106 protein-coding genes (2 of these 106 cut by a window edge) are annotated in these 115,343 nt (G+C 39.9%); 42 read left to right on the top strand and 64 right to left on the bottom strand.

The window, feature by feature from the left end; translation table 11 throughout:
- Nucleotides 1-1,090: the 5' portion of a chromosomal replication initiator protein DnaA gene (gene dnaA / locus BUA96_RS09015; RefSeq protein ID WP_072982400.1), read on the bottom strand. 341 nt of this gene lie to the left of the window's left edge; only the first 1,090 of its 1,431 coding nucleotides appear in the window; the start codon lies at nucleotides 1,088-1,090; its stop codon lies off the left edge, out of view.
- 200 nt (nucleotides 1,091-1,290) lie between these two features.
- On the opposite strand from dnaA, the gene BUA96_RS09010 reads away from it, so the two are divergent.
- Nucleotides 1,291-1,704, top strand: coding sequence for an acyl-CoA thioesterase (locus BUA96_RS09010; RefSeq protein ID WP_072982398.1), 414 nt, complete (start codon nucleotides 1,291-1,293; stop codon nucleotides 1,702-1,704).
- On the opposite strand, the gene BUA96_RS09005 is transcribed toward BUA96_RS09010, so the two are convergent.
- From BUA96_RS09005 to ribD, 4 genes are read right to left on the bottom strand one after another with little or no spacing between them, the layout of a single operon-like run.
- Entirely contained in the window at nucleotides 1,694-2,311 is a 618-nt protein-coding gene (locus BUA96_RS09005; protein WP_072982397.1) for an IMPACT family protein, read from the bottom strand. The genes BUA96_RS09010 and BUA96_RS09005 overlap by 11 nt on opposite strands.
- A gap of 2 nt (nucleotides 2,312-2,313) precedes the next feature.
- The gene (locus tag BUA96_RS09000; protein WP_072982395.1) at nucleotides 2,314-3,189 is read right to left on the bottom strand and encodes an EamA family transporter; all 876 of its coding nucleotides are present in this window, start codon (nucleotides 3,187-3,189) and stop codon (nucleotides 2,314-2,316) included.
- Nucleotides 3,186-3,800, bottom strand: coding sequence for an HAD family hydrolase (locus tag BUA96_RS08995; RefSeq protein WP_072982393.1), 615 nt, complete (start codon nucleotides 3,798-3,800; stop codon nucleotides 3,186-3,188). Before BUA96_RS08995 ends, BUA96_RS09000 begins: the two co-directional genes overlap by 4 nt.
- The gene (ribD, locus tag BUA96_RS08990; RefSeq protein WP_233430628.1) at nucleotides 3,793-4,845 is read right to left on the bottom strand and encodes a bifunctional diaminohydroxyphosphoribosylaminopyrimidine deaminase/5-amino-6-(5-phosphoribosylamino)uracil reductase RibD; all 1,053 of its coding nucleotides are present in this window, start codon (nucleotides 4,843-4,845) and stop codon (nucleotides 3,793-3,795) included. The genes BUA96_RS08995 and ribD overlap by 8 nt, the downstream gene beginning before the upstream one ends.
- Before the next feature lie 35 nt (nucleotides 4,846-4,880).
- Here ribD and BUA96_RS08985 point away from each other — a divergent pair, with 35 nt between their 5' ends.
- From BUA96_RS08985 to BUA96_RS08955, 7 genes are all read left to right on the top strand, one after another.
- The gene (locus BUA96_RS08985; RefSeq protein WP_072982389.1) at nucleotides 4,881-5,360 is read left to right on the top strand and encodes a GNAT family N-acetyltransferase; all 480 of its coding nucleotides are present in this window, start codon (nucleotides 4,881-4,883) and stop codon (nucleotides 5,358-5,360) included.
- Nucleotides 5,361-6,203 (top strand): peptide chain release factor N(5)-glutamine methyltransferase, encoded by an 843-nt coding sequence (prmC, locus tag BUA96_RS08980; protein WP_072982387.1) that lies wholly within the window; start codon nucleotides 5,361-5,363, stop codon nucleotides 6,201-6,203.
- Entirely contained in the window at nucleotides 6,203-6,793 is a 591-nt protein-coding gene (locus tag BUA96_RS08975) for an LOG family protein (protein ID WP_072982386.1), read from the top strand. The genes prmC and BUA96_RS08975 overlap by 1 nt, the downstream gene beginning before the upstream one ends.
- A gap of 3 nt (nucleotides 6,794-6,796) precedes the next feature.
- Entirely contained in the window at nucleotides 6,797-7,321 is a 525-nt protein-coding gene (locus tag BUA96_RS08970) for a hypothetical protein (RefSeq protein WP_072982384.1), read from the top strand.
- 61 nt (nucleotides 7,322-7,382) lie between these two features.
- Entirely contained in the window at nucleotides 7,383-9,380 is a 1,998-nt protein-coding gene (gene ligA, locus BUA96_RS08965) for an NAD-dependent DNA ligase LigA (RefSeq protein WP_072982383.1), read from the top strand.
- Between the two features lie 423 nt (nucleotides 9,381-9,803).
- Complete coding sequence (locus tag BUA96_RS17195) at nucleotides 9,804-10,259, top strand: hypothetical protein (RefSeq protein WP_175546497.1); 456 nt, start codon at nucleotides 9,804-9,806, stop codon at nucleotides 10,257-10,259.
- 23 nt (nucleotides 10,260-10,282) lie between these two features.
- Nucleotides 10,283-10,990 carry a hypothetical protein gene (locus tag BUA96_RS08955; protein ID WP_072982379.1) on the top strand — a complete coding sequence of 236 codons (708 nt, stop codon included), beginning with the start codon at nucleotides 10,283-10,285 and terminating at the stop codon, nucleotides 10,988-10,990.
- Here BUA96_RS08955 and BUA96_RS08950 read toward each other — a convergent pair.
- Both BUA96_RS08950 and BUA96_RS08945 read right to left on the bottom strand, forming a co-directional pair.
- Complete coding sequence (locus BUA96_RS08950) at nucleotides 10,987-11,895, bottom strand: bifunctional metallophosphatase/5'-nucleotidase (RefSeq protein WP_072982377.1); 909 nt, start codon at nucleotides 11,893-11,895, stop codon at nucleotides 10,987-10,989. The genes BUA96_RS08955 and BUA96_RS08950 overlap by 4 nt on opposite strands.
- A 2-nt stretch (nucleotides 11,896-11,897) precedes the next feature.
- Nucleotides 11,898-12,647: a 5'-nucleotidase C-terminal domain-containing protein gene (locus BUA96_RS08945; RefSeq protein ID WP_072982375.1), complete on the bottom strand. Its 750-nt coding sequence runs from the start codon at nucleotides 12,645-12,647 to the stop codon at nucleotides 11,898-11,900.
- Nucleotides 12,648-12,713: 66 nt separating this feature from the next.
- On the opposite strand from BUA96_RS08945, the gene BUA96_RS08940 reads away from it, so the two are divergent.
- From BUA96_RS08940 to BUA96_RS08880, 13 genes are all read left to right on the top strand, one after another.
- Nucleotides 12,714-13,232 carry a DUF6913 domain-containing protein gene (locus BUA96_RS08940; RefSeq protein ID WP_072982373.1) on the top strand — a complete coding sequence of 173 codons (519 nt, stop codon included), beginning with the start codon at nucleotides 12,714-12,716 and terminating at the stop codon, nucleotides 13,230-13,232.
- Nucleotide 13,233: 1 nt separating this feature from the next.
- Complete coding sequence (dapA, locus tag BUA96_RS08935) at nucleotides 13,234-14,115, top strand: 4-hydroxy-tetrahydrodipicolinate synthase (RefSeq protein ID WP_072982372.1); 882 nt, start codon at nucleotides 13,234-13,236, stop codon at nucleotides 14,113-14,115.
- Nucleotides 14,116-14,166: 51 nt separating this feature from the next.
- A complete protein-coding gene (locus BUA96_RS08930) occupies nucleotides 14,167-14,958 on the top strand; it encodes an outer membrane protein assembly factor BamD (RefSeq protein ID WP_072982867.1) in 792 nt (263 codons plus the stop codon).
- Nucleotides 14,959-14,976: 18 nt separating this feature from the next.
- The gene (locus BUA96_RS08925; RefSeq protein ID WP_072982370.1) at nucleotides 14,977-15,300 is read left to right on the top strand and encodes a DNA-directed RNA polymerase subunit omega; all 324 of its coding nucleotides are present in this window, start codon (nucleotides 14,977-14,979) and stop codon (nucleotides 15,298-15,300) included.
- Nucleotides 15,301-15,303: 3 nt separating this feature from the next.
- Nucleotides 15,304-16,515 (top strand): bifunctional phosphopantothenoylcysteine decarboxylase/phosphopantothenate--cysteine ligase CoaBC, encoded by a 1,212-nt coding sequence (gene coaBC / locus BUA96_RS08920; protein ID WP_072982369.1) that lies wholly within the window; start codon nucleotides 15,304-15,306, stop codon nucleotides 16,513-16,515.
- Nucleotides 16,508-17,398 (top strand): type IX secretion system protein PorD, encoded by an 891-nt coding sequence (gene porD, locus BUA96_RS08915; RefSeq protein ID WP_072982368.1) that lies wholly within the window; start codon nucleotides 16,508-16,510, stop codon nucleotides 17,396-17,398. The genes coaBC and porD overlap by 8 nt, the downstream gene beginning before the upstream one ends.
- 184 nt (nucleotides 17,399-17,582) lie before the next feature.
- Complete coding sequence (recN, locus tag BUA96_RS08910) at nucleotides 17,583-19,238, top strand: DNA repair protein RecN (protein WP_072982367.1); 1,656 nt, start codon at nucleotides 17,583-17,585, stop codon at nucleotides 19,236-19,238.
- A gap of 36 nt (nucleotides 19,239-19,274) precedes the next feature.
- Nucleotides 19,275-20,099 (top strand): enoyl-ACP reductase FabI, encoded by an 825-nt coding sequence (locus BUA96_RS08905; protein WP_072982366.1) that lies wholly within the window; start codon nucleotides 19,275-19,277, stop codon nucleotides 20,097-20,099.
- 97 nt (nucleotides 20,100-20,196) lie between these two features.
- Nucleotides 20,197-21,195: a glycosyltransferase family 2 protein gene (locus tag BUA96_RS08900; RefSeq protein WP_072982365.1), complete on the top strand. Its 999-nt coding sequence runs from the start codon at nucleotides 20,197-20,199 to the stop codon at nucleotides 21,193-21,195.
- Between the two features lie 21 nt (nucleotides 21,196-21,216).
- Nucleotides 21,217-22,161, top strand: coding sequence for a CdaR family protein (locus BUA96_RS08895; RefSeq protein WP_072982364.1), 945 nt, complete (start codon nucleotides 21,217-21,219; stop codon nucleotides 22,159-22,161).
- A gap of 1 nt (nucleotide 22,162) precedes the next feature.
- Nucleotides 22,163-22,756 (top strand): dephospho-CoA kinase, encoded by a 594-nt coding sequence (coaE, locus tag BUA96_RS08890; protein ID WP_072982363.1) that lies wholly within the window; start codon nucleotides 22,163-22,165, stop codon nucleotides 22,754-22,756.
- 65 nt (nucleotides 22,757-22,821) lie between these two features.
- The gene (locus BUA96_RS08885; RefSeq protein ID WP_072982362.1) at nucleotides 22,822-24,393 is read left to right on the top strand and encodes a sensor histidine kinase; all 1,572 of its coding nucleotides are present in this window, start codon (nucleotides 22,822-22,824) and stop codon (nucleotides 24,391-24,393) included.
- A 4-nt stretch (nucleotides 24,394-24,397) separates the two neighbouring features.
- Entirely contained in the window at nucleotides 24,398-25,114 is a 717-nt protein-coding gene (locus tag BUA96_RS08880) for a response regulator transcription factor (RefSeq protein WP_009780011.1), read from the top strand.
- A 27-nt stretch (nucleotides 25,115-25,141) separates the two neighbouring features.
- Here the strand turns inward: BUA96_RS08880 and miaA are convergent, their stop codons facing one another.
- The 9 genes from miaA to BUA96_RS08835 form a co-directional block, all read right to left on the bottom strand.
- Entirely contained in the window at nucleotides 25,142-26,050 is a 909-nt protein-coding gene (gene miaA, locus BUA96_RS08875; protein ID WP_072982361.1) for a tRNA (adenosine(37)-N6)-dimethylallyltransferase MiaA, read from the bottom strand.
- The gene (locus tag BUA96_RS08870) at nucleotides 26,043-26,888 is read right to left on the bottom strand and encodes an ion transporter (protein WP_072982360.1); all 846 of its coding nucleotides are present in this window, start codon (nucleotides 26,886-26,888) and stop codon (nucleotides 26,043-26,045) included. The genes miaA and BUA96_RS08870 overlap by 8 nt, the downstream gene beginning before the upstream one ends.
- Nucleotides 26,885-27,250 carry a hypothetical protein gene (locus BUA96_RS08865; protein ID WP_072982359.1) on the bottom strand — a complete coding sequence of 122 codons (366 nt, stop codon included), beginning with the start codon at nucleotides 27,248-27,250 and terminating at the stop codon, nucleotides 26,885-26,887. Before BUA96_RS08865 ends, BUA96_RS08870 begins: the two co-directional genes overlap by 4 nt.
- Before the next feature lie 3 nt (nucleotides 27,251-27,253).
- Nucleotides 27,254-28,630 (bottom strand): exonuclease domain-containing protein, encoded by a 1,377-nt coding sequence (locus BUA96_RS08860; protein WP_072982358.1) that lies wholly within the window; start codon nucleotides 28,628-28,630, stop codon nucleotides 27,254-27,256.
- Between the two features lie 32 nt (nucleotides 28,631-28,662).
- Complete coding sequence (locus tag BUA96_RS08855; RefSeq protein WP_072982356.1) at nucleotides 28,663-29,322, bottom strand: YggS family pyridoxal phosphate-dependent enzyme; 660 nt, start codon at nucleotides 29,320-29,322, stop codon at nucleotides 28,663-28,665.
- 57 nt (nucleotides 29,323-29,379) lie between these two features.
- Entirely contained in the window at nucleotides 29,380-30,612 is a 1,233-nt protein-coding gene (locus BUA96_RS08850) for a DUF1015 domain-containing protein (protein ID WP_072982354.1), read from the bottom strand.
- A gap of 39 nt (nucleotides 30,613-30,651) precedes the next feature.
- Entirely contained in the window at nucleotides 30,652-31,062 is a 411-nt protein-coding gene (locus BUA96_RS08845; RefSeq protein WP_128755671.1) for a hypothetical protein, read from the bottom strand.
- A gap of 63 nt (nucleotides 31,063-31,125) precedes the next feature.
- Nucleotides 31,126-32,013 carry a 3-hydroxyacyl-CoA dehydrogenase family protein gene (locus BUA96_RS08840; RefSeq protein WP_072982351.1) on the bottom strand — a complete coding sequence of 296 codons (888 nt, stop codon included), beginning with the start codon at nucleotides 32,011-32,013 and terminating at the stop codon, nucleotides 31,126-31,128.
- A gap of 138 nt (nucleotides 32,014-32,151) precedes the next feature.
- Nucleotides 32,152-32,982, bottom strand: a complete 831-nt coding sequence (locus tag BUA96_RS08835; RefSeq protein ID WP_072982349.1) for an SAM hydrolase/SAM-dependent halogenase family protein — start codon at nucleotides 32,980-32,982, stop codon at nucleotides 32,152-32,154.
- A 110-nt stretch (nucleotides 32,983-33,092) separates the two neighbouring features.
- Between BUA96_RS08835 and BUA96_RS08830 the strand changes: the two genes are divergently transcribed.
- The 3 genes from BUA96_RS08830 (at nucleotide 33,093) to BUA96_RS08820 (ending at nucleotide 36,621) form a co-directional block, all read left to right on the top strand.
- The gene (locus tag BUA96_RS08830; RefSeq protein ID WP_072982347.1) at nucleotides 33,093-34,046 is read left to right on the top strand and encodes a PhoH family protein; all 954 of its coding nucleotides are present in this window, start codon (nucleotides 33,093-33,095) and stop codon (nucleotides 34,044-34,046) included.
- A 16-nt stretch (nucleotides 34,047-34,062) separates the two neighbouring features.
- On the top strand, nucleotides 34,063-35,016 hold the full coding sequence (locus tag BUA96_RS08825) for a phosphoribosylaminoimidazolesuccinocarboxamide synthase (protein ID WP_072982345.1): 954 nt from the start codon (nucleotides 34,063-34,065) through the stop codon (nucleotides 35,014-35,016).
- 231 nt (nucleotides 35,017-35,247) lie between these two features.
- Nucleotides 35,248-36,621, top strand: coding sequence for an alanine/glycine:cation symporter family protein (locus BUA96_RS08820; RefSeq protein ID WP_072982343.1), 1,374 nt, complete (start codon nucleotides 35,248-35,250; stop codon nucleotides 36,619-36,621).
- Between the two features lie 100 nt (nucleotides 36,622-36,721).
- On the opposite strand, the gene BUA96_RS08815 is transcribed toward BUA96_RS08820, so the two are convergent.
- The 7 genes from BUA96_RS08815 to BUA96_RS08790 all read right to left on the bottom strand — a co-directional run bounded on the left by BUA96_RS08815 (nucleotide 36,722) and on the right by BUA96_RS08790 (nucleotide 46,182).
- Nucleotides 36,722-37,705, bottom strand: coding sequence for an alpha/beta hydrolase (locus tag BUA96_RS08815; protein WP_072982341.1), 984 nt, complete (start codon nucleotides 37,703-37,705; stop codon nucleotides 36,722-36,724).
- 302 nt (nucleotides 37,706-38,007) lie between these two features.
- Complete coding sequence (locus tag BUA96_RS08810) at nucleotides 38,008-38,466, bottom strand: RDD family protein (RefSeq protein WP_072982339.1); 459 nt, start codon at nucleotides 38,464-38,466, stop codon at nucleotides 38,008-38,010.
- Between the two features lie 38 nt (nucleotides 38,467-38,504).
- Entirely contained in the window at nucleotides 38,505-38,843 is a 339-nt protein-coding gene (locus BUA96_RS08805; protein ID WP_072982337.1) for a hypothetical protein, read from the bottom strand.
- Nucleotides 38,844-38,915: 72 nt separating this feature from the next.
- Nucleotides 38,916-40,016, bottom strand: a complete 1,101-nt coding sequence (locus tag BUA96_RS08800; protein WP_072982336.1) for a toxin-antitoxin system YwqK family antitoxin — start codon at nucleotides 40,014-40,016, stop codon at nucleotides 38,916-38,918.
- Nucleotides 40,013-40,135 carry a hypothetical protein gene (locus BUA96_RS17435; RefSeq protein ID WP_262490503.1) on the bottom strand — a complete coding sequence of 41 codons (123 nt, stop codon included), beginning with the start codon at nucleotides 40,133-40,135 and terminating at the stop codon, nucleotides 40,013-40,015. Before BUA96_RS17435 ends, BUA96_RS08800 begins: the two co-directional genes overlap by 4 nt.
- A gap of 83 nt (nucleotides 40,136-40,218) precedes the next feature.
- Complete coding sequence (locus BUA96_RS08795) at nucleotides 40,219-42,363, bottom strand: KAP family P-loop NTPase fold protein (protein ID WP_072982334.1); 2,145 nt, start codon at nucleotides 42,361-42,363, stop codon at nucleotides 40,219-40,221.
- Between the two features lie 1,680 nt (nucleotides 42,364-44,043).
- Nucleotides 44,044-46,182, bottom strand: coding sequence for a thioredoxin domain-containing protein (locus BUA96_RS08790; RefSeq protein ID WP_084673107.1), 2,139 nt, complete (start codon nucleotides 46,180-46,182; stop codon nucleotides 44,044-44,046).
- 200 nt (nucleotides 46,183-46,382) lie between these two features.
- Between BUA96_RS08790 and BUA96_RS08785 the strand changes: the two genes are divergently transcribed.
- From BUA96_RS08785 to BUA96_RS08775, 3 genes are all read left to right on the top strand, one after another.
- Complete coding sequence (locus tag BUA96_RS08785) at nucleotides 46,383-47,183, top strand: 2Fe-2S iron-sulfur cluster-binding protein (protein ID WP_072982333.1); 801 nt, start codon at nucleotides 46,383-46,385, stop codon at nucleotides 47,181-47,183.
- Nucleotides 47,184-47,280: 97 nt separating this feature from the next.
- Entirely contained in the window at nucleotides 47,281-48,273 is a 993-nt protein-coding gene (locus tag BUA96_RS08780) for an FAD binding domain-containing protein (protein WP_072982331.1), read from the top strand.
- A 15-nt stretch (nucleotides 48,274-48,288) separates the two neighbouring features.
- Nucleotides 48,289-50,448, top strand: coding sequence for a xanthine dehydrogenase family protein molybdopterin-binding subunit (locus BUA96_RS08775; RefSeq protein ID WP_072982329.1), 2,160 nt, complete (start codon nucleotides 48,289-48,291; stop codon nucleotides 50,446-50,448).
- Between the two features lie 208 nt (nucleotides 50,449-50,656).
- On the opposite strand, the gene BUA96_RS08770 is transcribed toward BUA96_RS08775, so the two are convergent.
- Nucleotides 50,657-51,685: an XdhC family protein gene (locus BUA96_RS08770; protein ID WP_072982328.1), complete on the bottom strand. Its 1,029-nt coding sequence runs from the start codon at nucleotides 51,683-51,685 to the stop codon at nucleotides 50,657-50,659.
- Nucleotides 51,686-51,900: 215 nt separating this feature from the next.
- On the opposite strand from BUA96_RS08770, the gene BUA96_RS08765 reads away from it, so the two are divergent.
- From BUA96_RS08765 to BUA96_RS08750, 4 genes are all read left to right on the top strand, one after another.
- The gene (locus BUA96_RS08765; RefSeq protein ID WP_072982326.1) at nucleotides 51,901-53,742 is read left to right on the top strand and encodes a glycoside hydrolase family 15 protein; all 1,842 of its coding nucleotides are present in this window, start codon (nucleotides 51,901-51,903) and stop codon (nucleotides 53,740-53,742) included.
- A 64-nt stretch (nucleotides 53,743-53,806) separates the two neighbouring features.
- Nucleotides 53,807-54,928 carry a formylglycine-generating enzyme family protein gene (locus tag BUA96_RS08760; protein WP_072982324.1) on the top strand — a complete coding sequence of 374 codons (1,122 nt, stop codon included), beginning with the start codon at nucleotides 53,807-53,809 and terminating at the stop codon, nucleotides 54,926-54,928.
- Between the two features lie 92 nt (nucleotides 54,929-55,020).
- Entirely contained in the window at nucleotides 55,021-56,070 is a 1,050-nt protein-coding gene (locus BUA96_RS08755; protein ID WP_072982323.1) for a glycoside hydrolase family 43 protein, read from the top strand.
- A gap of 93 nt (nucleotides 56,071-56,163) precedes the next feature.
- A complete protein-coding gene (locus BUA96_RS08750) occupies nucleotides 56,164-57,381 on the top strand; it encodes a multidrug effflux MFS transporter (RefSeq protein ID WP_072982321.1) in 1,218 nt (405 codons plus the stop codon).
- Between the two features lie 49 nt (nucleotides 57,382-57,430).
- Here BUA96_RS08750 and BUA96_RS08745 read toward each other — a convergent pair whose 3' ends face one another.
- The 3 genes from BUA96_RS08745 to BUA96_RS08735 all read right to left on the bottom strand — a co-directional run bounded on the left by BUA96_RS08745 (nucleotide 57,431) and on the right by BUA96_RS08735 (nucleotide 62,348).
- Nucleotides 57,431-59,953: a M14 family zinc carboxypeptidase gene (locus BUA96_RS08745; RefSeq protein WP_072982864.1), complete on the bottom strand. Its 2,523-nt coding sequence runs from the start codon at nucleotides 59,951-59,953 to the stop codon at nucleotides 57,431-57,433.
- 195 nt (nucleotides 59,954-60,148) lie between these two features.
- Nucleotides 60,149-60,523 (bottom strand): PUR family DNA/RNA-binding protein, encoded by a 375-nt coding sequence (locus tag BUA96_RS08740; RefSeq protein ID WP_072982319.1) that lies wholly within the window; start codon nucleotides 60,521-60,523, stop codon nucleotides 60,149-60,151.
- 67 nt (nucleotides 60,524-60,590) lie between these two features.
- Nucleotides 60,591-62,348: an ABC transporter ATP-binding protein gene (locus BUA96_RS08735; RefSeq protein WP_072982317.1), complete on the bottom strand. Its 1,758-nt coding sequence runs from the start codon at nucleotides 62,346-62,348 to the stop codon at nucleotides 60,591-60,593.
- Between the two features lie 235 nt (nucleotides 62,349-62,583).
- Between BUA96_RS08735 and nusB the strand changes: the two genes are divergently transcribed.
- The 3 genes from nusB to yajC all read left to right on the top strand — a co-directional run bounded on the left by nusB (nucleotide 62,584) and on the right by yajC (nucleotide 64,438).
- Nucleotides 62,584-63,531, top strand: coding sequence for a transcription antitermination factor NusB (gene nusB, locus BUA96_RS08730; RefSeq protein ID WP_072982315.1), 948 nt, complete (start codon nucleotides 62,584-62,586; stop codon nucleotides 63,529-63,531).
- 138 nt (nucleotides 63,532-63,669) lie between these two features.
- Nucleotides 63,670-64,134, top strand: coding sequence for a DUF1573 domain-containing protein (locus BUA96_RS08725; protein ID WP_072982313.1), 465 nt, complete (start codon nucleotides 63,670-63,672; stop codon nucleotides 64,132-64,134).
- A gap of 10 nt (nucleotides 64,135-64,144) precedes the next feature.
- Entirely contained in the window at nucleotides 64,145-64,438 is a 294-nt protein-coding gene (yajC, locus tag BUA96_RS08720) for a preprotein translocase subunit YajC (protein WP_009780051.1), read from the top strand.
- A gap of 126 nt (nucleotides 64,439-64,564) precedes the next feature.
- Here the strand turns inward: yajC and BUA96_RS08715 are convergent, their stop codons facing one another.
- The 5 genes from BUA96_RS08715 to BUA96_RS08695 all read right to left on the bottom strand — a co-directional run bounded on the left by BUA96_RS08715 (nucleotide 64,565) and on the right by BUA96_RS08695 (nucleotide 68,135).
- The gene (locus BUA96_RS08715) at nucleotides 64,565-65,395 is read right to left on the bottom strand and encodes a ferritin-like domain-containing protein (RefSeq protein WP_072982311.1); all 831 of its coding nucleotides are present in this window, start codon (nucleotides 65,393-65,395) and stop codon (nucleotides 64,565-64,567) included.
- A 25-nt stretch (nucleotides 65,396-65,420) separates the two neighbouring features.
- On the bottom strand, nucleotides 65,421-66,149 hold the full coding sequence (locus tag BUA96_RS08710; protein ID WP_072982309.1) for a ferritin-like domain-containing protein: 729 nt from the start codon (nucleotides 66,147-66,149) through the stop codon (nucleotides 65,421-65,423).
- Nucleotides 66,150-66,468: 319 nt separating this feature from the next.
- On the bottom strand, nucleotides 66,469-67,083 hold the full coding sequence (locus tag BUA96_RS08705) for a M15 family metallopeptidase (RefSeq protein WP_072982307.1): 615 nt from the start codon (nucleotides 67,081-67,083) through the stop codon (nucleotides 66,469-66,471).
- A gap of 14 nt (nucleotides 67,084-67,097) precedes the next feature.
- A complete protein-coding gene (locus BUA96_RS08700; protein ID WP_072982305.1) occupies nucleotides 67,098-67,379 on the bottom strand; it encodes a DUF3817 domain-containing protein in 282 nt (93 codons plus the stop codon).
- On the bottom strand, nucleotides 67,380-68,135 hold the full coding sequence (locus tag BUA96_RS08695; RefSeq protein WP_394365241.1) for a YqaA family protein: 756 nt from the start codon (nucleotides 68,133-68,135) through the stop codon (nucleotides 67,380-67,382).
- Between BUA96_RS08695 and BUA96_RS08690 the strand changes: the two genes are divergently transcribed.
- Nucleotides 68,136-68,855: an SDR family oxidoreductase gene (locus BUA96_RS08690; protein WP_072982303.1), complete on the top strand. Its 720-nt coding sequence runs from the start codon at nucleotides 68,136-68,138 to the stop codon at nucleotides 68,853-68,855.
- A gap of 157 nt (nucleotides 68,856-69,012) precedes the next feature.
- Here the strand turns inward: BUA96_RS08690 and BUA96_RS08685 are convergent, their stop codons facing one another.
- The gene (locus tag BUA96_RS08685) at nucleotides 69,013-69,393 is read right to left on the bottom strand and encodes a hypothetical protein (RefSeq protein WP_072982302.1); all 381 of its coding nucleotides are present in this window, start codon (nucleotides 69,391-69,393) and stop codon (nucleotides 69,013-69,015) included.
- Nucleotides 69,394-69,646: 253 nt separating this feature from the next.
- On the opposite strand from BUA96_RS08685, the gene BUA96_RS08680 reads away from it, so the two are divergent.
- From BUA96_RS08680 to BUA96_RS08660, 5 genes are all read left to right on the top strand, one after another.
- Nucleotides 69,647-71,176, top strand: coding sequence for a DEAD/DEAH box helicase (locus BUA96_RS08680; RefSeq protein WP_072982860.1), 1,530 nt, complete (start codon nucleotides 69,647-69,649; stop codon nucleotides 71,174-71,176).
- 124 nt (nucleotides 71,177-71,300) lie between these two features.
- Nucleotides 71,301-72,017, top strand: a complete 717-nt coding sequence (locus tag BUA96_RS08675) for a DUF2490 domain-containing protein (RefSeq protein WP_072982300.1) — start codon at nucleotides 71,301-71,303, stop codon at nucleotides 72,015-72,017.
- Between the two features lie 24 nt (nucleotides 72,018-72,041).
- On the top strand, nucleotides 72,042-72,362 hold the full coding sequence (locus tag BUA96_RS08670) for a hypothetical protein (protein ID WP_072982298.1): 321 nt from the start codon (nucleotides 72,042-72,044) through the stop codon (nucleotides 72,360-72,362).
- 179 nt (nucleotides 72,363-72,541) lie between these two features.
- Nucleotides 72,542-74,950 carry a TonB-dependent receptor gene (locus BUA96_RS08665; protein ID WP_072982296.1) on the top strand — a complete coding sequence of 803 codons (2,409 nt, stop codon included), beginning with the start codon at nucleotides 72,542-72,544 and terminating at the stop codon, nucleotides 74,948-74,950.
- A gap of 18 nt (nucleotides 74,951-74,968) precedes the next feature.
- Complete coding sequence (locus BUA96_RS08660) at nucleotides 74,969-75,556, top strand: type 1 periplasmic binding fold superfamily protein (RefSeq protein WP_072982294.1); 588 nt, start codon at nucleotides 74,969-74,971, stop codon at nucleotides 75,554-75,556.
- Between the two features lie 121 nt (nucleotides 75,557-75,677).
- Here BUA96_RS08660 and BUA96_RS08655 read toward each other — a convergent pair whose 3' ends face one another.
- The 3 genes from BUA96_RS08655 to BUA96_RS08645 form a co-directional block, all read right to left on the bottom strand.
- Nucleotides 75,678-76,544 carry a sigma-70 family RNA polymerase sigma factor gene (locus BUA96_RS08655; protein ID WP_009780064.1) on the bottom strand — a complete coding sequence of 289 codons (867 nt, stop codon included), beginning with the start codon at nucleotides 76,542-76,544 and terminating at the stop codon, nucleotides 75,678-75,680.
- Between the two features lie 137 nt (nucleotides 76,545-76,681).
- A complete protein-coding gene (locus tag BUA96_RS08650) occupies nucleotides 76,682-79,201 on the bottom strand; it encodes a transglycosylase domain-containing protein (protein ID WP_072982293.1) in 2,520 nt (839 codons plus the stop codon).
- A 386-nt stretch (nucleotides 79,202-79,587) separates the two neighbouring features.
- Nucleotides 79,588-81,423: an SLC13 family permease gene (locus tag BUA96_RS08645; RefSeq protein WP_072982291.1), complete on the bottom strand. Its 1,836-nt coding sequence runs from the start codon at nucleotides 81,421-81,423 to the stop codon at nucleotides 79,588-79,590.
- Nucleotides 81,424-81,564: 141 nt separating this feature from the next.
- On the opposite strand from BUA96_RS08645, the gene BUA96_RS08640 reads away from it, so the two are divergent.
- Nucleotides 81,565-82,164, top strand: coding sequence for a Crp/Fnr family transcriptional regulator (locus tag BUA96_RS08640; RefSeq protein ID WP_072982290.1), 600 nt, complete (start codon nucleotides 81,565-81,567; stop codon nucleotides 82,162-82,164).
- 91 nt (nucleotides 82,165-82,255) lie between these two features.
- Nucleotides 82,256-82,999 carry an SDR family oxidoreductase gene (locus BUA96_RS08635; protein WP_072982288.1) on the top strand — a complete coding sequence of 248 codons (744 nt, stop codon included), beginning with the start codon at nucleotides 82,256-82,258 and terminating at the stop codon, nucleotides 82,997-82,999.
- 142 nt (nucleotides 83,000-83,141) lie between these two features.
- Here BUA96_RS08635 and BUA96_RS08630 read toward each other — a convergent pair whose 3' ends face one another.
- The 28 genes from BUA96_RS08630 to BUA96_RS08495 form a co-directional block, all read right to left on the bottom strand.
- Entirely contained in the window at nucleotides 83,142-83,516 is a 375-nt protein-coding gene (locus BUA96_RS08630) for a hypothetical protein (RefSeq protein ID WP_072982286.1), read from the bottom strand.
- Complete coding sequence (locus BUA96_RS08625) at nucleotides 83,500-83,961, bottom strand: hypothetical protein (RefSeq protein ID WP_072982284.1); 462 nt, start codon at nucleotides 83,959-83,961, stop codon at nucleotides 83,500-83,502. The genes BUA96_RS08630 and BUA96_RS08625 overlap by 17 nt, the downstream gene beginning before the upstream one ends.
- Before the next feature lie 128 nt (nucleotides 83,962-84,089).
- Nucleotides 84,090-84,929, bottom strand: a complete 840-nt coding sequence (locus BUA96_RS08620; protein ID WP_072982283.1) for an OmpA/MotB family protein — start codon at nucleotides 84,927-84,929, stop codon at nucleotides 84,090-84,092.
- Nucleotides 84,930-85,181: 252 nt separating this feature from the next.
- Nucleotides 85,182-85,634: an FKBP-type peptidyl-prolyl cis-trans isomerase gene (locus BUA96_RS08615; RefSeq protein ID WP_072982281.1), complete on the bottom strand. Its 453-nt coding sequence runs from the start codon at nucleotides 85,632-85,634 to the stop codon at nucleotides 85,182-85,184.
- Nucleotides 85,635-85,764: 130 nt separating this feature from the next.
- Nucleotides 85,765-87,336, bottom strand: coding sequence for a signal peptidase I (gene lepB, locus BUA96_RS08610; RefSeq protein ID WP_072982279.1), 1,572 nt, complete (start codon nucleotides 87,334-87,336; stop codon nucleotides 85,765-85,767).
- A gap of 51 nt (nucleotides 87,337-87,387) precedes the next feature.
- On the bottom strand, nucleotides 87,388-88,086 hold the full coding sequence (dapB, locus tag BUA96_RS08605; RefSeq protein WP_072982277.1) for a 4-hydroxy-tetrahydrodipicolinate reductase: 699 nt from the start codon (nucleotides 88,084-88,086) through the stop codon (nucleotides 87,388-87,390).
- 3 nt (nucleotides 88,087-88,089) lie between these two features.
- Complete coding sequence (locus BUA96_RS08600; protein WP_072982275.1) at nucleotides 88,090-88,680, bottom strand: DUF5683 domain-containing protein; 591 nt, start codon at nucleotides 88,678-88,680, stop codon at nucleotides 88,090-88,092.
- Nucleotides 88,670-89,575 carry a ParB/RepB/Spo0J family partition protein gene (locus BUA96_RS08595; RefSeq protein WP_072982273.1) on the bottom strand — a complete coding sequence of 302 codons (906 nt, stop codon included), beginning with the start codon at nucleotides 89,573-89,575 and terminating at the stop codon, nucleotides 88,670-88,672. Before BUA96_RS08595 ends, BUA96_RS08600 begins: the two co-directional genes overlap by 11 nt.
- A gap of 2 nt (nucleotides 89,576-89,577) precedes the next feature.
- Nucleotides 89,578-90,345 (bottom strand): ParA family protein, encoded by a 768-nt coding sequence (locus BUA96_RS08590; protein ID WP_072982271.1) that lies wholly within the window; start codon nucleotides 90,343-90,345, stop codon nucleotides 89,578-89,580.
- A gap of 272 nt (nucleotides 90,346-90,617) precedes the next feature.
- Complete coding sequence (locus BUA96_RS08585) at nucleotides 90,618-91,502, bottom strand: SDR family oxidoreductase (RefSeq protein WP_072982269.1); 885 nt, start codon at nucleotides 91,500-91,502, stop codon at nucleotides 90,618-90,620.
- Between the two features lie 21 nt (nucleotides 91,503-91,523).
- Complete coding sequence (gene scpA / locus BUA96_RS08580; protein WP_072982267.1) at nucleotides 91,524-93,611, bottom strand: methylmalonyl-CoA mutase; 2,088 nt, start codon at nucleotides 93,609-93,611, stop codon at nucleotides 91,524-91,526.
- Nucleotides 93,604-94,965, bottom strand: a complete 1,362-nt coding sequence (locus BUA96_RS08575) for a methylmalonyl-CoA mutase subunit beta (protein ID WP_072982265.1) — start codon at nucleotides 94,963-94,965, stop codon at nucleotides 93,604-93,606. The genes scpA and BUA96_RS08575 overlap by 8 nt, the downstream gene beginning before the upstream one ends.
- Complete coding sequence (locus tag BUA96_RS08570) at nucleotides 94,958-95,248, bottom strand: FtsB family cell division protein (protein WP_072982858.1); 291 nt, start codon at nucleotides 95,246-95,248, stop codon at nucleotides 94,958-94,960. Before BUA96_RS08570 ends, BUA96_RS08575 begins: the two co-directional genes overlap by 8 nt.
- 61 nt (nucleotides 95,249-95,309) lie before the next feature.
- Entirely contained in the window at nucleotides 95,310-95,918 is a 609-nt protein-coding gene (gene udk / locus BUA96_RS08565; protein ID WP_072982263.1) for a uridine kinase, read from the bottom strand.
- A 217-nt stretch (nucleotides 95,919-96,135) separates the two neighbouring features.
- Nucleotides 96,136-96,549 (bottom strand): DUF6691 family protein, encoded by a 414-nt coding sequence (locus BUA96_RS08560; RefSeq protein WP_072982261.1) that lies wholly within the window; start codon nucleotides 96,547-96,549, stop codon nucleotides 96,136-96,138.
- Nucleotides 96,549-97,106, bottom strand: a complete 558-nt coding sequence (locus tag BUA96_RS08555) for a YeeE/YedE family protein (protein WP_072982259.1) — start codon at nucleotides 97,104-97,106, stop codon at nucleotides 96,549-96,551. Before BUA96_RS08555 ends, BUA96_RS08560 begins: the two co-directional genes overlap by 1 nt.
- 154 nt (nucleotides 97,107-97,260) lie before the next feature.
- Nucleotides 97,261-99,399 carry a glycoside hydrolase family 97 protein gene (locus BUA96_RS08550; protein ID WP_072982257.1) on the bottom strand — a complete coding sequence of 713 codons (2,139 nt, stop codon included), beginning with the start codon at nucleotides 99,397-99,399 and terminating at the stop codon, nucleotides 97,261-97,263.
- A 168-nt stretch (nucleotides 99,400-99,567) separates the two neighbouring features.
- A complete protein-coding gene (locus tag BUA96_RS08545; RefSeq protein ID WP_084673105.1) occupies nucleotides 99,568-100,992 on the bottom strand; it encodes a DUF1593 domain-containing protein in 1,425 nt (474 codons plus the stop codon).
- A gap of 66 nt (nucleotides 100,993-101,058) precedes the next feature.
- Nucleotides 101,059-101,424: a nuclear transport factor 2 family protein gene (locus BUA96_RS08540; protein ID WP_072982255.1), complete on the bottom strand. Its 366-nt coding sequence runs from the start codon at nucleotides 101,422-101,424 to the stop codon at nucleotides 101,059-101,061.
- A 7-nt stretch (nucleotides 101,425-101,431) separates the two neighbouring features.
- Complete coding sequence (locus BUA96_RS08535) at nucleotides 101,432-101,782, bottom strand: DUF2200 domain-containing protein (RefSeq protein ID WP_072982254.1); 351 nt, start codon at nucleotides 101,780-101,782, stop codon at nucleotides 101,432-101,434.
- Nucleotides 101,783-101,811: 29 nt separating this feature from the next.
- A complete protein-coding gene (locus BUA96_RS08530) occupies nucleotides 101,812-103,137 on the bottom strand; it encodes an ATP-binding protein (RefSeq protein WP_072982252.1) in 1,326 nt (441 codons plus the stop codon).
- Nucleotides 103,138-103,142: 5 nt separating this feature from the next.
- Nucleotides 103,143-103,964 carry an N-acetylmuramidase domain-containing protein gene (locus tag BUA96_RS08525; RefSeq protein WP_072982250.1) on the bottom strand — a complete coding sequence of 274 codons (822 nt, stop codon included), beginning with the start codon at nucleotides 103,962-103,964 and terminating at the stop codon, nucleotides 103,143-103,145.
- A 28-nt stretch (nucleotides 103,965-103,992) separates the two neighbouring features.
- A complete protein-coding gene (locus BUA96_RS08520) occupies nucleotides 103,993-108,297 on the bottom strand; it encodes an eCIS core domain-containing protein (RefSeq protein ID WP_072982248.1) in 4,305 nt (1,434 codons plus the stop codon).
- A 12-nt stretch (nucleotides 108,298-108,309) separates the two neighbouring features.
- Nucleotides 108,310-108,633: a hypothetical protein gene (locus BUA96_RS08515; RefSeq protein ID WP_072982246.1), complete on the bottom strand. Its 324-nt coding sequence runs from the start codon at nucleotides 108,631-108,633 to the stop codon at nucleotides 108,310-108,312.
- Nucleotides 108,634-108,695: 62 nt separating this feature from the next.
- On the bottom strand, nucleotides 108,696-109,094 hold the full coding sequence (locus BUA96_RS08510; protein WP_072982244.1) for a hypothetical protein: 399 nt from the start codon (nucleotides 109,092-109,094) through the stop codon (nucleotides 108,696-108,698).
- A 10-nt stretch (nucleotides 109,095-109,104) separates the two neighbouring features.
- Complete coding sequence (locus BUA96_RS08505; RefSeq protein WP_128755670.1) at nucleotides 109,105-110,631, bottom strand: contractile injection system tape measure protein; 1,527 nt, start codon at nucleotides 110,629-110,631, stop codon at nucleotides 109,105-109,107.
- A 3-nt stretch (nucleotides 110,632-110,634) separates the two neighbouring features.
- Nucleotides 110,635-115,305, bottom strand: a complete 4,671-nt coding sequence (locus tag BUA96_RS08500; RefSeq protein ID WP_072982240.1) for a hypothetical protein — start codon at nucleotides 115,303-115,305, stop codon at nucleotides 110,635-110,637.
- An 11-nt stretch (nucleotides 115,306-115,316) separates the two neighbouring features.
- Nucleotides 115,317-115,343, bottom strand: the 3' end of a protein-coding gene (locus tag BUA96_RS08495; protein ID WP_072982238.1) for a hypothetical protein. It continues 2,676 nt past the right edge of the window; only the last 27 of its 2,703 coding nucleotides appear in the window; the start codon falls outside the window, past its right edge — the gene reads right to left on this strand; its stop codon occupies nucleotides 115,317-115,319.

The following is a 115,343-nucleotide window of genomic DNA, read 5'->3' as shown; positions in this document are numbered from 1 at the left end:
TGATCTCTTTTCGGTTGAACGAAGAGTGGGCGATAAGTGAAATAATAGCACCTTCTAGTTCGCGAATGTTTGTCTTGATATTATTAGCCAAAAACTCAACAATATCTTCGGGCATTTCTACACCGTCTTGGTACAGTTTGTTTCTGATGATAGAAACGCGCGTTTCAAAACCTGGCGATTGCAATTCTGCTGAAAGTCCCCACTTAAAGCGAGACAATAAACGCTGCTCAATGTCTTGCATATCAACAGGAGCTTTATCACTGGTCAAAACAACTTGTTTTCCGTTTTGATGCAGGTGGTTGAAGATGTGAAAAAACACATCTTGTGTACCAGCTTTTCCTGAAAGTAACTGAATGTCGTCTACAATTAAAACATCAATCACTTGATAGAAATGTATAAAGTCATTTCTGTTATTCTTTTTAACCGACTCTATATATTGCTGCGTAAATTTTTCTGCGGAAATATAAAGTACTGTTTTGTCTGGATAACGGTCTTTGATCTGAACACCAATAGCGTGAGCCAAATGGGTTTTACCTAATCCAACACCACCAAAAATCAATAAAGGATTAAAGGATGTTCCTCCGGGTTTGTTGGCAACTGCCATCCCTGCCGAACGAGCAAGACGGTTAGAATCTCCTTCTAAAAAGTTGTCAAAATTGTAATTAGGATTGAGCTGCGACTCGATTTCCAGATTGCGAATCCCGGGAATCACAAACGGATTTTTAAGCTCGGGATTCTTATTTTTTAAAGGAGCATCAACTTCCTGCGATTTCATCGTATTGGGACGGTTGGTACTCGGTATTTTTTCGGTAAATGGTTGTTTGTTTCCGTAGGTGTTTTCCATACGGATCACGTAGACCAATTTTGCTTGTTCACCAAGCTCTTTTGTAAGAGAAACTTTAAGCAGTTTTACATAGTGTTCCTCGAGCCATTCATAGAAGAATTTACTGGGTACCTGTATGCTTAATGCGTTATCTGTAAGTTTAACCGCTCGTATAGGTTCAAACCAGGTTTTGTAGGCCTGCGGGGTTATATTGTCCTGAATAAATGAGAGACAATTATCCCATACTGTTTGCGCAGTCATACTCATTCTTGTGGTGAAGTTTTTAGTTATTTTTGGTTTAGGACGACCGAAAAGTGAGAAAATAAAGAGATCTTCGTTTCATTCAGTGCGGGGCAAATATGTGAACAAAAATTGTAATAAAAAAAGAAAATTAGATTGCTTTTTTAGAATTTTTTCCGCATAATCTTTTCCTTCTTGAAAGTATAAATTTATTTGTTAATAACTGTATGAAAACGCATAATAGTTCTGTTAAAGTTAGGTATGGAGAAACCGATCAAATGGGAGTGGTTTACCATGGTAATTACGCTCAATATCTGGAAGTTGCACGTATAGAATGGTTGTCTGATCTAGGGGTTTCTTATAAAAAAATGGAAGAAAATGGCGTGATGCTTCCTGTTTATGATATGCGATATTCTTTTTTAAAGCCTGCTTTTTTTGATGATCTTCTAACGGTTAAAACAACGTTGCGAAAAATACCCCGAGCGAGTATAGTTTTTGACTATGAAATTTATAACCAAAATCAAGAATTATTAACCAGAGCAGAAACAACTTTAGTCTTTGTTGATATGAAAACCAACAGGCCCACGCGTTGTCCACAATATATATTAGATCTACTTTTAGATCAAGATGCTAAAGAATAATTGTTTCGATTCCGAAGACGGCATCAAAACGTTCTTGAATCCGTTCTAAATCATTTTTTCGAACCGAAACAGTTACTGAACAGCTCAGTTCCATTTCTTGATTAGCAATAGTTAGTTGCTCTTCTTTTATGATGCGCATCACGGTATGTAGCAACGCATATTCAAATTTTAACTGAAGTTCTTCAGTAATGGTTTTGACTACAATCTTCGCGGTCTCTAAAGCGAGTTGTGCTGCAGTTTTATACGCTTGAATCAAGCCGCCAACGCCTAGATTGGTTCCACCGTAATAGCGAATCACGGTTACCAGCGTGTTGGTTACTTCAAAAGATTGTAATTGCCCGTAAATGGGCGGTCCGGCAGAATTCCCCGGTTCGCCATCATCATTAGCTCTGTAATGTTCATAATTTTTGCCCAATTGCCAGGCGTAACAAATATGTGATGCTTTGTTGTGTTGTTGATGCAAAGAAGTCAGGATTTCTTCTATTTCTTCCTCAGTGCGTACGGGATGCGCTTGACCTATAAATTTGCTTCCACGGTCTTTAAACAAGGATTCTGCACTTGTTTTGGTGATGGTTTTATAGGTGTCTCTGTGTGATTCTTCCTGCATAGTTATGATTTTACTACGGCTATAAGTATAATACTTACAACAGCGATTGCAATCCCGATCCAGTTTTTTGTTGAAAGTTTTTCCTTAAAAAATAAAATGCCAATCAAGGTCGCGACCATAACAATGCCCACATTGTTTAGCGTGAAAACCGTACTGCTTTCTAAGGTAGGATGGCGCAACGCCTGAACCAAAAAGTAGATAGAATAGTAATTGGGAATTCCTAAAGCAATGCCTCCAATTATATTTTTAAAGGCTAGATGTTGTTTTTTTTGGATAATCTGGTAAAATAATACGGCAATTCCTAATACAAACGCGGTAAGAAAAATCATTGCAGAAAATAAGGGTACGTCCTGTTCTGCCACAAAGCTGTCTTCGAGAAATTTTATGCTGGTATCAATGATTCCGCTGCCTAGAAATACCAAAATAGGTAAGAGCAGACCATTATTTTTCACTTTTGAAATTTCGCTTGAATTTTTCAACGAAACCAAATACACCGCAATCAAAGCCAGCACGATTCCCAGAATTTTTAACGCGCCCGAACTTTCTTTATAATAAATCAATCCAAAAAGTATAGGGAGAACGACACTCATTTTGGTCGCGACAGAAACCACAGATAGACCATTGCGTTGCGTGGTGATCGCCATAAGATTAAAGATCACTATAAAAAGCACTCCAAGAAAAAGCGTTCCCGGAAACCAATCATACGATGGAATTATTGTTAAGTTCACCGACTTACCATACGCCATAAAACCACAAGTGGTTGCGATCAAATAGTTGACCACAATGGCTTGAAAAGTGTTGACTTTAAATGTATCATACAATTTAAAGACTAAAAAGATGATACTTGAAGATGCTATGCTGAGCAGAAGGTAGATCAAAACAGCTGCTTCTTAATTTTAAAAAGCTGGGTGATATCTTCTTTACCGGGTTCCAAGTGCCAAGTGTGAATTCCCATTGAGGATGCTGCAGCCGTATTTAAGATGGTGTCGTCTATAAAAAGTGTTTCTTGAGCAATCAATTGATCTTGTTGTAAAACAAAATCATAGATCTCGAGATCAGGTTTGCGCATATGTATTTGCTGCGAAAGATAAAAGCGCTCAAAACAGTTTTGAAATTGAGAATACCGCATCGCATCCATGTTTTTGATTACCTGCTCGATGTGCATATCATTAGTATTGCTTAATAGAAAAAGCCTATACTTTTTAGATTTAGCCAGCTGGATGATCCAGTCTAAGCGGTGTTGCGGAAAATCTAAAATGATGCTATTCCAAGCCTGTTTAAAAGAAAGCGCAGTAAGTGCAGGAAATTTTTTCAGATACTGTTCAGTAAGCGCTTCACTACTCATAAGCCCTTTCTCATAAGTGTTATGCCAATTTACCATTTCATCATCAATTTGGCGAATTCCCATTTTAGCGAGGGCTTGTTCAGGGGCTTTTTTGTCTAGGTTGATAAAGACATCTCCAAAATCAAAGACAAGGTTCTTAATCATTTGCGTGGGTATAATGGACCAGTAGGTCTCCGGTTAGTTTTTCGGTTTTTAGGGTCTTAGCTCTTTTAAGTTTCGGAGCGTGTATTCCACTAGTAAAACTTGTAGTTCCTTTAAACACGCGGGCTTCGTCCCAAGCTTCAGCATCAATAAACTGTTGTAAGGTAGCGCTTCCTCCTTCAATAATTACAGATTGTAAACCTTCTTTATAAAGAGAATCTAATATCTGCTGGATCGTATTTTTTGTAAAATCGATCGTTATGTATTTGAGATTATCGCTGTTAGACTGCTCCTTTTCAGTAAAAACAAGTGTCGGCACAGTGTGGTCAAAAATAGTGCTTTCGAGATCAATTTTGAGTTCGCGATCTAATACAATTCGTGTTGGAGAAGCACCACTCCAATCTCTGGTCGTAAGCGAAGGGTTGTCTGCTTCTACAGTTCTTCGGCCTACAAGAATGCTTTGTTCTTCTGCACGCCATTTGTGCACGAGTTGCTTGCTGTATTTATTAGTGATCCAAACCGGCGCTTGCGTAGAGCGGCTTTCGGCATCGGGAGCGATAAATCCGTCAAGGCTTTCGGCCCATTTAAGAATTATATATGGGCGTTTTTGTTGATGAAAGATAAAAAAGCGTTTGTTCAAATCTATACATTCCTGCTCCAGAACACCTACCAAAACTTCGCAGCCAGCGTCCATTAATTTTTTAATTCCGCGACCGGCAACTTCAATAAATGGGTCAACCGTGCCGATCACTACCTTTTTAATACCTTTTGCAATGATCATATCACTACACGGCGGCGTTTTCCCAAAATGACTACAAGGTTCGAGGCTTACATAAATGGTTGCTTTTTCAAGAAGAGAGGTGTCCTTCACGCTATTTACAGCGTTGACTTCGGCGTGGGGTTGTCCTGCTTGATGATGCCAGCCTTCACCAATTATTCGGTCATTATAAACGATCACACTCCCCACCATTGGATTTGGGTAGGTGTTCCCAAGGCCGTTTTTGGCCAGTTGCAGGCAGCGCGCCATGTATTTTTCATGTATCTTCACAGCCTCAAAAATACCATTTAAAAGTAAGAATATCTATGTTGCAAATTAGGGCAGTTGAAGCCGCTGATAATAAAGAGTTGGCGAGCCTTTTAAGATCAATTTTGATCGAAATGGGCGTGCCAAAAGTAGGTACCGCTTATGCAGATACCACTTTAGATTGTATGTACGAGACTTATGATGTAGATCAAGCGGAATATTTTGTTATTGAAGAGGATGGAACACTTTTAGGAGGTGCCGGTATTGCGCCTTTAGCCAATTATGAGGGACCGGTTTGCGAACTTCAAAAAATGTATATTTCTGCTTCGCTACGCGGAAAAGGAGTAGGGCAGCGCCTCATGAACACCTGTCTTGAATTTGCTAAAAACCAGGGCTTTGAGCAGGTTTATATTGAGACGATCCCATATATGGAAGCGGCACAAAAACTCTATAAGAAATCAGGTTTTGAGTATATTGATGGGCCGATGGGCTGCACCGGTCATAGTGCGTGTCCCGTGCATATGCTAAAGACGTTTTAAATGGTTTTAAAGGAGTATCGCCAAAAGTTTTACAACGCCTTAGATGTGCTTTACCCGCAAGAAGAGTCTGAGACTTTTTTTAAAATTCTCTCTCAAGAATATCTCAAGTTGGCAGCATTTGAAATTCCTTTGAATTTTCAATTGGAGCTTACTGAAGCGCAGCAAATTCGTTTTGATCAGGCTTTAAACAGACTTAAAAAGTTTGAGCCGCTGCAATATATTGTAGGTACTACAGAATTCTACGGATTCCCATTTGTACTTTCTCCTGATGTGCTCATCCCCAGACCGGAAACTGAAGAACTTGTCGAGTGGATTTATACAGACTTTAAAGATAAAGAATGTAGGGTCTTAGATATTGGCACGGGGAGCGGCGCTATTGCGGTAAGCTTAGCTAGAATACTGCCTAAAGCTTCGATTACTGCGCTGGATGTTTCGGCAAAAGCTTTAAAGATTGCGGCTGAAAATGCCACGGCCAATGCTGTGAAAGTTCGGTTTATTGAACAAGATATTTTGGCTTGTGAGACGTTAGAGGAATCGTATGATGTGATCGTTTCTAATCCGCCTTATGTGCGTGATTTAGAAAAAGCAGAGATCAAGCCCAATGTAATAAATTATGAACCGCATTTGGCTTTATTCGTACCTGATGACAACGCTTTACTTTTTTATCGAAAAATTGCAGAATTAGCACTGAAAGCACTTCAGCCTAATGGAATTTTGTATTTTGAGATCAATCAATATTTAGGTGAGCAAACGGTATCACTTTTAAAAAACATAGGATTTTCAAAAGTAGAATTGCGCAGCGATTTTGCCGGAAATCCCAGAATGATAAAAGCACAACGCTAATGAATACTTTAAAATCAATTTGTGTTTTCTGCGGAAGCAGTGAAGGAAATGATCCTGCAATTCTAGAACAAGCTAAAGTTTTAGGAACCCAACTTGCAGCAAATAACATCACGCTTGTTTACGGTGGTTCTCAATTAGGAATTATGGGGGCTGTTGCCAAAGCTAGTCTGACTCAAGGAGGTAAGGGGATTGGGATTATTCCTGAATTTCTTAAGACAAAAGAAATTGTCTACACAGAGCTTGACGAAGTGATCACCACGCAAAATATGCACGAGCGCAAATTAAAAATGCAAGAAGTAAGCGATGGTTTTATAACGCTTCCGGGAGGTTTCGGTACGTTTGAAGAACTTTTTGAGATCATCACCTGGAGTCAATTGGGTTTGCATCATAAACCCATTGGTTTGCTGAATATCAATGGTTTTTATGACCACTTGATCGCGATGCTCGATGAGATGGTCAACCGGGGTTTTCTAAGTGCAAAGAATAGGCAGTTGCTCATCGTGGATGATGAGGTAGACGGACTTCTTGATAAAATGAAGCATTTTATACCAGACTTCACTTCAAAATTTCTTAAACCCGAAAACACATAGATTTTGATTCGGGTTTTTGGGATGGTTTTGTTATTAATGCTCACTTCGTGTCTTACGCGCGATGAGCGCATTAGCGAATTTCAGGAGAAATTGGGTTTAGAAAAGGCTCAGGTTTTGAATGACATGGTAGACCATTTTGAAAACCGTTTGCAAGTTTTATATCCGAAGCTCGAATTGAAGGATGCGTATCTTCAGTTGTTGGAGGATTTAGAACATCAAGCTTTGGATAATACCGAAATGCAATTTCAATGGCCCGAAGCACTTCTTTTGAAAGATATAAATTCAGGCTTGCAAGATGATTTTTATATGCAGAAGTTCAATTCGAAAACTTTAAACCAGGAAGGTGTATTTTTTAAAGCAATGCGTTCTCAAAGCTATTATGACGAACTCATCGCTGAATATTTTTGGGTTTTAGAACAAACGGGGAGAATAACTCCGTCGCAGTTTGCTTCCGGAATGCTTCGGTTTGATTTTGATCCCAATAATTTTTTTCACAAACGCATACTTGTTTTTCAGTTTTCGCCTTAATAAGCCTTTTAATCTTAAGCGCTAAAACCCGAACTTTACCAACTTTGACAAACTATTAGCTATGACCACTCAAGATAAAATTGAAGCTTTACGCGCAGAACTGCGACAGCATAATTATAATTATTACGTGCTAGATCAGCCGCAAATTGATGATTATACTTTTGATCAAAAATTAAAAGAGCTGCAAGAATTAGAGTCAAAGCATCCTGAGTATCACGATCCAAACTCTCCAACCTTGAGAGTAGGTGGGCAAGTGACTAAAAACTTTGCTACGGTCAAGCATCAATATAGAATGTATTCGCTAGACAATAGCTATTCTCAGGAAGATCTTGAAGATTGGGAGCAACGCATTAAAAAGTTGGTTGACGGAAAGGTAGAATACGTGTGCGAACTTAAATACGACGGTGCTTCTATAAGTTTAACTTATGAAAACGGAGCTCTTGTACGAGCGGTTACGCGAGGAGACGGTACCCAGGGAGACGATGTCACCAATAACGTAAAAACCATACGCAGTGTTCCATTAAAACTGAAAGGAGATTACCCTGATAAATTTGATATTCGTGGGGAGATCGTGTTGCCGTTGGCCGGTTTTGCTGCAATGAACGCAGAACGGGTAGAAGCCGGTGATGAGCCGTATAGCAATCCAAGAAATACAGCTTCGGGGAGTTTAAAACTTCAGGATAGTGCTGAGGTGGCTAAGCGTCCGCTAGAATGTTTGTTGTATAGTATCGTAGGTGAAAATCTCAATTTTGACTCACAGTTTGAAAGTCTTGAAAAGGCTCGAAGCTGGGGATTTAAAGTGCCTGATGTTGCTAAAAAAACCGCATCAACCTCAGAAACTTTTGAATTCTTAAATTATTGGGATGAGCATCGTCATGATTTGCCTTATGAGACTGACGGTGTGGTGATCAAAGTAAACAGTTTTAGACAACAGGAAGAATTAGGTTTTACTGCAAAAGCGCCGAGATGGGCGATGGCCTATAAATTTAAAACGGAACAAGCAGAAACCGTTCTTGAGAAAATAACTTATCAAGTGGGGCGTACGGGAGCAATTACTCCGGTAGCGAATTTAGTTCCGGTGCAATTGGCGGGGACTATCGTAAAACGTGCCTCGCTGCACAATGCAGATCAGATTGAAAAATTAGACGTGCGTGAGGGAGATAGTGTTTATGTTGAAAAAGGCGGAGAGATCATTCCTAAAATTGTTGGGGTTGATTTTGAAAAACGTGATCCTGATTCTGCACCCACAACCTATATTGATACCTGCCCTGAATGTGAAACGCCGCTAGTGCGTCAAGAAGGGGAAGCGCAGCACTATTGCCCGAATGATATGGGATGTCCACCGCAAATCATAGGTAGAATTCAGCATTTTATCTCGCGTAAAGCAATGGATATAGAAGGGCTTGGCGGGGAAACGGTTGCTTTGTTGGTAAATGAAGGTTTGATTAAAAATTATGCTGATTTATATACTTTAAAAAAAGAGCAAATCCTGCCTCTAGAGCGAATGGCTGAAAAATCTGCTGATAATCTGATTAAAGGTATCGAAGCTTCAAAACAAGTGCCTTTTGAGCGTGTGCTTTTTGGATTGGGAATACGCTATGTGGGAGAAACCGTTGCGCGAAAACTGGCAAAACAATTTAAAAACATAGATGCCCTTGCGGCTGCTACTGAAGAAACTTTAATCGCGGTTGATGAAATTGGCAATCGCATTGCGCAAAGTGTTGTCGCATTCTTTTCAGATGCGTATGCGCAGGAGTTAATTGGCAGATTAAAAGCGTATGGTTTGCAGTTGGAGCTTGATGCTGCGGTGTTAGAAAATCAAACGGAAAAGCTTAAAGGTCAAACTTTTGTGATCTCAGGTGTTTTTTCAAAAGTGTCGCGTACAGAACTAAAAAAAATGATTGAAGATAATGGAGGCAAGGCTTCAGGTAGTATTTCTTCAAAAACAAACTATTTAGTTGCCGGTGAAAATATGGGTCCTAGTAAATTGCAAAAAGCCGAGTCTTTAAATGTGCCTATTATCTCAGAGGATGACTTTTTAGAAATGTTAGAACAATAAATTAGGTGTGAATTTAAACTTTTTCGAGAGCGCAATTAAGCTAGCCTTGTACTTGTACTTTTATTTTAAAACTGTTTGAATTTTCAATTTTGTCGGTCATATTGAAACAAATACTTTGTGAGTAAGACAGATTCCTTAATTTTTAAATTAAAAAGCGATTGAATCCTAATCGGCTTCTAAATATTGTAAATGAAATACAAATACCTTCTGCTTGCATATCTCTTACTGGGGTTTTTAGAAGTTTTTTTACCTGATCACTTTTTCAATCTTGCGGTGTCTTTGCGACCGATTAATGTAGCTATAATCTACTGTTTTTATGTTGGCAATACGAAACAGCATAATTATTTGTTGCTTTTTTATTTAGTATGTGAACTGTTAAATGAAATTTTCTTCTTAATTGATTTTACAAAGTATTTTACGCTTGTGCTTAGTTGTTACAGTATCGCGACTTTTACGATGATCTATCATTTATGGCCGGTTTTAAAAAGTGCAGCAAATAAAGCTGATGCTGTAGATTGGTTGCGCCCCAGTTTAGGTTTGCTGGCTATATTTTATATGTTCTGGAAGTTGAGTCTGATGGTGTTTGATGAATTGCCCAATAATTCTATATTTTTTGTCGGGGTACTAGCTTTGGTCTGCTGGTCTGTCTTTTGTTTTCTGGTTCCGGTTAAAAACAAGCATCCAGACAATTTTGCTCTGTATTTTATGGGTGGAGCTATGGCAGTAATGGCGCCTTCAATGTTTATCTATGAATTTATCTGGACTTTTGAAGTGATTTTGTATTTCTCCTTGCTGTCTATGTTGCTTTTTAAAATTTTCTTAGTTTGGTATCTAATTCATTTTAAATATATTCTGCGTTCTCAAGAAGAGTATTTTTAGTGATAACACGCATTTAAAGTAGTATGGAATTACAACCTCTAAAATCGAATACTGTTCTTGTGAGTAGCGGTTTGGCTTGCGTGTTATTTATTCTGTTATCCAGCGTTACCTCAAAAGTTGGGTATTATATTCAGCCCTTATTTTATATAGGATTTTATCTGTATTATTTTTTGTCGTTACGACGTCATAATTACGTTTTTGCGATTTTTTTAATTAGCGCGTATATCGGGGAAGCTTTTTTGATCACAGATGTTCATCGCTATTTTATTGAGATTGTGAGCATGTTTATTATCGCTGCCGCAGCTTTGCTTTATACCTTTTGGCCCATTCTTAAATTAAAGCCTAGAAAAATTACTAAAGCCATGCTTGTAGAGCCGGGCATAGGAACCCTATTTTGTATTTACACTATCATTTATCTAATGACGATGTATTACGATTTGATACCGAATAAATTTCTATTCGTATCTGGTACAATTTTACTTTTGGTATTTACGATTGTATGTTTTTTAATTCCCTTGCGCAATAGACATCCCAGTAATATGTATTTGTATTTAATAGGAGGAGGCTTGTTAATCGAAGCGATTTTGGCTTTTGTTTTTACCTACAGTATTTCTATTCCCATAATAGCTATTGGAGCCAAAATAGCAATTTGTGTGCATAAGGCTTGTGTGACCTTATACTGCGTTAGTATAGATCACGTACGAACTGATATGAGCTACGACGAATATTAGACCGTGATCGTCTTTGAAGTTGTTTTTACGGTTCCTGAGGTGTCAAATTCAAAATCTATTCGACCTAGATTAATTCCAGCCCAACCCACTTGATTTACCAAAACATCTTCATCCTTAGCATTAGAAACAACCACTGGTTTGTCTAAAAAGGTATGAGTGTGTCCGCCAATAATCAAGTCGATCCCACTAGTTTTTTCAGCAAGTTTCAAGTCCGAAATTTTATCATAACGATATTCGTAGCCCAAATGTGAAAGGCAGATTACCAAATCACAAGCTTCTTCTTCTCTTAAAATTCGGCTCATATCCTGCGCAGCTTCAACCGGATCTAAATATTGGGTTTCTTTACTTAATGCTTTAGTGACTAAACCTTCAAGCTGAATACCAACTCCAAAAACACCTATTCTAATTCCGTCTTTAATAAAAACCTCATAAGGCTTGGTAAGCCCTTCCATCGCTGTATTGGTGAAATCATAATTGGCGCTAAGCATTTTAAAAGTTGCATTAGGCATTTGTGCTGCTAAGCCGCCAACGCCATTGTCAAAATCGTGATTACCTATCGTTGCCGCGTCATATTTTAAAAGGCTCATAAGTTTAAATTCTAACTCGCCACCATAAAAGTTGAAATACGGCGTACCTTGAAAAATGTCCCCGGCATCCAGAAGTAACGTATTCGGATTTTCTTTACGAATAGCTTCAATAAGAGTCAATCGTCGGGCTACTCCGCCTTGATTAGGAAAGGAAGCATCCTCGGGAGAAAAAGGGTCTATATGACTGTGCACATCGTTCGTGTGCAAAATGGTGATCTTTTTTGATTTTGCCGAAGCACCAAACAAGTCTAAACTTGGCATACCAGCAACTGCTGCGGTTGCAATCCCGGTTTGTTTTATAAATTTTCTTCTCTCCATAATTATTCCTTTGTAAATCTGTTGTCTCTAACCGGTGCGATAGTATCCTGAGTTTTAAAATAGTCTACTAAAATGCTGCGTATTTTATAATCCAGAACCTCCATACTCACAGGATCGCTGAAAAAAGTCATACCATCACCACCTTGTTGTAGATAATCATTGGTGGCTATAAAATAGGTCTGACCGTCTTTTACAGGTTCACCATTAATAGTTGCCTTGACTAAATTATTATCATCGTCAATACTGATTTGCATTCCGGCAATAGGATGCGCTTTACCAGATTTAAGGTACTCAAACATTTCGTTTACTTTATCGCTTGTAAGTTCTACGACCACAACGCTGTTTTCAAATGGCATCAAGTCAAAAGCGGTGCGCATCGTCACATCACCTGCATTCAGTGTAGAGCGAATTCCCCCGTGATTAAGCAAAACCGCATCGATGGTGTTGCCCGTACGTTTTTCAAAAACAGGATTGCTCAATTCTAAAACGGCATCAGCCATCATATTCCCCAGAGCGGTATTAAACGGTCCGTCGTTTTTAGATAAGCTTTGAGGCGCGTACGCTAGCACCGCACTCATTTCTGCATCAATGCGCGCTTTAAAAGGAGCGACATATTCTACAATAGCCGGATCACTTTTAATACTATCTGTTATAGGGATTTGCTTTCCGTCTATATGGGTTAAAGTCGCTTGAGAATCTTTGCAGCTAAACACGTGTAGCGCAAGGAAGAGGAGAATAAAATTTCTAAGCATTGAGGAATGAAATAAAAGATTTGCTTTGCGCTTTAATTAATTACATTTGCGCCAAAACAAATTTAGATGTTTTTAGACGGATTGAAGCACAATTTGGTTAAAACTAAGGTTAACAATTGGCTTGCTCAACCCACGACACATAAGGAAGTGGGGCATATAACTAATGTGGTGATTTTGGTTGAAGCGCGTTTTGTAAATGAAGGAAAAAACCTTCTGAAGCGCCTGGATAAGTTGACTCAATCTTCTGAAAATAAACTTGTTGTTTTTGCTGAAAAGCGTGCAGATCAGAGTGCTGAAGATTTACTCTATTTGAGTAAAAAGGACTTTAGTCTCTTTGGAAATTTAAAAAATGAAGCGGTAAAAAACTTAATCGAGCAACCTTTTGGTTTACTTATAAGTTATTACACTTCAGAAAATGTATTTTTGAATTTCGTTGCAACGCAATCAAAAGCAGCTTTTAAAGTAGGCATTGATCACAAAAACACAGCGATTAATGCGCTTACAATTCAAGTAGAACCTACTGATGTGGCTGCGTTTGAAACCGAATTAGTAAAGTATTTAAAATTATTAAAACGCATAGAATAGCATGCAGGAATTGAAAGGTACCGGTGTAGCACTAGCCACTCCATTTAAAAGTGATCTAAGTGTGGACTTTGACGGTCTGGCAAAACTGGTAGAATATAATATAAACGGAGGTATAGATTATCTTGTGGTTATGGGGACTACTGCTGAGAACGCAACCTTAACCGCAGAAGAGAAAGATGCAGTGATCGCAAAGGTTATTGAGGTGAATGCAGGGCGTCTTCCGTTAGTGCTTGGAGTAGGAGGGAACAATACTTCGGCCATCGTAGCAGAATTAAAGGCGAGAGACTTATCTGCTTTTAAAGCTATTCTTTCGGTTTCACCGTATTATAATAAACCTACTCAAGCCGGGATCTATGCGCATTATGAAGCCGTTGCCGCTGCTAGTGAAGTTCCTGTAATTCTTTATAATGTTCCGGGAAGAACAGGAAGCAATATGTTACCAGAAACCGTATTGAAACTTGCAAACCAAGTAGAGAACATCATAGGGATCAAAGAGGCTGCCGGTGATATGGCGCAAATGATGCGTATTATAAAAGATCGTCCTGAAGGATTCTTAGTGATTTCAGGCGATGATTTATTGGCGTTACCTACGGTGACAGCTGGTGGTGATGGCGTGATCTCCGTTTTAGCTCAAGGTATTCCTAATCTTTTTTCACTTATGATTAAAGAAGGCTTGCACGACAATTATACCGAAGCGTATAAAAAGCATTACACACTTATGCCTGCCACAGATTTAATATTTGCCGAAGGCAATCCTGCAGGAATTAAGGCGTTATTGGCTTTAAAAGGCATTTGTTCACCAGAGGTAAGACTGCCTTTAATGCAGGCCACCGAAACTTTACAGCAAAATATTGCAACATACTTGAGCGAGACTGGTCTTTAAGTTTTGTAATCCCTAGAAAAACCTTATTTTTGCCCGATGTTTTTAAGCTTAATGAAGAAAACAATTTTAGTCGTATTAGCAGTAATCACACTTGCATCTTGCAGTGAATATCAAGAAGCCCTGAAATCTGAGGATATGGGGCTTAAATATGCATTTGCAGATTCACTTTATGATGTAGGTAAATACCGTAAATCATTAAAACTGTGGGAGCAAATTGTGCCTGCATATCGCGGTAAGCCACAGGCAGAACGTGTGATGTACTTATATGCTGATGCTCATTTTCAAGTAGAAGATTATTATCTGGCCGGTTATCAATTTGACCGTTTTGTTTCGGCGTATCCTGATTCAGATAAGGCTGAAGAAGCGCAGTACAAAGCGGCTGTAAGTTATGCAGAGCTTTCGCCTAATTATCAGCTAGATCAATCTGAAACAGAAAAAGGACTTGACTATTTACAGCAGTTCATCACCGCATATCCAGATTCAGAATATGCTGCTGATGCTAACGAGCGTATCAAAGATTTAAGCGTAAAGCTTCAGAAAAAGTCTTATGAAGTAGCAAAAGGATGGCACAAGATTATGGAGTATCCTGCTGCAATTGCTTCATTTGATGACTTTTTATCAGATTATCCCGGTTCTCCTTTTCGCGAAGCTGCGTTTTTCTATAAATTAGATTCGCAGTATCAGTATGGTTCAAAAAGTATTAATGTACTTGTAAAGCCAAGATTAGAAGAAGCGATTGAAATGTATGAGACCTTAATACGTTATTTTCCTGAAGGAGAATATCGCACTGAGGCAGATGCTATAAAAGCAGATATTGACCAAATTTTAGAAAATTATTCCTAATTAATTAAAGCGAATATTATGGATGTTAAAAATCTAGATGCACCTGTAAATACTATCACTCACAACCGAAGTGAGATCGATGCTCCTACCGGAAACATCTATGAAGCGATTTCTATCATCGCTAAGCGTGCGACTCAGATCAATACAGAGATCAAAAGAGAGCTTTTAGAGAAATTAGACGAGTTTGCTACGTATAGCGACAGTCTAGAGGAGATCTTTGAAAATAAAGAACAAATTGAAGTTTCTAAATTCTATGAGCGTTTACCTAAGCCTCACGCTATGGCCGTTCAAGAATGGTTAGAAGATAAAATTTACTTCCGCGATACGACTACAAAAGAGTAGTTCATGTCAATATTAAGCGGTAAAAAGGTTTTACTTGGAGTAACCGCCGGGATAGCTGCTTATAAAGCGGCTTTTTTGGTTAGGGGCTTTATCAAAGCCGGCGCAGAAGTGCGTGTGGTTATGACGCCTGAGGCTAAGGAGTTTGTTACTCCATTAACCCTTTCTACCCTTTCAAAAAACGAAGTGCTTTCTACATTTACCCAAGAGGAAAATGAGAATGCCGTATGGAATAATCACGTAGAACTCGGCCTTTGGGCCGATTTCTTTGTTATTGCTCCAGCCACAGCAAATACGCTTTCTAAAATGGCTTCGGGTACTTCAGATAATTTATTATTGGCGACTTATCTTTCAGCAAAATGTCCGGTCTATTTTGCGCCGGCGATGGATCTGGATATGTACAAGCATCCCAGTACGCACAACTCCTTTGAGAAGCTGCAATCTTTTGGAAATATAATGATCCCGGCTACAAGCGGGGAGTTGGCAAGTGGTCTTGAAGGTCAAGGCAGAATGGCAGAACCTGAAGATATCGTGGCATTTATAGAGGCCGACATACTTAGCCGCCTTCCGCTAAAAGATAAAAAAGTGTTGATCACAGCCGGCCCCACATATGAGGCTATAGATCCTGTGCGTTTTATAGGGAATCATAGTAGTGGGAAAATGGGGTATGCACTCGCCGAAGCCGCAGCCAATTTGGGTGCTCAGGTTACCTTAATTTCGGGTCCTACGCATTTACAGCTTAAACACAATTTAATCAACCGAATCAACGTTACTTCAGCAGCAGAGATGTTTGAAGAAGTAAAGAAGCACTACAAAACCGTTGATATTGCTATTGCATCTGCTGCGGTTGCCGATTATAGGCCTGCTCTAGTGGCAGACCAAAAAATTAAAAAGAAAGAAGCTGCTTTAAAAATTGATCTGGAGCCTACAGCAGATATTCTCGCGTACATAGGCGCTGAAAAAAAGAAGCAGCTGTTAGTAGGTTTTGCTTTGGAGACGGAAAATGAAGTGGCTAATGCTCAGGGAAAATTGCAGCGTAAAAATCTGGATTTGATCGTGCTGAATTCCTTAAATGATAAAGGCGCAGGTTTTAAAACCGAAACAAATAAAGTAACTTTCATCACAAAGTATGGAGCAGTGCTTCCGCAGGAATTGAAACCTAAAGCAGAGGTCGCTCAAGATGTATTTGAACTCATACAACAATTACTTCATGATTAGATCACTCGTTGTATTTTGCGCTTGCCTTTTAGCTGTTGCCGTGCAAGGGCAGGAGCTTAATTGTTCGGTGGTTATTAATGCAGAACAAACGGGGCAAAGCAACCGTCAGGTTTTTAGAACATTAAAAACGGAGTTGACGGAGTTTATGAACAATACAACCTGGACTGATCTAAATGTCAAGCAACAGGAGAAAATAGATTGTAGCTTAGTCATTATCGTTTCAAATATTGATTCTGATTATTTTACAGCTTCACTTCAAGTGCAGTCTTCGAGACCCGTATTCAACAGCACGTATACGACTCCAATTTTAAATTTTAATGACAAGCAATTCAATTTTAGATATACCGAATTTCAGCCTTTGAATTACAATCCTAATGTGTTTGACTCTAATTTGATCTCGGTGTTGGCATTTTATGCGTATACTATTATTGGTCTTGATGCTGCTTCGTACCAACTCAACGGAGGTGAGCCTTATTTTCAAGAGGCGACTCGAATAGTAAACACTGCACAACAACAAGTTACCGAAGGCTGGTCACCACAAAGCGGGACGCAAACGCGCTTTAGATTAAATAACGATTTGCTTTCTCCTAACTTTAGAACGTTTTCTGATATTATGTATGCATACCATCGCAATGGTTTGGATTATATGGCAGACAATCCGCGTGAGGCAAAGCAGGGTATCGCAGCAACCTTAGAACTGTTTAATCAAATGTATGCCAGCCGTCCAAATAACTTTTTAACCCGGGTATTTTTTGATACGAAAGCAGAAGAGGTTTCAAAAATGTTTTCGAGCGGTCCTCAGGTTAATGTAAGCAATCTTATTTCTGTGCTCAACAAAGTGGCACCTACCAAATCTACGTTCTGGCAACAAATTAAATTGTAGGTAACACGCAACTATTCAGTATGGTAAGTTGGTTTTTTCTTGATGTGAAGAAATCATTATGAAAGAGCAAAACTCTCAATACGTTTAAGCTAGATTTTCGATTAAACTCTTTTTATATTTGTCCTAGCACAGCAGATCATACAATGGTGACAAGTGTGCATTAAACCTTAAAAAATTGCTTTAGTTGCTAACCCATTTACAGATTAAAAATTACGCTTTGATCGAAGCGGTAAGTCTAAATTTCAATGATGGATTTACGGTAATCACCGGGGAAACCGGCGCCGGGAAGTCTATACTTTTAGGGGCTTTAGGCTTGATTTTAGGCAAACGCGCAGACATCAGTAGTATTGGTAATCCTGATGAGAAATGCGTTATTGAGGCAACTTTTGATATTCATAATTACCAACTTCAAAGCCTTTTTATAGCAGAGGATCTTGATTATGAGTCGCAAACCATCATAAGACGTGAAATTCTGGCTAGCGGAAAAAGTCGTGCTTTTGTAAATGATACGCCCGTAACACTAAGTCAATTATCCGCTTTAGGAGCGCGTTTGGTTGATATTCATAGTCAACATCAGACTTTAGAAGTTACCGATGTAGATTTTCAATTTCAGGTGTTGGATGCTTTTGCTGAAAATACTGCAACGCTTCAATCCTATACACAACTTTATAAAGACTTTAGAGGAAAAGAAAATCAGCTTAAAAAACTGATTAAGCAGAAGGACGAGGCGCAGAAAGAAGAAGAGTATAAAAACTTTTTATTAGAAGAATTGCTCGCTGCCAATTTGAAGCCCGGCGAACAGGAGCAGCATGAAAGCGCACACGATGCGTTGAATAATGTGGAGCAAATCACCGAAGGTTTAGCCGAAGCTTATCAAATTCTGAGCAGGGAAGAAGTTGGGGTTAATGAGATGTTGCTTTCAGCGAAATTACGCCTATCTAAACTTTCTGGTTTTGGTCCAAAACTTAATGAACTGAGCGAGCGATTAGACGCCGTGACCATCGAACTGGATGATATTTCCGAAGCGATAAATGACTTAGCTTCTGAAACAGAAGGCGATCCCGAAGAGCTAACCCGACTAGAGAACAGACTTAAATTACTTTTTGATCTTCAGAAAAAGCATCAGGTAGATTCTGTAGATGCTTTGATAGCTATACGCGATGGTTTAGATGATGAAGTGCAATCACTAAATAATTTAGATGAGTCTATTGCGCGATTAAAACTAGAGATCGCCGATGCGCAAAAGCAGTTGGACATACTGGCGGGGAAACTGTCTAAAGAGCGGTCCAAAGCCATTAAACCTTTAACTTCAAAACTAGAGGCTATCCTAAGCAATTTGGGGATGCCCAACGCGCGTTTTGAAGTAAGTCTGGAGTCCAGTACTACATTTTTAGACAACGGTAAAGATGTACTTCACTTTTTATTTACAGCCAATAAAGGAATGCGTGCTCAAGAATTGAAAAAGGCAGCTTCCGGGGGAGAATTGTCACGTATCATGCTGGCTATAAAATCGGTTTTAAGTGATTATGCACAATTGCCTACGCTTATTTTTGATGAGATCGATACAGGGGTGAGCGGTGAAGTCGCTTTAAAAATGGGGCATATTATGCAAGCTATGGGCAACCGTATGCAGCTGATAAGCATTACGCATTTGCCACAAATTGCAGGTAAAGGAGCACAACACTTTAAAGTGTATAAAGAAGATGTCGCGCAAAAAACCACCACAGGAATACGAGTGCTTCCCAAAGAAGAGCGCATCGCTGAGTTGGCCGAAATGTTAGGCGGCAAGGCTTCTTCTGATGCAGCTTTTGATCACGCGAGACAACTTCTCAATGAATAAAACAGTATATTTGACCACTTAAATTAAACAACTATTATGTCCTATAATTTATTAAAAGGAAAACGAGGTATCATCTTTGGAGCACTTGATGAAAATTCAATCGCCTGGAAAACTGCAGAGCGCGTTCACGAAGAAGGAGGAACCTTTGTTTTGACCAATGCGCCAATTGCAATGCGTATGGGAAGCATTAATAAACTTGCTGAAAAAACAGGTTCAAAAATTATTCCTGCTGATGCAACATCAGTTGAAGATCTTGAAAATTTAATAGCAGGAGCTGTTGAAGAATTAGGTGGGAAAATTGATTTTGTACTGCATAGTATCGGGATGTCTATCAACGTGCGTAAAGGCCGTCACTATACAGATCAAAAATATGACTGGACGCAAAAAGGTACAGATGTAAGCGCGATGTCTTTTCATAAAACCATGCAGGTGCTTTATCAAAAAGATGCGATGAATGAGTGGGGGAGCATTGTAGCCTTGACGTATATGGCAGCTCAGCGTGTTTTTCCTGACTATAATGATATGGCAGATAATAAAGCATATTTAGAAAGCATAGCGCGTAGTTTTGGATATTTCTTCGGAAGAGATAAAAAAGTGCGTGTAAATACCATTTCTCAATCACCAACACCTACTACTGCCGGTCAAGGGGTTAAAGGATTTGATGGTTTCATCGCTTATGCAGATAAAATGAGTCCGTTAGGTAATGCAACCGCTCAGGATTGTGCAGACTATACGGTAAGTTTATTTTCAGACTTGACTAAAAAAGTTACGCTTCAGAACTTATTCCACGACGGTGGATTTAGTAATATGGGAGTTAGTGACGCTGTTATGGAAGCTTTTGTTGAAAAAGAAGAGCAATAATAGCTTAACTAAGTAAGAAATTAAGATGTCCGTAAGTCTTTGACTTCGGGCATTTTTTTTAAAAGGGAATTGAGCTTTGAAGTTTTAATTGATTCAGATGAATGTACATTTTTCAATTATTGTACCTGTTTATAACAGATCGCAAGAAGTTTACGAACTTCTTGAAAGTTTGAAACATCAGGAATATAACAAACCTTATGAGATTGTTATAGTTGAAGATGGTTCCACCGAAACTTCAGAAGCCATTGTTAAGCAATTTCCTGAACTCAATTGCAGTTATTTTTTTAAAGAGAATTCCGGTCCTGGGGCGTCGAGAAACTATGGTATGCAACGTGCACAAGGTAATTATTTTTTAATCTTAGATAGTGATTGTGTGTTGCCGCCAGAGTATTTAAAGGCTGTTGAAACCGGATTAAAAGCAAAATTTACTGATTTTTTTGGTGGACCAGATGCTGCGCATCGCGATTTTACTACCCTGCAAAAAGCGATTAATTATGCGATGACTTCATTGCTTACCACCGGTGGAATTAGAGGCAGAAAGGAAGCGTCTAAAAAATTTGAACCGCGTAGTTTTAATATGGGCATTTCAAAAAAAGCTTTTGAAGCCTCTCAAGGTTTTGGTACCATTCACCCTGGTGAAGATCCTGACCTCACCCTTAGATTGTGGAAGTTAGGTTTTGAATCTCAATTGCTTTCCGATGCTTATGTGTATCACAAACGCCGTATTTCTTGGTCTAAGTTTTATACGCAGGTAAAAAAGTTTGGCACCGTGAGACCCATTTTAACGCGGTGGCATCCAGAATCAGCACGAGTGACTTTTTGGTTTCCCAGTTTTTTTGTGCTGGGTTTAGTCGTTGCAATCCTTTTTGCATTAGCTGATATCGGATTGCCTATATTGATGTATGCATTCTATTTTGCAGCCATTGCGATTCACGCTTCAATTGTCAATAAAAGTATTTTGATCGGGCTACTGAGCGTGTGGGCCGTTATGGTTCAGTTTACCGGCTACGGAAAAGCTTTTTTAGTATCGAAGATAAAAATCGGTTGGTTTAAAAAGGACCCGCGTGCAGAATATCCCCATTTATTTTTTGAGTAATTTTGAATCAAAAGCCTTGCGATGTCAGATAAAAAGAAGAAAAATAAAAATTCTAACCTAAGGGTTTTTCTTACCATTTTATTGGTAGTGGCTACGATTTCTGTGATGATCAAACTCAACCGAAACTTTAGTTTTTCGGTAAAAGTGCCGCTGACTTTTCAAAACTTAAGTGAGGATCAGATTCTTAAATCGGCCTCTGCAAATGAGGTCAAAGTGACGGGCAAAGCAAGTGGTTATGACTACTTCAAATACCGATTTTTCTCACAGCAATTTCCTATAGATCTTTCTCAACTTCAGAAAGCAAAAGGCAAAGCTTTTTATGTTTTTAATCCGGAAGACGATGCGTTACAAGGCAGTTTGACCGGAAGCGATATAACAGCGTTTCAGCCCGATACCGTATTTTTTGATTTGGATCGAAATTATGAAAAGCAAGTTGCTGTGATTCCTGATTATCAAGTGGATTTTGCGGCAGGATACGGTAGTCTTGAAGGTTTTAAAATTAAACCCGACACGGTCACTATTCGTGGGCCGCAGTCTGAGGTTGATACCATTACGCGTGTGTACACTGATGCGGTGCGTTTTGAAGAAGTGCGCAATTCGGTAGCAGATAGTTTAAACCTGCGTTTTGCATCAAACATTCCAATGGTAGAAATTCAGCCTAAAAAAGTGCTGTACTCGCTTTCGGTTGATAAGTTTACTGAAGGTAGTGTTTCTGTTCCTCTTCAGTTAATTAATGTTCCGGCTAATGTTACGGCAAAAGTGTTTCCGAAGCGTATAAATGTGATTTTTAATGTGAATCTGAGTAACTACGAACTGGTTAAGTCATCTGACTTTAAGGTGGTGGTAGATTTTGATCAGGTAGATGATTCTTCAACTTCGTTGACACCTGAAGTAAAAGAAGCTCCTGTTTATGTGCGCGACATTCGATTGAGCGAAAGCACGGTGCAATATTTATTAGTAAAATAAAATGAAAACAGTTGGAATAACCGGTGGAATAGGAAGTGGCAAAAGTACCATTGCCTCTTTTTTTAATTCTGAATTTAATATTCCAGTGTATTATGCTGATGCCGAAGCCAAAGCCTTAATGCACACCGAAGCACTCAAGGAAAAAATCATATCACTCTTTGGTGCTGAAGCTTATCAAGGTCAGAAACTGAATAGGAAATTTATTTCAGCATTGGTTTTTAAAGATGAGCATTTGCTCGAGCAACTCAATAAAATTGTTCATCCTGCGGTAGGAGAACATTTTAAACAATGGAAAGAAGTGCAACACGCACCTTATGTGCTTAAAGAAGCTGCAATTCTTTTTGAAAATGGTACTGCGCAATCCTGCGATGCCATAATCCTCATAACTGCTCCGGAAGAAGTGCGTATTCAACGTGTTTTAAAAAGAGATGAAACCTCAATAGCGGCAATCAAGGACCGCATAAATAAGCAGTGGCCAGATGCTAAAAAGATTCCTTTGGCAGACTTTTTGATCGAGAACATGGACCTCGAAGAATCGAAAAAACAAGCTAGAAAAATACATCTTCAACTCTTGGGAGACCGCGTAAACACATAGCTTATTCTTGTTAACATTTGGTTAAACCACCAAAGTCCTAAATGTTAAAATCATACATTTGGGCTATGAATAAAAATCTATTTGTACTCCTCGTTGTGCTGATGAGCTTGTCTCTTATAGGCATCATATTTGTACAGGGTTACTGGATCTCAAATAGTATTGAAGCAAAACGCGGTCAATTTGCTTTTAGTGCAAAACAAGTACTCAAAGAAGTTGCTCGGGATATACAAATGAAAGAGGTGAATACCTGGTATAATCCTGTACTGCGTATGCGCGATAGTCTAGGTGTGCCTGACGATGTGAGTTTGTATGATCTGATCTACAAACAAGATGACTCGCTATCTAACGAATCGTATATTTTTAGAAACAGCATTGTTGAGCAAGATTATAAGCTAAGTGCGCCAGTTTTAGATTATGAGGTAGACAGCATCAAATTTAAACGCTACTTGCAGCGACAGTACACGCAGATCATTGATAAAAATGACCTTGATCGTTCTGAAGTTGATCGTACCACGGTGCTGACCAGAATGTCTGATCTTAGCGAGATTGAACGTTACAATATCGAGCAAGCGGTGATGTATATCACGCGTAAAATCCCTATTCATAAACGTGTCGAAGAAGCAGATTTGCAGCGTTTATTAACGATGGAATTGGCAGAGCGCGATATGGATACCAATTTTGAATATGCGGTATACAGTAACAATTTAGTCACCAGCGTGCGCTCAAAGGATTTTGATTTGCAATCTCCAGAGCAAAACTTCAGCGTACCACTCTTCACCGATGTGGAAGGAAATAGCGATTACCAATTGGTTGCTAATTTTCCCGGAGAGAAGAAATTTGTTGTTTCTTCTGTAATAGGAATGGGAGGTTTGAGTATTCTGTTTACGTTGATTATTGTCATCGCTTACAGTAGTGCCTTGCAGCAATTGGTAAAGCAACGTCAGATTTCAGAAATCAAGACTGATTTCATCAACAATATGACGCACGAGTTTAAAACGCCTATTGCAACGATCAACCTTGCTCTAGACGCTATTAAAAACCCAAAAATCAGCAGTAACCCTGAGGCCTTAACACGCTATATGGGTATGATCAGAGAAGAAAATAAGCGAATGCACGCGCAGGTAGAAAATGTATTGCGCATCTCTAAGCTTGAGAAAAATGAGCTTGATATTAAGAAGGAACGCTTAAATCTTCACGATATCATCGAGGATGCGATTACGCATATTGAGTTGATCGTAGAAGACCGTCAAGGATATATCAATACGCATCTTGGCGCAGTGAAAACTTCAGTGTTGGCAAACGAGTCGCACTTTACAAATGTGCTGGTGAATATCTTAGATAATGCGGTTAAGTATTCTACAGATGTCCCCAAGATTGATGTATATACAGAGAACTTAAAAACGTTTATCCTGATTAAAATTAAAGATCAGGGTGATGGAATGACTAAACAAGTTCAGAAAAAAATATTTGACAAGTTTTATCGCGAGCATACCGGCGATATTCATAATGTAAAAGGACACGGCCTTGGTCTGGCTTATGCAAAACGTATCGTGGAGGATCACGCAGGTGAGATCTGGGTACAAAGCGATAAGGGCAAAGGCAGTACATTCATAATTAAATTACCACTAATATCTTAAACATATGGAAACTGAAAACAAAAAAATCCTACTCGTAGAAGACGATCCAAACTTCGGGACGGTGTTGAAAGACTATCTTTCAATGAATGATTATGACGTAACGCATGCCAAAAATGGTATGGAAGGTTTTGAGAAGTTTAAAAAAGACGACTTTGATCTTTGTATTCTTGACGTAATGATGCCGTATAAAGATGGCTTTACCTTAGCGAAAGAAATACGTGAGAAAAACGAGGATGTGCCTATTATTTTCTTAACCGCAAAAGCAATGAAAGAAGATGTACTTAAAGGGTACAAAGTAGGTGCAGATGACTATTTGAACAAGCCATTTGACAGTGAAGTATTGCTTATGAAGATCAAAGCGATTATGCTGCGCAAGGCTACAGATTCTGTTGCAGATAGTAAGCAATTTGAATTTCAGATCGGAAATTTCTTTCTGAATTCTAAACTGCGCTTTTTAACCTATAAAGACGAAGAGCCTAATAAACTTTCTCCCAAAGAAAACGAATTATTACGTCTTTTAGCCTTACATGAAAATGATTTGATGCCACGTGAATTGGCACTTACTAAAATATGGCGAGATGATAACTATTTTACTTCTCGTAGTATGGATGTGTACATCGCTAAACTGCGTAAATATCTTAAACGAGATGATACGGTAGAAATACTTAACATTCACGGAGAAGGTTTCCGTTTGGTTGTAAAAACCGAAGAAGAAAAATAAATACTAGTGGTAAAGAAAGTGCCTCTGCTAAAGAGGCACTTTTTCTTTTATCCTTTGTACGATTTCTTCAAAAGGTGTTTTGTAGTCAAACCAGACAATCGTCTCATCTTTACGGTACCAGGTCAGTTGGCGTTTAGCAAATCTTCTGGTATTCTTTTTAATTTCTTCAATGGCAGTATCTAAGTCAAATTCTTCTGCAAAATAGCCGAACAATTCCCGGTATCCCACCGTTTGTAAAGCATTCAGTTCGCGCTTAGCATATAAGCCTTTAGCTTCCTCAATCAAGCCTTTTTCAATCATCACATCTACACGCTTGTTGATGCGGTCATAAATAAGCTGACGCCCTGCATTAAGACCGATTTTTAAGGTGTTAAAAGGTCGTTGAACAGTATTTCTTGCTAAAAATGAGGAATATGGTTTTCCTGTACCCAAACAAATTTCTAGCGCCCGAATAAGGCGTTGCTTATTGTGTAGATCAATTCTTTGATAATGGTTAGGGTCTAAAATTTGAAGTTGGTCTTGTAGGCTTTCAATACCTTCAGATTCTAAACGTTGGGTAAGTGTATTTCGAATTTCTGGATCAACATCAGGAAATTTGTCTAAACCATTGATCACAGCATCTACATAAAGTCCTGAGCCGCCTACCATAATTACCACATCGTGTTCTGTAAAAAGCGCTTCGATCTTCGCAAGCGCTTCCTGTTCAAAAAGCCCCACATTATATTCTTCTTCAACCGAAATATGCTGAATAAAATGGTGTTTGGCTGCCGCTAGTTCGTCTTCATCAGGTACAGCTGTACCTATGTACATTTCTTTAAAAAACTGCCTGGAATCTGCCGAAATGATTTCCGTATTAAAATGATTAGCAAGCTTTATTCCTAAGGCTGTTTTACCAATAGCAGTAGGCCCTACCACAGCAATAAGTAGTTTATTCATAATGCAAACTGTTTCCGCAGTTATGACAATATTTAGCCGAATCTTGATGTTTTCTCGCGCCGCAATGGTGACAAACCTGAGTGTTCATATGCAATTTTTGAGGTTCAGGTTCTTTGCGTTCGCCTTTGGCCATCTCGGCGCTTACGATGCCTGTTGGTACAGCGATAATTCCGTAACCCACCACCATAATGACGGTAGCAATAAACTGCCCTAAAGCAGTCACCGGGGCAATATCACCAAAACCAACGGTTGTCAGGGTCACAATACACCAGTAAATACTTACCGGAATGCTTTTAAAACCGTGTTCTGGCCCTTCTACGATATACATCAAGGTGCCCGCAATGATCGAAAGGATCATTACCGCAAAAAGGAATACCAGAATTTTAGGTCTGCTGTCTCGCAAAGCACGCGCAAGTTTATTGCCTTCCCCAATGTATCGGGTAACTTTTAAAATTCTGAACACACGTAGCAAGCGCAGTGCCCGAATCGTAAGCAAGGCATTTGTACCCACAATAAAAAACGATAAATACAACGGGATCGTAGAAATCAAATCGATCAAACCATAAAAGCTAAAAATGTAGGAGGAAGGCTTTTTGATGGAAATCACGCGTAGAATATATTCGATCGTAAAGAAGATAGTAATGATCCATTCGCCTAAATAGAAATAATCACCGTATTGGGCCTGCATAGGAGCAACACTTTCTAGCATGACCAGAATGATACTCACAAAAATGAGAATGAGCAGCACTACATCAAAGGTCTTTCCGGCAGGAGTATCTGCTTCATAGATCACTTCATGTAGTCGTGTTTTCCAGGTATGTTTTTGGGGTTGTGTCAAAGAGTTACAGTTAATTCTTCAAGATTTTTAGCCAAGAGTTGCTTTCTGAATGCTGGTTTATATTCTAGTTCAATAGCGCCGTAAGAAGCACTAGCACCATATTTTGCAGTAGCTTTTTTCCCTTTTAAAATTGATACTTTCGCTAGGGCTGAAATAGGAATATCTTTAAAAAAATCATCTATTTTATAGTATTTACCCTCAAGAAGCAACGCATATAAAGGGTCGGTTTTTTCAGTGGAAACTGAAACTTGACAAATAAGCTTTATTTGCTGCGTATCGGTATGATAATCCAGGTCGTTGTCTTGAACAGAGCAACTCCCGAAAAGAAGAATTACCGAAAACAATAGTAGGCTTTTAATCATATCTTAATTTTCTAGTTCAGTCAGTTCCATAATTTTGATCACTTTTCGCGTACGCAAATAACTTTGAATTAAATGTCTGGCATCGCGGTTATCCTGCATCGGTGTGATGATGCGCTCTAAAATATCTAAGTTATTGATCTGAAAGTTCAAGTTATAAAAACCATAGCCTTTAAATTTTCCTTCTTCAATTAAAACCACGCTGCGCTCATCAACAGAACGCCCGCGATCAATGATCAAAAAATTCTTATTTTCAAAACTATGCTTGCTGATAAACTCAGTAACTCTGGCATTATAATCTGCTGCCGATTCTTCTCCCACGCAGGCACCGTCGCAAGCTTTAATGGTATAGTTAAAGCAATTGCTGTCGGTTGTATGAAGCCCCATTTTGCTTTGGCACAAGTTATATTCCACAAGCATTTTTTCTAAATATTGCTTTGCAGAATGACTAGTGGCAAAAGTCGTAATGTGTTCTTTTCTCGGGTCTGCTTTTTCCAACCGAAGATTTATATACCCGGCTTCATCCCTGAAATGAACCAATTGACTTTTAAATTTTGTACGTCGAAGCGCCCGGTTGTGTTTAGGTTTTATGCTCTTGATCTCCTCATTCTCCTTAAGTAGCGCGACAAGTTCGCTGCCGGTCTCCTCGTAGCTAACGGCCTCAACTTCCTCTTGAATCTTTTTAGACTTGCGGTTATCGCTTGTGAAATGCTGATTCACCCGCTTTTTGATGTTGCGGCTCTTGCCGATATAAATAACCGAGCCATTTGCGTTATGCATATAATACACGCCGGTGCTGCTGGGCAGGTCTGCAATTATATCCCGAAGCTTTGTATCTATTTGCTTTTTGGGATTCAGTTTGATCGCTTCTTGTATAATGGTCTTTTTGCTGTCTTTTGCTAGCAGTAATTTGAACAACTTTACCGTAGCTAAAGCATCACCATTAGCCCGATGCCGATCGGTGATCGGGATGCCTAAATTTCTTACTAGTTTACCTAAACTGTAACTCTCTTGCCCCGGAAGCAATTCTTGAGCGAGTTCTACCGTACATAAACTTTTGCGCTGATAATCATATCCCAGTCGGTCAAACTCTAATTGTAAAATGCGGTAATCAAACTGTGCATTATGCGCTACAATGATACAATCCTGAGTGATCTCGATGATGCGTTTGGCCACCTCATAAAACTTTGGGGCATTGCGCAACATCGCGTTATTTATACCTGTAAGTCCTACCACAAAAGCTTGTATAGGCCGCTCAGGATTTACCAAACTGATAAATTGATCAACTACTTTATGACCGTCGAATTTGTAGATAGCAACCTCGGTAACTCCTTCTTCATTGTATTTTCCTCCGGTAGTTTCTAGATCGAGAATTGCATACATAGGCCGTGTAGCGCTAGTTTTATAATTAGTGTTTAGTTGTAGTTGCGGGCACCAAAGATCGCGCTTCCCACACGTACCATAGTGCTGCCATGTTCAAGAGCAAGTTTGTAGTCACCGCTCATTCCCATAGAAAGCACGCTAAAAGCATACTGCTCTTTAAAGGTATTGTAAATTTTCTCAAGTTGGGCAAATTCACGCTTAATCTGCACTTCATCGTCAACAAATGAGGCCATTCCCATCAGTCCTACAATGTTTACATTAGGATACTGGGCAGCCTTATTTTCTTCTAAAAACGCTTTGGCTTCTTCAGGCGGCATCCCAAACTTACTATCCTCTTCGGCGATTTTTACTTGAAGTAATACATCAATAACGCGTTCATTTTTTTTCGCTTCTTTATTGATCTCTTTAAAGAGTTTGAGTCGGTCTGCACTGTGAATCAAGTTGACGTAGGGCGCCATATACTTAACCTTATTGGTCTGTACGTGACCTATCATGTGCCATTGAATATCTTTAGGAAGCGCTTCCCACTTGTCGGTCATTTCCTGTATTTTGTTCTCACCAAAAATACGTTGACCGGCATCGTAAGCTTCTTGTAGATCCTCGTTAGGTTTGGTTTTAGAAACCGCTACGAGGGTGACTTCTTTCGGTAATTCAGATTTGAATTGTTTTAAGTTCTGCGTTATATCAGCCATAAATCACTGTGCTTTCACAATGACGTAAAGGTACATATTTGTAACGGGCTATGCTAGCTAGAGAAACTCATAAATCGTCACTCCGCTGCGCAGTTTAGGCTGAATAAATGTAGATTTAGGAGGCATAGTAAGTCCTTCATCAGATATGTCTTTGATTTGTTGTACCGTAGCCGGAAACAAGCCAAAAGCGACAGCATATTTATCACGATCTACTTTTTCTTTGGCGCCAAGCATATCATTTTTGCCTTTTCCATAAGCTAAACGTGCATCTTGTCGCGGGTCTTGTATTTTTAAAATAGGGTTAAGTACCAGATCGTAAAGTATCTGAGCATCTAAACCTTCTAAAGCATCTTTAAAATTTCGATAGTGTTTGCGCAATTCTAAAGTGTAAAAGTCACCGTCGAGATACATACTAAAGTGATGCACTTTTGAAGGCTGAATATATTCATCGCCACGATTTTCAATTTTAAAGATCGAATCCAATTTGATCAGGAACCTATCTTTATCCATTCCGCAGAGATCGGTGATCATCCTGCTAAACGCGTGGATGCGCAAATGCGACTCGGGAATGATATACGTCATAAAATAGTTGTGCGCATCACCCGCTAAATCCGAACCATTCAAGTCGTCTGCTAAGAGTGCAGACGAACTCGACCTATGATGTCCGTCTGCAATGTATAGTTCGGGCATATCAGCATAAATCGTCTTTATTTTTTCTATGAGATGTTCCTGGGTTACCGGCCACAGATAGTGCGTATCACGGTAGGTTGTGGTGAATTCGTACTCTGCCCGGGCACGCATTACTTCTTCAAAAATAGCGTTCAACGGAATATAATCAGGGTGGGTGAGTAGCACCGCTTCGGCATTAAATCCTGTTGTTTTCAGATATTCTTTAAAGACTTCTTCACGCGCTTTAATCGTGTTTTCGTGTCGCTTAATTTGATTGTTCTTATAATCAGCAACACTAGCAGCGCCAATGATCCCGATAAAACTTTCAGCGTCCCGATTCACGATCTTATACACATAAAACACAGGTTGTTCTTCTTTGATAAAAATACCTTCTTCCTTAAACTCCAGATACCGGTTGCGCACGAGTTGAAAGCGCTCTTGACCGCTCAATTCTTTATGGTATTTATACCCGGGATTTACAATGTGCAAAAAAGAATACGGATTGTTGTCTAAACGGGCTTTACGCTCGGCTTTGGTGTACGTGTCATAGGAGCGCGAGGCGATTAAACTCACTTTGTCTCGGGTAGGGCGTACGGCTCTAAAAGGAATGATCTTTGGCATTTAAATGTATTTTGCTGAAAATCTTCAGCTCAAAGTTCTTTATAATTTTAGTAAATACACAGCTTCGGCTTTTATAGAATAATGCTCTTCTCCTAAAAAGACCAAGTTGTCCCCTAAAGCCTTCTTCACTTCGTCATAATTGCGCATATGAAAGTTGCAACAACAAGCCACGCGTTTTCCGTTTTTGATTAGATGTATATACTTTTTAGAATAGTTTTCCATTTCAGTAAAGCCATCTAATTCTTTTAAGTCGAAATGTTGCGCATAACCAATGCCGAAAAACGAGCGCTTTTCAATTTGATTCTTAGACAGAATAAATACATCTGCACGTTTTCTGAATTCCGTTAGAAGAAAAAGCAAACAGAAAAAAAACAAACCAAACATAGTATAAAGACTGAAGGTGCTTAATGTTTGAAATTGCTCAATTAAAACCAATATACAGACTGCCATTAAATAAATAATGGTTACAAAACAGAACACGCCCAGCCAGGCAATTTTAGACTTTACCACAAATTATTGAAATTGAGCGGATACCGTTTCTGCTTTTCTGCTTTCACTGTAATCATAAAAACCTTCACCTGATTTAACGCCGAGTTTTCCGGCTCGTACCATATTCACGAGTAGCGGACACGGCGCATACTTCGGATTCTTAAAGCCGTCATACATTACCTCAAGAATAGACAAACACACATCCAGACCAATAAAATCTGCCAACTGCAAGGGGCCCATAGGATGCGCCATTCCTAATTTCATCACGGTATCGATCTCTTGCACACCGGCAACACCATTGTATAAGGTTTCAATGGCTTCGTTAAGCATTGGCATCAAAATACGGTTGGCTACAAAGCCGGGATAATCATTAACAGGAACAGGAGTTTTACCCAACTGTTCGGCGAGTTTGGTCACAGTCGCTAAAGTTTCCGGCGAAGTATTGTACCCGCTGATGATCTCCACGAGTTTCATCACCGGCACCGGATTCATAAAATGCATCCCGATCACTTTATCAGCGCGTTTGGTGGCAGCAGCGATCTGTGTGATGGAAATCGAACTCGTGTTACTTGCCAAAATGGTATTGGGCTTGCACAGCTCTTCAAGCTTTTTAAATATATCCAGTTTAATATTGAGATTCTCGCTGGCAGCCTCAACGACCAGATCAGCTTTGGCAACACCTTCTTTAAGATCGGTAAGCAAAGCAATATTGAGCAGGGTTTCGTTTTTTTGCGCTTCGGTAAGCACTTCTTTAGCCACCTGACGATCCAGATTTTTGGTAACGTTGGCGATTCCGTTTTTCAGCGCCGTTTCAGAAATATCAATAAGGCTTACTTTAAAACCGTGTTGCGCAAACGTATGTGCAATGCCATTACCCATAGTCCCCGCACCAATAACTGCAATATTTTTCATGAATTCGTTGTATTGAGAGAATTCCGTTATTCTTATGGAATTCTTTGATTTATAATAAAATACTTAAAAAGGTTGCGATACTTAGCATCGTAACCCTCGTAAATTTACGAATTTTATAATTGAAGCTGAGCGTGTCTTTTATTCAAAAGTAATACTAACGGCATCGCGATAATCCAGACCAAATAGGGTAGAGGCACTGCCCACCGTACTTGGATTGCTCTTGTAAATCGCGAGTTCAAGATAACCTGACGAATTGAACAAGGCGATCTTTTTACCATCTTCTTCCCGTTTACTTTTTTCGATCTCAAAATTGATCGCATCGCTATAATGCTGGTGGATCTTTTTAAACATCGCACGCCGTGCCTGAATGGTAAACTTGCGGCCTTTGCCAACATCTTCAAAAAGTCTTTTGGTGATGTTGGTGATCACATTTCCGTAGTTATCAACATAGATCACATTCCCTATAATGCCTTTTTGGTCGCTGTTGATCACCGGCATAATCCCGGTGATTTCTTTGATCTCTTTGATGGGTTTACCAATCACACCCAGCGTACCTCCACGGGCGATATGACACGCTACCTGAACAAAAACATCCAGCTCGGTAAAATTAGTTTTAATACGATCGTGAATGTTGATCTCAACGACTTCTTCAGGATTGATCGTCTTGGTGATCATAGACATAATCCCGTTGTTAGCACAAATAAAATACTGGCCTTCAAGCTTTACTGCAATATGCTTATTCTCGGGATTTTGCTCAGAATCGATACCGATGATATGTATGGTACCGGGTGGAAAGTTTTTATAAGCGTTCTGAATGATGTACGCCGCTTCGGTGATATGAAAAGGCGAGACGTTGTGCGAGATATCAACAATTCTGGCATCAGCCATTTCGCTATAAATAGCCCCTTTAACCGCGCCGGCAAAATGATCTTTTAAGCCGAAATCTGTGGTTAATGTGAGTATAGGCATAGGTGGTATTGTTGATATTTTTAGGGAGGATAGTTACTAAATTTGGTTACATTTGTTAGAGCACAAAACTAAAGATAATTAACTAGTTTTTTTATAAAATTCTTCCGCTTTTGAACGAACTTATCATCGAACTTTCAGAGATCACACCAAGGGAATTCTTTGGTCAGAACAACGCCAATATAGAACTTCTTAAGAAGTACTTTCCTAAATTAAAACTGGTCGCCCGGGGCAATCATATTAAGGCCTATGGCGACGAAGATCTTCTCGAAGAGTTTGATAAACGCATCACGATGTTGCTGGAGCATTTTGCGAAGTACAACAAGCTTGACGAAAATATGATAGAGCGTGTGCTTACCAGCGATAGCCGCGAAGACTACGAGACATCACCTCAAAGTGGCGAAATTCTCGTACACGGCGTTGGCGGAAAACTCATCAAAGCACAAACGGCAAACCAGCGCAAACTGGTAGATATGGCACGCAAGAACGATATGGTATTTGCCATTGGTCCAGCGGGAACCGGAAAAACCTATACCGGTGTAGCTCTTGCGGTTAAAGCTTTGAAAGAAAAACAAGTAAAGCGCATCATTCTTACCCGTCCTGCGGTAGAAGCAGGGGAGAACTTGGGCTTCTTACCGGGAGATCTAAAAGAAAAATTAGATCCGTATATGCAGCCGTTGTACGATGCATTGCGTGATATGATTCCGCATGAGAAGTTAGAAAGCTTTATCGAGAAAGGCGTGATCCAGATCGCTCCTATGGCGTTTATGCGTGGGCGTACTTTAGATAATGCGTTTGTGATTCTTGATGAAGCGCAAAACACCACCCACGCACAGATGAAGATGTTTTTAACCCGTATGGGGAAACACGCCAAATTCTTGATCACCGGTGACCCGGGACAGATAGACCTTCCGCGTCGTGTGATCAGCGGACTCAAAGAAGCGCTTTTGGTACTTAAAGATGTTGACGGAGTAGGGATGATCTATCTGGATGATAAAGATGTGATACGTCATCGTCTCGTGAAGAAAGTGATCGCTGCCTACAAAGCCATAGAAAACAGAGATTAAACCTAGAATACATACAATGTCAAATAAAACCATAACGGATACAAATTATACATTTCCGGGGCAAACTAATGTTTATAAGGGTAAAGTGCGCGAGGTGTACAGCCTTGACAACGACCTTTTGGTAATGATCGCTACCGACCGCTTGAGCGCGTTTGATGTGGTGATGCCTAAGGGAATCCCTTACAAAGGACAGATCCTCAATCAGATCGCGACTAAAATGATGCGCAATACCGAAGACCTGGTGCCTAACTGGCTGGCAGCGACGCCAGATCCTAATGTGGCGGTAGGGAAGAAGTGCGAACCCTTTAAAGTAGAGATGGTGATTCGTGGCTATATGAGCGGGCACGCGGCTCGAGAATACAAAGCCGGAAAACGTATGCTGTGTGGTGTGCCGTTACCGGAAGGTATGAAGGAAAATGATAAGTTTCCGCAACCTATCATTACTCCGGCGACCAAAGCCGAAATGGGTGATCACGATGAGGACATCTCTAAAGAAGATATTCTAAAACGCGGAATTGTCTCTGCGGAAGACTATGCGGTATTAGAAGATTATACCCATAAGCTTTTTCAGCGTGGGACGGAGATCGCTGCCGAGCGTGGACTCATCCTCGTAGATACCAAATATGAGTTTGGTAAAACGGCCGAAGGGGAGATTGTACTCATTGATGAGATCCACACCCCAGATTCGTCACGCTACTTTTATGCAGACGGCTATGCGGAGCGTCAGGAAAAAGGCGAAGCGCAAAAGCAATTGTCTAAAGAGTTTGTGCGCCAATGGCTTATCAGCAACGGTTTTCAGGGCTTAGAAGGGCAAACCTTACCTGAGATGACTGATGCGTATATCGAGACTGTTTCTGAGCGTTATATCGAGTTGTATGAGAATATCACCGGGGAAACTTTTGTAAAGGCAGACCTTTCGGATATTGACAAGCGTATTGAAACCAATGTGTTGAACTACTTGAACGCATAAGGTTGAGAGCAATCTAAATATTTACAAACCGAAAAGAGGTAGTACTCTTTTCGGTTTTTTTGGTTCTACCAAATCGGAGTAACCTATCCCGATAGCTATCGGGATGCCTAGAACTTAGAATTTGTTTTAACCAATGCCTTGATGTTTTAACCCGAGGTAGCTCATTGGCGACGCCAAATCGGAGTAATTTGCTGAGGCTTTTCTATTTTTAACGAATCAATCTAAACGTGTATGGACGTATTGAATCAATGGATCGCTGAAACTGCCTCATTTGTATGGGGTTTGCCACTCTTATTTTTATTAATTGGTGGCGGACTGTTTTTATTAGTGTATTCGCGGTTTCTTCCCTTCAAATACTTTGGGCACGCCATTCAGGTATTGCGCGGAAAGTATGATAATCCTGATGATCCCGGGGAGATCAGTCACTTTCAGGCGTTGATGACGGCTTTGTCCAGTACCGTAGGAATGGGCAATATTGCCGGTGTAGCTGTAGCTATTGCTGTGGGTGGTCCCGGTGCGGTGTTCTGGATGTGGATCAGTGCCTTGGTAGGGATGAGTACCAAATTCTTTACCTGTACCTTGGCAATTTTATTCCGTGGAAAAGATGACTCGGGAACGTTGCAAGGCGGACCCATGTATTTTATTACCGAAGGTTTGGGCAAATCTTGGAAACCCCTTGCGGTGTTTTTTAGTATTGCCGGACTTGTGGGCGCTTTGCCGGTATTTAACGTAAACCAACTCACGCAAGCCGTTAATGATATTTTACTGGTGCCTAACGGAATTGAAAAAGGCTTTGCTACTGATCTGAGCATCGGTATTGTACTGGCAGTCATCACAGGGATCGTGATCCTGGGCGGACTCAACCGCATCAGTAAAACGGCGAGTAAAATGGTGCCTGCGATGGTGGTGCTGTATTTTATAGCGGTGCTGGCGATTCTATTTATAAATGCCGCTGAGGTACCGCGCTACCTACAGCTTATTTTTACCGATGCGTTTGCAGCGAACAACTACACTGGTGATCCTATGTTTGGCGGAATGTTAGGCGCTTTGATCGTTTTGGGTATTCGGCGGGGTGCGTTTTCTAACGAAGCGGGAATAGGTACCGCACCTATGGCACACGGTGCCGCAAAGACGGAAGAACCCATTCGTGAAGGACTCGTGGCAATGCTGGGTCCGTTTATTGATACCGTGATCGTGTGTACCCTTACAGCCTTGTGTATTTTGGTGACCGGGGTTTGGCAAACTAGTGAAGCCAACGGCGTAACCCTTACTGCTAAAGCCTTTAGCGACAGTATACCCGGCTACGGACCCTATGTGTTATTGGTATGTATTGCGGTGTTCAGTATCAGTTCGTTATTCAGCTATTCGTACTACGGCTCTAAATGTTTGGCCTTTATCTTCGGAACGCGTCACAAACACTGGTACAATTACTTTTACATCGCTAGTATTTTAATCGGTGCGACCACTTCGCTAGATCTAATGATCAACTTGATCGATACCTTTTTTGCATTAATGGCGATCCCAACGATGTTGGCTACGCTTATCCTCGCTCCTAAAGTGATGCAGCGGGCTCGACAGTATTTTACGAGCTTAAATAAGGTTTAAAAGCGGTACGCGATGAAATCGCGCACCAACATATATACTAAATACGCTTTTTAAAAGCTTACGTGTCAAAGGTCTTGGGTGGTTTTGGACTATTCCAGACCTATTCTTCCAACAAAAGTTCCCTAATCTGCGTCAGCACTTCCTCATTTTTGATAATATTCAAATGATTGGCTTTAGGGATGCGTTGCACCCTAGTAAATGCAGCGGCGGGTTCAAAGACTTCCTGAAAACGCTCTGGATAGAAGCTTTCATCGGCATTGCCTACGAGGACCAGGGTTGGTGTTTTTAGTTTAATGATATCATGTTGGTAATGTGTAGGTGCAAAGTTCACCGCCATACGGTAGGAGTAGGATGGTGCTTGTAACGGATCTTCGTAAGCTTTTGGCCGATTGAAAAAGAGCACAGGTTTATCGTTGTATGCCGTTACCCCGATACCATTCAGCATCGCCAGACCCACCCAACGTTTTACGCCTACACTTACCCAGCCACCGCTGTTTTGTTTTACCGTAGGAGCATCGTGACCCAGGTAGGGAGCGAGTAAGATAGCTTGATCCACTTGAGGGTGTTTTGCGCTTGCAAGATACCGCAGGACCAGACCACCACCGGAAGAGTGCCCTGCGAGAACAATCTTCTCAGCTTGCAGTTCGTGCTGTGCATAAAAGAGGAAGTCTTCCAGATCTTCTTCGAGTTGGCCTATATGATCAATATCAGAGTGTAGTAGTAGATTACGGCCGTGGCCTCTTAGGTCGGGCGTAAGTACCGTAGCCAGATCTTCTTGTGCAAGCCTACCGGCTAAGCTTTGCAAATACCTGCTTTCAGAACCACTGCCGTGTAGTAAAAGCAGCACCGTTTTACAATTTGCAGCGTAGCGTCGGCTGAACAAAGCAGCACCATCACGCATGCTAATCCATTCTTCCTGATGCGGATAGGTCTTTACCGCTATGGTATCAATAGAAGTATAATCGTAGTTCTTGGCGGGTACTTTCTGCGGAATAGGCCAGTTGATCAATACCACTACTGCGATCAGATACAAACACAAATTAATTCCTATAAATACGAGTATACGCTTTACTATTTTCTTCATCCTTTCTTGTTTTAGAAGTGACGAAGCTAGCACGTGAGCTCTGCTCCGGGGAATAAAAGATCCTCAACTGTATAGTAGTTAGGCTGAATTGCGTTTTTTAGCGCTTTAGAAGGAGTTTAAATAAAATCAAGCCGATTAGTTTCGCACGATAATTCGGCTTTTTACTGCAAAGTCATGCAGCGGGCGCGGCAGTATGTTACGAGCTTGAATAAAACCTAAAAGAGGTACGCGATGCAATCGCGCACGCACCTCAAAGTAACTTTAAAAGTCGTATAAAACTTCTGCTTTGATGTAAGTCCGTCTCAGGATCTTGATGTAGCAGGCGTTTCCAGCGAACTCATTTTGACCACAATAGTTTTGGCCCAAAGATCTCCAAAGCGTTGACATTTTTCAGTTCGTTTTAATAAGAGTATCGCAGGCAATCCTAAAAAAGACATATCAACCAGGTCTAAAAAATGCCTTTTAAAGGACTCTGAAAAGCTAAGCTTGCGATTACGACCATTTTGAGGAATAGCTTTTAAACCTACAATGGAGTTGCCTAAAGTGCCGCCCAATCCACTTTCTAAACCAATGGTCATCAACAACCAAAACGCTATAGGAATAAGTATAGGAAGCCCTGTGATGCTATAACCACCCATCGTCGTAGGTGTACCAAAACTCATCAAAAAAACATAGATAAACGTGTAGATGAGACCATAATCAATAAGCGCTGCCAGAATGCGTCTGCCAATATGAGGTTGGTGATTAAATTTTTGTTGCATTTTATTTGAATATTAATTGCTATCGCCAAACAGCGGTTTTAAAGCGTTGTCTCCGTAGGTTCCCCAGCACCCAATTCTTCAACACCCAGTTGGGGAGCTTTGCTTTCCCAGTTTCGTTTAAAGTAGTAATACAATAAATACGTGCCGGCAATACCAAAAGGAAGCAGCATCAAACCGAATAAAAATTCATTGATAGTATCTACGGCACCCGGCCAGATCAGCTCTATAAAAATACCCATCAAGAAACCCGAAACTACTGCACACGCATAATACGTAACGATTCCCAGAATCGCATATCCCCATTTGCTTTTACCGTGGGCTTCTGCGAGTTTATAATAGTATTTTCCGATCCAATAGAGTAGTAGTATTCCGAGCATATGAAGAGTAATTTAAATGTTGTGGTAAGTTTTTTATTTTCAATAGTTTTGATTTGTTCTGAAACAGATCTTTCAATAATCTTTTCTAGAACCTTCTATGACTTCTCCTTTTTCATCGTACTCCCAAGACCTTAATAATTTCCCTTGCTCATCCCAATCTTTATAAACGCCAGTATTTAAACCATTTTCTTTATACAATTCCGAGCGTAATGTGCCATTCTTGTAGTAATATCTGATATGCTCTTTTTTTTGATCAGGAAAATACAAGTGCTCGTCATTTTTAATTCCGTTTTGGTAATAGGTAATGTTAGAAAGGAGTTCTCCCTGTTCATTAAATATACGTTGAATACAGAGGCTTGGCTTAGCCAGGATGCTTTTGGCTTCTTCCATAGCTACGTTGTTTAGGCCTGAATATATTTTTAAACTCATATAAGACGTGTCGATTTCGTGCCAAATCAGTGTGGTGTCAACAGGAAAATTATTTTTAAACGTTTCAGTTTTGGTCAGCTGCTCTTTATCAGAATACCATTTAAATTTTCCGGTTTTTGCGCCATTGCTATACTGTTGAATGCTTTGAAGCGTTTCATTAGGATAATATAACAACCGCTTACCGTTAAGAACCCCATTTTCATAATGTTCTTCCAATTGTTTGGTTCCATTAGGGTAATAAACGATGCGTGCTCCTTCGTAGGTAGGTTGGTTTGTTTTCTTATCAAAAACCTGCTGTAGTTTTTTCTTTAAGGTAAGCTGATTAGGATACTTAAGATCCTCAAAGCCATTCGCTCGTTTGATCCTTTTTGAACGTGTGCAATACCCTGTAATTAGCTTTTCTTTGTGCGAATCATAGTACCCAAAAATGATCCATTCTTCATCAGCACGTTCAGCCAGATCGCAAGAGGTCCAACCGTCAAGAGATGGGTGAGAACCTGAAACAAGAATCTCTTTTGTTGGTGCACCTTTATAAAGTTCTAAGAGTTCAAAATTCATTTGATGAATAGGCCATTCTGAATCAATACCTTCTGCGGCTTCTACACCTTGAACCTTTACGTGAGCTATAAAGCGATATTCTTCTAGATCTTCTTTTGTTTGGAAGTCAGGTTCATAGGCACAACTACACGCAAGCATTTTACTCCAACAAATAATCAAAAAGGCAAGTGTTAGTTTTAATTTCATAGATTCTTAGTATTATATAGCTCTATTTTTGAAAGCGCTAAAGCGATCTTATCTTTAAAAGCACTCTTAACCTCAAGGGCTAGATCATCTGAAAAAAGTGCCGGTCCCCAAGTGCCCATAGTTTGTGTTTTGCTTTACGTAATTATTTATTCTAGAGAACTGGACTAGGGGGTTTTATAGGATACAATGTTGTAAGCCGTATTTATTCTACAATTTCTGCTTCTTCAATTCCATCATCTTTTGAATACCAATGCTCAAATTGTCGCAAAATATTAATTTCAGACTGATTGTGGTCGAATCTTTGAAATTTCACTCCTTCTTGATGTAATTCATCCGAGAAATATTCATTGATTTTAGCGTGTAAATAATCTTTATTGAGAATATTTGTTATGTAATCGTAACCTTCTTTGTCAAAATTTGATTTATATGGTTCAGGATGATTAGAGCTAGTTGCAGTCGGTGTTAAAGCTAGAAATAATTGTTTCAAATATTTTGGCTCTTCATCAATGTATCCTTTTAGGTAACTTTCTAAATCTTCAGGATTATTTTCATACCAAGTGCTGAATATATAGAAGATATTATCTGGGAACTTTACGAATATTGGCAATTCACCGCATTCCTCTAAAGCTCTTTTTCTTAGAACTGTTGCCAATTCTACATATTGCTCTTGTTTAAATATTTTTTCCTCTCCTTCACCAGACCTTAGCCAATTATTTATTTGATATGCAAAGTCATAGGGAATTTCTTTTCCCATAAGTGTTTTTGACAGTTCGAAAACTTCGTCATTATCCTTATGATTTTTGAGCAGATTATATATAAAAATTGAAGCTTGTGACTGTGCACCACCCATACCAAAACTAAAAAACGAATCACCTTTTGGAAACAACTCTGACATTACAGCAATTGTTAGAATTAAATTTTGTGAAGCTTTCCAAGAAAGACTGTCTTCATAAGTTCTTACTTTAAATAAGAAATTTTCAGGGCTACTTTCGTTTATAATATCTTTCATTCCTTTAGCTATATCCTTAATCTCTATTGCCTCTAGAGATTGCATAAATTCCTCAAACATAACATCTGAAAGTTCTCCTTCGATTACTGCATAAGAAAAATATCTTTTAAAGTAGCTAGTTGAAACAATTCTCTTTTCCTTTAACCATTGTTTGTGTCCTTCGTGCTGGAATGTATTATGGAAAGCCTCATTTAATCTAGGAAACAAGGTCTTTAATAATTGAAATATTGCATCTTTCTCATTCTTAGTTAAATCAGAAGCCAGTTTATCTAAATGCTTTTTTAGTTCTTCCTTTTTTTCTTTTACAGATTGACCATCACCATAAGTTGAACGAGATGAATATGAAGAAGTAAAGTAATGAGGAAATGATTTTATGAAAAGATAGTGTTTAGGATAAAAAACTTTTATTGCTTCAATAAGCATTAAGTCAACGTGATTTACCTCACCTTTTAAAAGTGGTATTGCAAATGATAATGAATTACCATATCTAATTGCTAATCTTGGTGTTTTTAGACGTAACAATATATTGTGTGAAAAAGCAGACACAAAGCGTTGCACTTCTTCTTTTGTTAATTCTAATGTACTCTTATTGATTGCATTATCGACTAATTCAAAACAATATTTTTTTAAAGCATCTGGCTGAGCCTGGGGGATTTGTAAAGGCACTTGAATGATTTTCTCTAAGAAATTATGACCAGAATCTATATTCCCTTTTCCAAATCGTTCTCCTATCGCCGAAGCAACCATTTTTTCGTCAAAAGAAAGAACATAAGTAGTGTTAGTGAAATCTGCTGTTAATTTGACTAACCTAAATAGAGAATAGATTTCTTGTTTATCAAGTCTATCTATGTCATCAACAAAAATCACTAATTTGCTCTCACTTTCTTTTAGAAACTCGTCAATTCTGTTTTTTAGTGTTTCCAAATCAACATTTGAAAGATTTTTGCCAATTTCAGAAACATCCTTACCAATGATAGAACCAAATGTTCCATATTTTTCAATGAAACTACCTAGTTTTTCTTTATTTGTGTCTAGCTCTTTACCAAGAACTTCAGCGACTTTGTTTAGAAAGTTCTTTATTAAACTTTCTTCATCATTATATCTCCAAGGATTTAAAGTTAGTGTTAGAATATTTTCTTTTAGGTCAAGTTCACTTTTAATAAAGTTCAAAACCGAAGTTTTACCTTCTCCCCAAGCTCCATAAATTCCAATAACAATTCCCTCTTCATTTTCCCTTTGAACTATGGTTTCTGCTATTCTTTTAGAAAATCCGTATCTCTGAAACCTATCTTGATTTTCAATTTCGACTGGTTTATCCGATGAATAATGTTCTGACATTTAGTTTTGTTTATATGGCTTACAACTCGTGATATCAGGATAAATATACCCATTATCCCCTTATATGTCTTGTGATATCAGGAACTTTTATTACTTATAACAATATCGGTATAAATACCCAACCTTACTTACGGGATGCTGTAAATAGGGTATAAGGCACATTCTTCGGGTCATGGTGCAGTGTGGGTCGTATTTGGTTCGGTAAAGTCCCATTTTTTAAGAACAGGGTATTTTAAAACTCCAAACCTGCCGCTTATCGACCCGTTTTTGACCCGAACCAGTACCGAAGGAATACCGAACCAATACCGAAGGAAACCCCCGGAAATTTCGAACTTGCCTGCATGCCTATACAAACCCTTCCCGAACTATGCCAAACCCTGCAATACTATGCACAAACAGCTGATTTTTTGTAAGGCGTTTCGGGTTAAAGTTTGAGAGAGGGGTTGTACAAGATTGCGTTGATCTCCTAGCGTCGAATTGAGTAGTATTAGGTTTTAATGGTGTTCCTTACTTTTCTTTGCTTGTCCAAAGAAAAGTAACAAAAGAAAAGACCCCCTCGCTTAGGAATTTTTTGCCTTATCAGGCAAAAACCGCTTTGTCAGCTCCGCGTCGCTATCGCTCCTGTCCTTCGGAGCTTCCTACAGCTATTCTGAACCAAGGGAGTTTTAAATTTGTAAAACCCTTCGGGTATGCGTATTCAATACTGAAAACAGTAAACCACACACTGTTTTTCCGTATTTCTAATTTCTACTTTCGTATTTTAAAAACGTCTTTTCTCTCTGTTCTATTCTCTTTTATCTCATATCTAATATCTAATATCTCAATTCTACCTACCACAAACTGAAGACTGCTACTGCCGACTTAATCCAGAGCTTCTTGCAGCTATTCAGAACCAAGGGAATTTTGAATTCGTATAACCCTTCGGGTATGGGGGTTATGATTTTTTAATGGAAGAGGAATCAAACTCCCTTCTCTTGCGGGAGAAGGGGTGGGGATGAGGGCTTTTGACGCGGTGCTCCAGATGCGATTTCTCGACTGCGCTCGAAATGACAAATTGATTCAAAAGCTACTTTTCTGTATAACCCTTCGGGTTTAGACATTATCAGTCATCTCGACTAGTCCCGATAACTATCGGGAAGATCACACAACAAGCTAACAGAAGGGCTGGGGATGAGGACTTTTAATAAAGTGCACTCCAGATGCGATTTCTCGACTGCGCTCGAAATGACAATGCGTGCTACTAACACGCGATACAATTCCCAATCTTCATTGGGACAAGCAGCGCGGAAACAATGGCAAAGGTAACCTGATCGAAATAACAAAAGTGTCATGCTGAACTAGTTTCAGCATCTCATCACAGGGAGCTTTTCAAGTGTAGGTAGAGTATTTGAGTTAATCGGGATTTTGATAAAAAGTCAATAACCCAAGTCTCCCTTCGAAGGGAGATTTAGAGGGATGTTGCCGTGTGTTCTTTTGAAAACATCCATCCCCAACCCTTCCTTCAAAGGAAGGGCGTTAGATTCTAGACGTAAAACAACCTAATCTAGCATCTCACGTCTCAAGTCTAAAGTCTACCTACCACAAACCACAAACAGAAAACTGCTACTGCCAACTGTTAATCCGTCTTTTCTCTCTCTTCTATTCTCTTTATTCTAACCTCTAACGTCTCAAATCTCACATCTAAAACCCAAACCCCTCTACAGCTTCTAATTGTTTTAAAGCTTGTGCTACGGTGGTGACGGGAAGTTTACAGGCACGGCCTTCGCAGACGTAGATATAGGTTTTTTCGGGTACAAAGCGTGATTCAAATAGAGGAAGCTCGCTATCTACGGTAGTGCCTATGAGCAGGCGGTTAGCTACGGGTTGTCTGCTAAAGTCGTCAATGCGTTGTACGGCATCAGGACCTACTACGGCAATTTCATAAAAAGGATAACTGTGCTGTATGGCCAGGGCAAGCCATTGGGTATAACTCCAGGGCTGCTCTTTTAGGTTGTCGTGCATTGCCAGAAGCATCGCTTTGGACTGCTCAAGATAGGCAGTGTTGTAGTTAAGATGCCCCAGTTTAAACAGTAATTGCGCCAGCAAGGCATTGGCTGAGGGTTGCACGCCATCATTGGTCGTGATGATGTTGGTGATGAGTTCGTCGCCGGTGTTAAAGGTATAAAAAGGCGAATTTGCGTCTTTAAAATGCGTTTGGGTATCGGTGATGAGTTGGTTTAGGGTTTCCAAATACTCCGTATTTGTGGTACTGCTGTACAGGTCCAGGGTGGCTTGACTCATAAATACATAATCATCAAGAAATGCCGGTGCTGTATCGCTATGGGCTTTATACGAATGCATTAGGGTTCCATCTTTGTAAGCATTTTGCATTAAAACCGAGTAAAGCGCTTTTGCTTGTTTAAGATAATCGGGTTGCTCAAAACTATGGGCTGCGGCCACCAAACCGGAGATCATCATCGCATTCCAGGGAACGATGATCTTATCATCTGCACGCGGCAGGCTTCGGGTACTGCGCACCTGTTGCAATTCGCTCTTCCATTGAGTGATGAGTTGGGCTACTTGTTCAGCTGACAGCTTATACGATGCGGCAAAGGCTGCATCGGTTTGTGTAGGGTAGAGGTGTAGGATATCGGTCTCAAAACGAGAGAGTGGTTCTTGCGTGTAATAGGCGTCAAAAAGTTCTTTTTCGGTAGTGATAGCGGTCTCCAATTGGTTGGTATTATACAGGTAATAGCCTCCTTCTTTGCCATCACTGTCGGCATCCAGCGCGGCGATAAAGCTGCCTTCTTTGGTTTTGAATTGGTTGTTAAGAAAGGTGATGGTTTCTTCTGCGCGCTGGCGGTAGATGGGTTTGTCAAACAAGGTATAGGCTCTGGCATATACGCTAATAAGTTGGGCATTGTCTGACAGCATTTTTTCAAAATGCGGAATCTTCCACAACGGGTCTACGCTGTATCTAAAAAAACCTCCGGAAACGTGATCATACACGCCGCGCATTGCAATGGCATCAAGGGTTTGCTCTAAAAAGGTTTTAGATTTCGCATCTTGGGTAAGGCTCACATAATCGAGCAACAGGTTAAGGTGCGCAGGAAGCATAAACTTTTCAAAACCCTTGCGCCCTCCATTTTTCATATCCCATTCTTGTTGGTAGGTGTTGAACAGGGTTTCTATAAGCTCCGGCCGGTACTGCACGCTGGTATTTGCCGCAGCCTGCTGTTGTTCTTCTTGAATTCCGGTAGTGAGGCGCTGCGCAAATGCAGCCGCTTGTTCAGGTTTTTCGGCATAGGTTTTTGATAAGCTGTTGAGCAGCTGCAGCCATTCGTCTTTTTTGTGGTAGGTGCCGCCATACAAAGGTTTTCCATCGGGTAACACGATCACGTTCAGTGGCCAGCCCCCTTTGCCCGTGATGAGTTGTACCGCTTTCATATAAACCTGATCTACGTCAGGTCGCTCTTCTCGATCTACTTTGATATTGATAAAGTTTTCATTCATCACCTGTGCCACATCTTCCTGCGAAAATGTTTCTTCTTCCATCACGTGACACCAGTGGCACGACGAGTAGCCTATACTCACCACGACCAGTTTGTTTTCTTCTTTGGCTTGGGCAAATGCCGCATCACTCCACGGCTGCCAGTCCACCGGATTGTGAGCGTGTTGCAACAAATACGGACTCGTTTCTTCTATAAGTTGGTTGGTGTATTTATGGGTTTCTTGAGCTGTAAGTACAAAAGTAGCCAACAGCACAACGAGCAAGGATAGGAAGAAACAGCAACGCATAGGTTTACGATTAAGATTTAAAATTTCCGTATTAAAACTCATTTAGGCAAATCTTTAGGCTTGAAAGTTTATGACTTTTTAGGGATTTTCTTAAGAATGTTTTGGGAGCAGTACAAAGGCCGGTGGTGACTATTATTGATATCTTGAAGACTTAAGGCTCGAAAACTGGCGTATTTCAAGGTGTACCGAATCTTTTGATCATCTTGATCACGCTAAAAACCGAAAAACTTCAACAGTAAACTATGAAAAAACAAAAAGCACATCAACCGCTAAAGGAAGCTCAACTCACTGATGATGAAGTAGAAATTCTAGATCAGCTGGGCATCTTTGGCGACTCGCGCCGAAAGTTCTTAGGGCAGATCTCTGCTGCCAGTATGAGCGTTATGGCTACGCCGTATTTCTCTTCAGAATTGCTTGCGCAAACCCAAGCGGGGACCTCAAAAGACGATTTAGACGCCTTATTGAACAAGGTTGAAGTGAATCTACATGTTAACGGAAAGCAAAATCCATTAACACTTGATTCCCGTACTACATTGCTTGATGCCTTACGCGAACATTTACAACTTACCGGGACCAAAAAAGGTTGTGATCACGGACAATGTGGAGCGTGTACGGTAATGATAGATGGTAAGCGTAAACTCTCTTGCCTCACGCTTGCAGCAACGTGTAAAGACAAAAAGATCAAAACCGTTGAAGGACTGGCCAATACGGCTGGTTTACACCCTATGCAAAAAGCCTTTTTAAAGCATGATGGCTTTCAATGTGGTTATTGCACCCCGGGACAGTTGTGTTCGTCGGTGGCTTTATTAGATGAGGCTAAACAAGGAGAGGCTAGTTATGTAACCAGAGATTTTACAAAAGTGACCACCAACCTAGACCTTAGCGAAGAAGAGATCAGAGAGCGTATGTCTGGTAATATCTGCCGTTGTGGAGCTTACAACAATATTGTACAAGCTGTAAAAGAAGTGCAAAGTGGGGTTGAGGAGCAACCGAAATGGCGCTTTGCAAGTTTGGCTGAATTAAAAGAAGCCGGAGAACAGTAAATGAGTTCGTACACGCATACGAGAGATTTACAATCAAATTTTAGGCGAGCCTTAGAGTAGTATTTCTTCGGTTACGCCAACAAACTAAAAAGTATTTATGAGACCTTTTAATTATATAGAAGCTAAAACAAAACAACAAGCCTTAGCAGCCGTACAGGAACAAGAGCACGCCAAATATCTGGGCGGAGGAACCAATCTGGTTGACCTGATGAAAGAGGATGTAGAGCGCCCTGAAGCTTTAATCAAAGTGGCCGATCTTGATAATGATACCATCACCTCAAATGCCGTGGGCGGACTCACACTTGGAGCAGCCCGAAGCAACGCTGCAACCGCAAATCATCCTGAGGTACGTAAGCAGTACCCATTGCTATCGATGGCGATGCTTTCGGCAGCAACTGCACAGATACGCAATATGGCCACCAATGGTGGGAATCTGTTACAGCGCACGCGCTGTCCTTATTTCTTTGAGACTTCTATGCCGTGCAATAAACGCGAGCCGGGAAGCGGTTGCGGAGCACTGGATGGAGCCAATGCGCAGCACGCGATATTTGGTTGGAGCAAAAGCTGCGTTGCGACACACCCTTCAGATATGTGCGTAGCACTGGCCGCGCTGGAAGCTACGGTAACCGTGCAAACCCCAGACGGGAGTGAGCGGACTATTGATTTTTCAGATTTTCACCGTTTACCGGGCAAACAACCGGAATTAGACAATACCCTTGAACCTGGCGAACTCATCACAGCGATCGAACTGCCTAAACCCCAATTTACCCAACACTATCATTATTTAAAGATTCGGGAGCGCTCGAGTTATGCTTTTGCGATTCTTTCGGTAGCGGCAGGTTTAAAGGTAAGAGGCGGTGTGGTCACCGATGTTGGTCTGGCGATGGGTGGCGTGGCACACAAACCCTGGAAGCTTACCGCAGCAGAAGATTATTTAATAGGAAAAGAGCCTACTACTAAGAATTTTGAGGAAGCCGCACAATTGGCACTTGCCGATGCGCGTACACTAGAACACAACGCGTATAAAGTCCCTATGGGAATTAAAGCCATTGTACGTACCCTAGAACAAGCCTATTCAAAAGAAGCCTAACCGAAAAATAACATTATGAATTTAAATACATCAAAAGGAACCGGAAACCCAATTGATCGGGTTGAAGGGAAGCTTAAAGTTACCGGAATGGCGAAATATGCCTCGGAATTTAAGGTCAAGAATCTGGTCTATGCACAAGGGATCAACAGTACGATTGCTAAAGGACGCATCACTGCCATTGATACCGCGGAGGCCGAAGCACAACCGGGCGTGCTTGCCGTGATCACCTATAAGAATGCAGAACGATTGGCACAATATGATAAAGATTTACACCCGTTATCAACTACAAGTATTCAACCGGTGTTGCAAAGTGATCAGGTGCATTACTACGGAGAATATGTAGGACTTGTGGTTGCTGAAACCTTTGAGCAAGCGCAATACGCCGCAAGATTGGTGAAATATACGTATGCACAAGAAACGCCGGATATTGACTTTGAAGCTTCAAAAGGAAAGGCATATACCCCCACGGAGCAGTCTGATTATAGCAGAGGTAATGTCGCTGAAGGTCTTGCAGAGGCTGATGTTACGTTAGATGAAACCTATGTTACGCCCATAGAACATCACCACCCTATGGAACTGCACGCGATCATTGGTTCGTGGAATGGCGGCAATGTACAAGCCTATGCCAGTCAGCAAATGATCGATAACGCAGCAACCACGATTGCCGATACCTTTCAGATCGATAAAAAGAACGTACGGGTAATGTCGCCTTATGTAGGTGGTGGCTTTGGTTCTAAACTCGCAGCCAAGCAGCACGTGATTTTGGCGCTTATGGCCTCTAAAGCTATTAATCGCCCCGTGCAACTGACGGTTTCGCGTAATCAAATGTTTACCAATACTAATTTGCGTCAGCGTAACGAGCAACGCATTAAAATAGGTGCGAAAAGCGACGGAACCTTAACTGCGCTTTCCCACGATACGCTTTCTCACACCTCAACCTATGAGCAATATCAAGAGGCCTGCGGAACGGTTACTAAGATGTTATATAAAACGCCTAATAACAGTGTGACACATCGTTTGATGCCTATGAATTTGCAATCCCCCTTTGCAATGCGGGCTCCGGGAGAAGCTACAGGAAGCTTCGCACTCGAGTCGGCTATGGATGAAATGGCATTTAAATTAAACATGGATCCCATTGCCTTTAGAATCAAAAATGATACGCAGGTAGACCCCAGTAACGGCAAACCTTTTTCTTCACGCTTGCTGAATGAATGTTTGCGTCTGGGGGCTAAAGAATTTGGATGGGAAAACCGCCCTCAGAAACCCGCATCAAAGTCTGAAGGAAATTGGCTGGTAGGTTACGGGGTCAGTGCAGCTTCTCGACGCGCACCTTATATGAAAACTTCGGCGAAGGTCATACTGGAGTTGAAAAACGATGCCGTTTGGGCCACCTTACAAATGGATGCTACCGATATTGGTACAGGAAGTTACACCATACTTGCCCAAACCGTCTCAGAATATCTAGATATTCCGGTGGAGCAGGTAGATGTGGAGTTAGGAGATTCTGAATATCCGGTAACGCCCGGTTCGGGAGGTTCTTGGGGAGCTGCTTCGTTTGCTAATGGGGCTCGTGCCGCGTGCGAACAAGCACTAAAAGACTTAAAGGATAAAGCCGGTGAAACTGCCGCAACGACTACTGTTGCTCTAATGAAAGCCGCGCAATTAAGTACTCTGGAAGCCGAAGGCACTGCAGAACCTGACGAAGAGTATAAAGCGCACAGTGTGTTTTCTTTCGGAGCCAATTTTACCGAAGTGTGGGTAGATAAAGACACGGGTGTTTTTCGCATCAAGCGTATGCTTAATGTCGCAAGCTGCGGAAAAATCCTAAACCCCAAAACAGCGTTCGGGCAAATCATAGGAGGTTGTGTGATGGGTGCAGGAATGGCGATTGCCGAGCGTACGGAGGTGGAGCCTAATTTTGGGAACTTCATCACCCGGTCGTTTGCAGATTATCACGTACCGGTAAATCTAGATATGGCCAATATTGATGTGGTGTATCTTCCCGAAGAAGATAAGATCGCTAATAAAATGGGGATCAAAGGTATAGGCGAACTCGGGATCACGAGTGTTGCGGCTTCTATTGCCAACGCAGTGTTCAACGCAACAGGTAAGCGTATGCGAGACCTTCCGTTAACACCGGAGAAAATATTTGTAAAAAAAGAAGAAGCAGCTTAATGCTTTCTAATTTTAATATTGAAACGTCCTGTAGCTTGATTGTTGCAGGGCGTTTTTTATGGAGCTATGTTAAATAATAGATTTGTGAAGATTCGACGTGAGACTAAAGGTTTACCTTCAGCGCAAATCGCATAGGCTTGTAACGAAGTTGTTTCTGGGCTATGCCTGAACCAATATGAGTTTAAGGCAGCTTATTAAGTTCGACAGTTTAAACTTCTTTATGAATACTTCCTATTTTATCACGCAAAGAAGAAACCTCGCGTTTGCGTTTTACAGCCAGTATTTCTGCGAGTACCGATAATGCAATTTCTTGCGGAGTGATGGCACCAATATCTATTCCGGCAGGGCCGTAGATGCGATCAAGTACCGTGGCATCCAGATCTGGCTTGTAGTCTATGAGTTCGTTAAACAACTTTTCTCTACGCTTTGAACTTCCTAAAATGCCTATATACTGCGGTTGCTTATCCAAAATATGAACTAAGAAGTTGAGGTCTGTTGCATAATTATGATTCATCAGTACCACAGCAGATTCAGCATCGATTTGTAAACCCGATGCTTGTTCCGGAAGCAGATGCAAGACTTCGTGTACACCCGGAAAATTCGCTTTGGTCTTGGGATCTTTAGGAGAGGCGATCACACGCACATCCCACCCCATCTGAGCGCCTAACGTACCCAGTTGTACCGCATCGTGTTCGGCACCAAATAAAAACAACTGAAAAACAGCAGGCAAAACCTGAGTAAAAGTCTGAACCTTTGCTGTGGATTGCAACGCTTCTTCAATATAAAATAAGGCTAAGGTTTCCTCGTTCGCTTTTACAACAGTACCTAAGGGTTGTTCAACAGCTTCGGTATCTTTTACAAAATAGGAAGTGAGCTGTAGGTCCTTACGTTGCGTAAGAATAATAGTGAGCTTGTTATAAATGCTTTCATTGATCTGTAAGGGTTCTATAAGAATATAAAGAATCCCTTCACAGCCCAGGCGATACCGCCCGTCGTAGGTCATCATTTTGGCTTTGCCGGTTTCAAATACCTCTTGTGCTTGAAAAAGTACCTCCTTTTCAACACAACCGCCACTAACGGCACCGGTCATGGTACCGTTTTCAGCAATGAGCATACGCACACCCGGTTTGCGGTAAGATGAACCGTCAAGAGCTACCACACTGGCCATAACACAAGCCGTATTGGTTTGAAAATACGTATAAGCAGTTTGAATAAGGGTACGGAATTCGTGTGTCATAGCTGAGGCTGAAATACAAAGTTAGGCATAAAGTATGCTTTAAACGTAAATGAGCATTGTCCGCGAGTGCTAAACTTATATTAATTGCAAGTCCGGGCATCCTAAAGTGCCACGCAGTCTAAGTTTTACCTTTATTTTAATAAAAAGCCCTGCGTTTATCTGTAAATTTTCAGATTGAGAATGATTCCAACAAAAAAAGAAGCAGTACAAGTTTTATGAAAGAGCACAGCGGTTATCCCGGTATAGAAAGTTACGGTGTAATAGGAAATTGCCAGACCTGTGCGTTGATCCAGCGGGAGGGCAGCATCGACTTTATGAGTTTTCCGGAATATGATTCGCACTCGGTTTTTGCAGCTCTTTTAGATCAGCGCAAAGGCGGAAGTTTTAATACGCCTCCGCAAGCCCCTTATGCAAAGTGTTTTCAGGAATATATACTAGATACCAGTGTGCTTACCACACGCTTTCTTTCTGATGATTATAATGTGGAGTTTACAGACTTTATGCCTATTCAAGCCGATGGCAGTGCTGAGGTCAATCAGTTAGTTCGTAAAATCAGCCTTATTCGTGGAAATCTCGATTTTGATCTTATTCTTGACGTGCTTATCAACTATGGCAAACTCACTACCCACGTTGAGGTTATAGATGAATATACCCTGATTTTTAAAAATCAAGAACACGCCGATGCTTTAAAAGTACGGGCAACGCTGCCTATTACAGCTCAAGGAAGTATTAAAAAAAGCTTTTCCTTAAGCGAAGGGCAGGATGCTTATTTTATCATAGAAAGCGCCGATGCCCCAGCTTTAGATCATACGATTGAAGAAGAAATAGCATGTCTGGAAAACAAGTTGCCCGCAACGCTAAAATTCTGGCATCAGTGGATCAAGACGTGTAACTATCACGGTGATTTTGCCGAACATATGAAACGCTCGGCCATTACCTTAAAATTATTGACCAGTGCCAAATACGGTTCTACGGTGGCGGCACCTACTTATGCGTTACCCGAGGAAATAGGTGGTGGTAAAAACTGGGATTACCGATATGCCTGGGTGCGGGATGCCGCATTCACGATGTATGCCTTTATGCGTTTAGGCTTTCTGGAAGAAGCATCACAATTTATGAAATGGATCTACGACCGCATAGATATTGACATCAACGGCGGGGTGGAATTACAAATTATGTACCGAATAGACGGAAGCCGGGACCTTGAAGAAGAGGAGCTGGATCTGGAAGGGTACAAAGGCTCGAAGCCTGTGCGCATTGGGAATGCAGCAACCAGCCAAATACAATTAGACGTCTTTGGGGAATTGATGGATACCATTTATCTGTTTGATAAGTATGGTCAAAATGTGATGTACAGCTTTTGGCAGAATGTAGAAAAGCTTATTGATTATGTGTGTAAAAACTGGCAAAATGCAGATCACGGTATTTGGGAAGTGCGAGAGGTAAAACGGCATTACCTTTTTTCAAGGTTGATGTGCTGGGTGGCTTTAGACCGCGCGATTCGCTTGGTGCGTAAACGCTCGCTACCCACTGATGTCAGCACTTGGGAGAAGAACAGAAACCTTATTTTTCAAGATATTTATGATAATTTCTGGGATGAGGAATTGCAAAGCTATGTGCACTTTAAAGGCGCTAAAACAGTAGATTCATCACTATTGATGATGCCTTTGATGAAATTTATTAGTCCGTATGACAAGCGCTGGGTAAAAACCTTAAAAGTCATCGAAGAACAGCTGATCGTTGATGATGTTTTGGTGTACCGAAACCTGCACGATAGTATTCCGCATAAGGGAGATTCCGCTGAAGGATCTTTTACCATTGGTTCTTTTTGGTACATCGAGTGTCTTTCTCGAGGGGGAGAGATCGCGAGAGCAGAACGCTATTTTCAAAAGTTGATGAGTTACGGGAATCACCTAAAACTCTTTTCGGAGGAATTGAGTCCGTCTGGCGCGCAGCTGGGGAACTTTCCGCAGGGATTTTCACATCTAGGATTGATCAGTACGCTGTTTTCAATAGATCGTCAAAAAGGTCAAAATACATTTGTTTTAAAGCAATAACTCTACCTGAATTGACCAATGAGCACGCTTTATGAATCCTTAAAAACTCGTACTTTTGGTTGCTATGAAAGACCTCAGAGTAAGAGCTTGTATTGCGATGACCATTGCAGTTCTCGTAGTATCCTGTAAAGAGCGGGCAAGCGATAAAATAAATGCCGCAACAACTTCAAAAGAAGTTACTCAAAAACCACATGAACTTCTCGTAGCCCAACCCGATAGTATAAAAACTCCGGAAGGCATGGTTTGGGTTTCGGGAGTGGAATTTACTCAAGGAGCTGGTGCAGGAGATGCTTTGGCTTTGCCTCGCGAAAAACCCGCACATCCTGTGGCGGTGGATGGCTTTTTTATAGATCAAACCGAAGTGACCAATGCACAATTTGAAAAATTTGTGGACGAAACAGGCTACGTCACCTTAGCAGAACGCCCGGTAGATTGGGAAGCGATGAAAAAAACCTTACCACCGGGAACGCCAAAACCGGCAGACAGCTTGCTTCAGCCGGGCTCGCTGATCTTTGACCGCAGCGTGCAACAGGTTACAGACCTTAACAACTATACCCAATGGTGGGAGTGGAAGATAGGAGCAAATTGGAAGCATCCGCAAGGACCGGAGAGTACTATTGAAGGAAAAGCAAATTATCCTGTGGTTCACATAAGTTATGAGGATGCTTTGGCGTATTGCAAATGGGCCAACAGGCGCCTGCCTACCGAAACAGAATGGGAAGCCGCGGCATATGGAAAATTGCCCGGCGGAATATATACTTGGGGAGATGATGCAACCGCTTTACCTGAAAAAGCAAATACTTGGCAAGGAACTTTTCCTACTAGAAATTCAGATGAAGATGGGTTTGCTTACGCGGCTCCGGTAGGATCGTATGCACCCAATTCTTTAGGCATTTATGATCTGTCTGGGAATGTTTGGGAGCTTACTCAAGATTGGTTTTCTACCCGGTATTATCAAGAAGTAGCGGGAAGCAAAAGCATCAATCCGCAAGGTGCGGTGGAAAGCTACAACCCTGAAAATCCCTACCAACCCGAAAAAGTAATAAAAGGCGGTTCGTTTTTATGTGACGATTCCTATTGTGCCAGTTATCGTATCTCTGCGCGTATGGGCCAAGCCTTAGAGTCATCTTCAGATCATAGCGGTTTTAGAACTGTGGCGGATGTAAAGATGCTTCAAGCTGATTAAGATTTACACAGCGGTGGCGTTTATTATTTAAGAAAAGGATTTCGTATACTTGTAAGTTAAATGTAGAATCAACACTTTTAATTATACTTTATATGCGATCTATTTATACGTTGCCCTTGGCACTTTTGCTGCTCATTGTGAGTTCTTGTAAAGAATCACAAGAAACGACCGAAGCAGAAACGCTTTCAGAAGAAAAAACTACCTGTACCGAAATGCCCTATAACAATCCTATTGTGGGGCAGCGTGCCGATCCTTGGGTGTACAAGGATAGCGATGGAACTTATTATTTTATAGCCACTGCACCCGAATATGATCGTATTGAGATCAGAAAAGCCAATACCATTAATGCTCTGGGGACCGCTGAACCGCAAGTGATCTGGACGAAGCACGAGACCGGTAGAATGGGACATCACATTTGGGCACCTGAATTACACAAAATAGATGATAAATGGTATGTTTATTTTGCTGCGGGTGAAGCCGAAAATGTTTGGAACATCAGGATGTTTGCGCTTTCTACCGATGCTGCAGATCCTACACAAGGCGATTGGGTAGAAGAGGGGCAGATCGCTACCAAACGGGATTCATTTTCACTCGATGCGACCACTTTTGAACATAAGGGTACCCGATACTTGATCTGGGCACAAAACGTACGAGAAGGAGAGAACACTTCGCTGGTAATGTCTGCGATGGAAAACCCAACGACCTTAACCGGTCCTGAAATTATTATCACCGATCCTGAATACGACTGGGAACGTATAGGCTATAAAGTAAATGAAGGTCCGGCAGTATTGAAGCGCAACGGAAAGATCTTTGTAACCTATTCAGCAAGTGCTACAGATGCTAATTATGCAGTGGGTTTGCTCTGGGCTGATGAAGATGCAGACTTGATGGATGAGGCCTCCTGGAATAAATCAGAAACTCCGGTTTTTACTACTAATGCAGAAGCGCGACGTTTTGGTCCCGGGCACAACTCATTTACTAAAGCCGAAGATGATACTACTGATGTGATGATCTATCACGCCCGAGTTTATGAGCAAATACGCGGAAACTCGCTATACGATTTTAACCGTCACACCCGCGCAAGAGTCCTAAAATGGGATGAAAAAGGATTCCCTGATTTTAGACAAGACCAGCGCGACTAATTTTTTTGATATAAATCAAGGCATTCCTAAGCCTCGCAGGAGTTTGTTTCTCATGCGAGGCTTAACTTTGCGCACTTATTTAATTTTAGTTTTATGAGTGAAGTAAAAACAAGAAAATCCCCCGGCTTAATATTAATTCTTGGTTTACTTACGGCTTTAGGCCCTATCGCAACAGATATTTACTTACCGGCCTTTGAAGATATCGCGGTAAAGCTCAATACACACATCAGTACGATTTCTTATACGCTCTCGAGCTTTTTTATCGGGCTGTCTATCGGGCAACTCATCTATGGGCCGATGCTTGAACGTTTTGGTCGCAAAAAGCCTATATACGTAGGTCTTGTTATTTATTTTCTCGCTTCACTAGGTTGTGCATTATCTGCTGATATTTACATCTTAATCGGTTTGCGATTCTTTCAAGCAGTAGGCGCTTGCGCGGGAATGGTAGCTGCTCGTGCCCTTGTGCGCGATCTGTTTGAAGATAAAGAAGTAGCTCAAGTATTTTCGCTGTTGATGGTCGTTGTGGCAGTATCGCCTATAATCGCACCAACTTTAGGCGGATTGATCACTATTCAGTTGGGATGGCGTTGGGTTTTTGCCAGCTTGAGTATTCTAACGCTCTTGGTTTTTATAGGTTCGTATTTTAAACTTCCGCACGGGAAACCTGCAAATCCAAAGCATTCTTTACGCCTAAAGCCGGTTTTGAAGAATTATAGAGAAGTACTACTTGATAAACAGTTTGCGGTATATGCGATCTCGGGCTCTATTGCTTATGCAGGGATCTATTCTTATCTAAGCGGGTCGCCCCACATTTATTTAGAATTGTTTGCGGTGAGTAAAACCGAATATAGTATCATTTTTGCGATCATCGCTGCGGGTCTGATCGGTTCGAGTCAAATAAATAATCTGATTTTAAAGAAGAAGGAAACCGCACAGGTTGTACCTGTGGCCCAAGTTTTTCAGTGCTTACTTTCAGTGGCGTTAGTTGCGATTAGCTATTTTGAAATGGGTGGATTGTACTTAACCACTGTTTTGATCTTTCTGTATATGTGTTGTTTGGGCTTTATCTTTCCTAACGCATCGGCCTTATCGCTTGTGCGCTTGGGCCATACCGCCGGAAATGCTTCGGCGATGTTAGGAGCGATGCAAATGGTAATGGGTGCTATCGGTTCGGCTTTAGTGAGTTATTTTCAAGCACGTACAGATCTTGCGATGTATTTGGTGATGTGTAGTGTGGCATTCTTAGCCTTCGCACTGCTGATTTCAGGAACCAAAAGTTTAAAGTCGGCTTACCATCTGGCGGAAAAATAAAAGCCCCGTTTTCACGAGGCTTTGTCTTTCAATTCTTTCAGTGCAAGAATTACATCTGATTACTGAAGAAAATACCATTCATTAAAAGCTTAGAAGTCCCGTACCAGAAGGCTCTAAAGTTGGTGTTGTCTGTAAAGATCAGCACTTCACCACGTCCTGAAGATTGGTGTACAAAAGGGCGTGTGCCTTTGATGGCTTCGTAATTGATGGGACTTATGTATCCCGCTGCAAGCGGCTCTTCGGTATATAAAATAGGGTTTTTATAACTGGTCTCGTCAGCTTCGATAAACAAGGTGGTGTCTCTAAACAAACTGATGGCTGCATTATCATACCCAAAAGCGATAGGGTGAGAGCGATCAAGCTTGGCGCTAAAGATCGCACCGCCAATCACCTGAGCACCATTAAAGTCACTGCGTTGCTCAAAAGTGACCTCTTTCGCCGGATTTTCGGTTTCTACTTCTCTAAAATCAACTAATCCCTGACGTTTGATCCAGCGCGCGGCATTTTTAAAGCCTATAAGCGTTCCGCCATTGCGCACCCAAGCAGCGATTTTATTTCCTGCCAACTCGTCTAAACCGCCGCCCCAGCCACTGGTAGGCATAATAATCGTGGTGTACTGTGACAGGTCTGTTCTGCTAAAATTACGGGTATCTAATTTGGTAATGCTGATGTCAAAACGGGTGTCGAGCAAGTGCCAGATTTCGCCAGCATCATAGGATCTGATGCCATCGCCTACGAGCAACGCGATCTTCTGAGGCTTTAAAGCTTCAAATTTGCGACTCCCAAGATCGATACCTTCAGTTAAACCTGTTTTTACAGGATCAATACTCAAGTGAGAGGCTTTAGCGACATCATCTAAAAATGCCTGAAGGTCGGCTGCATTCAAACTTTGATTTTGAACAGGAATCATTACGCTACCGTAGTCATAATCGATTCCACCAACGCTAAAGGGTTGCAAGGCCACTTTAGCACGAATCCCTTTATTCAAGATCGCATTAAGGGCTTTAGGCGCATAATAATTTCCCCACGGCAATATATACGCATAGTCGCTGCGAGATAAGCTAAGCGGTGTTTGCAAGGCAACGCTGTCTATTTTTGTACCTGCAATACTCGCCGGAGCGCTGTCGCTAAAATCTAAGTTGAAGGCTAGAGGAAAACTCCAAGCCGAAATATCATAAAATAAGCTGTCCTCAAAAGTGGTGCGTTTTTCAAACATTCCTTTTAATAATCGGCTGTGTTTTTGTGTTTTGGGAACCACATAACTGCTCTCCGTATCAAAGCTCAAGTCTTTAGTAGTATAGTTTTCTGAAGGTTTGTACACTGCAATTTTATGGCGCTGTAAAAGTTGTGCAAGATGTGCAGCCCGCGCCGGATCGTTTTTACTCCCGAAGATATAAGCGTCTTTTCCTGCTTCATTTCTACTATTTGCGTAAAAGTCACGCTGGTAATCCAGCATCTTTTTACGCATACCTTGTGCGGCGGCAATGGTAGAAAGAAAAGCGGTAAACTGATTGCGGATCGTAAACGGAAAAGTTAGGAGTCCGTTATCAGTTTCCTGAACGTGACCTCGCGAACTCGCTTGCTCAAAAAGAATTCCTACACTCCCGTTGATATCCGGAAAAGTAGAGCCTTTACCGTAATAGAAGTCGTCGTAATCCTCTTCAGTATAGTAAAATGAACCGATCTTATCAAAAGCGGCAGCGTGGTATTTACCAATTTCAGCAGTGAGCTCTTGATTGAGTTTTGGTGTCAAAGGATGCGTACGGCTTTGAATCCCCGGTTGAAAGAAGAACGAAGAGTTGCTTCCCATCTCATGATGATCTGTCAAAATATTAGGGTACCACTCGTGAAAGGTTTTGATACGCACTTGAGATTCCGGTAATTCTGCCGGAAGCCAGTCTCTATTAAGGTCAAACCAATAATGATTTGTACGACCGCCCGGCCAGATCTCACTGTATTCGCGATCTTGAGGATCGGTAGTTAAGTTTTGGTTTTTATTAGTGTTTGCCCAGTATGAAAAACGCTGAAGCCCATCAGGATTAAAGGAAGGATCAAATAGAATAACCACATCTTGAAGCATTGCATCAATTTTAGCTCCTTGTGCCGCAGCCAGATAATAAACGGCCAGCAAACCGGCATTTGAACCGCTGGGCTCATTACCGTGAATACTCATACCCTGGTAGGTTACAATAGGCATCGTTTCGGTATCCAGATTGGCGGCGCCGCTTTCGGTAAGGGCGTGATGCTCTGTTTTAATTTGAGCTAGATTGGCGTGATTTTCAGGAGAAGTGATCGTGAGTAGTAACAAAGGTCTGCCTTCATAGGTAGTGCCTCTGTTTTCAATAGTTATGCGATCTGAAGCCGCTGCCATCGTGCGCATATAACCTACCAAGGCATCGTGGCTCACGTGCCATTCTCCCGGCACATAGCCCAAAATCTCCTGCGGTTTTGGGATCTCAGGATCATAGGTAACATCATCAGGCAAGTAGTAGTCCAGCGATGGGTGCATCACCTGCGCAGTGGACTGAAAAATTGTAAAAATCAAGAAAAGATGGAGTAGGAGTTGTTTCATAGAATCGTATATAACTTTTAGTATGGTTTTAAATATATCATTTTTTAAAGAACTGCTTTTGATAACCACGGTACACAAGGTTTAAATTGTGCGGATTTCTTATCGCTGTACACCACATATTTTAGGATATTCTTAAAATCAGGGTACAAAAAAAGCCGCAAACTATGCGGCTTTAAAATCTTGGGATTTGATTTTTTAAATATCGTCAAAACTTACATCAGTAAAAGCTTTTGCCGATTTGCCTTCTAATACAGGCTCTTTATCTTCTTCTTTAACGTAATCACTCTGGTGACGCTCGCTGATGACCTCTTCTCCTTTTTCATCAAGAATGTAAGCAGTCATTTCATTTAAGATCTCAGAGAATCCTTCAAAATCTTCTTTATAAAGGTAGATTTTATGTTTTTTGTAGTGAAAGGAACCATCATCATTTGTGAACTTTTTACTCTCAGTAATGGTTAAGTAGTAATCTCCCGCACGTGTAGAACGTACATCAAAAAAGTAGGTGCGACGACCTGCTCTTAACACTTTCGAGAATATTTCATCATTCCCCTTCATTTCATTATTGCTCATAATCTATGTTTAGTTAATACGCTTTATACTTTCAAAAATGGAAAAAAATTAAATGGTGTACAAAATTTTATTCCATTTCTTTTTCGTCTAATTGTTTTCGATAGAGTTCTTGATAATATCCCTCTTCTGCGATAAGATCTGCGTGGGTTCCGCGTTGAATGATCTCACCTTCTTCTAGAATGATAATTTTATCTGCATTTTTTGCGGAAGAAATACGGTGGCTTACTAAAATCGTTGTTTTAGTTGCAGCCACTTTTTTGAGATTGCTCAGGATTTCTTCTTCGGTTTCAGTATCTACTGCCGAAAGACTATCGTCAAAAAGTAAGATCTGCGGATCTTTAATAATCGCTCTGGCAATTGAAACACGTTGCTTTTGACCGCCACTGAGCGTAATACCTCGTTCTCCTAAAATGGTATCATATCCTTTTGAAAAATCTACGATATTGTTGTGTACCACAGCATCTTTTGCAGCCTGAATCACTTGCGCATCAGTAGCATTGTTATTACCAAATTTGATGTTTTCATTAATACTGTCGCTAAATAAAAAGGCTTCTTGTGGTACATAACCTATGCTGGTACGCAGGTCTTTAAGATTCAATTGATCAATAGGCGTGTCATCTACGGTGATCACTCCGCTTGTAGTGTCGTACAAGCGACCAATAAGCTCTAGAATAGTTGATTTTCCTGAACCGGTCTTACCGATGATCGCTAGCGTCTCGCCTTGATTTACTTCAAAAGAAACCTCTTTAAGAGCGGTTATATTGGTATCCTCGTAGGTGAATGTTACGTTGTCAAACTTGATGCTTCCGTTTACCGGTGTGTGGGCTTCGGTTTTGTTTACGATTTCGGGCTTTTCTTTTAGGAATTCGTTGATGCGTTTCTGAGAAGCTTCGGCTTGTTGTACCAAAGAAGTGATCCAGCCTACAGAAGCTACCGGCCACGTCAACATATTGACGTAGATCAGAAACTCAACGATAACCCCCAGGTCAGGAATGCTTCCGTCTATATATTTTTTTCCACCTATATAAATAACCAGCAAGTTGCTGACCCCAATAAGAGCGATCATCAACGGAAAGAAGAAGGCTTGCACTTTAACGAGATCTAAGTTCTTTTCTTTGTTGGTCTCACTTAGCTTTTCAAAATTCTCATAGGTTTGAGGCTCAATACCGTAAGCTTTGATCACACCGATACCGCTGAAGGATTCTTGAGTAAAGGTGCTTAAATGCGACAGGTACTGCTGTACGATCGTACTGCGTTTGTGAATAAGTCGGCTCAATTGATAAATTGCCACAGAAAGAATAGGTAAGGGGATGAGCACATATAAAGTAAGTTCCGGGGCCGTATAAAACATATACGGGATCACGGTAGCAAAGAGAATGACTGTAGTAACACCATACATAATAGCGGGACCTAAATACATACGCACTTTGCTGACATCCTCACTAATACGATTCATCAGATCTCCCGTACGATTCTTTTTGTAGAAGCTAAGCGACAGATTTTGGTATTGATCGTACACTTCGTTTTTGAGATCAGCTTCCATATAGCGAGATACCACGATAAACATCTGACGCATCAAAAAGGTGAAAAAGGCCGAAAGCAGCGCGGCACCCAGAAGTAAAAACAGCGTCATCAGGAGTTGCTGCTTGAGTTCGCTTAAATCACCACCATCACCAATGTAATTCTCCACATATTTGATCATATCGCCCGAAAACTTAGGCGTAAGAATGGCAAATATGCGGGCCACAAGTACGATGAAAAAGCCTAGAATGAGCTTCCATTTATACTTTTTAAAATACTTATTGAGATGCTGAAGTTCTTTCATAGTATGCAATTGGGACTGCGCTAAAAAGCTAAAAAGGAGATTAGCTTAGCGAAGCCGCGCAAAGATAAGCGATTCGGCTTGAATAGCACGGTTTAGATTTTTTATATAAAAGTCTAATTATGCTGTTAGAAAAATCATTTAAAATGTATTTTTGCATCGATTTTGTCCAAACGGGCAAACTGGCTGGTTAGCTTGAATAATACGAAACCCAAATAACCAAAAGTTCTTTTGAATTATGCTTAACAGAAGGCACATTCGCGTAAAAGTTATGCAGGCATTGTATGCGCTGCATCAATCAGAACAACCTGATCTACTAAAGGAAGAAAAGTTTTTAAACGCGAGTACTGCTCAAATGTATGAGCTGTATCTTACGATTGTAGATCTGCTTGTAGAGATACACGCACACGCTAAAGACATTCTGGAGCGCTCTCAGCAAAAAATGCTGGCCACAGAATCTGAGAAGAATCCTAATCTCAAATTTGTAAACAACCCGGTGCTGGTTAAGCTTTCGGAAAACGAATTACTGCAAAAAGAACTTAAAAAAGCTAAACTTAATAACTGGAGGTTGGATAATGAGTATGTTGTGTTGCTATATAACGAACTCATCGCAAGTGATTTTTATGCGGAATATATGGCCTCTGAAACCAGCGACTTTAAAACAGATCGTGATTTTGTAATCGACTTTTTTACTGAATTTGTTGCGCCTAATGATAAGCTTTATGATTATTTGGAAGACTACCGCTTAACCTGGGTAGATGATCTTCCTGTAGTTAATACCACAATTGTAAAGCGTCTGGGTAAGATCAAGCCTAATTCTCCAGAAAGCACCATTTTGCCTAAACTGTATAAAGACGAAGAAGACCGTCAGTTTGCAAAAGATTTATTATTACGTACTGCCCGTAACGACGAGGAGTACGAAGCTGAAATTTTAGGTAACACGCCAAACTGGGATCAGGATCGTATTGCGACACTGGATAAAATATTGATCAAGATGGCTTTGTGCGAATTTTTGAGATTCTCTTCAATCCCTGTAAAGGTTACGATCAATGAATATTTAGAATTGTCTAAAGAATACTCAACACCTAAGAGTAGCATTTTTGTAAATGGTGTTCTGGATCGCTTGGTTAAAAAGTATAAAAAAGACAATAGGCTCAATAAAGCCGGTAGAGGTCTTATTGAATAAACAATTTATACAATATCCAGATCAACTATAATTAGGCTTGTTGGTGTACGCGCATAGCACCTATTTTCCTGATAAAGCCGGCATACTAGGGTATGGATTAAAATTGTATTTTTGAAACTCTAAAAAAGTAATAGAATTATGAAAAAAGTATTTTTAGCAGTAGGTCTTGTTGCTGCAGTAGCATTTACGTCTTGTAAAGACAATGCTTCAGACAAAGTAAAAGGAGAAAATGTAGAGATGGCTGCAACTCGTGATGCAGACGCTACTGTTTTCCCAACTATGGAATTTGAAGAGAGCGCTTATGACTTTGGTAATATCGCGCGCGGTACTGCTGTAGAGCACGTTTTTAAATTTAAAAATACCGGTAAAGCACCCTTAGTGATTGTAGATGCTACAAGTACTTGCGGTTGTACAGTACCAAGTTATCCTAAAGAGCCAATTCAGCCAGGAGAGACCGGAGAGCTTTTAGTAAAATATAACGGAAGTGGTCTTAACGCTGTAACTAAAATTGTTACTGTAAAATCAAATACTGAAAAGGGATCTGAAACCGTAAAAATCACCGCATTTGTACAATCGGCTGAAGGACCGGCTGTAAACGGATAAGCATTTATAAATGGAACAAATAACAAGTTTTTTACCTATTCTTTTGATGATCGCCGTGGTTTATCTTTTTATGATACGCCCGCAGATGAAACGTCAAAAGGAAGAGAAAAAATTCGCTGAAGAATTAAAAAGAGGAGATCGTGTCATTACTAAAAGCGGTCTTCACGGAAAAATTTTAGATTTAAATGATACTACGGTGATCTTAGAATCAGGAGCCGGTAAGATGAAGTTTGAGCGTACTGCACTCTCTCTGGAACTTACCAAGAAACTGAACGAGCCCGCCAAGGTTGAAAAGAAAAAGTAATAGTTATATAATACTGTATACTTAAAAAACCTGATGGTTATCCATCAGGTTTTTTTATGCATTAAACTAAAAATCCCTTACCGTATGACCGGTAAGGGATTGGTATTTATAAAAAGAAACTAAGTCTTATGATTCTATAAATAAGCTTGCAATTGTAACCGCTTCGTCCCTCGTTAGGATTTCGTCATAAGCTTGCGTTGCAGCATCCATTGTGAATGGAGATCCAGAACCTAAGGTCGTTACATCTACACCGCCTTGTGAGATGTTATCTTCACCATTATATACAGCTTGTGTAGCTTCCGGCATACCAGCACCTCTTTGGTTACCAGTTATCCATCCTTCAAGACCTCTTAATCTTCTGATCTCAGAAGCGTGACGTGCTTCAACAGAATGTATTTGTAATGCTGCTGTTAAAACACCGGCGCTTCCCATTAAGTTTGCAGCCTGCCCTTTATAAGCACGTACTCCTGTATCTTCAAATGCTTGCGCTAAGGCTAGTAATTGAGCATATGCAGTAGCTTGCCCGGCACCGTTTTCGTTAAATGGGTCAAATGCACCACCAACAGTAAAATCAAAAGAAGGTTTAGCTACAGGATCTGCGCCTGCACCTTCAATGGCTGCTGTTAAAAAGTCTACGTGTTGCGATTCGTGCTTAGAAATCTGTTGATAAATTGCCTCTGCTTTAGCATTGCTTGAAAGTACCCCAGAATCTAAAGCCATTGCATAAAATTCGTCTTCAAGATATTCTAAGGTAAGGGCTAAATTAAGTACACCAACAACATCACCAGAACTTTGTGCCATCGCTTTATTAGAAGCGGTAGCAAGCCCAAATGGAACTGCCGCAAGTGCTGCTTTTTTACCAATACTTCCTAACTGGCCAAACATAGCCCGTCTACAAGTCATAGGTTCTTGCATTTTATCTGTAGTAAATTCGTCTAGAAATTTTATTAAATTCATTGTAGTAAGTTTTAATGGTTAGTAATTACGCTCCCGGATTGTTATAAGTAAACGGCGTTACGAAGAATCCGCCTGCTGCAGAAATAACTTCCTCAGGTGAAGCTGCTAAGTCTAATCCGTTGCTATCGATGATATCGTCTCCGGCAAAAGCAGTATAATCTGCGCTTCCGTTTATAATAGAGCGAATTGCCGCTGCGTGGCGTGCTTCAACAGAAACAATTTTTCCTGCTAAGGTAAGATACACAGCAGTCTGAATGTACTGTCCAGCACCATTATATGCGCTTACTCCTGTATCTTCTAATATTCTAGCCGTAGTCAAAACTGAATCTCTATTACCAAAATCTACACTACTAAAATCAAATTCTAGATCAGCAGTCAATTGTTGCTCCATAGGTACATTTGCACCAATTGCAGCTTTAAAGAACTCACGGTGATTTACCTCGTGATTATATAGGTCTAATAAGATGGCTTTTTCGTCTGCTGAAGCGCTGGCGTAAAAAGAACCATTTACAACATTGGTATAAAATGCAGCCTCTAATTGTTCTAGAGCGTATGCGTAGTTTAAAACACCAACATCTCCAGTACCTAGGTCAAAGGTTCCGCCGCCCATCATATTGCCATTGTCGTCATCATCGCTACAAGCAGCTAATAATAAACTAGAACCGGCTAATGCAAGACCGCTTACTTTTAAGAAGTTTCTGCGGTTTCTACCAACAGTTTGAGTTTTTACCTCAATCGATTTTTTCTTTTTCATAATTTGAGTTTCTTTGGTTATTAATACTTATTGAAACTTACGTGGAAAAAGAGGGTAGGGTTTTTCTAATGTATTTCTTTAACAAAGATTTGGGAGTAATGCTACTAAATAGTCTAGGTTTTAAGAATAATTATGGATGTTGAATAAAGCTACGTAAACACTTCATTAAGAGAAAAATGTGAAGAATTTGTTGGCTTATTAGAAGAATTAAAATTTATCAATGTGAAAATTGAAAATTTTAAAATAAAAAAACCGAATCATTGTAAAATCATTCGGTTTTTGAGTCTTTGTGTTTTCAGCTTGTGGAGAAAGATCTTGATTAATCACACCCAAAGTCAAAATCTATGATCTCAAAGCCATAATTCTTTTTGTAGTTGAAATGCCACCATTCTGTACGAATCGTTTGAAAGCCGAAACGCGTCATCCCTTCCTGTAACAATTTGCGATTGTCTAACACTTCTCGCGGCAAAGAGGTATTGTCTATATGTGCTTTTCTTCCGAAGAAATCAAAATCAGTTCCCATGTTAAGCGGTGTGCCATCTAATTTTTCAAGACTGAGGTCAACCGCGGCTCCGCGATTGTGTACAGAGCCCGAAGTATATGGGTTGGCAACATATTGCGCGTTGGGATAAACCGCCCACATTTTCTTTTGAGCGCTAACGGGTCTATAGCAATCGTATAAAACAATGCGATATCCTTTTTCGCAGAAATAATGATTAGCTTCCTTGAGCGCGGCTGCTACTTCAGGTCTGAGATAGCACGAAGCACAATCGTAAAAAGCTTCTTTTAAAAAATTATTGTCTGTTGCGTAGCGTATGTCGTACGTAAAACCATCAGCGAGCGTATCAATTTTAATAAGAGGAACTTCAGCTTGCTGTGCAAATGCAAAATTTCCTAATAAAAAAATTACCAAAGCTAAATATGATTTTACCATAACAGAACTAGATTTTAAGCTTGATTTTTAAGATACTTACGTTCCATCCAGAAGGTGCCAAATGGGATTACAGAACAGATCAAAACAATAAATAGCGTTTTAAAGTTCCATTTTAATTCAAATTTTACCAGTATCGCCATAACGACATAGAGAAGAAATAAAATGCCATGAGCCATTCCAATAATCTGGTTAGGACCCGTTTGATCAAAAATATACTTCAAAGGCATTGTGACGAAAAGAATAAGAAGAAGAGAAACACCCTCTAGTATACTTAAAATCTGAAAAGCTTTAATCATTTAAACTAAATTAAAAATAGCTGCACCATAAACGGCAAAACGCACAAAACGCAGCAAACCAAATAAAAGGTAATTGATAAATGGGTATTTAATCATCCCCGCAGCCATACTACTGATCGCAAAAGGAACAGGAAGCACAGCACCTACAATGATAAGAAATCCGCCCCATTTACGAGCATTTTTAAGATGCTTTGCCATCTTTACTTCTAAATAGTCATGTACTGCAGGAATACGCGTTGAAGCACGGCCCATAAAGTAACTGATGATTCCGCCGGCATAAGATAATATCGCGATAAGTGACAAATACAAAATAGGATCTGGCATTTTATCACTCCATGCAATAAAGATCTCTGGTGGAATAAGGCCTAAAATACTTTCTGAAATAAAAAATACGGTGAGTACCCAAAAAGGAGGGAAGGTATCGGTCATTTTGACCAGCAGCGCGTTGATATCGATAACAAAATAATGTATCGCTAATAAAGCAGCTACAAATATGATAACCGGCGTAAGTGCTTTTTTTAAACTTCCGCCTATAAAAGAATAGAATCCGGTAAACTTATAGTACTGGTGTAACAGACGGATTCTTGATTTTTTCTTTGTTTTGCTCTCTTGCGCCATTAATTTTTTTGCAAATATACCGCTTGAAAAACCTGTTGAAAAATTGTTTCTGCTAATATTTTTATAAATACCCAGATTTAGCAAAATTTTAAAGAAAGCTGCGTGGGTGTTGGGCTGAATAAGCCTTATTTTTAACATATGGAGAAATTTAAAAACAAAGTCGCCCTCATTACCGGAGGGACCAAAGGAATAGGTAAAGGAGTTGCTGAAGCTCTTCTAGAATTAGGAATGAATGTAGCCATTACCAGCAGAACACTTACTGCTGCAGAAAAAGCAGCAGAGGAACTCAACAAAAGCGGAAAAGGTAAAGCGCTTGGTGTAAAAGCTGATGTGCGCTCGATGGAAAGTCAGGTGCAAGCAGTAGATGCTGTTTTAAAAGAATTTGGCCAAATTGATGTATTGGTCGCTAATGCCGGTTTAGGTCATTTTGCGAGTATTACTGATTTGACTGCAGGTGAATGGCAAGAAACCATTGATACCAACTTGACCGGAGTTTTCTATAGTGTGAAAGCTTGTCTCAACGAACTCAAGCGTTCTAAGGGGTATATTTTTACCATATCTAGTCTGGCAGGAACGAATTTCTTTGCAAATGGCTCTGCTTATAACGCGAGTAAATTTGGTTTAACCGGCTTTACCCAAGCTATTATGCTAGACCTGCGTCAGGATGATGTTAAGGTGTCAACCATTATGCCGGGATCTGTGGCGACGCATTTTAACGGTAATGAACCTTCAAAAAAAGATGCTTGGAAGATTCAAAGCGAAGATATTGGGGAGCTGGTTGTAGACTTATTGAAAATGAATCCGCGTACGTTGCCAAGTAAGATTGAAGTTCGCCCATCAAAACCACCTAAAAAGTAAACGAGATTCTATAGCAAGAGGTTTTAAGCGTGCGACTTCAATAGATGCACAACTTCAACTGAGATAGATTCAAAAAAATCGGGAGTGTTTAAAACACTCCCGATTTTTTTATTGGTACAGTCAAAGGGTTTTGACTAAGATATAAGTTTCCATACGATTAATGCTCTTCAGCATATTCTTGCATCGCTTCAACGTAGGCTCTTAGATCTAAACGATTGACCTTATTTTCTGGTTCAGCAAGCAAATTTAAAAGATACAGCAAACTCTCTGCAGGACTTGAGGACACTTCGGTTTCTTCAAACTCATCTTCATATCCTTCTACCGGCTCCTCGTCAGGAATCGCGATGTCAAAGGTTTGATATGCTTCGATATGTTCAAAAACAAGACGTATTGTTTTTGCTAATAACGGGCGCTTTTCTTCAACTGCATAGGGTCTAAGATTTTGTAAATCTTCGACAACAGTATTGATAATAATACCATTTTGCTCAACGTCGCCTATGAGCTTGTTTATAAGTTTTATCGCTTTTGGATTCTTCAAAATGATGTTTTTTATGTTGCCACAAAGGTAACAGATTAGGTATTTTTTACTGAAAGACTTTGCTAATTTTTTTCAGTTTTAAGAGGGCATAATTGGTGTTTTTATGAGCCTTTTAAAATTAAGAGTAATACTAAGCGTATTTTTTTAAAACTTACAATCTAAATTATCAATCATGTAATTCTTAAATCAAACTTTCGATAAGCCCTTAAAATGCCTTATTTTTGCAAAATTGAACCTTAAACAAACTTCACTTTTGAGCGAAAAAGCATCAGCGCAAGATAACGGCAACGGAAAAGAACTGTATAACTATCAATTAAATGACCTTGACAAGATCTTTAATTGTATGGAGGAGGAGTCTGATGACTTCAACCTCCTGTACCAGCTGCCTACCGGTGGTGGAAAAACAGTGATCTTTTCTGAAATCGTACGTCGCTATATTAAAGAAAAACAAAAAAAAGTAGTCATTCTTACACATAGAATTGAGCTTTCTTCTCAAACTTCAAAAATGCTTAAGAGTTTTGATGTGCCTAATATGGTCATCAACAGTAAGGTTAAAACTCTTGAAGGCAACGAAGATTATATGTGTTATGTAGCGATGGTAGAAACGCTTAATAACCGTCTTCAAGATGAGCAAATTGATATCAACGATATTGGCCTTGTAATTATAGATGAGGCGCATTATAATTCGTTTAGAAAGCTATTTAGTTACTTTAAAGATGCTTTTATTCTTGGAGTGACAGCTACACCTTTAAGTTCTAACGTTAAGTTGCCGATGAAGGATAACTACCGTAAGCTGATTATTGGTGAAAGTATAGGCTCTCTTATTGAAAAAGGCTTTTTGGCTAAAGCCAACATGCATACGTATGATGTAGGTTTAAAAACGCTACAAGTAGGGATCAATGGGGATTATACGGTAAAGTCTTCAGAAATACTCTATACCAATCACAGCATGCAAGAGAAGCTTCTTGCAGCGTATGAAGAACGGGCCAAGGGTACAAAAACGCTTATTTTTAATAACGGGATCAATACCTCACGCTACGTATATGAAACCTTTAGAGAGGCGGGATATGATGTAAAGCATTTAGACAATACGCACACCAATAAAGAACGAAAGGAAATTTTAAAATGGTTTAAGAATACTCCCGATGCTATTTTAACTTCGGTAAGTATTTTGACAACCGGTTTTGATGAACCTAGCGTTGAAACCATTATTCTCAATCGTGCGACACGTTCGTTGACGCTTTATTTTCAGATGATCGGTCGTGGTTCGCGTGTTTTACCAGATAAGAAGACCTTTGAAGTTATTGATCTGGGGAATAATATGGCGCGTTTCGGGTTATGGGATGCTCCAATGGATTGGAATGATATTTTCTTATACCCTGATTTCTATCTTGAAAATTTGGTGAGCGACGAGGAAATTGAGCGCAATTTTGAATACGTGATGCCACCTGAACTTCGTGCTCAGTTCAGCAATAGTGAGTCAATTGAATTTGATATCAAAAAGGAATACGAAGATGTTTTTGCCAAAGGTCTGAAATCAAAAGAAGCGCTTGAGCGTTCTATTGATCAGCACGCGCGTATTATTTTTGAGAATACTGAAGATGTTTTCGATGCGCGTATTCTTGCCCGCGAACTTAAGGAAGAGATTCAATACCGTATTCGCTTGTATTCTTACTGTATTATGAAGAATACTAAAAATTACAAAGATTGGTTAGAAGAAGATTATATGCGTAAATTGAGACTCAAACTGAGTCAGATGTATGCTAATATTCCGGCTCAGTAAACTACCTCAGGGCAATCTCACGAGGATTATTTTTACATACTAATTTTTAATTTTGAGGCATTTCGATGGCTTTTGGGAAGATGTATCTTTACCCTTATCCAACGCCAAAAAAGCCCCCATTCTTATGCACAGGAAGACGCGAAGCTTTTATCTGACATTTCTTTTAGTTACTACCTCTTTTTTGCTTTCTTCGGAAAGTAATGCGCAACGTGGGAATCACGAACTCGGCGGGTGGTATATGTACTTTTTTGAGACAGATTTCGGCCAAAGCAACTTTGGAATTATGGGAGATGTACAGCATCGTAGTTTTAATGTTGCTCATGATTTTCAACAATTCATTCTACGGGCAGGTTTATCTTACAAGTTTAAGAATTCCTCTTTTAGAGCTGTCGCGGGTTATTCTTTTTTCAATAGCGGAACTTTCGGCCCCAGCAATGCTCAACTCATTGAAAATCGTTTGTACCAAGATCTAATCTGGACCAACGCCTTATTTGAAGGTCGCATCGCGCTGTTGCATCGCATCAGGATCGAAGAACGCTTTATAGAAAATCAAGACTTTAGATCCCGCTACCGTTATTTTCTAAACGCAAAGCTTCCGCTGAACGCCAAAGCAATGGGACCAAAGACTTTTTTCGCCTGGACGGCTGCCGAGATATTCGTGAATGGCGAGAAAAATATAGGCAATGGCCAATCTGTAAATCTTTATGACCGAACGTGGTTATTTGGTGGTTTAGGATACCAGTTTAGCAAAAGTTTACGGTCAGAACTCTCTTATATGCGTGAAATCACCGAAAACCAGACTAAAGGACAGTTAATTTTAAGTTTTTTTCACACTTTCTAAGAATCTAAATTATAGTTTTGCCCTATGATTTTAAAAAGTAAAACTTCAAAAGCCGGAATCAGCTTATTGCTGATCTTGGCTCTTTTTGCTTTTAAAATTGTAGATCTTCATAATTATACGGCTAAAAAAGACAGAGATTCGGGGCATTCCTATCACGAACTTTGTTTGATGGGGGACAACCATAAACAGCATTTAGATTTTGTGCTTCCTCCGGTTTTTGAGATAGAGCAGGATGAGATTTTTGTTTATCTCAAAAAGCCTCAGACTCTTAGCAACACAAAACGGTTTTTTCTTTACATAGAAAAAAACCACCTTAATAAGGCGCCTCCCGCGCTTATCAGTTAAGCTTTTTCGATAGCTTATCGTATTTCAATTGTGCACAGTGTAGTGTGCGATTCCGTGGTTATTTCATTGCGTTGTTCTTTCAATTTTAAATGAGAGCCATCCAATTGAAATTCCTAAAAATCGAGATTCTTCCTTTCTTATTTTTTAATCACCCTGATTTGGGTATTTGATCTTTTACTATGAACGTATTCCGTTTAGTGATTTTATTAATTTTTACAGTTCAGCTTCAGGCACAAACTTGTGACTACAGCATCACTGGTGTGGTGCGTGATTTTCATGATGGAAGTGTGCTGGCAAATTCAACACTAAGCGTAAATGGGTATGATATTTATGCGTTAAGTGATTTTGATGGAAGGTACACCCTTGATGGATTGTGCGCCGGGACATACGTCATTACGATCACGCATCCGGAATGTGAAGTTGCCGAATTTACGGTGGAAGTGCAACGGGACCTGCAACGGGATTTTAAGTTGGAACATCACACCGAAGAACTCAATGCAGTAACTGTGCAAGGTGAAAATTTAAATCAAGGTACTATATCGGGAAGTCAAGAGGTTTTAAAGTCAGAAGTCTTAGAGCAGTACAGCAACGCAAGTTTAGGGGACGCGCTGCGGGAAGTTCCCGGAGTTTCTTCGCTGAATACCGGAAGTACAGTAGTAAAGCCTGTTATTAATGGTTTACACAGTAGTAGGGTGCTGATCATTAATAATGGTACGAGAATGGAAGATCAAGAATGGGGCGTTGAGCACGCGCCCAATCTTGATATCAATGCTGCCGAAAATGTTACGGTGATCAAAGGTGCTAGTGCGTTACGTTATGGTGGTGACGCCGTAGGTGGAGTAATCGTTACCAATGCGCCGAAGGCTCCAGTAAAAGATACATTATATGGAAAAACTATTTTAAGCGGTGCGAGTAATGGAAGAAGCGTAGGACTAACCACCAGTTTATTGAAAGCTTATAAAAGTGGTTTTTATGTTCAAGGTCAGGGAACAGCTAAATATGCGGGCGATTTGCGCGCACCAGATTATGTACTATCTAACACAGGCTTGAGAGAACGCGACTTTTCGGTGGGATTCGGACTGAACAAATTCACTTACGGATTTGATGCTTACTATAGTTTTTACAATTCAGAAATAGGTATTTTAAGAGCCAGTCATATTGGTAATCTGAGCGATTTAATTCGGGCTATTAATAGCGGAGCACCTGATTACGTGCAGGATTTCACTTATGATATTAATGCTCCTAAACAAGATGTTTCCCATCATTTAGCTAAACTCAGCTTCTACAAACGCTTTGAAAATGCTGGAAAGCTCAATCTGGATTATTCTTTTCAGCAAAACAACCGAAAGGAATTTGATATTCGCCGCGGGGATGATAGTGATAAGCCCTCGCTAGACTTGAGATTGACCACACATACGTTGTCATCAAACTTTCTTTATGATGCCATGGCGGGTGTAAAAGCCAATTTTGGTGCAGAAGTTTCGTATCAAGAAAATTTTCCAGATCCCAATACAGGAATCAGAAGACTTATTCCAGATTATGAGATGTACACTGCAGGCGTGTACGCTACCGCCGATATAGATCTTTCTCCAGATTGGCGCTTAGATGGAGGGATTAGATATGATTTTATGCAGGTAGATGCGCAGAAATATTATTTAAACAGCAGTTGGGAAAGTCGCGGGTATGAAGAGGAATTTGGTGATCTGGTGGTTAGCCGCTCAGATAGTCAGCTACTCGTGAATCCTGTTTTTGATTATCATAATTTTTCCGGGACTGTAGGCGCTCGCTATCGAATCAAGCCTAACTGGGATTTAAAATTCAACTTGAGCAGTGCCTCTAGAGCTCCTAATCCTGCGGAACTTTTTAGTGATGGTTTACACCACTCTGCAGCGATTATCGAACTCGGTGATTTGAGATTAAATCAAGAACAATCTTATAAAGCCAGTGTTGAATTTACCGGTCAAATCGAAGGTTTAAGCTTTGGGATCAATCCGTATTACAACCATATTGATGATTTTATCATTATGGAACCAAGTGGATTGCAGTATACAAATAGAGGCGCTTTTCCTGTATATCAATACGGTCAGGTTGATGCGCGATTGTTAGGGGTTGACTTGCGTGCCGCTTATGCTTTTAATGAAAACTTTGATCTGCAAACGGTATTCGCTTACGTAAACGGGCAGGATTTAGAGCGAAACAGGCCTTTGATAGATATGCCGGCACCTAATATAAATACCACCTTAGGATTTCAAAAACCGGAATGGAATAATCTCAAATTAGGTTTACGTAATCAGAGTGTTTTAAAACAAACGCGTTTTCCCGATAATGACTTTGAAGTTACTTATATCAATGATGCCGGCGAGCAAACCACCGAAAGGGTAGAGGTAAGTCGCACGCCAGAAGCATACAGCTTATTTCACTTAACATCATCTGTTGATTTTGACGTATTTAAACAATCTACATTAACCGTAGGCTTTTATGTAGATAACATATTAAACACCGCCTATCGTGATTACCTAAATCGCCAGCGCTATTTTGCTGATGATCTAGGACGAAACTTTAGAATTCAATTAAAATTAAATTATTAACTCCTAAATTTTTTATTTATGAAAGCAACTAAATTATTTGCACTGGCTCTTGTAGCCGTAATTGGTCTTAATTCATGTTCTTCTGACGATGATAACACGCCTGAAGAAATCAATGAAGAGGAAGTGATCACCACGATCACCGTAACTCTTGCACCACAAACGGGAGAAACTGTCACCTTAACATCAAGAGATCTTGATGGAGATGGTCCTGACGCACCCGTGATCAGTATTTCTGGAGCTTTACAAGCCGGAATGCTTTACAACGGAAGTGTATTATTAGAAAATGAAACCGAAACTCCAGCCGAAGTAATCAATGAGGAAATTCAAGAAGAAGCAGATGAACATCAGTTTTTCTTCCAAGCTTCTTCTGACTTAAATGCTGATTTTACCTACACCGATTCAGAAAATACATATCTCAACAACGGCGTTTCTAATCCTGTAGGTTTAACCTTCAATTTACAAGCAGGTACTGCTTCTTCTGGAACATTCACGATTACTTTAAGACATGAGCCTTCTAAAGATGCAGAAGGAGTGAGCGAAGGTGATATCACAAATGCAGCCGGAGAAACAGACGTTCAGGAAAGCTTTGACGTCGTGATCGAATAATTTTAGACCGTGAACCAATTAATTGCCTTAGGGTTTTAGACGCTTTGGTGGTTATAAATAAAAAAAGCGCTGCAATTATATTGCAGCGCTTTTTTTATTTTCACTTTTAGGAGGTAAACTCTTATCCTAGATAAGTTTTAAGCACTTTACTTCTAGAAGTATGGCGCAATCTACGAATACCTTTCTCACGTATTTGACGTACACGCTCGCGGCTTAAATCAAACATTTCTCCAATTTCTTGAAGGGTATGAGGCTGTTCGCCACCAAGACCATAGTTTAATTTGATAACATCTGATTCTCGTGGAGAAAGTGTTTCAAGCGCGCGCTCAATTTCGGTACCTAATGATTCTTGCATTAAATCTGCATCCGGGTTAGGAGATTCACCAGATTTTAATACATCATAAAGGTTAGAGTCGTTTTCGCCTTCTTTAAAAGGTGCATCCATTGAAAGATTTCGACCTGAGTTTTTCATTGCTAATTTTACTTTAGCAACCGTCATGTCTAACTCTTTTGCGATTTCTTCAGCAGATGGTGGGCGCTCTAAGCTTTGCTCTAAATAAGAAAATGCCTTATTTATTTTACTTATCGTACCAATTTTGTTTAGGGGTAAACGCACCGTTCTTGAATGCTCAGAAATAGCTTGTAAGATCGACTGACGAATCCACCATACGGCGTACGAAATAAATTTAAAACCACGGGTTTCGTCAAAACGTTTAGCCGCTTTTACTAGACCTACGTTACCTTCATTGATCAAATCGGGTAGTTTTAAACCTTGATTTTGATATTGCTTTGCAACAGATACCACAAAACGTAAATTAGCCTTCGTCAATCGCTCTAGCGCTACTTGATCGCCTTCACGAATACGTTGTGCCAACTCGACCTCCTCATCAGCAGTAATCATATCGAGCTTACTTACATCTTGTAGATAGGTGTTTAAAGATTTTGATTCCCGATTGGTTACCTGCTTGGTGATTTTGAGTTGTCTCATATAAAATTTATTTGTTAAAAGTAAATAGGACGTATTATAACATGGATAAATTTAAAATCAAATTAAAATACCAATTTTATGATATTTTTAGCATTTATCCACTAAAATTATATTATTCCCAAAAAATGAGGAACATCCTAATTCTCCTCATCATTTTTCTTTTTCCTTTTCAAGAACGAAAAAAAGCCTCCGCTAGTATTCTCTTCTTCAACTTCTTCCGTTTCTTCTATTGCTTCATCGCTAATAACAGGTTCTTCTTCTGTTCTGATGATAGCACCGTTATCGTCTAGATAAACTTTCTTTATAAATTTTTGTTCTTGTCCGTTGAAAATGGACTCAAAAAATTTAGTAACTCTAGAAGTGCTGTCTTTAACAATAGGAGCACAGCTTAGCGCTTCTCTCACTTCAGCGCTTGGTGCTTTAAAGCGTTGTTTAGTCAATTCAGCATAGGTGGTATCCTGATTGAGTTGCTGCATAAACTTTGCGTAAATAGGTAATGCAGAATTTGCACCGGCACCCAAACCTGTACTGCTAAACCCAATTCTGTAATCATCATTACCCACCCAACTTACCGCAACCATATACGGTGTAAGGCCTACAAACCAGCCATCTTTATTGTCTTGAGTGGTCCCGGTCTTACCTGCGATGTCATTTTTTAGCTTATACGTATACCTTAGTCGGGTTGCAGTACCTTCACTTACAGTTCCGCGCATCATTTCTATCATGGCTTGTCGTGTAAAGTTGCGCATTACTGCTTTTTCAGGAACTTCAGGCTCAAATTGAGCTATGGTTTTACCTGCCCGATCAACGATTTTAGTAATGTAATACGGCTTCATAGGTCTTCCGCCATTTACAAATGAGGTGTAGGCCGAAGCCAGATCACGCATTTTTATTTGTGCCGTCCCCAAAGCTAAAGAGGGTACTTGAGGAAGATTTGAAGAGATTCCCATCCTACGTGCTTGGTTGATCACCTTACGTATTCCTACATCAATGATCACTTTTACAGCAACCGTATTGATCGAATTACTCAGCGCACCTTTAAGGGAATAGGAAAGATCTTCACCTTCACCACCGGCATTTGCCGGCGACCACTCTTTATTATTAAAATAATAAATTTCCTGAGCGCTGTCGTAGTAGGTGCAAGGATCCATCTCTTGTTCTAGAGCAGTAGTGTAAACAAAAGGCTTGAATGTAGAACCTACCATACGCTCACTTTGACTCACGTGATCGTACTTAAAGTTTTCAAAGTCGATTCCGCCTATATACGCAAGAACGCCACCGGTTTGTGGGTCTAAAGCCACAAAACCACAATTGAGCAATGATAAGTAATGCGCTAAGCTGTCTTTAACCGAAATATCTTGTGTGGTCTCGTCTGTATTCCAATCAAAAATTTTGCGTTTTTGCTTAAGGTTGAGTGAGTCCTCTAATGCTTCAGGTGAAATACTATCTTTTACTAAACGTTGATAATACGGAAGCTTTTTAAGACTTGGTTCTAATACCGAAGCACGTTTCCACGGGGCGTAATTTCCGTAAGCTTTCTCATATTGTGCTTGAAGCGCTGCCATATGTTCCCGCATTCCTGCTTCGGCATATTGCTGCATGGTTTTATCTAAGGTGGTATGTATGGTTAAACCATCTTGATACAGGTCATACGAAGAGCCATCTTCTTTCTTATAATTTTTTAAAAGGTCTTGCGCTTCGCGACGAATAAGTTCTCTAAAATACGGTGCAACACCCAGATCTGTTCGCTTTTGATAACTCAACACAATGGTGTCGCGTTCCATCCCCACAGTGTCTCGAGGTTGCAGGTAGTTATAACGCAACATCTGATTGATAACCACATCGCGACGTTTTTTAGCACGATCAGGATAGACTCTGGGATTGTAACTGTTGTTCGCCTTTAATGTTCCCACCAAAATCGCAGCTTCATTGAGTGTTAAGTTTTCGGTGTCTTTATTAAAAAATTTCTGACTAGCGCTTTCTATTCCGTAGGTGTTATCAGGAAATGGAACAGTGTTGAGATATAAGTTGATGATCTCATCTTTGGTATAAACATCTTCAACACGCTGCGCGATGATGAACTCCTTGAACTTTGAAATTACTAAGTTGAAGGCCCCAGATCCTCGTCTTCCGTAGATGTTCTTTACCAGTTGTTGCGTGATGGTGCTTCCACCTCCGGAGGAATCATCTTGCATCAACAAGGTTTTGAAAAACACACGCATTAAACTCACTTTGTCAACGCCATCGTGTTTGTAAAAGCGAGCATCTTCGGTAGCAATAAGCGCATTTTTTAGATGGGAAGGAATCTCATCAAAACCTATAGGGCGGCGGTCAAAAATATAGTATTTACCTATTACTTTCCCATTACGATCAACAAGCTGAGAAGCAAGCGATTGCTCTAGGTGACTTAATTCATACTTTGAAGGAAGTGATCCCCAAACTCCAACATAAATACTGAAGAAAAACAAGGAGAATAAGAAGAAAAGAGACCCTAAACCTAAGAGTGGATAGCGCACCCACTTTTTCTTAATTGCTGAATTGAATTTTAGGGTTGCAAAGCGAAATCCTATTTCTATATATTTTAAAGTTTTTACAAAAAACTTTAGCGCTTTACTTTTTAACTCGGTCAGATTGCTATTTCCTAGGGGATTTTTCATAAAGAAACAAATGTACATGTATTTTATGCCCTCATCTATATAGCTTTAGATTAGTTTAACAACTATTTTAAGGATTTGCTGTAACAAAAAATGACCTTGTGCGTCTTACTTGTATAACATCAATCAAGAAGTTCTTTTAAATTATGAATTGTGTTGAAACTTCATTCAGGCTTGGTCTGAATGGTGCTTCAAATCGATTGGCGAAATACATCCTCAGGATGTGTTGTTGCCGGTTTAAATCTACATTCTAATTTATATATCAATCACAAAACGAGCGGTTATCTGATTCTTTTAGATAGCTGCTTTTTTTATTAGTGTTCTTCAAGAATTAGTATCGCTAAAAATTTATTTATTAAGATTCTTTCCTAAAGTTTGCCCTACTACATTTACAACAAGGTTGATAGGAGTAAGGTTGCGGCGACGCATAGAATGATAGACAGGATTCCACCTATTATAAAAAAGTGCTTAAATCGGTAGATTCCCAGATTGTATATTAGCGTATTGGTTTGATAACCTACCGGAGTAAAAAAGCTGAAGTTTGCCGCAAACATCACAGCGAGTATAAATGGCTTGGCCGGTAGATCAAGACCTGCTGCGACCGAAATGGCTATGGGAGCCATAATTACCGCAGTAGCATTGTTAGAAATACTACCGCTCAGGATCATTGTGATCATAAATAGTGCAGCGAGAATAAACAGATTATTCTTTCCATCAAAAAGGTTCAAGAGCTGTTCAGAGAGCCAAAGATCTGCCCCGCTATTGGTCATCGCCACACCTAACGGAATCATTCCGGCGAGTAGAAAGAAAATTTGCCAGTCTACCTTATGATAAATTTTGTTCATCTCAAGACTATTGGTTGCCAAAAGCAAACCAATCCCCGTAAGTGAACTCGCTAAAATACTGAGCAATCCTGAAGCAGCCATCGTAACCACAGCTACTAAAATGGCTGCCGTGATATACATTCTCTTTGGATTTTTAGTATTTGAAGATTCGTGCATTTTTAAGATCACAATCCCTTCAAGGCGCTCTAAAGTATTGAGTTCGGTTTGTGTGATCTCTAAAAGAATACGATCGCCGGGCTTGATGCGGATTTGATTTAAATCTTTCCTGATCAGACGCTCGGTGGTATTCCTGATGTTTTTGCGCTTTTTAATGGCGATGGGCAGAGCACCTTCTAATTTGAGTCTTTTAAGGTTGTTAAGCGTATTCCCTATAAATGCTGATCCCGGAAGCACTAGAACTTCAACCAGCTGAATTTCTTGTTTATCCCGCTTGGTATTTGATTTGTCCTTATCGGTAACTTTTATGTCTTCAGTTTGTTCCTTTTTACTTCTTAAGGTGCGTTGTGTAAGATGCTCTTCAGCGGAAATTCGTTCTATATTTTCCAGATCAGCCATAACCACAAGCCTATCGTTTTCAGCAAGAGTAATGTATTTTCCCGGAGCATTGGTAACTACGCGATCGCGTATGAGTTTCAGGAGCGTAACATCTGTGTCTTTAAATAAAAAGGTGTCTTGAATGGCTTTACCTATCAAAGGGGAATCACCGTTAATGGTAAGTGTGGTAATTAGATTATCAATCTCATAATCTGTTTCTAATCCTTCTGAAACATTTTTTTTCGGCAAAAATTTTGATCCAATTGTTACTACAACCACGCCAATGAGTAGAAAGATGACACCAAACCAAGCAAATTCAAAAAAGCCTAATTTTTCCACCCCGCGATTCTGCGCAACAGAATTGACAATTAGGTTAGTAGAGGTTCCCATCAGCGTGCAGCTTCCGCCTAAAATACCTGCGAAAGAAACCGGCAATAACAATTTCCCCGCAGCAACGCCATAACGCTCAGAAAGCTGAAAAATGATTTTTATAAATACAATGACCACGGCAGTAGTGCTAATAAACGAACTGATACTTGCCGTAATGATCATAAATGTTGGGATCAGCAATATAAGCGGGATGATGCTCAAGCGTTGCAAACCTCTCGTAAACCAGGCAATCACTCCATTGTCTTCAAGCGCTACGGCGATGATCATCAAAGCAAGAACGGTAATGGTCGCTGTGTTTGAGAATCCGCTAATGCCTTCTTCCGGAGTGACCAGTCCGGTAAGCATTAAAGCGATAATGATGAAAATCGCTATTTTATCAACTGGAAATAATTCAGTTACAAAAAGGAAAATGGTTATTCCTAGAATGATAAAAACTTCAATAATTGCAAGATCCATAAATGGTGTTAAGAATAAGGTCTAAATTTAGTGGGAAAGAACACAGCATCTTGCCAAATATTCTATAAACAATTATAGATTTGATGGGAAAACAATTGCTAGTAAATCTATAAATTAAGGCTGAAATGGCCACAATTAGCTATGTATAAAGTCTTAAGGAAGCATTTGGAGCGTGTTATTGAAATTTCAGATCAAGAATTTGATGAATTCTGCAGTTTATTAGTGCTTAGGAAACTGCGTAGAAAAGAACTTCTAATTCGTCCCGGGGATCGCGTTACTTCAGAATTCTATGTGATTTCGGGTTGTTTACAAGCGTTTCATACTTCAGAAAATGGCGATCAATCAATCTTACAATTTGGAATCGAAGATTGGTGGGTGAGTGATTTTGAAGCCTTTTTTAATGATACACCGGCACGTTTAAGTGTAAGTTGTATTGAAGATTCAACGGTGCTAGAATTGAATAAAGAAATGCTCGAAGAACTTTACAAGCGTATTCCCAAGTTTGAGCGATTTTTCAGAATTAAACTCACAAAAGCTTTTGTAGCGCTCTATTCACGAATTCAAAACGGTTTAGAAAAAAACAGCACCACGCGATATCTGGAATTTTGTGAGACTTATCCGCATATAGAACAGCGCGTACCTAATTATAAAATTGCCAGTTATTTGGGAATTAAGCCAGAATCGCTAAGCCGTATTCGAAAAGAGCTTGCAGAAAGGGAAGCTAGTATTAACAAGGCTTAACAACATTAGTAGATTCTTAACAGCAAAGGATAACATAGGTCAATGAACTCAAGATAGGTGTATTTGTAGCTTTACAAAAACAAAAATTATTATGAGTTTAGAGAACAAAAATATTATTGTAACGGGAGCTTCTAGTGGAATTGGTGAAGCTACGGCCAAAAAATTAGCTGCAGCCGGCGCTAATGTTGTAATCACAGCGAGACGTACAGAGCGTTTGAATGAATTGAAAGATGAAATTGAAAAAGATGGAGGAAAAGCACTTGCGATCACTGGAGACGTTACCAGTAAAGAAGATTGGAAAAGCATAGTAGAGCAGACGCACAACAATTTTGGAAAAGTGGATGTCTTGGTAAATAACGCCGGACTTATGCCTTTATCTTTCGTTGAGAATCTAAAAACGGATGAATGGGATAAAATGGTAGACGTCAATATAAAGGGCGTGCTTAACGGAGTTGCTAGTGTAGTTCCTGATATGAAAGAGACAAAAGCGGGTCACATTATCAATATTTCATCTGTTGCAGGTAGAAAGATTATGCCGGCAGGGGCAGTGTACTGTGCTACCAAATATGCAGTAAGAGCGCTAAGCGAAGGAATTAGATTAGAAATGGGGCCAAAGTATAATACTAAGGTAACTTCTATTGAGCCTGGTTTTGTAGCGACAGAACTGACCAATACGATCACAGATGACGATGTAAAGGATATGATGTCTCAATTTGAAGACTTAACTCCATTGCAAGCGAGTGATATTGCTGATTCTATTTACTATGCATTGACACAGCCAGAACATAGTAGTGTCAATGAAATTTTGATCAGACCAACAAATCAAGATCTATAGGATCTTTAGATTCTTAAGTGTTGAATAAGCAAGAAGTCCGGCGCAAGTCGGACTTTTTTTTATAGTGATGGTGCAAATTATAATTGCTGAAGCTACCTAAAAATAATTATTGGTATGAAACGGATGTAATGGGTTAGAATAACTAGCAGATAAAGGCAATATTAAAAAGCCCAAGTAGCCCTAAAATCAAAGCAACAAGTCCAATAATTACCCGATACGGATTTAATACACTGGCGGCTTTATTGAAGAAGTTTTGAAGTGAAGGGTGATTTTCAAAAGTGCCACCTAAAAGTGCTAACCCGGCCAATACCGCTACGATATCTCTAAAAGTACAGAAAGGCCTGAACAAGAACCAAATCCCTAGAATTAAAGCTATGCCGCCAATAACCGCTGCAAATGGTTTTAGAGCATCGGCAATTTTAGCAAAAAGCTGCGTACTGCCGTCCCATTTATCTAAAGTGTTAATAGCAAGTAATATTCCTGCACAAATTAGGGCAAGCTCATAAAGAATTATCATTGTACAACTGTGTTAGTTTATCAAAGTCGTTAGCGGGTTCAAGAGCATTTTGCTCTCGTATAAAGTTAACGGCTTCCAATAAACTATCAAAAGAAAAAATATCGCCTTTGTAGAAAAAACGTTCAATAACCAGATTGTAAATAGCTGTTTTTCGATAGGTGACTACTGCAAATGTTTTAAAGAGTTGACGCTCATATAAGAATCTGAGCCAATCTTGAGGTTTGATGGCATAATCGTGTATTCGGTTTGAGATATAATTAATTTGGCCTTCTTCACCATAGAATTCTTGACCTACACGTATTACTTCCGAAGCTTTGTTCCAGTCAAAAAGTTCACCTTCATTTATTTCTGAAATAATGAAGTTGTCAAAAAAGTAAAAAGTACCAAAACTAAAGCGATGTTCTTCACGTATAAAATCAATTAAAGGGGAGTCTTCAACACGCATAGATTAAATTTTTCTTTTTAAAGTAGAAAAAATACGAGGTTTCCGAAAACGTTTAACTAATTAATACGTTTTACTTCTAAAAAAAACCGCCCTAAGGCGGTTTTATACAAGTAATTAGATTTTAAGGCTTAGTCCGTGCTGCTTACCATAGATAAAAACTTATCTAAGTTTGGTAGAATTACAATGCGCGTACGTCTGTTTTTCGCACGATCTTCTTTAGTTGCATTATCCACTAGAGGTAAATAGCTGCTACGACCGGCAGCAATAAGTTTAGATGGATCTACATCGTATTTATCTTGTAGCTCTCTAATGATTGCCGTAGAACGCTCTACAGAAAGTTCCCAGTTATCTTTGATATAGGCTCCGGGTTTTACCGTTTGATCATCGGTATGGCCTTCTACCATAACCTCAATTGCCGGCTCAGAATTGATCACATCAGCCAAACGTTGTAATAAACCGTCTGCTTTGTTGCTCACACGATAACTTCCACTATTAAAAAGAAGTTTATCAGAAACATTGATCATTACTACAGTTTCATCAATATCAACTTGAATATCTTCATCTTCTCCTACCGAATTGTCTAAATTCTTTTTAAGGTTATAGGAAATAGCCAAGTTCATAGAATCCTCCAGACTTTTAGCCTGAGAAAGTTCGTTTTGATCTACATTTCTTAAGGTCTGGCGCATTTTGTCTTTTGTGCTTTCAGACATAACAGCTAGATTCTCTACCAGATCAAGCTTTTGATAATTATCATCTCTAAGCGAATTAATTTTGCTGTTGTAGTCAGCAACACGGTTTTCTATAGCGCTGTATTTAGCTTCAAGTTCTTCCTTTTCAACTTGAGTTTTAGTAAGTGAAACTCGTGTATTATCGTATTTAGTTTCTAATTCGGTGTATTTCTTTTTAGAAACGCACGATACAGTAAGTATAGTCGCACCTACTAGTGCAACAGTATTCATTGTTCTCATTTTTCATAAATTTAGTTAGACCTTAATAACAGAGGCGTGCTAAATTTATTTTTTTGAGAATGCTATAATTCTGTTAAAACGAAGATTACCAGGAGATGTAAATCACTAAAAAAGTCCGTAAACAGTACCGTTTACGGACTTTTAATATTATTATTTACGGGAGCCGATTAAGGAAAAGTTTCCGGAGGCTCACCCGAAATATAATGTTTGTATTCAACTAATATTTCTCGGACTTGGTTGCCCTGAGGTAGTTTACTTAATATCTACAACCTCAAGCTCAAAGATCAAGTCTTGTCCTGCAAGTGGGTGATTGGCATCGATCACGATACTTTCGTTGCGTACTTCGGCAACACGTAATTGACGCTCAGTACCGTCAGGGTTTTTAGCAACTAATCCCATCCCAACTTGAGGATCAATTTCCTGCGGAAGGTCTGCCTTTGGTACTTCTTGAAAAAGATCTTTACGAACTTCACCATAAGCTTCAGCCTCAGGAATCGTGATCGTTTTCTTTTCGCTTACTGTCATATCAATAAGGCCTTTTTCAAAACCTGGAATAATCTGACCTTGACCCAATTGAAATTCAAGCGGTTGCTTATCTACCGAACTGTCAAAAATCTGACCATTGGTTAATTTTCCGGTATAGTGTACTTGAACCGTATCGTTATTTTTTACTGAACGTTGTGTATTTTTTTCCTGTGTTTCCATAGTGCGGAAGCTATAAAACAGAGGAGGCAATACCTAAGCAATTTTGTTAAAATAAAAATTTTTACGAGTTCAAAAAGAAAAGCATCAAACCTTTACGATTTGATGCTTTGCGCTTGATTTTATTTAGAAATTAGGACTTCGCTTTTCTGATCTTTATCACTTTTGAGATCACAAAATAAGCCACAAGTGCAATAATAAAGTAAATAAAGTAGGAAACCGGCTTGCCATCACCACCTACGGTAGTAAATAAACGTTCCCAACGAATTTTTTCCATAATTCCGGTACCATTGCTATCCCAGCTAAACCAGATGAATACAGGTTTACCTACAATATGATTTTCAGGAACAAAACCCCAGAATCTACTGTCTTCACTATTGTGACGGTTGTCACCCATCATCCAGTAATAATCCTGTTGAAAGGTGTATTCTGAAAGGGGTTCTCCATTAAGAAGTACTTGATTTACTTCTACTGAAATTTCACGTACTTCTCCCATTTCTTCGCCTTCATAAACTTCGATAAGGCGTTTGTAAAGCGGAAGGTTTTCCACAGAAATAGGTGTGGTAGTACCTTTCTTTGGAATATACACCGAAGCGATCTGATCTCTATTTCCTAAGCTGGCATTTCCTTTAGGAAAGATTGAAGGATCTTTTTGGTCAGTTCCGGCGATAAGTTTTTCTAAAGAAGCAACATTAGGATGATTGCGGAAGCGCTCGGCATTTTCAGCAGTAAGGGCTTGTGTGAAAAATTGTGTTGAATTGTAAAATTTCAGATTACTGATCTTGTATTGATCATAAAGATTTTTCGCATTGAATCCGCCGCCTTTTGCGGTTCCTTGATAACTATATTGCAGTTGAGCGCGACCCGGTAGTTCTAGCGGATTATTATTAACATAAACCTTACCGTCAACAACTTTTAAACTATCCCCCGGAAGTCCTACCGCACGCTTTACATAATTAGATTTCTTATCAATGGGTTTGTGATAATACTTACCGTCATCTAAGCCATAAAAGCGATTTACCGTATCTACCGGCCAGCTAAACACCACAATATCACTGCGCTCAATATCCTGAAACCCTGGAAGTCTAAAATAGGGGAGATGTGGCTTATCTAAATACGATTTTATCCCCAACCCCGGAATGGTGTCGTGAACCATCGGGAAACTAACAGTGGTCATTGGGGTACGCGCACCATAATGAAATTTACTTACAAAAAGAAAGTCCCCAATAAGTAAAGTACGTTCTAAAGATCCCGTAGGTATTGTAAAAGGTTGCATTACATAAGTGTGCACAATGGTCGCAGCAACTACGGCAAAAAGTATAGAGCTTACCCATTCTCCAAATGCACTTTTAGCAACTAGAGAACGCTCAGTTTTATAGGTTACGGGCGCCGCATAGTTTAAATAATATAGGTAAAAGCCTAGCGTAACGATCACCAGTAGCGTATCGGTTGTTGAGTTTTTACCAAAGCTACGCGCTGTTTCAACCCAGATTACAGGAAACATAATGAGATTAACAATGGGTATAAACAATAAAATGGTCCACCATTTAGGGCGACCAATTATTTGCATTAACACGATTGCATTGTAAACAGGAACGATTGCTTCCCAAGCTTGACGTCCTGCTTTTTTATAGAGTTTCCAGGTACCTAAAAAGTGGATTACCTGAACCAACAGGAAAAATAAAAACCATTGCATCATTGTCATGGGTCTACGAGTTTTGTTGTATCTGTCTGTTTTTTACGTGTGATGTTACGGTTATGATAGATTCAAAACATCTTTCATGCTGTACACGCCGGTTTTGTCTTTAAGCCATTCTGCTGCGATGATTGCACCTAAAGCAAATCCGTTTCGATTATGTGCTCTATGTTCAATGGTGATTTCATCTACTTGACTTCCGTAATTGATGATGTGTGTTCCAGGAACTTCACCTTCACGCTCTGCTTTGATTGATATCTTATCATTTTCTTCAGCATCAAGAACCCAATCTGTTTTATCAGAGTGTTCTAAAATACCTTCAGCAAGAGTTATAGCGGTTCCGCTAGGAGCATCCAACTTGTGAATATGGTGCACTTCGGTCATCGAAACATTATAGTCTTTAAGACCCTGCATCATTTTAGCAAGCTGTTTATTAAGTTCAAAAAAGATATTTACGCCTACGCTAAAATTTGAAGCGTAAATAAAACCACCGTTATTCTTCTTGCAAAGTGCGACCATTTCATCATAATGATCGAGCCAGCCGGTAGTCCCGGAAACCACAGGCACATTAGCATTCAGGCACGCCGAAATGTTTGCAACGGCAGCCGTTGGTACACTAAAATCAATGGCAACTTCGGCACCATTAAAATCATAATCATCATTGGCATCAATGGTTTTTACGATCTCGTGACCACGTTCTTGTGCAAGTTTTTCAATGGTTTTTCCCATACGGCCGTAGCCAAGAAGGGCAATCTTCATAATCTAAAATGTATAAGTTATACGCATCCCAAAAGTGTTTGAGAAATCAAATTCGTTGCGTTCCATAAAAGGGGCAAAGCTCAGCCGATCTTCAACCTCATACTGAGAGAGATGAGCGTCAACATTGGCTTCTAAGATCTGTAATACATAAAGACCTGCGGAAATTAAAATCGCAAGTTCTTTATTTCTTCGGTAAAAATCCTGAGCGCGCAGCAGCTGATCTTCGGTAAATAATTCGGTGGTATTGCCATCTTCATCTACGATCGTAAATTCATCAATTCTACCGGCAATACGGTCTTTGTACGCGCTTCGATACTGCTTAAAAAGGTCGTGATTATACACTGCAATACCTACACCTGTACCTAAAGCTCCATAAACAATAGGAATCTTCCAGTAATCTTTATTGTAGGCTTGACCCAAACCGGGCAGAACAGCAGCATAAAATGCGGCCTTGGCCGGTTTTAATGCGTCGTATTCTTGAAACGCGGCGTCTATTTCTTCAGCTTCGATCTGAGGTTCTTCTTCAGGAGTTTCCTGACTGAAACTGAAACTGAAAATCAGTAGGGCGGCAAGAATTATAAGTTTATTCGGCACCAGATATTAATTTTTTTAATCGCTTGAAATCTTCTTCTGAAGAAAACGAAATAATTAGTTTTCCATTGCCTTTTGAAGCTACTTTAATATCTACTTTAGCCCCAAAGTAAGAAGCAAACTCTTTTTTCCCTTCCTGAATAAATTCAGGCACTTTGGTTTTTATTGGAGTAGCTTTACCAGATTTTTTTCCTTCTTTATAATTCTTTACAAGCGCTTCTGTTGCTCTAACTGATAAAGAATCCTGAATAATTTTTTCGTAAATATCGAGTTGGTCTGAAGTATTCTCGATATTGATCAACGCACGCCCGTGACCCATAGAAAGAAAACCGTCACGCATACCGGTCTGAATGATTGGGTCTAATTTCAATAAACGCAAATAGTTAGCGATTGTAGATCTGTTTTTACCTACACGCTCACTCATTTGCTCTTGAGTGAGGTTTATTTCTTCAATTAATCGCTCATAAGAAAGTGCGATCTCAATAGGATCAAGATCTTCTCGTTGAATATTTTCAACAAGCGCCATCTCAAGAGATTCTTGATCATTGGCGATACGTATGTATGCAGGGACAGTCTCAAGACCAACTAATTTTGAAGCTCTAAAACGGCGTTCTCCAGAAACCAGTTGATATTTACCAAACTCAATTTTACGTACGGTAATGGGTTGAATAACACCAAGTTCCCTAATAGAGCTTGCTAACTCTTTTAAAGCATCTTCATTAAAACTGCTTCTAGGCTGAAACGGGTTAACTTCAATATTAGCGAGTTCGAGCTCTACAATATTACCAACAACTTTATCAGCGCCCTTGTCTCCGGCAGCTTTAATATCATTTTCCGGATCTTTCAAAAGTGCTGAAAGTCCTCTTCCCAAAGCTTGTTTTTTAACTGCCTTAGCCATAGTTATGCATCATTTTTTGTGATTATCTCCTGAGCTAAACTTAAGTAATTTGCTGCTCCTTTACTGCCGGCATCATAATTAATAATGCTTTCCCCATAACTAGGAGCTTCGCTCAGGCGTACATTTCGTTGGATGATCGTATCAAATACCATCTCATCAAAATGCTTTTGTACCTCTTCAACCACTTGATTAGATAGGCGTAGTCGGGAATCAAACATAGTCAGTAAAAGGCCCTCAATATCTAAAGATGAATTGTGTATTTTTTGAACACTCTTAATCGTGTTCAAAAGTTTACCCAACCCTTCTAATGCAAAATATTCACACTGAATAGGAATGATCACAGAATCTGAAGCAGTAAGTGCGTTTAGCGTTAAGAGCCCTAAAGACGGTGCACAGTCGATCAAAATATAATCGTAGGTGTCTTTAAGATGTCTAATAGCGCGGGCTAGCATATACTCTCGCTGATCCATATCAACCAATTCGATCTCGATTGCCACCAAATCAATATGCGCCGGAATCAAATCTAGATTAGGAGATTCGGTTTTCATAATGGTTTCTTCAGCCTTACTAGAATGTTCCAGCAGCTGGTAGGTACCCATTTCTATCGTCTCAACATCTATACCCAATCCTGAGGTAGCATTGGCTTGCGGATCTGCATCAATTAAGAGTACTTTTTTTTCAAGCACGCCCAGTGAGGCTGCGAGATTTACAGAGGTCGTAGTTTTACCTACTCCACCTTTTTGATTAGCAATAGCTATTATTTTGCCCATAGATTATATTGAGGTATTGTTGTGCGAAAATACGATTTATAACCCGCAATAAAAATGCTTTTTGTTAACAGGTTTCAATTGGTTTAGTACAAAACTCATGAAAACATTGGTCAAAAAGGTAAAACCTTGCCATTCTTTTAATTACTGCAAAAGCGCTTTAATAGGATTAAAAATCCTCTGATTTTATCACCACTTCAATAGTACCAAGATGCCTGGCGGCAGTTGAATGATTTTTGGTTTGGTCTCTCTCTTTTTATTAAGGACGAAAACTCTTAAGACTTGTTGCGCTTGGCTATAACCATAGCTTCCAATTGATCCCATAATTCTTCAGGAATATCTTGTAGTAGGTTGAATTGCCCTGCACCTTCTAACCATTCACCACCGTCAATAGTAATGACTTCACCATTTACATAGGCCGAAAAATCAGAAACCAGATAAGCTGCCAGATTAGCCAATTCTTGATGATCGCCCACGCGTCTCAGAGGTACTTTTTTTGAAAGATCAAATTTCTCTGCAAGATCTCCGGGAAGTAAGCGGTCCCAAGCACCTCTAGTAGGGAAGGGGCCCGGTGCGATCGCATTTGATCGAATGCCATATTTTGCCCATTCTACAGCGAGCGAACGCGTCATCGCCAAAACACCGGCCTTTGCTGTTGCGCTTGGCACTACATAAGCAGAGCCCGTCCAGGCATAGGTAGTGACGATATTCAAGATGGTTTTGTTTTCTTCTTTTTTGTCAATCCAATGTTTTCCAAAAGCCAACGTGCAGTTTTTACTTCCTTTTAAAACAATATCAATAACCACGTCAAAAGCATTTGCCGAAAGTCTTTCGGTAGGAGAAATGAAGTTCCCTGCGGCATTATTCAAAAGGACATCAATACTCCCAAAACGGTCTAAGACCGCATCACGCATCGCAACGACTTGCTCATAATCACGTACATCGCATTGCACCGGAAAACAAGTGCCGCCGGTTTCTGATTCTAAGGCTTCAGCGGTAGTTTGCAGCTTTTCTAGATTTCGTGAAGTTATAGCAACCTGAGCGCCTAACTCCAGAAAGTATTTGGTCATTGCCTTGCCTAAGCCACTTCCGCCACCGGTTACTACAATAGTTTTTCCTTTCAGCGCATCGTCGCGCAGCATTTTATTTTTAAAATTCATAGCATTTATGATTTAAGCGTGTTAGTCTTCAAAAGTTTTTAGGAGAATTTCTAAGATCGAAATCGCCGCTTCACTTATTTTTGATCCGGGCCCGAAGACAGCAACTGCACCTGATTGAAATAGGAACTCATAGTCTTTACGCGGAATTACACCTCCTACAATTACCATGATATCTTCACGATTTAATTGCTGCAACTCTTTGATTACTTGCGGCACGAGAGTTTTATGTCCGCCGGCTAATGAGGAAACGCCTAAAATATGCACATCGTTTTCTACGGCTTGTTTGGCGACTTCTTTAGGGGTTTGAAACAGCGGAGCGATATCTACATCAAAACCTACGTCAGCATAGCTTGTGGCAACGACTTTAGCCCCGCGGTCGTGGCCGTCCTGTCCCATTTTTGCGATCATTATACGCGGGCGACGCCCTTCTAAAACGGCAAACTCATCAGCTAACTGTTGGGCTTTTTTAAAAGCTTCATCGTTTTTTATCTCTTTGCTATACACTCCACTAAATGATTTGGTCTGTGCCTTGTAGCGCCCAAAAACGGCTTCAAGTGCAGCAGAAATTTCTCCCAAAGTTGCTCGTTTTCTCGCAGCCTCTACAGCTAAAGTTAATAAATTACCCTGTTCTGATTTTGCACAATCGGTTAGTGCTTGGAGTGCTTGAGTTACCGCTTTTGTATCTCTTGAACTCTTAACACTTGCGAGGCGTTGCAGCTGGTTTTCTTTTACAGCTGCATTATCAACTTCTAGGGTTATAAGTTCATCTTCTTGATCTAGTGCAAACTTATTGACACCTATGATCACGTCTTTTTCGCTATCAATTCGGGCTTGTTTACGGGCAGCGGCTTCTTCTATTCGAAGCTTCGGAATCCCTTTTTCTATGGCTTTGGTCATTCCGCCAAGGGCTTCAACTTCTTGAATGAGATCCCAAGCTTTGTGCGCAATTTTTTCCGTTAATTCTTCAACATAATAGCTTCCCGCCCAAGGATCAACTGTTCTGGTAATCGCTGTCTCTTTTTGAAGATAAAGCTGGGTATTTCGTGCGATACGTGCCGAAAAATCGGTTGGTAAAGCAATAGCTTCGTCTAGAGCATTGGTGTGTAAACTCTGAGTTCCGCCAAAAACTGCTGCTGCTGCCTCAATGGTGGTTCGCGCCACGTTGTTAAACGGATCTTGTTCAGTTAAAGACCAACCACTAGTTTGGCAATGCGTTCTTAATGAAAGGGATTTTGGATTTTTAGGGTTGAATTGCTTTACGATCTTCGCCCAAAGCATTCGCGCTGCCCGCATTTTTGCGATCTCCTCAAAATGCTGCATTCCTATTCCCCAAAAGAAGGAGAGGCGCGGAGCAAAATCATCGATTTTTAAACCGGCGTCAATTCCGGTTCTAATGTATTCCAGTCCGTCTGCCAGGGTGTACGCCAATTCAATTTCAGGAGTAGCACCGGCTTCTTGCATATGATATCCAGAAATGGAGATGCTGTTGAACTTGGGCATATTTGCTGAAGTGTACTTAAATATATCAGAAATGATGCGCATTGACGGTGCAGGAGGGTAGACGTACGTATTTCTTACCATAAACTCCTTAAGAATGTCATTCTGAATGGTGCCCTGAAGTTGTTCAGTAGAGACGCCTTGTTCTTCAGCTGCCACGATATAAAAAGCCAAAATAGGAAGCACCGCACCGTTCATCGTCATCGAAACACTCATTTTATCAAGCGGAATCTGATCAAAAAGCAACTTCATATCTTCAACGGTATCGATGGCAACACCGGCTTTCCCCACATCACCTTCTACGCGCTCGTGATCGCTGTCATAACCACGATGTGTTGCCAGATCAAAAGCTACAGAAAGCCCTTTTTGACCGGCTTTCAAATTGCGGCGGTAAAATGCGTTGCTTTCTTCAGCTGTTGAAAAACCCGCATACTGTCTGATCGTCCAGGGTTTGCGCACATACATGGTACTATAAGGTCCTCGCAAATATGGTGGAATTCCAGCGGCGAAATCAAGGTGTTCCGGAGCTTTATGTTCAGGGCGTATATTCTTAACAGATTCGGCTTTGAACGTATGGCTGATGCTTAGATGTTGAAGGTTTTTTCTACTCATCTTTTAATCTTTTTTGTTCCAACTGTTCGGCAAGTCGTTTGGGAATAATGGGCTCGAGTAAGGTTTTACGCAGATTGATCTTTACAAATGGATAAAGTTCAAGCTCATCGTTCATTTTATCGGCGCTGTTGACATAAGCGTTTGTGCCTACTAAAATCTTTTGCTGATCATCAAAAGCCTTTTGCTCTTTAGCGGCAGCTTCTTTGATCTTCTTCTGAATTTTACCTTCTATTAGTTGGGTTACAAATCCGCCGCCGGCTTCGATCTCTTTAAAAAGTACTAGAGCTTTTTCGGCAAATTGTTTTGTAAGATTTTCTACGTAGTAGGTTCCATCAGCCGGATTGGTGGTATTGTCAAAATGACTTTCGTTCTTAAGAATCAAAAGTTGATTGCGTGCAATACGCTGACCAAAATCATTGGTTTTATGATAAACAGCATCATAAGCGGTATTGCAAATAGCATTTGCACCACCAAGAATGCCGCTCATAACTTCTGTGGTGGTGCGCAGTAAGTTTGTGTTGTAATCGTAAAGCGTTTTATTGCGCTTGCCGGGAATAGCCAGAATATGACAATTTTCTTGGAGTCCGTATTCCCGTGCTAAGGTTGCAACAAGAAGGCGTAAGGCACGCAGTTTAGCAATCTCAAAAAAGTAATTACTGCTTAACGCAACTTTAAACGTAACCTTCTGATTTTTTAATGTTTCACCAAAATGATTAAAGTATTCGTTTAAGTGTGAAAGTACGTAAGCAAGCTCTTGAATAACTGTGGCTCCGGCATTGTGATAGAGGCTTACATCTACACCTATAACGTTATCGTTTTTGCCGTTTAAAAAAAGCTTTTCCAGAGCTTGATGATCTTTTTTTTGGGAAGCATACCAGTTTCCGGAACGGGCAAGATTGCCAAAAATATCCAGATTAAGATACACGGTAAATCCTTTTGCAGCAGCTTGATCTATCAAGGTTTCACAAAATGAAACGTCTAAAAAGCTAAAATTAAAATAGAGTACTAATGACTCCTGAGGCAAATGCTCTAAAAGCTGGGCACTATCAAACGTATTGTCGGCTTTAAAATAAATTGCTTCTGCGCCTTTAGTTAAAGCACGGCTAGCTGTAGCAGCAGCGGTTTGAGGCTTGAGGATAAAAATTTCTTCAACACAAGACCAGTTTTCCGGTTGCCCTGGAATAGGTAATACTTGTGTTTCTTCCCGGTGATAAAAGGGTTTTACCGAAATGCCTTCAGGAGCATTCCAGACTAAAGTTTCATTATATTCTGCTCCATCCAGATCATATTGAATCTTTTGCTTAAATGCTTTGGCTGAGACCGGAGGAAATTCAGAAAAAAGGGGTTTACTCATCGTCTTTAGTTTTTAGGCTATCTTCATACTCAATGATGAATAACTCTTCGTTTTCTTTTTTCATATAATATTCTTCACGAGCAAAACGCTCCAATTCTTCAGAGTCTTTTAATTTATTGATTTGATCACGATCTGATTTTATTTCTTGTTTAAAGTAGGCGCGGTTACCCTCAAGTTTATCGATCTCGTCATTAAGTTCTTTGTGAATAAACCACGAGTTAGTATCAAAAAATACCATCCAGATCGTAAAGATCACAAGAATGAGCACGTATTTATTTCCCAAAATACGAAACCACCTTTTTTGACGAAGCTTTTTTAACAAAGACAAATCAGCACAGATTTAATTAAACCAAACGTTGATTGATAATACTACGAACGATATCTATCGCAACGTTGTTGTAGCGGTTATAAGGTATGATAATATCTGCATATTCTTTAGTAGGTTCAATAAATTGTTGATGCATCGGTTTTAACGTGGTCTGATATCTGGTTAACACTTCATCAAGATCACGACCGCGCTCGGCGATATCGCGCTTTAGTCGGCGAATAAGACGCTCATCAGAATCTGCGTGTACAAATATTTTGATGTCAAAGAGTTGGCGTATTTCAGGATGGGTAAGAATTAAAATACCTTCAACGATGACCACCTTCCGCGGATGCGTGATCACTTTATCGCTCGTGCGGTTGTGTTTCACAAAAGAATACACAGGCTGCTCAATGGTTTCTCCCTTTTTTAGTTGCTCTAGATGCTTACAAAGCAATTCAAAATCAATTGATTTAGGATGATCAAAATTGATCTTAATGCGCTCATCGTAAGATAAATGTGAGTTGTCGCGGTAGTACGAATCCTGAGAAATAACCGTCACTTCTCCCTCGGGAAGTTCTTGTACAATTTGATTTACAACAGTGGTTTTACCGCTTCCGGTACCCCCGGCGATTCCTATGATAAGCATACGTTTAAATTTGTCGCAAAAATAGGAAACTTACTTGATAAATGCGGCCACATAAACCCTCAATAGGCGTTAGTAGCAAGTTTCAGTATACTAGTAATTTAGTTTCGAAATCTATCGTTCGAACTGAGTATTTATTATGAATACAACAGAATCCTGATGGAAAACTGCAGTGGCTTACCTCAAAATCAAATGCTGTTATAACTTGACAAAATTATACTTAATGCGGAAGTTTGTGTTTGATCAAACCGTAAACAAAAGTGCCGAGTAAAGCCCCTAGAATAACGATCATAATTGAAACATAACCCGCACCTGTAAGCACATACATAGGTCCCGGGCAAGCGCCTGCCAATGCCCATCCTAAGCCAAACAGCACCCCACCAATGGCGTAGCGAGCAACACTTTTATCTTTAGGTTTTAACCGCATTTCTTGACCGCCAAGCGCTTTTAGGTTGAATTTCTTTATAATCTGAACACCGATTACGCCCAAAACCAGCGCCGAACCAATGATACCATACATATGAAAAGCACCAAACTCAAACATTTCAAAAATGCGAAACCAAGACGCGGCTTCAGATTTATACATTAATATTCCGAAGAAGGTGCCTATGAGGAGATAAACGATTGTTTTCATTATGCAAATATTAAGGGGAAAATAAGATGGATCATTATTAAACCACCGGCAAAGAAACCAATGACTGCAATAAGTGATGGTAATTGTAAATTGCTCAATCCAGAGATAGCGTGGCCTGACGTGCAGCCGCCGGCATAACGCGCACCAAAACCCACCAGAAATCCACCGATGATTAGTATTAATAGAATTTTAGGATCGCTTAAATTTTCTAAACTGAAAAGTTCTGAAGGAAGATATTCGTTTCCAGCGCTCTGTATTCCATAAGATTGAAGTTTAGCAACTACATCTTCGGCGATAGTCACCGTATTATCTGACAGATACTGAGAAGCAATAAAACCGCCCAGAAAAGCACCTAACATCACGGTCAAATTCCAGCGTTCTTCTTTCCAATTAAATTTAAAAAAGTCTGATTTTCTACCCGCTCCTGCAGCTGAGCAGAGTGTACGCAGATTAGAAGACATTCCAAATTGCTTTCCTACAAAGAGTAAAATAAACATGGTTAGGGCAATAAGCGGACCTGATACATACCAAGGCCAAGGATCGTAAATCCAATTCATATACTAGGGAATTTTAAGATATTTTATTAAATCTAGAGTCGTACAAAGAACTCTAAACTTGCGCTGGCGGTACGTAACAAGAGTTACATTGGTTACTATAAATAAGAAATGTCCTTACCTAAGTGAAGACATTTCTTGAAATATTTGAAACCTATTAATTTTGAGAAATTAAACTCATTGCAAATCCACCACCCGAAGCCATCGCGATGTCAAGCGAAGTGGTACTATCTATTTGAAGTGTTTCAATAGCATAATCCTGCGGATTGTTTTCCCAATCAGCTTCCGGGCCATCTTTATAGAGTTTGGCCTCATAGGTTTTACCCGCTTCCAGAAAATCAAAATCTATTGTAAAATCACGTTGATTTTCGTCAGTGATTCCGCCTATGAACCAATTGTTAGTTTCTCGTTCTTGTCTTGCGATCACCACAAAATCCCCAACTTCACCATCAAGCACTTTAGACTGTTGCCAATCTACACCTACATCTGATATAAACTGAAATGCCGGATGCACTTTACCGTTTACCATATAATGCTCCGGAAGATCGCAGGCCATCTGAATCGGACTATAAATCACCACGTATAATCCAAGCTGATGCGCCAAAGTGGTGTTTACCCGATTCTCTTTTTTATAATCGTCAAATTTGATATTGAATACACCAGGTGTAAAATCAATTGGTCCGGAAAGCATTCGTGTAAAAGCGACCGTTGGTAAGTGTGCCGGCGGATTGCCACCATCTGAGGCCCAAGCATTGAACTCTTGACCACGTAAACCTTCACGAGCTATGGCGTTAGGATACGTTCTGCGTTTTCCTGTAGCTTTAATAGGTTCGTGCGCATTGACTGCAATTTTCTTTTTTGCTGTTTCGTCTAAAACTTTTTGATAATGTTTTACCATCCACTGCCCGTGATGATATTCTCCTTTAGGAATAATTTTTCCTACATAACCTGTTTTTACCGAATTGATTCCGTTAGCTTTCATAAAATCATAAGCGGCATCCATTTGTTTCACGTAGGTTAGGGGAGCAGCAGAGGTCTCGTGATGCATAATGACTTCGACACCTTTATCTTTTGCATAAGCCATTACCTCGTCGAAATCATAATCAGGATAGGGCGTGATAAAATCAAAAACGCCTTCCCGGTCGTCTGTATTGATCCATTTGTCCCAACCGGTATTCCATCCTTCTACAAGCAATCCTTTAATACCGTTTTCAGAAGCAAAATCAATATATTTTTTTGCATTTGCTGTAGTAGCGCCGTGTTGAGAAGAGCCTTTTTCGCCCACCGTAAAGGTGTTCATATCCTGAGTGCCTTCCATATCCCAGGTAGATTTGCCAATGTGCATTTCCCACCAGATCCCAACATATTTCATTGGAGTAAAGTAGTCAACATCTCCTAACTCATTAGGATCGTTTAGGTTTAAGATCATTTTTGATTCAATCAGATCACCGGCTCTATCAGCTATCTGGATCGTACGCCAAGGAGTATTGAAGGGTGCTTTAATTTGAGCTTTCCCTCCCAGGCGTTCAGAGCCTACGAGTTCGCTTATCATTTTATGTTGTGACGGATTTACCTTTAAAGTCATCCCGGCATAATCTGTAAGATCAGCTTCGTGAAAACTCAAATACAAACCGTCTGCTGTTTTCATCGTGACCGGTGTATTTACTGCATTTTCTGGAATATAACTCGCATTAAGATCAGGGTTATTTGCTTTAGCAAGAGCATCAATCTCAGAAAATTTTGTTTCGCTATAGAGATGCTCATAAATATCCCAATCTCCCGGAATCCACCACGTTTTATGATCACCGGTCAGGTTAAAATCCGTGTTTTCATCAGCAATGATAAACTCATTAAGATTTTCTTGTTCAGGGAACTCATACCTAAAGCCAATACCGTCATTATATGCTTTAAAGTGAATGTTGAGTTTTCGTTTATTTTCAGAAGTTTCCTGTAAATAAATGATCAGCTCGTTATAGTGATTACGCACTTCTAATTGTTCTCCCCAAGGCATTTGCCAAGTTTCGTCAGCAGTGCTCGTTTCAGTCTTAATAATCTCGAAATCTTCCGAAAGCGCGTCAAGATCTTTAAGGTCAAAACCCATTGCAGAGGTGTCTACCACCACAACACCATCGTGAGCGATCGTATAAGTAGGTTTGCCTGCTTCAGTGAGGCTGAAAGTAACTGTGTTCTTTTCATCAGGTGAAGAAAGACTGTAATTTTCTTTAGATTTTTGTTCTTCACAGGAGCTCATAAAAAGCATGGCAAAGATTACGAAAGTGTAACTTAGTTTGTGCATAGTATTATGTTCAAAAGCTATTATCAAGTAAAATTTTTTGGTTAAAAACCGAACAAGCAGTTTTCAATCGAATGCGAAAAAGCTGAAAAAAGATAAGTTATTTTAGTGATTTACTAAAATATGGGAATACACTATGCCTGAATAGCAATAAGGTTTCTATACAACTAGCTATTCGCTGATTGTAATAAGAATACGTTTATAGCGTGTAAGCGCAGGCGTTCCTGAATCTTTTACTTCGCAGATTATGTGAAGTGTATCGCCTATTTCAACGTCGTATGGAATTTTAAAAATAAACTTTGATGTTTTTGAACCGGTAATCGTTTTACCAGAATAAGTATCGGCCTCGTTATAGTGCCACCAGGTGAAATGAAGTTGATCACCATCTGGGTCTATGCTTTGAGAAGCGTCGAATTTAAGTGTTGCTCCAGCCTTAGTCCTTACTGATAGCGCTGATTTTTTTAGTTTAACGATGGGATGATGGTTAGCAGCGTCAAAGGGTTTGACACACCAATCTGCCCGAGCAGCAAAATCGTTTTGAACTTCAGGTAGCCACCGCCAAGTAGATTTAAAATATTGGGTACGGGTTCTTATAGCCTCTGGAGAAGTTCTATTTTCCATAAGTTTTGACCAACTATTTTCAAAACCCCACTGTTTTTTAGGTCTGGTAAATGATGAGTCTGGTAGGGGATCCATCCAAACGTTATTTCTAACCTTGATATAGCGCCCTCCCCAGCCGCCGTAATCCGGAGACTCCATACTGCGCAGGCCATTTAGTATCGTATGTAAAAATGCCGGGGTATCGCCTTCAGCATTGAAGGCACCTTGATTATTTTCGTAAGCATTACATAAAGCACCGTGTCCCTCAATAATATTAGTAGTCATCCAATATTTTTTAAAGTAAGTTTGAATAGTTTTAGGCAACACTTTTGGCCATATATAGGCAATACAATCAAATTGATCAGAAATTATAGTGGTGATATTCAAGTGTTCCCAATGCGGCCTTATATACTCTTGATAGGATTGATCCTGCTCCCAAATCATGAATAAACGTAGTTTACGAGCAACATACTTCATCTTTTCAGGATGGTCTTCTTCAATGATTTTTAAGGCTCTAGCAATGGTATTCGTTCCTCCCCAAGCTTGCACCCAAATTGGTCGATGATCATTAGTATCTAAAAGAGTTTCTGCGATAAACTTTACGCCTTCGGTTCGTTTTTGAAATTCCCCGATTTCAGTGATGTTACCAACTTTCCATATGCTTTGTAAATAGTCAGGATGCGGAAAAAGGGTATCGTGAGTTTGTAGATTGGGGTAAACTTGAGCATACAAGTCTATATATTCTTTAACCCAAGTTACGGGGTGAAAGGCATTCCACCCTTGACCACCTTCCCAATGAAATTGCGAACTAGAATTTACAATACCTTCAACCTCAAATTCATTAGAAGTGAGCAAAAAGCGCACCATTGAAGCACGGTCATCAGCTTCGCCGTCTGTAGTCACAAGTACACGTGGTCGATCAACAGTTTGAGCTATTGATGTATTTACTACTGATAGTAGCAGTATAATGATGAATGAATAGTAAAACTTAACCATGATTAATATTCTCTAAATCGATTGAAATATACAGAATAAAAATCTAAAGTGTATTTTTTACAATTATTAAAAGAGTCCGTATTTATTAGGGCTATCTTTTTCGATGATTTGGCCCAAATCCCACAATTCTACAATTCTATTGTTTTCAAATCTAGATATATGCACCACTGCAATCTGCATAGTTTGCTTTGAGACCAGACTGTGCGTGATTACCGTATTACCATCAGCATATACCTTTTTAATTTCGAAATCAAGGTTAGGATTGGTTTTGTGATCTTCTTTCATCGCTTGCATCAATGCATCACGAGAGCCTTCAAAATACTGATTGTGATGCATAAAATCTTCGGCAACATATTTCTTGAAAGCTAAGTCAATATTGCCAAATGCGACCTCTTTTAAAAAGGTTGATGCAATGGTTTTATATTCTTCCATAGGAGTATTATTTTCTGAGAATTCTTTCCATCGTTTTTCCTTTAGCGAGTTCGTCAATCAATTTATCCAGATAACGTACTTTTTTCATCAGAGGATCTTCAATATTCTCAATGCGATGACCACAAATAACTCCGGTAATCTTGGAAACATTAGGATTGAGCTGAGGCGCTTCTTCAAAAAAGGTTTCAAAATTTGTTTTTTCAGCTAGTATGCGATTTAAGGCGGTCTGATCATAACCGGTTAACCAAATGATAATTTGATCAACCTCTTCTTTGGTGCGGCCTTTTTTTTCGGCTTTTGTGATGTAATGCGGATAAACACCCGAAAAGGCCATTGTATAAATGCGATGTTTTGCCATATTGAAGTACTTGTGAAACTCAAATATAACTAAAACATCTTTTCTTCTTTTTTGTATTCTCGTTTAAGACCTGCTATGAGATTCTTGCTCGTAATAGTCAGTGAGTCTTGATTCAGCGCTTGCAAACAACAGTAATGTATAACATTAGTAATGTGTGCCCCGGTAATATCGTAAGTTTTTGCAATTGTTTTTAAGTCGATCTCTTGCGCGTATTTAAATTTCTTTGGAAGTGTTTTTTTCCACAGTTCGAGGCGCTCTTGATATCCGGGAGGTGCAAAATAGACCAAAGCTTGAAAGCGTCTGGTAAATGCTGCATCAACATTATTTTTGAAATTGGAGGCTAAAATGACAAGGCCGGGATGCTCTTCTAAACGTTGTAAAAGATAAGAAACTTCTTGGTTGGCATATTTGTCGTGTGCATCCCGCACTTGAGTGCGTTTCCCAAAAATTGCATCAGCTTCATCAAAGAAAAGAATCCAATTTTTATAATGAGCTTTATCAAAAAGTTTCGCCAGGTTTTTTTCGGTCTCACCGATGTATTTTGAAACTACGGTTGAAAGATCGATGCGGTAAACTTCACGGTCTGTATATTTTCCCAAAAGGCTTGCTGTTAGTGTTTTTCCGGTACCGGGCGGACCGTGAAAAAGTACGCGATATCCTTGCTTGAATCTGTTTGTCGTGTGGTGTTTTTGTTGAAGCGTTTCGTTATGTTTCAACCATATTTCAAGGTCCCGAATTTCTTGTCGGGTTTCGTCATTAAGAACCAAATCATCCCAGGTAAGTTGTGTTTCGATCTTTGAAGCAGGAAACTCAATGCTTAACTCAGGTTCTGGTATGTTACCTGTAATGAGCAAAGCTGTGTATTCAGCATCTAAAATCAATGCTCCACTCATTTTGGGTTCATTCTTTTCAGGTTTTTCTAACTGAATGACCTTGTTTGCGATGAGTTTACTATGCTTATCAAAATACTGCCAGCATCGGACTCTAGCTTCAATATTTGTTCCTGTGAGAATAAACAACGCAGTCTCTGCAGTGGGTAAGATACCGCGGTGATTTTTGCCTTGAATTCCGCCAAGTTCGGGAAGTTCGCCGCCATCAGGGTAAACTTGATTCACACAAAATTTCAGGAGTTCTGGTGAAAGGTTGGGAGCCAGCACAAGTAAGAGTATCGCGATTTCTGCAGCATCTAATTCTAAGACTATGATAAGTTGTTTTAATAGCGAGTCGGGGAGGGCTTTACGATCTAATTGTGGTGCTTCGTCAAAGCTCAAATCAGGATTTTTCAATCGCCAAATGATAAGCTCTTGCAAATGCTGCATGATTGTATCAAAGCCTAAACATTGTGTAGTACTCATAACGTTTACGAATATTTAGCATAAGCTTTTGCCAGTTTAATATCGTATTTGTTTGCAGCGTAACCGGGGCCGTTGTAGCCTCTGGCAAAAGCTGCCCAATTTTTTGAGCGTAAATGTTTCAGGAGTTTATTGACCTCTAAAAACTTCCCAAAAGCCGCCAGATGCTCCCGCTCGTGTTCAAACATTTTTTCTACAAATGCATCAACCGAAGCATAACCCAAACTTTTAAAATGATAGCCCATAATTTGAAACATTCCCCAAGATGCTGAAGCCTTTGTCGCAGCTTTAAAGTCAGGATGATCGTCTAAAGCAGCAGCTTTATTCATACGGTCGTATTCGCCAATTCCGCCTACATAATATTTACGGGTCCATTTTTTATAAAGCACATTAGCGCTCTCTTCTGAAACATAGTTTTTGGGATCGATGCCTTTAGCTTCTAATTGTCGCCAAAAAATATGACCCTCAAAAAGAATTCGCGGTTTATCACCCACCAGAAAACCTTTACCGTTGCTCTCAATTTCATTGACTGCTTTTACTGCAGCCAATTCTAAATCATAGCGCTGCGCGAAATCAATCAGATCTTGTTCACTCAGTAATTTTGAATTCGAGTCAAAAATTTGATTTTCCTGAGCCAGCAGTTTGCTCCAAGTCTTTAAACCTACGATGCCGTCCACGACGAGATCATTTTTTTGCTGAAAGTCTTTAACTGCTTTATCAGTATCTACACCAAAATAGGTAGAGACATAAATCTCATAACCCATTTTTTGTAGTAGTTCTTCTAAAAAATAAACTTCTTGATCTCGTGAACGGTAGCGCAATGTTTTCATGATTTTTAATTTAGTGTTTAGGTCATATTCAATTTAAAGTAACGTTATTCATTGCTCTCAATTTTTCTACGCCAGCCTCTGCTGCGGGAGAATTAAGAATTGCAATAATCTGATCATAGTATTTCAAATTATCTATTATATCGACAGCATCTTTAATACGATTAATACTCACACGGCTTATACCAGAGGTATTAGCCGCGATATGATCCTTAGTATCAGTCTTAAGTTTAACGGGTTGTTTTTTCTCTGAATCTAATTGATAATTGGTGATGGTAGTATCAATAGGGTTATCTACATTCTTTTTGACAATTTCCTGTGTTTTTTCAAAGCTGTTTTCTTTCTTCCGTATGATGATGGCTTCACAAACAAGTTTAGTTGGAACGTGCTGTTCTGCTTCTCGTATTTCTTGAATATCAGCAGAAGCAGAGCTTGGCGTTGCTAATTCATTTCTACTGTAGTCTGGTTTAACACTGTACTTTACGATAGCTCCCGAACTTACAGCAGCTTTTACAAGTGATTCTACGAGACTTTCGTGATTTTTATTACCCTCTTTTGAAAGCGGTGTCATGTTAGTCCATTTTCCTGGACCATGTGTGTTATGGTTTAATAGGTGCCCTCTGATGTAGTAACTACTTCCACCCAAACGGCGTTTTAAAAGCTTGTCAAATAATTTGTGTTTTCGAGAGGTAGGAATACTTCCTCCACTTCCTTTTTGAGTTAATGGTTCTGCTATCATTTCGGTTCCAACAGTGTCATCACCTTTTGTTGTAGCATCTTGTTTGAAAATCTTTGTTGTGGGAAGTTCAGAAACATCCAGACCAAATAGCTTTTCAGCACGTTTACTAAGGTCTGATAGTAAAGCTTCAAGTTTCTCTTTTTTATCTAGCCGGCTTTTATTCTTAGCTTCTTCGGTAGTTCCTTTTAATGGCGCGCGTTTTGTTGTGTCAATTTCAGTTGCTATTTGTACGGCTTCGTTTTTGGCTTTTTGTTTTTCTCCTTTTGGGTCTTCACCAATTACTACGGAAGAAATAAACGTGGTAAATGGAGTAGGGTTACTCGCGACTGTTAGTACTGGGTTAGATTCATCACCTTCAAAATACAAGGTATGTGTTTTATCATCTTGACCTCTAAATTTTTTCTTAACCCGCCACCATTCAATGAACTTTTGTACACCAGATTTTACTTTATTACCTAATTTTTTAAACGCCTTTTTAGCCTTAAGAATTAGCTTATCAATAGCCTTATCTATGCGTTGGCGTATGCGCTGAATAAGGTTTTGCACTTTGCAAGCGAGACCGCTGATGCCTAACAACGAAGCCAGGAAGCCAATGATCACGGGTACGGCGCGCCCAAGTGCTTCTTCAATTTTAGAGGCAATAGCCCCAACGTTTCCTGAAGCCACCGCTTTTACACCTTCAATAAATGCATTGACCAAAGCCATAATTTGACTTCCTCGTTCTATAAAGAATTTTACAATGTCGATGATCATCATTGCCGCTTTGACAAAAGCACCTGCCGGACTCATCAATCCTAAAACCCACTTGATTCCGGCGTCAACTACGGTGGTAATGATCATATCTTGTATACCTTCGATCACCGTTTCTTTTAGATCAGTAAACTGTTCTTTGATGTATTCCCAAATGCCGGCAATTCCTTCGGTTCTGATGATTTGAAAAAGTTCAAAGCCAAATTCTAAAGCTTGTACTACCGGTTCGCCCAAAAGTTTTACTGCTTTTTGTCGCATATAATCCCACGTCAGCCCAAGCACTTGCATCACCAGACTAAATATTCCTTTCAAGCTGAAAATATCTTCCGGAATTGTGATTCCCATTGGCCCTAAGGCTCCGGTTAACCATGTCACCAATCCATTCATCAAGTGCGTCATGATGTTGGTACCAAAATTCAAAAAGCCTTCTTTAACACCACGTATCAAATTCATCAAAAATCCGATAGGATCAGATATAATCGCACCTATCGCATCTAATGCTGCACTCAATAAGTTGGTGAGCATATTCTTGATATTGATGATCGTTTGAATTACGCCCATAACAGCACCCATCGCCATATCAATAAGTCCGCGGTTTTCTGCTTGCATTTCTTCAATGCGCGCATCTACTTCAGCAAGACTTTCCTGATACTGTTGAGCAAGAGATTCAATAAGTTCGTCTTGTTTGCTATTTACAGCATGTTCTAGGTCGTCAAACCTGCTTTGAATAGTTCCGGCGGCTTCCTCGGCGATATCCTGAAGCTCCTGAGGCTGACTTCCAACATAGTCTGCAATTTGTTGTTTGCCTTCAGTAATCTTGGTTTTTGCTTCGGTGAGTTTGTGAGCGATATATTCTGCGATACTTGTAAGTTCGCTATCCATCGCCTCGATGTATTTTTCTCTTCCTTCTTCAAAAAAGGCATTGACTTCTTCGGGTAAACCGGTAAATGCGTCACCCACCCAAGTGACTGCACCACCTAGACCGCTGTAGCGTTCAGCTTTATAAGCATCCATTTTTCGTGCTACATAATCCTCAAACACCTTCTTGGCTTTTTCTGCTGCTGTGGTAAACTTTGATGCAACCTGTTCTTCGAGTTCGCTTAAAATTGTCTCTACTGCATTTTTTGTGCTTTCAAACAGGGTGTTGATTTCTGATGCAATGCGTTCTCGGGCAGCGCTGTTAGCAGTTGCTGTGTTTTGTTGATCCAGTTGAGCATTTCCCAGCGAGGACGCTCTGCTGTTATACATAGCATTGAGTTGAGCGCTACTATTTTGCTGCGCAGAATTTTGTGCGGAAGTTAAACTTGCTTGCTCTGACGCTCCAAATGCTACAGGAGCTTGATTTGCGTGGTCACGAGCTTCGTTCGTTGCGTTTAATGCGTTATCGAAGGTAGGTTCGTTACTGTTATGAAGCATATCCTCAGTGACTTGATTTGCTTCTAATTGCTGATCTATTTCATTTACGTTTTGTTGTAAAGGAGCCTGTACTAGACTGTCAGGACGGGGAGGAGGTGCAGCTGCGTTTGCGTTTACAGGTGCTGGTCGCTGACCTACGGGAGCCTCAGGAATGTTAGCAACCTCACGTTGTGCAACAGAATTAGGATCTGGCGCTGTACTGGTCGCTTGGTCAATCGCTCCAGATGCTTGCTGACTTTCTGCATTGGCCATCCCAACTCCAGCTTGAGTAACCGAATCAATATTATTATTGCTTTCAAAGTCATCTGCCTCTTCTTCATTTGCCGGAAGTTGCATCGCCTCAATACGTTCCATCAGGCGACTTTTAAAACTTAAAGCGTTAAAAACTCCCGGTTCTTGTGCATTCATTACCTCAACCTGATTGGCTTGTGCACCGCCCATTTGTTCATTAGCAGCACGTGGTGCAGCCGCTGAACCTGCTTGAGCAGAAACCTCAGCATCGGGCGTTGTTTGAGCAGCCCTTGATCTGTTTGTTATGGATTCGGTTAATTCCTGAAAGGCTTCATTTTCTTGAGCAGAAGCAGGGTAGGAAGGGTCTTGAGTTTCGGTTTGTGCTGAATTTTCCTGAGATTGAAATTGCTCTTTCTTTGTTTCTTCTGAATTTTGCTTCACGGGTTCTGAAACGGAATCCTGCTTTGGAACTGCTGTTTCGCTTGATGAAACAGTTGTTTTTTTAGGTTTTGACGGATTGGTTGTCAGTGATTTGTTAGCAGCAATTGCTCCTTGCTGAATCGTATGCGTCAATTCGTGTGCAAGCAAGCCATCACCTTCGGGTGATCCAGGCGCATATTTTCCCTCATTAAAGTAAATGTCACGACCAGAAGTGAATGCCTGAGCACCAAGATCTGCGCTCATTTTTTGGGCATTGGCATCGGTGTGAATACGCACATCAGACAAATTGGTGCCGAAATTCTGCTCCATTCTGGTTTGCGTAGCCGGAGCCATAGGTTCGCCATTGTGCTTATTATTTTTTAAACGTTCCTGAATACTTGTAGATGGAGTGGCAGTAGCTTGCAATTTTGCTTGAAGGGTTTCTTCCTCGTTTTCTTCAGTTTTAGCTTGTACTGTTTCCTCTTCTTCTTTTGCTTGAACAGTTTCTTCCTCTTCACTTTTTTTCTGAATCTGGTCTTCCTCTAGTGCTTTGAGTTGAATCCCCGGTTTTATGGTTTGTGCGAGCGGTTTCTGTTGCACTTTGGTTGCTGAGTTTCCATGAGTGTTTTCAACAACTTGTTGTGCTACCGTATCTGCTTCCTGCTCATACTTATCTCCAGAATGCCCCATCTTGAGCTTCGCCTGAACTTTAAAAAAGGCAGCTTTAGAAGGTTTTTTGATATCTGTAGACGGAGTTCTATTTTTAGCAAAAGCAGGCATAACTTAAACTATTTACAGAATTAGAGTTACAGCTTTACTCACAATGAGTTTAATAGCGGCATTCTTAAAAAGACCTATTTTTATCTTTGACACACCAGCTTTTTCAAGGGTTTGAATGATCAAAAGGTCTTTTTGGCTTTGTAGTAAAAGTTCAAATTCTGCAGGAGTGATGGCACCTTGATTGAGTAATAACATCCAGCGTTCTAATTTATCTTTTGACTGTTCTAAGAACAGATCAATATCGTTTTTAATAAGGCTGCTTTCTTCATCAAAGCGTTCTTTGACCAAATCAAGAATTCCCGCTTTTATCGATTTGTAGAGTTCTTTAAAATCCATATTTCAAGTGTTTTTTACATCGTGATTAAGTCTAACAAAGCATGCTTAGACTGTTCGTTCTTTTAATTTTTATAATTGGCCATCAGATCAAAGATCTTGGCTACTTGCGGCTTGAATTCAGCCTTAAAAGCGGGGCTTAATGTGCCTTGTGTTTCCCACAAATTCAAAAATTGCTGGATACTGCTTGCGTCGCTTTGTAAATACTGCCACATCTGTATGGTAATTTCGTTTTTGGATTTGGCCTTTTCATAGCTTACCATCATATCAATTTTATTGATCAATGCTTGGGCAGCGGCTTTGCGTTGCTGGTATTCTTGATCTGAAACTTCAACCAGACTCAAGGCATTGGCTTTGGTCTCCAAGGTTTCAGTAAAACTATATTGATCATAAAAAGAAGTGCCGCAGCTCGATAGCAAAAAGCAAATGAGAAGGCTAGAACTTAATAATTTGAGTGTTTTCATAGCGTAGTGTTTACCAGGTTACATAAATCATTTTTTTGAGCCAAGGAAGTTTTACCATAGACAGTCCCCAAGGCAATTGATCGAGTAGAATGTCTGCAGTTTGCCGCTCGATAAAGAGTTCGATTTTTTCATCGGTTGTGACCCATTTTCCAGAGCGGGTTAAAAATTGTCCGCGCAGTCCCGAGGCCGTTGTATTTTTTAAGGCACTCCAATAGTTGAGTACGGTTTGAATGAGATTAAGCGCTTCCTTTTTATGTTTTTCTTGTAAGACGTTTTCTTTTTTTATGGGGTACGAACTAAAAACACCACATAATTGTTTAGCGGCGCCAAGTTGCTGTTCACTTATATTTTCTTCACCTGTGGCAATGAAATGCAGTAATTGTACAACGAGATCATAATGTTCTTCAGCGATCTGTTTTTGCGAACTAAGAACGCCTAATTCTTCAAATAAAATGGAGAGGAAGGGATGCAGCAAAATGAGACCGCAGTTGGGCAGAATCAAACCTTGGGATTCATCAGTTTCTACCGGATTATGCTCGATTAATTGTTGTTCTTCAATAATATCATCAGAATCGAGTAATGCTCTTTGATTCTGAAATTTTACAGGAATAGATTTCAGTCTTTCTTCAATCTCTTTTTTAGAAAGACTATTGCTTTTAGGGAAACTGATTTTTTCTGACGGCTGAAAAACTAAGGTCGCTTTTTCAAGACTTTGAAAAGAGGCTATTAAAACTTTTGGTGAAAAGCTGATGCCAATTTTTAGGTTGAAAAAGTTAGAAAGACTTTGAAGAGTATCAAGTGATAAACCACTTTTTGATTTATAAAATTCAAAGTGTTTGATCAAGCGTCGTTCGTGTTCTGGTATGGATAAGCGATCGTATTGAAAAAGACTTGATCCTAATTCTTCAAATATGTTTTTTTCTTCAACTTTAGAGACTAAAGCGACCAAGCCATTGACTCTACTTTTCGGTAGTTTTTTTAATTCGGCATAAGTACGCCAAACCGTCAACATAAATTTTGGATGCTCCCCAAATTGATACACCAAACGTTTTTGAGCTTCAGTTTTACTTAAACATTCGGTAAGCGAATGTGGCTGCGCTTCTTTTAAAAATGAAGTCAGTTCTTTAAGATTCAAAGTCTCCTTTTCAGCAAAAAACCAAGGATATCTTCCTTTTTCTAGGAAATAAATAAAAGCCTTGTAGTTACGCTCTTTTTGGTCGTTAATAATCTGATTTTTATTTGATAAATCATTTCTACTTAAACTTAAAGTTTCAGTTGTTATAGTGTGTATTTTATTGGTGATTTCAGATAAATTGGATTCTTTTAAAAAGTCTTTTTCAAATGAAACAGCGACTTTATCTATAGTGTAAAACTCATCTGAAGTGCCTAATTCGTCAAAAGCTTTACTTAAATGCGTACTGAGTTTTTCAATTATGAATTGGCCTAGATTCTGCTTTAAGCGCAACGCTTCCTCCATCGAGTTGCAATCGACTTCTACAAATACTTTATTGATGATATGTGTGGGTTGTGTAATCATACCTTAGCTTGTCCATTGCAGTAATTGATCAAAATGATTTTGATAGCGGTCTACTTTAAAATGAGAACTGTAATCATTAAGTAACGCGTACCAATTTTTATAGTTGATTCCCTCAAGTAGGCTTATGGCGATATCAAACTGTGGATTGAAATGATTTTCAATCAAGTTTAAAATTGAGAAGATCAAGTCATTATCAAGAAACTGCTTGTCTCGGCAGTAAATGCTTAGATAGAATAATTCTTGCTGTTTGAGATAGAGACTGAAATAAGGCTGACGCTGTTCTGGCTTGTTTTTGAAAAGCAATTCTGATAGCTCGGTGAATGCTGTTTCTAGTTTCTTAGCAAATGCTGCATCATATTCACCTTTAAACAAATCCGGTTTATTAATCAAAGTATCATAGATTGCTATGATTTTTTGACCAGCATCTTTCACTTGTTGATCATCAATTTGTTTCAGTGCAGTTTCGATTTCTTTTTTATTTGTATTCAGCTTTTCTAGAACTTCATCTGTGCAAGTATCAGTTTCTGGATCAGGTTCAGGTGTAGGGTCTGGAGTAGGATCAGGATCCGGGCTGTCTGTTTCTAACGCCGGGATTCTAACTTCTTTATGTTCAGATTCAAGTGTGCCACAAGCTGAAGTTTTGACAACTACCTGAATTTTGAATAGCTGTTCTTTTTGTTCTTGCGGAATTTCTAATACAGGTTCTAAAGTAGTTGCAATAAGTTTGGCGTCATTAAACCAACTGAATGCTTCCGCCTGAATGTCCTCAGTGATTCGTAATACCATTACTTTGTTATGTAACTCAGCTTCAAAATGTACCGTTTCCGGAGCCTTAAACACTTCAATAGTTATGGGATCAACTTCAGCAAAAGTTATATTGTGTTTTCCAGGACCTGCTTCAGCAGGAATAAAATACCAAGAATCACCCTCACCGTAAATTCCCTTCACATCATCATTTAAAAGTTTGATCTCGCTTCCTTCTGGTGTAATAGTAAAAGGATATTTTTCTTGGTCGTTAGAACAAAATGGTTCGTCTTTTAGAATTACCTGTATTTCTTTGGGAGCGTCTATAGCAACTTCTAACGTATATTCAATCGTAGTTGAATCGCACAAATCGTTAGACAATGTCAGAGTAACCGGTATTTCAAGAATTTTACTGTCAATATGCTGCGGAATAGGCAGATTCACCGTTGGACGCTCGTTAGTATAGGAAGTACCGTTAATCGTCCAATTGAAGCTAAACAAATCGGTATTGAAGTTATTCAGGTTTTCTATGGAAAATTGCACCGGAGGAAGCGTACTTCCCGGTAGGCCACTCACGCGCTCCGGATTTGTAGTTATACGCGCTTGTGGCTTTTTGGTTGCTGTTAGATTCGCTGTAGTCAATTGACCATTTACCGTAAACTGAATAGGCGTATCAAAGGCATTAAGCTGGTACGGAGTAATGATAAGCTCCGTTTCAGAAAAGCTAATACCTTCAATATTTTTATTGAGCAATGCTAAAACTCCATCTGTAGGACTTTTAGTAAAACCAATCTTTATTTCAGTTTCAGCATTGGTGTCTATGCATACTTCATTTTGGTTTAGGATTAGGCTGCTGCTGGTCGCTGCTTCTTGAATTATAAAGCCAATAGGCGAACAGTCTGAACAGCAGAGGTAAGGCAGAGCAAAATCGGCAACTACTGTATTTCGAGGTATTTCTTTATCTGATTCATTGCTTATCGCTCCCGTGTAAACCATAACAAAGGTCCCGCCGATTGGAACGCCGGCTTTATGCTCAAGCCCCGGATGTTTTCTCGCAAAATTTGAGAAAATAAGTTTGTCAAGAATTTCTTCTTTTTTGGTCTGAATTTCACTCAGAATAATGTCTAAAGAAGATGCGGCGCAACAGTTGGCTTCGAGCCGGTCTAACATAAACGTATAAAGCGTCTCATAGCCAATGTGAGTATATTCAGCTTTTGGGTTGTAAAAGATTTCATTGATGATAGCTCTTGATTTTTTAGTATACGCACATAAATCATCCATCGCAGCGGCATATTTTTCTTTTGTGTCCGCGTTTACTTGGTCTAAACTTTCCGGGATATATGAACTTACAATTTGTAATCTGGCGAGAATTCCGTTAGGTATGGTGAATCCTACTTTTAATAAATTTTGCTGTTCAGGATCAATTTTTGGATAAAGTTCTTTACGTTTAAGATCGATCGCTTTTTCAATTTCAGTAGCGCTTCCTATAAAGTTTTTATCGAGCACAGTGTTCATTATAAAACCAAGATCTGAGGTTTTTGTTTTTAGATTATCAGTAACTGTGGCGTTAACTTTGGTTTCAGTAATAAAGGGCGTATACGCTTTAACGCCGGTATTGAGAACTACGGGACTAACAGGTTCTACAGTTTTACTTGCTTTCAACAGTACGGGCTGAACGGTGTTTTTTTCCGTGCTTAATTTGGAATACGATTTTGGCTCAATAGAATTGAGTACTTCTAATTTTTCTCCTAACACTACAAAAGAGCTTTGATATTCACTTACCATATCTTCAATAGATGCTCCCGTGGAGATTTTTTCTTGTGCTTTATCTAGAAGTGTGATCAAGGGTTCTCGATCTGTCTTATCGCGCGCAGCAAGAAGATTTGCATTGATGTTAAGTTTGCCTAGAAGCGAAAGCTGATTGTTGCTGAAAAGTAAGTCAGTAGGCTTTTTGATCTTATCCGGGTCTATAAGTACCTCTTTATCTAATAAATCATCACGGTCAAATTGTTCAAAAGCATAATTATGACTGCCCAGATCATCCATATTAAATCCGCTAAAGAACTCCGTAATATCTTTATTGATACAATTTTGTTCTTGGCGCCAGGTTTTAAGATCAGTATCGAGATAATTAAAATGACACGCATAAGCGTCCATATCAATATCTTCAATTTGTTGATCAATATTGATCGCTTTAATGTCAAAATTAAGTCCGTAATCATTTTTCAGTTTTGATACTTCTTTTAGAGCTTCATCATAAGGCATACCGTGAATTCCTTCAATCCTTAGAAAGTCATAGTTGCTCAAGTCATACTTAAGTGGTTCTTGAACGGCATTAATTGGCGATAAGTACTTCTTGAAATAGCTTAACTGAAAGGCTTCGTTAAAACGTTGTGTGAGTTTAAAATCCCATTGAAAAACCAAATCTTCTGATGGATTATAATAAAATGGAATTGCACAAGCTGCGTTTTCAGTACTTATGCTCGTAGATGGTGTGATGTCTGCACCTAGCTGTGTTTCCGGATTGAATGCTTTTAAAAGCAATAGCATTTTACGTACTAAAAAGTGCGCTTTTTTAACCGGAAGTTTTCCTGTTATTTCTGTGGTGGCAGGGTAGAAGTGATGTCGGTACGCTATGCTACGAGATGTATCATTTGGTCTCCCCAGAATCAAATGTTTTGGGAACGCGTCTATATTTGGACAACAATCACTTTGAATATCAAGAAGCAGGTCTCTTAATTCATTATAGATTTTTACGAGATCACAGAGGTGATCGTAGAGGTATTGTATATCCCCATTATTTTGTTCCAAATGATTTTCAAGTGCTTTAATGCTTTGTTCAAAATCTTCTGAAATATTCAAGCCCAAAAGCTGACTAAAGTGGTCTGTTATCGTTTTGAGTGCGGATTGCAATTGAGGTACTACCGTGTTTATTTTTTCTGCATAGGCGCTAACCAATGCCGAATAGGTCTTGGTATTGACGGTAGTTTTTGTATTTGAATTAAGGACAGGGGTAAAGTTCTTAATAGCCGTATTTGAAGCACTTAAAGAATTATATCCTATATCAAGCGCAGGAGTTTTTACTGAGGAGAAACTGTTTTTGAGAGGTGAAAGTGCGTTATTAGAAATAACCAGGTTCTTTCTAATATTGGTTAGGTCAAAAAGATCGCTTAAGTCAACTTTCAAGGGTGTTTCAATCTCTTTGGCGCCGCTATTTAACAACACGCGAGGCATCTTAATAGGCGGAAGCTTCTTATAAACGTCAAGGATGTCATACTTGCGATAGATACTATCATTTGCCAGCAAATATTCAATGTCTTTTTCTTCGACTAATAAAACCTTTAGTTTTTGTACGTGTTGCTCCCCAAGATTATCGCAATTAGTTTCGGTACATATATCTGGAGTTTTTGCATAAGATTCTAGATAGAGCACCACAATTTTATCAGTAAGATCTAATGTCGTTAAAGCTTTATCTGTAGTTTTTGAGCTCCCTTTTGGGACAAGTTCGTATAAAGGAATGGTCGTATAAGTATCACTATTTAAAGAGGTTGTTCTAAAAGCCTCATATTGCGCAAAATCATCCTCAAAACTTCTAAAGTGAGTGTAGTGAATAGCCTCTTTGGCTAAAGTCTTGTAGATAAGGTTCTGCGTGCTTTCATCGGTTGGGGTTTTCTTTGTGTCTACAAGTAATTTAATAAGATCACCATCTGTGGTAATGCCACACCCGGGAGTGATCGCAATAGTTTTTGTAGCCGCATTCAAACTGACTTCAAATCCACAAGCGATCCCCACACCGTTGAGGCAAATACGCGTCAGACGCTGCTGATCTTCAAAATAATCTAAAAACTCATTTAACTGACCAGAGGTTAATACTTGGTCATCTACAAATGCTCTATAGTCTGGCGTTATCTGGTGAAGTATTGGTCGCATAGCCTTATATTTTAAAGTTTGCCAAGATGAGTACGCCC

This window comes from Leeuwenhoekiella palythoae, from assembly GCF_900130045.1.
In the GTDB taxonomy this organism is placed as follows: domain Bacteria; phylum Bacteroidota; class Bacteroidia; order Flavobacteriales; family Flavobacteriaceae; genus Leeuwenhoekiella; species Leeuwenhoekiella palythoae.
The sequence above is the reverse complement of the archived record's forward strand: the minus strand, read 5'-3'. Positions and strand labels throughout refer to the sequence as shown.

Bases quoted from the DNA above. Each gene is read 5' to 3' on its own strand.
- BUA96_RS09010 (WP_072982398.1), top strand. From the start codon at position 1,291: ATGAAAACGCATAATAGTTCTGTTAAAGTTAGGTATGGAGAAACCGAT.
- BUA96_RS09005 (WP_072982397.1), bottom strand. From the start codon at position 2,311: ATGCAGGAAGAATCACACAGAGACACCTATAAAACCATCACCAAAACA.
- BUA96_RS08995 (WP_072982393.1), bottom strand. From the start codon at position 3,800: ATGATTAAGAACCTTGTCTTTGATTTTGGAGATGTCTTTATCAACCTA.
- BUA96_RS08985 (WP_072982389.1), top strand. From the start codon at position 4,881: ATGTTGCAAATTAGGGCAGTTGAAGCCGCTGATAATAAAGAGTTGGCG.
- prmC (WP_072982387.1), top strand. From the start codon at position 5,361: ATGGTTTTAAAGGAGTATCGCCAAAAGTTTTACAACGCCTTAGATGTG.
- BUA96_RS08975 (WP_072982386.1), top strand. From the start codon at position 6,203: ATGAATACTTTAAAATCAATTTGTGTTTTCTGCGGAAGCAGTGAAGGA.
- ligA (WP_072982383.1), top strand. From the start codon at position 7,383: ATGACCACTCAAGATAAAATTGAAGCTTTACGCGCAGAACTGCGACAG.
- BUA96_RS08955 (WP_072982379.1), top strand. From the start codon at position 10,283: ATGGAATTACAACCTCTAAAATCGAATACTGTTCTTGTGAGTAGCGGT.
- BUA96_RS08950 (WP_072982377.1), bottom strand. From the start codon at position 11,895: ATGGAGAGAAGAAAATTTATAAAACAAACCGGGATTGCAACCGCAGCA.
- BUA96_RS08945 (WP_072982375.1), bottom strand. From the start codon at position 12,647: ATGCTTAGAAATTTTATTCTCCTCTTCCTTGCGCTACACGTGTTTAGC.
- BUA96_RS08940 (WP_072982373.1), top strand. From the start codon at position 12,714: ATGTTTTTAGACGGATTGAAGCACAATTTGGTTAAAACTAAGGTTAAC.
- dapA (WP_072982372.1), top strand. From the start codon at position 13,234: ATGCAGGAATTGAAAGGTACCGGTGTAGCACTAGCCACTCCATTTAAA.
- BUA96_RS08930 (WP_072982867.1), top strand. From the start codon at position 14,167: ATGAAGAAAACAATTTTAGTCGTATTAGCAGTAATCACACTTGCATCT.
- BUA96_RS08925 (WP_072982370.1), top strand. From the start codon at position 14,977: ATGGATGTTAAAAATCTAGATGCACCTGTAAATACTATCACTCACAAC.
- coaBC (WP_072982369.1), top strand. From the start codon at position 15,304: ATGTCAATATTAAGCGGTAAAAAGGTTTTACTTGGAGTAACCGCCGGG.
- porD (WP_072982368.1), top strand. From the start codon at position 16,508: ATGATTAGATCACTCGTTGTATTTTGCGCTTGCCTTTTAGCTGTTGCC.
- BUA96_RS08905 (WP_072982366.1), top strand. From the start codon at position 19,275: ATGTCCTATAATTTATTAAAAGGAAAACGAGGTATCATCTTTGGAGCA.
- BUA96_RS08900 (WP_072982365.1), top strand. From the start codon at position 20,197: ATGAATGTACATTTTTCAATTATTGTACCTGTTTATAACAGATCGCAA.
- BUA96_RS08895 (WP_072982364.1), top strand. From the start codon at position 21,217: ATGTCAGATAAAAAGAAGAAAAATAAAAATTCTAACCTAAGGGTTTTT.
- coaE (WP_072982363.1), top strand. From the start codon at position 22,163: ATGAAAACAGTTGGAATAACCGGTGGAATAGGAAGTGGCAAAAGTACC.
- BUA96_RS08885 (WP_072982362.1), top strand. From the start codon at position 22,822: ATGAATAAAAATCTATTTGTACTCCTCGTTGTGCTGATGAGCTTGTCT.
- BUA96_RS08880 (WP_009780011.1), top strand. From the start codon at position 24,398: ATGGAAACTGAAAACAAAAAAATCCTACTCGTAGAAGACGATCCAAAC.
- miaA (WP_072982361.1), bottom strand. From the start codon at position 26,050: ATGAATAAACTACTTATTGCTGTGGTAGGGCCTACTGCTATTGGTAAA.
- BUA96_RS08865 (WP_072982359.1), bottom strand. From the start codon at position 27,250: ATGATTAAAAGCCTACTATTGTTTTCGGTAATTCTTCTTTTCGGGAGT.
- BUA96_RS08860 (WP_072982358.1), bottom strand. From the start codon at position 28,630: ATGTATGCAATTCTCGATCTAGAAACTACCGGAGGAAAATACAATGAA.
- BUA96_RS08855 (WP_072982356.1), bottom strand. From the start codon at position 29,322: ATGGCTGATATAACGCAGAACTTAAAACAATTCAAATCTGAATTACCG.
- BUA96_RS08850 (WP_072982354.1), bottom strand. From the start codon at position 30,612: ATGCCAAAGATCATTCCTTTTAGAGCCGTACGCCCTACCCGAGACAAA.
- BUA96_RS08845 (WP_128755671.1), bottom strand. From the start codon at position 31,062: ATGGCAGTCTGTATATTGGTTTTAATTGAGCAATTTCAAACATTAAGC.
- BUA96_RS08840 (WP_072982351.1), bottom strand. From the start codon at position 32,013: ATGAAAAATATTGCAGTTATTGGTGCGGGGACTATGGGTAATGGCATT.
- BUA96_RS08835 (WP_072982349.1), bottom strand. From the start codon at position 32,982: ATGCCTATACTCACATTAACCACAGATTTCGGCTTAAAAGATCATTTT.
- BUA96_RS08825 (WP_072982345.1), top strand. From the start codon at position 34,063: ATGTCAAATAAAACCATAACGGATACAAATTATACATTTCCGGGGCAA.
- BUA96_RS08820 (WP_072982343.1), top strand. From the start codon at position 35,248: ATGGACGTATTGAATCAATGGATCGCTGAAACTGCCTCATTTGTATGG.
- BUA96_RS08815 (WP_072982341.1), bottom strand. From the start codon at position 37,705: ATGAAGAAAATAGTAAAGCGTATACTCGTATTTATAGGAATTAATTTG.
- BUA96_RS08810 (WP_072982339.1), bottom strand. From the start codon at position 38,466: ATGCAACAAAAATTTAATCACCAACCTCATATTGGCAGACGCATTCTG.
- BUA96_RS08805 (WP_072982337.1), bottom strand. From the start codon at position 38,843: ATGCTCGGAATACTACTACTCTATTGGATCGGAAAATACTATTATAAA.
- BUA96_RS08800 (WP_072982336.1), bottom strand. From the start codon at position 40,016: ATGAAATTAAAACTAACACTTGCCTTTTTGATTATTTGTTGGAGTAAA.
- BUA96_RS17435 (WP_262490503.1), bottom strand. From the start codon at position 40,135: ATGGGCACTTGGGGACCGGCACTTTTTTCAGATGATCTAGCCCTTGAG.
- BUA96_RS08795 (WP_072982334.1), bottom strand. From the start codon at position 42,363: ATGTCAGAACATTATTCATCGGATAAACCAGTCGAAATTGAAAATCAA.
- BUA96_RS08790 (WP_084673107.1), bottom strand. From the start codon at position 46,182: ATGAGTTTTAATACGGAAATTTTAAATCTTAATCGTAAACCTATGCGT.
- BUA96_RS08785 (WP_072982333.1), top strand. From the start codon at position 46,383: ATGAAAAAACAAAAAGCACATCAACCGCTAAAGGAAGCTCAACTCACT.
- BUA96_RS08780 (WP_072982331.1), top strand. From the start codon at position 47,281: ATGAGACCTTTTAATTATATAGAAGCTAAAACAAAACAACAAGCCTTA.
- BUA96_RS08775 (WP_072982329.1), top strand. From the start codon at position 48,289: ATGAATTTAAATACATCAAAAGGAACCGGAAACCCAATTGATCGGGTT.
- BUA96_RS08770 (WP_072982328.1), bottom strand. From the start codon at position 51,685: ATGACACACGAATTCCGTACCCTTATTCAAACTGCTTATACGTATTTT.
- BUA96_RS08765 (WP_072982326.1), top strand. From the start codon at position 51,901: ATGAAAGAGCACAGCGGTTATCCCGGTATAGAAAGTTACGGTGTAATA.
- BUA96_RS08760 (WP_072982324.1), top strand. From the start codon at position 53,807: ATGAAAGACCTCAGAGTAAGAGCTTGTATTGCGATGACCATTGCAGTT.
- BUA96_RS08755 (WP_072982323.1), top strand. From the start codon at position 55,021: ATGCGATCTATTTATACGTTGCCCTTGGCACTTTTGCTGCTCATTGTG.
- BUA96_RS08750 (WP_072982321.1), top strand. From the start codon at position 56,164: ATGAGTGAAGTAAAAACAAGAAAATCCCCCGGCTTAATATTAATTCTT.
- BUA96_RS08745 (WP_072982864.1), bottom strand. From the start codon at position 59,953: ATGAAACAACTCCTACTCCATCTTTTCTTGATTTTTACAATTTTTCAG.
- BUA96_RS08740 (WP_072982319.1), bottom strand. From the start codon at position 60,523: ATGAGCAATAATGAAATGAAGGGGAATGATGAAATATTCTCGAAAGTG.
- BUA96_RS08735 (WP_072982317.1), bottom strand. From the start codon at position 62,348: ATGAAAGAACTTCAGCATCTCAATAAGTATTTTAAAAAGTATAAATGG.
- nusB (WP_072982315.1), top strand. From the start codon at position 62,584: ATGCTTAACAGAAGGCACATTCGCGTAAAAGTTATGCAGGCATTGTAT.
- BUA96_RS08725 (WP_072982313.1), top strand. From the start codon at position 63,670: ATGAAAAAAGTATTTTTAGCAGTAGGTCTTGTTGCTGCAGTAGCATTT.
- yajC (WP_009780051.1), top strand. From the start codon at position 64,145: ATGGAACAAATAACAAGTTTTTTACCTATTCTTTTGATGATCGCCGTG.
- BUA96_RS08715 (WP_072982311.1), bottom strand. From the start codon at position 65,395: ATGAATTTAATAAAATTTCTAGACGAATTTACTACAGATAAAATGCAA.
- BUA96_RS08710 (WP_072982309.1), bottom strand. From the start codon at position 66,149: ATGAAAAAGAAAAAATCGATTGAGGTAAAAACTCAAACTGTTGGTAGA.
- BUA96_RS08705 (WP_072982307.1), bottom strand. From the start codon at position 67,083: ATGGTAAAATCATATTTAGCTTTGGTAATTTTTTTATTAGGAAATTTT.
- BUA96_RS08700 (WP_072982305.1), bottom strand. From the start codon at position 67,379: ATGATTAAAGCTTTTCAGATTTTAAGTATACTAGAGGGTGTTTCTCTT.
- BUA96_RS08695 (WP_394365241.1), bottom strand. From the start codon at position 68,135: ATGTTAAAAATAAGGCTTATTCAGCCCAACACCCACGCAGCTTTCTTT.
- BUA96_RS08690 (WP_072982303.1), top strand. From the start codon at position 68,136: ATGGAGAAATTTAAAAACAAAGTCGCCCTCATTACCGGAGGGACCAAA.
- BUA96_RS08675 (WP_072982300.1), top strand. From the start codon at position 71,301: ATGCACAGGAAGACGCGAAGCTTTTATCTGACATTTCTTTTAGTTACT.
- BUA96_RS08670 (WP_072982298.1), top strand. From the start codon at position 72,042: ATGATTTTAAAAAGTAAAACTTCAAAAGCCGGAATCAGCTTATTGCTG.
- BUA96_RS08665 (WP_072982296.1), top strand. From the start codon at position 72,542: ATGAACGTATTCCGTTTAGTGATTTTATTAATTTTTACAGTTCAGCTT.
- BUA96_RS08660 (WP_072982294.1), top strand. From the start codon at position 74,969: ATGAAAGCAACTAAATTATTTGCACTGGCTCTTGTAGCCGTAATTGGT.
- BUA96_RS08655 (WP_009780064.1), bottom strand. From the start codon at position 76,544: ATGAGACAACTCAAAATCACCAAGCAGGTAACCAATCGGGAATCAAAA.
- BUA96_RS08650 (WP_072982293.1), bottom strand. From the start codon at position 79,201: ATGAAAAATCCCCTAGGAAATAGCAATCTGACCGAGTTAAAAAGTAAA.
- BUA96_RS08645 (WP_072982291.1), bottom strand. From the start codon at position 81,423: ATGGATCTTGCAATTATTGAAGTTTTTATCATTCTAGGAATAACCATT.
- BUA96_RS08640 (WP_072982290.1), top strand. From the start codon at position 81,565: ATGTATAAAGTCTTAAGGAAGCATTTGGAGCGTGTTATTGAAATTTCA.
- BUA96_RS08635 (WP_072982288.1), top strand. From the start codon at position 82,256: ATGAGTTTAGAGAACAAAAATATTATTGTAACGGGAGCTTCTAGTGGA.
- BUA96_RS08630 (WP_072982286.1), bottom strand. From the start codon at position 83,516: ATGATAATTCTTTATGAGCTTGCCCTAATTTGTGCAGGAATATTACTT.
- BUA96_RS08625 (WP_072982284.1), bottom strand. From the start codon at position 83,961: ATGCGTGTTGAAGACTCCCCTTTAATTGATTTTATACGTGAAGAACAT.
- BUA96_RS08620 (WP_072982283.1), bottom strand. From the start codon at position 84,929: ATGAGAACAATGAATACTGTTGCACTAGTAGGTGCGACTATACTTACT.
- BUA96_RS08615 (WP_072982281.1), bottom strand. From the start codon at position 85,634: ATGGAAACACAGGAAAAAAATACACAACGTTCAGTAAAAAATAACGAT.
- lepB (WP_072982279.1), bottom strand. From the start codon at position 87,336: ATGACAATGATGCAATGGTTTTTATTTTTCCTGTTGGTTCAGGTAATC.
- dapB (WP_072982277.1), bottom strand. From the start codon at position 88,086: ATGAAGATTGCCCTTCTTGGCTACGGCCGTATGGGAAAAACCATTGAA.
- BUA96_RS08595 (WP_072982273.1), bottom strand. From the start codon at position 89,575: ATGGCTAAGGCAGTTAAAAAACAAGCTTTGGGAAGAGGACTTTCAGCA.
- BUA96_RS08590 (WP_072982271.1), bottom strand. From the start codon at position 90,345: ATGGGCAAAATAATAGCTATTGCTAATCAAAAAGGTGGAGTAGGTAAA.
- BUA96_RS08585 (WP_072982269.1), bottom strand. From the start codon at position 91,502: ATGAATTTTAAAAATAAAATGCTGCGCGACGATGCGCTGAAAGGAAAA.
- scpA (WP_072982267.1), bottom strand. From the start codon at position 93,611: ATGAGTAGAAAAAACCTTCAACATCTAAGCATCAGCCATACGTTCAAA.
- BUA96_RS08575 (WP_072982265.1), bottom strand. From the start codon at position 94,965: ATGAGTAAACCCCTTTTTTCTGAATTTCCTCCGGTCTCAGCCAAAGCA.
- udk (WP_072982263.1), bottom strand. From the start codon at position 95,918: ATGCTTATCATAGGAATCGCCGGGGGTACCGGAAGCGGTAAAACCACT.
- BUA96_RS08560 (WP_072982261.1), bottom strand. From the start codon at position 96,549: ATGAAAACAATCGTTTATCTCCTCATAGGCACCTTCTTCGGAATATTA.
- BUA96_RS08555 (WP_072982259.1), bottom strand. From the start codon at position 97,106: ATGAATTGGATTTACGATCCTTGGCCTTGGTATGTATCAGGTCCGCTT.
- BUA96_RS08550 (WP_072982257.1), bottom strand. From the start codon at position 99,399: ATGCACAAACTAAGTTACACTTTCGTAATCTTTGCCATGCTTTTTATG.
- BUA96_RS08545 (WP_084673105.1), bottom strand. From the start codon at position 100,992: ATGGTTAAGTTTTACTATTCATTCATCATTATACTGCTACTATCAGTA.
- BUA96_RS08540 (WP_072982255.1), bottom strand. From the start codon at position 101,424: ATGGAAGAATATAAAACCATTGCATCAACCTTTTTAAAAGAGGTCGCA.
- BUA96_RS08535 (WP_072982254.1), bottom strand. From the start codon at position 101,782: ATGGCAAAACATCGCATTTATACAATGGCCTTTTCGGGTGTTTATCCG.
- BUA96_RS08530 (WP_072982252.1), bottom strand. From the start codon at position 103,137: ATGAGTACTACACAATGTTTAGGCTTTGATACAATCATGCAGCATTTG.
- BUA96_RS08525 (WP_072982250.1), bottom strand. From the start codon at position 103,964: ATGAAAACATTGCGCTACCGTTCACGAGATCAAGAAGTTTATTTTTTA.
- BUA96_RS08520 (WP_072982248.1), bottom strand. From the start codon at position 108,297: ATGCCTGCTTTTGCTAAAAATAGAACTCCGTCTACAGATATCAAAAAA.
- BUA96_RS08515 (WP_072982246.1), bottom strand. From the start codon at position 108,633: ATGGATTTTAAAGAACTCTACAAATCGATAAAAGCGGGAATTCTTGAT.
- BUA96_RS08510 (WP_072982244.1), bottom strand. From the start codon at position 109,094: ATGAAAACACTCAAATTATTAAGTTCTAGCCTTCTCATTTGCTTTTTG.
- BUA96_RS08505 (WP_128755670.1), bottom strand. From the start codon at position 110,631: ATGATTACACAACCCACACATATCATCAATAAAGTATTTGTAGAAGTC.
- BUA96_RS08500 (WP_072982240.1), bottom strand. From the start codon at position 115,305: ATGCGACCAATACTTCACCAGATAACGCCAGACTATAGAGCATTTGTA.